The organism is Pseudoalteromonas gelatinilytica, assembly GCF_001641615.1.
GTDB classification, from domain to species: domain Bacteria; phylum Pseudomonadota; class Gammaproteobacteria; order Enterobacterales; family Alteromonadaceae; genus Pseudoalteromonas; species Pseudoalteromonas gelatinilytica.
Genome location: NZ_LRRU01000020.1, coordinates 259867 through 375209, shown reverse-complemented (window position 1 = coordinate 375209; position 115343 = coordinate 259867). Strand labels below are relative to the sequence as shown.

At 40.9% G+C, this 115343-nt stretch carries 104 protein-coding genes and 3 tRNA genes (2 of these 107 only partly in view); 44 read left to right on the top strand and 63 right to left on the bottom strand.

Annotated features, from left to right (window positions below; all coding sequences use genetic code 11):
* The 3 genes from NH153_RS14680 to NH153_RS14670 all read right to left on the bottom strand — a co-directional run.
* Positions 1–349, bottom strand: the 5' portion of a protein-coding gene (locus NH153_RS14680; RefSeq protein ID WP_063705121.1) for a GFA family protein. Its footprint begins 62 nt before the window's first position; only the first 349 of its 411 coding nucleotides appear in the window; it begins with the start codon at positions 347–349; the stop codon falls past the left edge of the window.
* Between the two features lie 21 nt (positions 350–370).
* Positions 371–802, bottom strand: coding sequence for a DUF3859 domain-containing protein (locus tag NH153_RS14675; protein WP_063705120.1), 432 nt, complete (start codon positions 800–802; stop codon positions 371–373).
* 82 nt (positions 803–884) lie between these two features.
* On the bottom strand, positions 885–1364 hold the full coding sequence (locus NH153_RS14670) for a GNAT family N-acetyltransferase (protein ID WP_063705118.1): 480 nt from the start codon (positions 1362–1364) through the stop codon (positions 885–887).
* A gap of 80 nt (positions 1365–1444) precedes the next feature.
* Between NH153_RS14670 and NH153_RS14665 the strand changes: the two genes are divergently transcribed.
* On the top strand, positions 1445–1648 hold the full coding sequence (locus tag NH153_RS14665) for a hypothetical protein (RefSeq protein ID WP_063705116.1): 204 nt from the start codon (positions 1445–1447) through the stop codon (positions 1646–1648).
* A gap of 38 nt (positions 1649–1686) precedes the next feature.
* On the opposite strand, the gene htpX is transcribed toward NH153_RS14665, so the two are convergent.
* The 5 genes from htpX to bioB all read right to left on the bottom strand — a co-directional run bounded on the left by htpX (position 1687) and on the right by bioB (position 6388).
* A complete protein-coding gene (htpX, locus tag NH153_RS14660; RefSeq protein ID WP_054561446.1) occupies positions 1687–2547 on the bottom strand; it encodes a protease HtpX in 861 nt (286 codons plus the stop codon).
* A gap of 174 nt (positions 2548–2721) precedes the next feature.
* Complete coding sequence (gene bioD, locus NH153_RS14655) at positions 2722–3405, bottom strand: dethiobiotin synthase (RefSeq protein ID WP_063705114.1); 684 nt, start codon at positions 3403–3405, stop codon at positions 2722–2724.
* 13 nt (positions 3406–3418) lie between these two features.
* On the bottom strand, positions 3419–4210 hold the full coding sequence (locus tag NH153_RS14650; protein ID WP_063705112.1) for a methyltransferase domain-containing protein: 792 nt from the start codon (positions 4208–4210) through the stop codon (positions 3419–3421).
* Positions 4207–5340, bottom strand: a complete 1134-nt coding sequence (locus NH153_RS14645; protein ID WP_063705110.1) for an aminotransferase class I/II-fold pyridoxal phosphate-dependent enzyme — start codon at positions 5338–5340, stop codon at positions 4207–4209. The genes NH153_RS14650 and NH153_RS14645 overlap by 4 nt, the downstream gene beginning before the upstream one ends.
* Before the next feature lie 7 nt (positions 5341–5347).
* Positions 5348–6388 (bottom strand): biotin synthase BioB, encoded by a 1041-nt coding sequence (gene bioB, locus NH153_RS14640; protein WP_063705108.1) that lies wholly within the window; start codon positions 6386–6388, stop codon positions 5348–5350.
* Positions 6389–6486: 98 nt separating this feature from the next.
* Here bioB and bioA point away from each other — a divergent pair, with 98 nt between their 5' ends.
* Positions 6487–7782 carry an adenosylmethionine--8-amino-7-oxononanoate transaminase gene (bioA, locus tag NH153_RS14635; protein ID WP_063705106.1) on the top strand — a complete coding sequence of 432 codons (1296 nt, stop codon included), beginning with the start codon at positions 6487–6489 and terminating at the stop codon, positions 7780–7782.
* Positions 7783–7815: 33 nt separating this feature from the next.
* Here the strand turns inward: bioA and NH153_RS14630 are convergent, their stop codons facing one another.
* Complete coding sequence (locus NH153_RS14630) at positions 7816–8250, bottom strand: ATP-binding protein (RefSeq protein WP_054553905.1); 435 nt, start codon at positions 8248–8250, stop codon at positions 7816–7818.
* A 271-nt stretch (positions 8251–8521) separates the two neighbouring features.
* Between NH153_RS14630 and asnS the strand changes: the two genes are divergently transcribed.
* Entirely contained in the window at positions 8522–9919 is a 1398-nt protein-coding gene (asnS, locus tag NH153_RS14625; protein ID WP_063705104.1) for an asparagine--tRNA ligase, read from the top strand.
* Positions 9920–10064: 145 nt separating this feature from the next.
* On the top strand, positions 10065–10997 hold the full coding sequence (locus NH153_RS14620) for a substrate-binding domain-containing protein (protein ID WP_082874076.1): 933 nt from the start codon (positions 10065–10067) through the stop codon (positions 10995–10997).
* A 63-nt stretch (positions 10998–11060) separates the two neighbouring features.
* Here the strand turns inward: NH153_RS14620 and NH153_RS14615 are convergent, their stop codons facing one another.
* On the bottom strand, positions 11061–11987 hold the full coding sequence (locus NH153_RS14615; protein ID WP_063705100.1) for an FAD-binding protein: 927 nt from the start codon (positions 11985–11987) through the stop codon (positions 11061–11063).
* Positions 11988–12737 (bottom strand): electron transfer flavoprotein subunit beta/FixA family protein, encoded by a 750-nt coding sequence (locus NH153_RS14610; RefSeq protein WP_063705098.1) that lies wholly within the window; start codon positions 12735–12737, stop codon positions 11988–11990. It lies immediately after the preceding gene.
* A gap of 193 nt (positions 12738–12930) precedes the next feature.
* Here NH153_RS14610 and NH153_RS14605 point away from each other — a divergent pair, with 193 nt between their 5' ends.
* The 6 genes from NH153_RS14605 to NH153_RS14580 all read left to right on the top strand — a co-directional run bounded on the left by NH153_RS14605 (position 12931) and on the right by NH153_RS14580 (position 19584).
* Complete coding sequence (locus tag NH153_RS14605) at positions 12931–14577, top strand: electron transfer flavoprotein-ubiquinone oxidoreductase (protein WP_063705096.1); 1647 nt, start codon at positions 12931–12933, stop codon at positions 14575–14577.
* A 102-nt stretch (positions 14578–14679) separates the two neighbouring features.
* On the top strand, positions 14680–15144 hold the full coding sequence (locus NH153_RS14600; protein ID WP_054561436.1) for an acyl-CoA thioesterase: 465 nt from the start codon (positions 14680–14682) through the stop codon (positions 15142–15144).
* 237 nt (positions 15145–15381) lie between these two features.
* Positions 15382–15954, top strand: coding sequence for an outer membrane beta-barrel protein (locus NH153_RS14595; protein ID WP_063705094.1), 573 nt, complete (start codon positions 15382–15384; stop codon positions 15952–15954).
* A 99-nt stretch (positions 15955–16053) separates the two neighbouring features.
* Complete coding sequence (tsaA, locus tag NH153_RS14590; protein ID WP_063705091.1) at positions 16054–16758, top strand: tRNA (N6-threonylcarbamoyladenosine(37)-N6)-methyltransferase TrmO; 705 nt, start codon at positions 16054–16056, stop codon at positions 16756–16758.
* A 126-nt stretch (positions 16759–16884) separates the two neighbouring features.
* Positions 16885–18609, top strand: coding sequence for a proline--tRNA ligase (locus tag NH153_RS14585; RefSeq protein ID WP_063705089.1), 1725 nt, complete (start codon positions 16885–16887; stop codon positions 18607–18609).
* A gap of 141 nt (positions 18610–18750) precedes the next feature.
* Positions 18751–19584, top strand: a complete 834-nt coding sequence (locus NH153_RS14580; protein ID WP_063705087.1) for a UDP-2,3-diacylglucosamine diphosphatase — start codon at positions 18751–18753, stop codon at positions 19582–19584.
* On the opposite strand, the gene NH153_RS14575 is transcribed toward NH153_RS14580, so the two are convergent.
* The 4 genes from NH153_RS14575 to NH153_RS14560 all read right to left on the bottom strand — a co-directional run bounded on the left by NH153_RS14575 (position 19581) and on the right by NH153_RS14560 (position 25592).
* On the bottom strand, positions 19581–22619 hold the full coding sequence (locus tag NH153_RS14575; RefSeq protein ID WP_082874075.1) for an ATP-binding protein: 3039 nt from the start codon (positions 22617–22619) through the stop codon (positions 19581–19583). The genes NH153_RS14580 and NH153_RS14575 overlap by 4 nt on opposite strands.
* Positions 22620–22793: 174 nt before the next feature.
* Entirely contained in the window at positions 22794–24002 is a 1209-nt protein-coding gene (locus NH153_RS14570; RefSeq protein WP_063705085.1) for an ABC transporter permease, read from the bottom strand.
* On the bottom strand, positions 23995–24783 hold the full coding sequence (locus tag NH153_RS14565) for an ABC transporter ATP-binding protein (RefSeq protein ID WP_063705083.1): 789 nt from the start codon (positions 24781–24783) through the stop codon (positions 23995–23997). Before NH153_RS14565 ends, NH153_RS14570 begins: the two co-directional genes overlap by 8 nt.
* A complete protein-coding gene (locus NH153_RS14560; protein WP_063705081.1) occupies positions 24780–25592 on the bottom strand; it encodes a DUF3025 domain-containing protein in 813 nt (270 codons plus the stop codon). The genes NH153_RS14565 and NH153_RS14560 overlap by 4 nt, the downstream gene beginning before the upstream one ends.
* 110 nt (positions 25593–25702) lie before the next feature.
* Here NH153_RS14560 and NH153_RS14555 point away from each other — a divergent pair, with 110 nt between their 5' ends.
* Both NH153_RS14555 and NH153_RS14550 read left to right on the top strand, forming a co-directional pair.
* On the top strand, positions 25703–27328 hold the full coding sequence (locus NH153_RS14555) for a M28 family metallopeptidase (protein WP_063705078.1): 1626 nt from the start codon (positions 25703–25705) through the stop codon (positions 27326–27328).
* 71 nt (positions 27329–27399) lie between these two features.
* Positions 27400–28572, top strand: a complete 1173-nt coding sequence (locus NH153_RS14550) for a putative manganese transporter (RefSeq protein ID WP_063705075.1) — start codon at positions 27400–27402, stop codon at positions 28570–28572.
* Positions 28573–28623: 51 nt separating this feature from the next.
* Here NH153_RS14550 and NH153_RS14545 read toward each other — a convergent pair whose 3' ends face one another.
* The 6 genes from NH153_RS14545 to seqA all read right to left on the bottom strand — a co-directional run bounded on the left by NH153_RS14545 (position 28624) and on the right by seqA (position 36045).
* Positions 28624–30183, bottom strand: coding sequence for a dihydrolipoyllysine-residue acetyltransferase (locus tag NH153_RS14545; protein ID WP_063705074.1), 1560 nt, complete (start codon positions 30181–30183; stop codon positions 28624–28626).
* A gap of 8 nt (positions 30184–30191) precedes the next feature.
* Positions 30192–31169: an alpha-ketoacid dehydrogenase subunit beta gene (locus NH153_RS14540; protein ID WP_063705073.1), complete on the bottom strand. Its 978-nt coding sequence runs from the start codon at positions 31167–31169 to the stop codon at positions 30192–30194.
* Positions 31169–32383 carry a thiamine pyrophosphate-dependent dehydrogenase E1 component subunit alpha gene (locus NH153_RS14535; RefSeq protein WP_063705072.1) on the bottom strand — a complete coding sequence of 405 codons (1215 nt, stop codon included), beginning with the start codon at positions 32381–32383 and terminating at the stop codon, positions 31169–31171. The genes NH153_RS14540 and NH153_RS14535 overlap by 1 nt, the downstream gene beginning before the upstream one ends.
* 269 nt (positions 32384–32652) lie before the next feature.
* Positions 32653–33708 (bottom strand): succinylglutamate desuccinylase, encoded by a 1056-nt coding sequence (gene astE / locus NH153_RS14530; RefSeq protein ID WP_063705071.1) that lies wholly within the window; start codon positions 33706–33708, stop codon positions 32653–32655.
* Positions 33709–33785: 77 nt separating this feature from the next.
* On the bottom strand, positions 33786–35423 hold the full coding sequence (pgm, locus tag NH153_RS14525; RefSeq protein WP_063705070.1) for a phosphoglucomutase (alpha-D-glucose-1,6-bisphosphate-dependent): 1638 nt from the start codon (positions 35421–35423) through the stop codon (positions 33786–33788).
* Between the two features lie 16 nt (positions 35424–35439).
* Complete coding sequence (seqA, locus tag NH153_RS14520; RefSeq protein WP_063705069.1) at positions 35440–36045, bottom strand: replication initiation negative regulator SeqA; 606 nt, start codon at positions 36043–36045, stop codon at positions 35440–35442.
* 131 nt (positions 36046–36176) lie between these two features.
* Between seqA and NH153_RS14515 the strand changes: the two genes are divergently transcribed.
* The 5 genes from NH153_RS14515 to fur all read left to right on the top strand — a co-directional run bounded on the left by NH153_RS14515 (position 36177) and on the right by fur (position 38719).
* Positions 36177–36941, top strand: coding sequence for an alpha/beta fold hydrolase (locus NH153_RS14515; protein ID WP_063705066.1), 765 nt, complete (start codon positions 36177–36179; stop codon positions 36939–36941).
* Positions 36942–37040: 99 nt separating this feature from the next.
* Positions 37041–37262, top strand: a complete 222-nt coding sequence (locus NH153_RS14510; RefSeq protein WP_036968243.1) for a DUF2788 domain-containing protein — start codon at positions 37041–37043, stop codon at positions 37260–37262.
* Positions 37263–37264: 2 nt separating this feature from the next.
* Entirely contained in the window at positions 37265–37543 is a 279-nt protein-coding gene (gene ybfE / locus NH153_RS14505) for a LexA regulated protein (RefSeq protein ID WP_004586673.1), read from the top strand.
* Between the two features lie 14 nt (positions 37544–37557).
* Complete coding sequence (gene fldA, locus NH153_RS14500; protein WP_063705064.1) at positions 37558–38085, top strand: flavodoxin FldA; 528 nt, start codon at positions 37558–37560, stop codon at positions 38083–38085.
* A gap of 190 nt (positions 38086–38275) precedes the next feature.
* Entirely contained in the window at positions 38276–38719 is a 444-nt protein-coding gene (gene fur / locus NH153_RS14495) for a ferric iron uptake transcriptional regulator (RefSeq protein WP_063705061.1), read from the top strand.
* Between the two features lie 67 nt (positions 38720–38786).
* On the opposite strand, the gene NH153_RS14490 is transcribed toward fur, so the two are convergent.
* From NH153_RS14490 to NH153_RS14460, 7 genes are all read right to left on the bottom strand, one after another.
* Positions 38787–39404, bottom strand: a complete 618-nt coding sequence (locus NH153_RS14490; protein ID WP_063705059.1) for an FKBP-type peptidyl-prolyl cis-trans isomerase — start codon at positions 39402–39404, stop codon at positions 38787–38789.
* A 74-nt stretch (positions 39405–39478) separates the two neighbouring features.
* Positions 39479–39880: a hypothetical protein gene (locus NH153_RS14485; protein WP_082874074.1), complete on the bottom strand. Its 402-nt coding sequence runs from the start codon at positions 39878–39880 to the stop codon at positions 39479–39481.
* 51 nt (positions 39881–39931) lie between these two features.
* Positions 39932–40022, bottom strand: a tRNA-Ser gene (locus NH153_RS14480).
* A 74-nt stretch (positions 40023–40096) separates the two neighbouring features.
* Complete coding sequence (locus tag NH153_RS14475) at positions 40097–40474, bottom strand: hypothetical protein (RefSeq protein WP_063705056.1); 378 nt, start codon at positions 40472–40474, stop codon at positions 40097–40099.
* Between the two features lie 199 nt (positions 40475–40673).
* Positions 40674–41222, bottom strand: a complete 549-nt coding sequence (locus tag NH153_RS14470; RefSeq protein ID WP_063705054.1) for an NAD(P)H nitroreductase — start codon at positions 41220–41222, stop codon at positions 40674–40676.
* Positions 41223–41285: 63 nt separating this feature from the next.
* A complete protein-coding gene (locus NH153_RS14465) occupies positions 41286–41996 on the bottom strand; it encodes an HvfX family Cu-binding RiPP maturation protein (RefSeq protein WP_063705052.1) in 711 nt (236 codons plus the stop codon).
* Between the two features lie 61 nt (positions 41997–42057).
* Complete coding sequence (locus tag NH153_RS14460) at positions 42058–44019, bottom strand: oxidoreductase (RefSeq protein ID WP_063705050.1); 1962 nt, start codon at positions 44017–44019, stop codon at positions 42058–42060.
* Positions 44020–44218: 199 nt separating this feature from the next.
* Here NH153_RS14460 and sppA point away from each other — a divergent pair, with 199 nt between their 5' ends.
* Both sppA and ansA read left to right on the top strand, forming a co-directional pair.
* Positions 44219–46084: a signal peptide peptidase SppA gene (gene sppA / locus NH153_RS14455; protein ID WP_063705047.1), complete on the top strand. Its 1866-nt coding sequence runs from the start codon at positions 44219–44221 to the stop codon at positions 46082–46084.
* A 59-nt stretch (positions 46085–46143) separates the two neighbouring features.
* Positions 46144–47154: an asparaginase gene (gene ansA, locus NH153_RS14450; protein WP_063705045.1), complete on the top strand. Its 1011-nt coding sequence runs from the start codon at positions 46144–46146 to the stop codon at positions 47152–47154.
* A 54-nt stretch (positions 47155–47208) separates the two neighbouring features.
* Here the strand turns inward: ansA and gndA are convergent, their stop codons facing one another.
* A complete protein-coding gene (gene gndA / locus NH153_RS14445) occupies positions 47209–48582 on the bottom strand; it encodes an NADP-dependent phosphogluconate dehydrogenase (protein ID WP_054553937.1) in 1374 nt (457 codons plus the stop codon).
* A gap of 422 nt (positions 48583–49004) precedes the next feature.
* On the opposite strand from gndA, the gene pyk reads away from it, so the two are divergent.
* Entirely contained in the window at positions 49005–50438 is a 1434-nt protein-coding gene (gene pyk / locus NH153_RS14440; RefSeq protein WP_063705043.1) for a pyruvate kinase, read from the top strand.
* Between the two features lie 79 nt (positions 50439–50517).
* On the opposite strand, the gene NH153_RS14435 is transcribed toward pyk, so the two are convergent.
* The 10 genes from NH153_RS14435 to thrS all read right to left on the bottom strand — a co-directional run bounded on the left by NH153_RS14435 (position 50518) and on the right by thrS (position 60823).
* A complete protein-coding gene (locus NH153_RS14435; RefSeq protein WP_063705040.1) occupies positions 50518–51342 on the bottom strand; it encodes a LytR/AlgR family response regulator transcription factor in 825 nt (274 codons plus the stop codon).
* On the bottom strand, positions 51339–52412 hold the full coding sequence (locus tag NH153_RS14430) for a sensor histidine kinase (protein WP_063705038.1): 1074 nt from the start codon (positions 52410–52412) through the stop codon (positions 51339–51341). The genes NH153_RS14435 and NH153_RS14430 overlap by 4 nt, the downstream gene beginning before the upstream one ends.
* A 154-nt stretch (positions 52413–52566) precedes the next feature.
* Positions 52567–54123 carry a SulP family inorganic anion transporter gene (locus tag NH153_RS14425; protein ID WP_063705036.1) on the bottom strand — a complete coding sequence of 519 codons (1557 nt, stop codon included), beginning with the start codon at positions 54121–54123 and terminating at the stop codon, positions 52567–52569.
* 144 nt (positions 54124–54267) lie between these two features.
* Positions 54268–54726 carry an Lrp/AsnC family transcriptional regulator gene (locus NH153_RS14420; RefSeq protein ID WP_036968198.1) on the bottom strand — a complete coding sequence of 153 codons (459 nt, stop codon included), beginning with the start codon at positions 54724–54726 and terminating at the stop codon, positions 54268–54270.
* A 146-nt stretch (positions 54727–54872) separates the two neighbouring features.
* On the bottom strand, positions 54873–55514 hold the full coding sequence (locus NH153_RS14415) for an MBL fold metallo-hydrolase (RefSeq protein ID WP_063705035.1): 642 nt from the start codon (positions 55512–55514) through the stop codon (positions 54873–54875).
* Position 55515: 1 nt separating this feature from the next.
* Positions 55516–57312, bottom strand: coding sequence for a M14 family metallopeptidase (locus tag NH153_RS14410; RefSeq protein WP_063705033.1), 1797 nt, complete (start codon positions 57310–57312; stop codon positions 55516–55518).
* Positions 57313–57509: 197 nt separating this feature from the next.
* On the bottom strand, positions 57510–57869 hold the full coding sequence (gene rplT / locus NH153_RS14405; RefSeq protein WP_036968189.1) for a 50S ribosomal protein L20: 360 nt from the start codon (positions 57867–57869) through the stop codon (positions 57510–57512).
* 15 nt (positions 57870–57884) lie between these two features.
* The gene (gene rpmI / locus NH153_RS14400) at positions 57885–58085 is read right to left on the bottom strand and encodes a 50S ribosomal protein L35 (RefSeq protein ID WP_054554888.1); all 201 of its coding nucleotides are present in this window, start codon (positions 58083–58085) and stop codon (positions 57885–57887) included.
* A 207-nt stretch (positions 58086–58292) separates the two neighbouring features.
* Complete coding sequence (gene infC / locus NH153_RS14395) at positions 58293–58856, bottom strand: translation initiation factor IF-3 (protein ID WP_082874073.1); 564 nt, start codon at positions 58854–58856, stop codon at positions 58293–58295.
* A 56-nt stretch (positions 58857–58912) separates the two neighbouring features.
* Entirely contained in the window at positions 58913–60823 is a 1911-nt protein-coding gene (thrS, locus tag NH153_RS14390) for a threonine--tRNA ligase (RefSeq protein WP_063705031.1), read from the bottom strand.
* A gap of 248 nt (positions 60824–61071) precedes the next feature.
* On the opposite strand from thrS, the gene NH153_RS14385 reads away from it, so the two are divergent.
* The 4 genes from NH153_RS14385 to NH153_RS14370 all read left to right on the top strand — a co-directional run bounded on the left by NH153_RS14385 (position 61072) and on the right by NH153_RS14370 (position 65715).
* Positions 61072–62085: an endonuclease/exonuclease/phosphatase family protein gene (locus tag NH153_RS14385; RefSeq protein ID WP_063705029.1), complete on the top strand. Its 1014-nt coding sequence runs from the start codon at positions 61072–61074 to the stop codon at positions 62083–62085.
* A 64-nt stretch (positions 62086–62149) separates the two neighbouring features.
* Complete coding sequence (locus NH153_RS14380; RefSeq protein ID WP_054554891.1) at positions 62150–62602, top strand: DUF3010 family protein; 453 nt, start codon at positions 62150–62152, stop codon at positions 62600–62602.
* Positions 62603–62838: 236 nt separating this feature from the next.
* Positions 62839–64554: an AMP-binding protein gene (locus NH153_RS14375; RefSeq protein ID WP_063705027.1), complete on the top strand. Its 1716-nt coding sequence runs from the start codon at positions 62839–62841 to the stop codon at positions 64552–64554.
* A gap of 186 nt (positions 64555–64740) precedes the next feature.
* Complete coding sequence (locus tag NH153_RS14370) at positions 64741–65715, top strand: transposase (protein ID WP_063705024.1); 975 nt, start codon at positions 64741–64743, stop codon at positions 65713–65715.
* Between the two features lie 241 nt (positions 65716–65956).
* Here NH153_RS14370 and gdhA read toward each other — a convergent pair whose 3' ends face one another.
* From gdhA to NH153_RS14355, 3 genes are all read right to left on the bottom strand, one after another.
* The gene (gdhA, locus tag NH153_RS14365; protein ID WP_063705022.1) at positions 65957–67309 is read right to left on the bottom strand and encodes an NADP-specific glutamate dehydrogenase; all 1353 of its coding nucleotides are present in this window, start codon (positions 67307–67309) and stop codon (positions 65957–65959) included.
* 82 nt (positions 67310–67391) lie between these two features.
* Complete coding sequence (locus NH153_RS14360) at positions 67392–67877, bottom strand: hypothetical protein (RefSeq protein WP_063705020.1); 486 nt, start codon at positions 67875–67877, stop codon at positions 67392–67394.
* A 2-nt stretch (positions 67878–67879) separates the two neighbouring features.
* Positions 67880–70069, bottom strand: a complete 2190-nt coding sequence (locus NH153_RS14355) for an LruC domain-containing protein (RefSeq protein WP_063705017.1) — start codon at positions 70067–70069, stop codon at positions 67880–67882.
* Positions 70070–70292: 223 nt separating this feature from the next.
* On the opposite strand from NH153_RS14355, the gene NH153_RS14350 reads away from it, so the two are divergent.
* Positions 70293–72449 carry an ATP-binding protein gene (locus NH153_RS14350; RefSeq protein ID WP_063705015.1) on the top strand — a complete coding sequence of 719 codons (2157 nt, stop codon included), beginning with the start codon at positions 70293–70295 and terminating at the stop codon, positions 72447–72449.
* Here NH153_RS14350 and NH153_RS14345 read toward each other — a convergent pair.
* The 3 genes from NH153_RS14345 to NH153_RS14335 form a co-directional block, all read right to left on the bottom strand.
* Entirely contained in the window at positions 72442–73839 is a 1398-nt protein-coding gene (locus tag NH153_RS14345; RefSeq protein WP_063705014.1) for a M28 family metallopeptidase, read from the bottom strand. The genes NH153_RS14350 and NH153_RS14345 overlap by 8 nt on opposite strands.
* A gap of 91 nt (positions 73840–73930) precedes the next feature.
* Positions 73931–75028, bottom strand: coding sequence for a hypothetical protein (locus tag NH153_RS14340; protein WP_063705012.1), 1098 nt, complete (start codon positions 75026–75028; stop codon positions 73931–73933).
* On the bottom strand, positions 75025–75864 hold the full coding sequence (locus NH153_RS14335) for a type 2 periplasmic-binding domain-containing protein (protein WP_063705009.1): 840 nt from the start codon (positions 75862–75864) through the stop codon (positions 75025–75027). The genes NH153_RS14340 and NH153_RS14335 overlap by 4 nt, the downstream gene beginning before the upstream one ends.
* Before the next feature lie 308 nt (positions 75865–76172).
* On the opposite strand from NH153_RS14335, the gene NH153_RS14330 reads away from it, so the two are divergent.
* Entirely contained in the window at positions 76173–78662 is a 2490-nt protein-coding gene (locus tag NH153_RS14330; protein WP_063705007.1) for a TonB-dependent receptor, read from the top strand.
* A 65-nt stretch (positions 78663–78727) separates the two neighbouring features.
* Positions 78728–79828: a tyrosine-protein phosphatase gene (locus NH153_RS14325; RefSeq protein ID WP_063705005.1), complete on the top strand. Its 1101-nt coding sequence runs from the start codon at positions 78728–78730 to the stop codon at positions 79826–79828.
* A 23-nt stretch (positions 79829–79851) separates the two neighbouring features.
* Here the strand turns inward: NH153_RS14325 and NH153_RS14320 are convergent, their stop codons facing one another.
* From NH153_RS14320 to NH153_RS14310, 3 genes are all read right to left on the bottom strand, one after another.
* On the bottom strand, positions 79852–80760 hold the full coding sequence (locus NH153_RS14320) for a sensor domain-containing diguanylate cyclase (RefSeq protein WP_063705003.1): 909 nt from the start codon (positions 80758–80760) through the stop codon (positions 79852–79854).
* Between the two features lie 61 nt (positions 80761–80821).
* Complete coding sequence (locus NH153_RS14315) at positions 80822–81217, bottom strand: VanZ family protein (RefSeq protein ID WP_063704997.1); 396 nt, start codon at positions 81215–81217, stop codon at positions 80822–80824.
* A 3-nt stretch (positions 81218–81220) separates the two neighbouring features.
* Complete coding sequence (locus NH153_RS14310; protein WP_240494376.1) at positions 81221–82054, bottom strand: alpha/beta hydrolase; 834 nt, start codon at positions 82052–82054, stop codon at positions 81221–81223.
* Positions 82055–82210: 156 nt separating this feature from the next.
* Between NH153_RS14310 and NH153_RS14305 the strand changes: the two genes are divergently transcribed.
* Complete coding sequence (locus NH153_RS14305; protein ID WP_063704992.1) at positions 82211–84058, top strand: ABC transporter ATP-binding protein; 1848 nt, start codon at positions 82211–82213, stop codon at positions 84056–84058.
* Positions 84059–84131: 73 nt separating this feature from the next.
* Here the strand turns inward: NH153_RS14305 and NH153_RS14300 are convergent, their stop codons facing one another.
* Entirely contained in the window at positions 84132–84548 is a 417-nt protein-coding gene (locus tag NH153_RS14300; protein ID WP_063704989.1) for an MAPEG family protein, read from the bottom strand.
* Between the two features lie 313 nt (positions 84549–84861).
* On the opposite strand from NH153_RS14300, the gene NH153_RS14295 reads away from it, so the two are divergent.
* Positions 84862–86061: an Nramp family divalent metal transporter gene (locus NH153_RS14295; RefSeq protein ID WP_063704987.1), complete on the top strand. Its 1200-nt coding sequence runs from the start codon at positions 84862–84864 to the stop codon at positions 86059–86061.
* Positions 86062–86128: 67 nt separating this feature from the next.
* Here the strand turns inward: NH153_RS14295 and NH153_RS14290 are convergent, their stop codons facing one another.
* The 3 genes from NH153_RS14290 to NH153_RS14280 form a co-directional block, all read right to left on the bottom strand.
* Positions 86129–87355 carry an amidohydrolase family protein gene (locus NH153_RS14290; RefSeq protein WP_063704985.1) on the bottom strand — a complete coding sequence of 409 codons (1227 nt, stop codon included), beginning with the start codon at positions 87353–87355 and terminating at the stop codon, positions 86129–86131.
* A gap of 11 nt (positions 87356–87366) precedes the next feature.
* Positions 87367–88749 carry an amidohydrolase gene (locus tag NH153_RS14285; protein WP_063704983.1) on the bottom strand — a complete coding sequence of 461 codons (1383 nt, stop codon included), beginning with the start codon at positions 88747–88749 and terminating at the stop codon, positions 87367–87369.
* A gap of 111 nt (positions 88750–88860) precedes the next feature.
* Entirely contained in the window at positions 88861–89646 is a 786-nt protein-coding gene (locus tag NH153_RS14280) for a hypothetical protein (RefSeq protein WP_063704981.1), read from the bottom strand.
* 358 nt (positions 89647–90004) lie between these two features.
* On the opposite strand from NH153_RS14280, the gene NH153_RS14275 reads away from it, so the two are divergent.
* A complete protein-coding gene (locus NH153_RS14275) occupies positions 90005–90367 on the top strand; it encodes a DUF3718 domain-containing protein (protein ID WP_063704979.1) in 363 nt (120 codons plus the stop codon).
* Positions 90368–90420: 53 nt separating this feature from the next.
* Here NH153_RS14275 and NH153_RS14270 read toward each other — a convergent pair whose 3' ends face one another.
* Positions 90421–91116: a hypothetical protein gene (locus tag NH153_RS14270; protein ID WP_063704977.1), complete on the bottom strand. Its 696-nt coding sequence runs from the start codon at positions 91114–91116 to the stop codon at positions 90421–90423.
* A 112-nt stretch (positions 91117–91228) separates the two neighbouring features.
* On the opposite strand from NH153_RS14270, the gene NH153_RS14265 reads away from it, so the two are divergent.
* Together NH153_RS14265 and NH153_RS14260 are read left to right on the top strand one after the other, a co-directional pair.
* Positions 91229–92089: a fructosamine kinase family protein gene (locus NH153_RS14265; RefSeq protein ID WP_063704974.1), complete on the top strand. Its 861-nt coding sequence runs from the start codon at positions 91229–91231 to the stop codon at positions 92087–92089.
* 228 nt (positions 92090–92317) lie between these two features.
* Positions 92318–92521: a CPXCG motif-containing cysteine-rich protein gene (locus NH153_RS14260; RefSeq protein WP_063704972.1), complete on the top strand. Its 204-nt coding sequence runs from the start codon at positions 92318–92320 to the stop codon at positions 92519–92521.
* Positions 92522–92561: 40 nt separating this feature from the next.
* Here NH153_RS14260 and NH153_RS14255 read toward each other — a convergent pair whose 3' ends face one another.
* Positions 92562–93188: a riboflavin synthase gene (locus NH153_RS14255; protein WP_063704969.1), complete on the bottom strand. Its 627-nt coding sequence runs from the start codon at positions 93186–93188 to the stop codon at positions 92562–92564.
* A 94-nt stretch (positions 93189–93282) separates the two neighbouring features.
* Between NH153_RS14255 and NH153_RS14250 the strand changes: the two genes are divergently transcribed.
* The 4 genes from NH153_RS14250 to NH153_RS14235 all read left to right on the top strand — a co-directional run bounded on the left by NH153_RS14250 (position 93283) and on the right by NH153_RS14235 (position 96101).
* Positions 93283–94641, top strand: coding sequence for an MATE family efflux transporter (locus NH153_RS14250; RefSeq protein ID WP_063704967.1), 1359 nt, complete (start codon positions 93283–93285; stop codon positions 94639–94641).
* On the top strand, positions 94616–95635 hold the full coding sequence (locus NH153_RS14245; RefSeq protein ID WP_063704965.1) for a DUF3080 family protein: 1020 nt from the start codon (positions 94616–94618) through the stop codon (positions 95633–95635). Before NH153_RS14250 ends, NH153_RS14245 begins: the two co-directional genes overlap by 26 nt.
* 114 nt (positions 95636–95749) lie before the next feature.
* Positions 95750–95826, top strand: a tRNA-Val gene (locus tag NH153_RS14240).
* A 198-nt stretch (positions 95827–96024) separates the two neighbouring features.
* Positions 96025–96101: transfer RNA gene (locus NH153_RS14235), tRNA-Val, on the top strand.
* Positions 96102–96751: 650 nt separating this feature from the next.
* On the opposite strand, the gene NH153_RS14230 is transcribed toward NH153_RS14235, so the two are convergent.
* Together NH153_RS14230 and fucP are read right to left on the bottom strand one after the other, a co-directional pair.
* Positions 96752–97096: an L-rhamnose mutarotase gene (locus tag NH153_RS14230; protein WP_063704963.1), complete on the bottom strand. Its 345-nt coding sequence runs from the start codon at positions 97094–97096 to the stop codon at positions 96752–96754.
* Positions 97097–97108: 12 nt separating this feature from the next.
* Positions 97109–98506 (bottom strand): L-fucose:H+ symporter permease, encoded by a 1398-nt coding sequence (gene fucP / locus NH153_RS14225; RefSeq protein ID WP_063704961.1) that lies wholly within the window; start codon positions 98504–98506, stop codon positions 97109–97111.
* Between the two features lie 297 nt (positions 98507–98803).
* On the opposite strand from fucP, the gene NH153_RS14220 reads away from it, so the two are divergent.
* Genes NH153_RS14220 through NH153_RS14190 form a run of 7 tightly spaced genes read left to right on the top strand, consistent with a single transcriptional unit; the run spans position 98804 to position 105056 of the window.
* Positions 98804–99103 carry a UxaA family hydrolase gene (locus tag NH153_RS14220; RefSeq protein ID WP_082874096.1) on the top strand — a complete coding sequence of 100 codons (300 nt, stop codon included), beginning with the start codon at positions 98804–98806 and terminating at the stop codon, positions 99101–99103.
* Position 99104: 1 nt separating this feature from the next.
* On the top strand, positions 99105–100289 hold the full coding sequence (locus NH153_RS14215) for a UxaA family hydrolase (protein ID WP_063704957.1): 1185 nt from the start codon (positions 99105–99107) through the stop codon (positions 100287–100289).
* 16 nt (positions 100290–100305) lie between these two features.
* The gene (locus tag NH153_RS14210; RefSeq protein ID WP_063704955.1) at positions 100306–101454 is read left to right on the top strand and encodes an alpha-hydroxy acid oxidase; all 1149 of its coding nucleotides are present in this window, start codon (positions 100306–100308) and stop codon (positions 101452–101454) included.
* A 24-nt stretch (positions 101455–101478) separates the two neighbouring features.
* Positions 101479–102525 carry an aldo/keto reductase gene (locus NH153_RS14205; protein ID WP_063704953.1) on the top strand — a complete coding sequence of 349 codons (1047 nt, stop codon included), beginning with the start codon at positions 101479–101481 and terminating at the stop codon, positions 102523–102525.
* Complete coding sequence (locus tag NH153_RS14200) at positions 102522–103382, top strand: amidohydrolase family protein (RefSeq protein ID WP_063704951.1); 861 nt, start codon at positions 102522–102524, stop codon at positions 103380–103382. The genes NH153_RS14205 and NH153_RS14200 overlap by 4 nt, the downstream gene beginning before the upstream one ends.
* A gap of 22 nt (positions 103383–103404) precedes the next feature.
* On the top strand, positions 103405–104181 hold the full coding sequence (locus NH153_RS14195) for an SDR family NAD(P)-dependent oxidoreductase (protein ID WP_063704949.1): 777 nt from the start codon (positions 103405–103407) through the stop codon (positions 104179–104181).
* A 20-nt stretch (positions 104182–104201) separates the two neighbouring features.
* Entirely contained in the window at positions 104202–105056 is an 855-nt protein-coding gene (locus tag NH153_RS14190; protein ID WP_063704947.1) for a fumarylacetoacetate hydrolase family protein, read from the top strand.
* A gap of 77 nt (positions 105057–105133) precedes the next feature.
* Here the strand turns inward: NH153_RS14190 and NH153_RS14185 are convergent, their stop codons facing one another.
* Together NH153_RS14185 and NH153_RS14180 are read right to left on the bottom strand one after the other, a co-directional pair.
* Positions 105134–105448, bottom strand: a complete 315-nt coding sequence (locus tag NH153_RS14185) for a DMT family transporter (RefSeq protein ID WP_062565271.1) — start codon at positions 105446–105448, stop codon at positions 105134–105136.
* A gap of 193 nt (positions 105449–105641) precedes the next feature.
* The gene (locus tag NH153_RS14180; protein ID WP_063704945.1) at positions 105642–107588 is read right to left on the bottom strand and encodes a glycoside hydrolase family 97 protein; all 1947 of its coding nucleotides are present in this window, start codon (positions 107586–107588) and stop codon (positions 105642–105644) included.
* A 194-nt stretch (positions 107589–107782) separates the two neighbouring features.
* Between NH153_RS14180 and NH153_RS14175 the strand changes: the two genes are divergently transcribed.
* The gene (locus tag NH153_RS14175; protein WP_082874072.1) at positions 107783–108691 is read left to right on the top strand and encodes a substrate-binding periplasmic protein; all 909 of its coding nucleotides are present in this window, start codon (positions 107783–107785) and stop codon (positions 108689–108691) included.
* A gap of 40 nt (positions 108692–108731) precedes the next feature.
* Here NH153_RS14175 and prpF read toward each other — a convergent pair whose 3' ends face one another.
* From prpF to NH153_RS14150, 5 genes are all read right to left on the bottom strand, one after another.
* Complete coding sequence (gene prpF / locus NH153_RS14170) at positions 108732–109901, bottom strand: 2-methylaconitate cis-trans isomerase PrpF (protein WP_063704942.1); 1170 nt, start codon at positions 109899–109901, stop codon at positions 108732–108734.
* Positions 109902–109904: 3 nt separating this feature from the next.
* Positions 109905–112496, bottom strand: a complete 2592-nt coding sequence (gene acnD / locus NH153_RS14165; protein ID WP_063704940.1) for a Fe/S-dependent 2-methylisocitrate dehydratase AcnD — start codon at positions 112494–112496, stop codon at positions 109905–109907.
* A 117-nt stretch (positions 112497–112613) separates the two neighbouring features.
* Positions 112614–113738 (bottom strand): bifunctional 2-methylcitrate synthase/citrate synthase, encoded by a 1125-nt coding sequence (gene prpC, locus NH153_RS14160; RefSeq protein WP_063704938.1) that lies wholly within the window; start codon positions 113736–113738, stop codon positions 112614–112616.
* 24 nt (positions 113739–113762) lie between these two features.
* Positions 113763–114638, bottom strand: coding sequence for a methylisocitrate lyase (prpB, locus tag NH153_RS14155; RefSeq protein ID WP_063704936.1), 876 nt, complete (start codon positions 114636–114638; stop codon positions 113763–113765).
* An 84-nt stretch (positions 114639–114722) separates the two neighbouring features.
* Positions 114723–115343 carry the 3' portion of a GntR family transcriptional regulator gene (locus NH153_RS14150; RefSeq protein WP_054554723.1) on the bottom strand. The gene runs 84 nt beyond the window's last position, so 621 of the gene's 705 nt are visible here — the last part of the coding sequence; its start codon lies beyond the right edge, outside the window; it ends in the stop codon at positions 114723–114725.

The following is a 115343-nucleotide window of genomic DNA, read 5'->3' as shown; positions in this document are numbered from 1 at the left end:
AATTTGCTTTAGAGCTTACAAAGTTATGACTTAGCGGACGCTCTTCTATATCGCTATCTAGTATACCTAAACGAATACGTAAGCGGCTTGGATCCTCTTTATTCTCACTATAAATAGGCGAGCCACAGTAGCTGCAAAAATAGCGAATTCTGCCGGGTTTAAATTCAAAGGCACTTAAATGCTGCTTGCCTTCTGAGAGATTAAAACCATCTCGTTGAATAAAGCCATTGGTTGCGTAGGCTGTGCCTGAGTTTTTACGACATAAAGAGCAATGGCAATGAATAATTGAGTCTATGCCACCAGCAACAGTTACTTTTACTTTGCCGCACAAACAACTTCCTTGATACATAGTCCCTCTCAAGTTTAAAGATTAATAACCGCGATGCTTCCAAAATTCAGTGGCAGAACCTTCGGCTTCCTTTAATAAGTTAAAGGATTTATCAGCAATTATATGGCCATTTAAATCAATAGTCATGCGCCAAATACCGACTTTATTATCAACAGGCGCCCATATCGTATCACCTAAATAAAACTGCCAATCGTTTGTTTTAACGTACTGTTCTCCCTCAAACGGTGGCATGATCTCGCCATCCTCATCGGGGATATCTGGGTGGTAAACGCAAAATTTAATTTTTTGTCCTTTGGCCTTTTTAATATTAACAATAAAGCCAAATTCAATATCTAACTGTGCAGGAACGTCTGTTGTAAATTCGGTGATTTGAGGCAGGTCTTTTTCTTTTGCATCCCAATGACTGTAAATACCGTAACTTTCAATACTGGTAATTGGTTTGGCCTTTGCCATAGTTGCTGGCGCTCCTTTGTGAAAATAAGGCGCTATTTTATAGTAGCAACTCTAGCAGAACAAGATTGTACTATTATAGTAATTAGCAAACGTACTTTACCCAGTGCGCGTCATGTTGTTGAAAGCCGCATTTAGTCAAAAGTTTAATACTGGCGCTGTTATTTGGGTTAATTAAGGCGACCACACTGTTTAGTGGTGTCGTTACAAAGGTCGTCAGATTTTCAAATAGCATATCTAATACCTTTTGCATTATTCCTTTGCCAAAGTATTGCGATGCCAATTCAAAGCCCAACATGCCCTGCCCGTCAATTATGTTAAATAAGCCCACGCTACCAATAACTTGCCCACTACTTCGTAAAACAATAACTAAACGAATGCCTTGTTGATTATAAAAACGTTCTATGTCGCCTTGAATAAAATCATACACGTCACCTTTCGTTATATCAGTGCCGTAATCATTAAACGATTGTACTTGCGGATCTTTTAAAATATCCCAAATTGCTTGGCAATCTTTATGACGAATGGGGCGTAAGTCAAAGGCTAAGTCATCGTGGCTAGACACGTTAATTTCTTCTTTTTGCTTTATGAGCAGGCATTATTGTCTTACTATAAACGCAATTTCAAGCAATTAGATTAAGTTCGATGAGTAAAGAATTTAAAGTAATTCAACCTACCACCACAGTGTACTGTAAAGAGCGCGGCGAAGGCTGGACCTTAACAGGGATCACCAGTATTGATGAACACACATCTGTGATGTTCGATGGTGTAAGGTATACCTTACCGGCCCGTGAAATTGTTGAGGTATTGTTGCCACAACAACTCGAGCGTGAGAAAAACCAACAATAAAAAAAGCCAGCATCAAGCTGGCTTTTTCGTGTTTTAAATTAACGTAATGCGTTAATACGCTCATCAAGTGGTGGGTGCGATGAGAATAACTCGGCAACACCTTTACCGCTTGCAATACCAAATGCCATCATTGAACCTTCTAGTTGTGATGGGTGGTTTTGTTTTAAACGCTCAAGGGCGCTACGCATTTTATCTGCACCTACTAGTTTAGCTGCACCGGCATCCGCAGAGAATTCGCGTTTACGGCTATAGTAAGCAACAATCACACTTGCTAGGACACCAAATAACATTTGGAAAATCATATCGAACAAGAAGTATGTCCAGCTACTACCGCCCTCCTCTTCATCACTATTAAGGAAGTTATCAACAATACCTGCCAATACTTTCGCCATAAAGATAACAAAGGTATTCACTACACCTTGGATAAGTGTCAGCGTTACCATGTCACCATTTGCAATGTGTGACACCTCATGAGCCAATACCGCCTCAGCTTGATCTTGATTCATGTTATGTAATAAACCTGTGCTCACAGCCACCAGCGAGTTGTTCTTACTTGGGCCGGTCGCAAATGCGTTCATTTCAGGGCTATCGTAAATAGCCACTTCTGGCATCGCGATACCTGCTTTTTTCGCTTGCGCTGCTACCGTCGAAACTAACCATTGTTCTGTTTCAGAACGAGGCTGTTCAATAACATGTGCACCGGTTGATTTTTTTGCCATCCATTTCGACATAAATAACGAAATAAACGAGCCACCAAAACCAAATACGGTCGAAATAACTAAAATGCCGCCTAAACTGCGATGGCTAATACCCAGTACGCTCATCACAATAGACAACACAATACCTAACACTAGCATTACCGCTAAGTTAGTCAGTAGAAACAAAAATACACGCTTCATAAAAACCTCAGAATAAACATACCAATTGTATTAACTAACGACATGGTTAAAAATCGTTAGTTAATAAAATTATCTGGGTGTTCTACCAACTCAGTTTAGGGCTTATGCAATTGGTTGCAAGAAACTAATTGCAACCAATTGTGACAGAGTATGTCAAAAGTAACAACTCAATTATTATGGGTTGATAGATAAAATTTCAAGTAAGGTTTTGTAAATTTTTAATTTTGGGGTGCCGTCTGTATACGGACTAATCGCCAAAAGCGGGAAAGGTAATGCAGATTTTAAGGTTTCTAAATTGGCGTCTTGTTCACGCATATTTGGGTCTACATGATTTGCAATCCAACCCACACAATTTACACCGAGCGCTTTAAAATGAGCTGCTGTCAGTAAAGCATGATTTAGGCATCCTAGTTTCATACCCACGACTAAAATCACATCAAGCTGCTGTGATTTAACCCAATCACTGAGCAAATCAGTTTCGTTGATAGGTAAACACCAACCGCCGGCACCTTCTGTAAGAATATAATCGGTATTGAGTGCTTTTACATTCGCATAAGCAGCATCGAGCTTGTCAAATGTCAGTCTGTCGCCTACTTGAGCAGCTGCAATATGCGGTGCAATGGGGGGCTCATAGGTAAAGGGGTTAACTATGTTATATTTAACCCCAATTGATGAGCTTTCCATTAAGGTTAATGCATCATCATTGACTAGCTGCCCAAATGCTTCTTCTGCACCTGCTGCAATAGGTTTAAACCCAACCGCACGCTGTTTATGTTGCGCTAGTAAGTTTAGTAATAAACTGGTGACATGGGTTTTTCCGGTATCGGTGTCTGTACCCGTAATAAAAAATTCTTTCATTTTTGAGTTAATTCTATTTTTCTAGTTCTAAAAGGACAACTTGATAGCTCACTCTAGCATGCCCATCAACCAGAGGGTATGCCTTACAAACACTATTAAGTGCCTGCCTTGTTAATAACCCATGGCGCTTTTGCTTAGTTTGCAATGAGGTAGCACCAATCGCTTTTATCGAACGCAGCGCATCTAAAGGAGAGTTATAGGAATCTATATAACATCTATCAGCTGCAAAATTGAGTTTAAACCCCGCCAATTTTGCATAATCAATAATGTGACTAGCACAATGAAACTGATTAATATGGTTTTGCTCATCTAAACAAGCAAAAGCCTGTTTGATCTCTTTGAGCGATCCATCTACCACGCAGCTTAAATAAACCTTGCCGCCTGCTTTTAGGGAGTAAAAAAGACTTTTAAGTAGCCCTTTTAAATCAGCAGACCATTGCATTGCAAAATTACTAAACACACAATCTAGCGAATTTTGCTGTAATGGTAGGTTGTCCATATCAGCACACACTTTTAAACAATGCGGGTTTTGCTCTGTGCTTAGCATGGAATGACTTAAATCCATTGCCAATACAGTATCAAAATGTGTTTTAAGTATTGCCGTGTTAACTAAAGGCCCAGCCCCTAGATCAAGGCAAGTACCCTGCTGATGTTTACTTGCCATCATTTTAAATAAGTGCGCAGCCGCTTGTTTTTGAACATTAGCATGGCTCGCGTAATTTGCAGCCGCTTTAGAGAACTTAGTTTGTGTTGTTAGCTTATTACTGTGTTGAAAACTTAAAGGCGCTTGCAGTTGGACACTCATAAACACTCCACTAGCGAATCAACCAGTTTTTTTATATCGTTAGCTTGATGCGCGCTACTTAGAGTTATCCTAAGTCGTGCCGTATTAAAAGGCACCGTGGGCGGTCTAATAGCAGTTAACCACACGCCTTTACCTTTAAGCTTATTAGCAACGGCAAGCGTGTGTTCTGCATCGCCCAATACCAAAGGCTGAATAGCCGTTGTTGATTCCATTAATGCTAAGTTATGCTCTTTGGCAAGCGCTCTAAAGTAGGCAATATTCTCTGAAAGCTGAGCGCGTCTCTTATCCGCCTTTAATAACCTTTCGAGTCGCTCTAGAGTACAACTTGCCATCAGTGGTGACATCGCCGTTGAATAAATGTATTCGCGATTAAACTGCAGCATGTAATCAATCATTTGTTTTGATGCAAGCAGGCAAGCACCACTACTAGCTAGTGCTTTGCCAAAGGTGATGATCAGTAAATCAGGCTTGATTGCCTCACAACTTCCTAAACCTTGCTCGCCCAATACGCCAAAGCCATGGGCATCGTCAATCATCAGCCACGCGTTGTATTGTTTAGCGAGTTTACAGAGTGCTTCAATGGGGGCTTGATCGCCATCCATCGAGAACACCCCTTCACTTACTACGAGCTTATGCTTGGCTTTTGACTTTTGTAACCGAGATTCTAAATGCTTAAGGTCGTTATGATTAAAGCGCACCATGGCAGCGGCAGAATGAAGTCCGCCATCAATTAAGCTGGCATGATTGAGCTTATCTTGAAATATTGCCGATGATTGCGCCACGGTTTTATCTTGAAACAATGCTTTTAATACGCTGCTATTAGCACTAAATCCGCTATTAAATAACATGGCGCTTTCATAGCCTAATAACTCGCATAAACGCTGCTCAAGCGTTTGCTGCGCTTGATTATAACCATTTACTAGCGCTGAACTGTGGCTACCTAGATGCTGCGCTTGTATTTCAATAAAATCATCCGCAAAGCCAAGGTAGTCATTACTGGCAAAATTTAAATACTGTTTGCCTGCAACCTGAATAAAGCGCCCGCTTGATTGCTCAACAAGTTGACGCTTTCTCAGTAATGCATCTGCTTGTCGCTCAACAAGATGCTCGGCAATAAAATCAAAAGCCATTTAATTGCTACGCTTCGTAAAATAATTCAGATGTTGCTTTATCGGCAACTTTTGATGAAAGTGATGCTTCTACTGCTTCATCTGAGTAATCTTCACGTGTTTCTGGGTTCATGCCTAATTTTTTAATTAACATCATATCTGCGTCTGCTTCAGGGTTTTCTGTAGTCAGTAGTTTATCACCGTAGAAAATTGAATTAGCACCAGCAAAGAAACACATAGATTGCATCTGTTCGTTCATCGCCGTACGACCCGCTGATAAACGAACATAGCTTTTCGGCATCATAATACGTGCAACTGCGATAGTACGAATAAACTCAAAATGATCTAAGTCTTCGACATCTTCAAGTGGCGTGCCTTTCACTTTAACCAACATATTAATTGGTACACTTTCTGGCTGTTGCGGTAAATTTGCTAATTGCATTAATAAACCAAAACGGTCAGCAGCTTGCTCGCCCATACCAACAATACCGCCAGAGCATACTTTCATGCCGGCATAGCGCACGTTATCAATGGTATTTAAACGGTCTTGGTAAGTACGTGTTGTAATGATCTGTTGGTAATACTCAGGTGATGTATCTAGGTTATGGTTGTAGTAGTCAAGACCCGCGTTTTTTAATGCATGAGCTTTGTCATTATCTAACATGCCAAGGGTCATACAGGTCTCAAGCCCAAGCTCTTTCACTTCTTTTACCATTTTTTCGATGTATGGCATGTCACGTTCTTTCGGATCAGACCACGCAGCGCCCATACAAAAACGAGTCGCGCCTTTTTCTTTGGCAACACGCGCTTGCTCGACCACTTTTTCTACTTCCATTAAGCGTTCACGCTCTAGATCAGTTTTATAATGACCAGATTGAGGGCAATATTTGCAATCTTCTGGGCAAGCACCGGTTTTAATCGATAACAAAGTAGAAATTTGTACTTCATTTGGGTTGAAGTTTTCACGATGCACACTGGCCGCTTTAAATAACAAATCATTGAACGGCATTTCGAATAATGCTTTTACTTCTTGGTGAGTCCAATCGTGACGGACAACTGCGTGCTCCATAATAGTCTCTTTTTTTAAATTATTGGGACGGTTAGATTGGCTTAGTCTACGACTTGACGTAACATTGTCAACGAATCGAAGCGATATAAAGTTTACATATGATTAATAAACAACCAATAGATTTAGATTTTGATCGTGAGCATATTTGGCACCCTTATACTTCTATGACTCAGCCCCTTCCCGTTTACCCAGTCAGTCATGCCAATGCAAATCGTATTTTCTTAGAAACAGGCGAAAGCCTAATAGATGGTATGGCCTCTTGGTGGAGTGCCATCCATGGTTACTGCCATCCTGTTTTAAATGAAGCGATCACCAAGCAAGTTAGTAAAATGAGCCATGTCATGTTTGGTGGCCTAACTCATGAGCCCGCTGTTGAGCTGTGTAAAAAGCTAGTCAGTATTACACCTAAGTCTCTCGATAAGGTGTTCTTAGCCGACAGTGGCTCTGTGAGTGTTGAAGTTGCCATTAAAATGGCCTTGCAGTACTGGTTAAGCCAAGGTTATACCGGCAAACAAAAACTAATGACACCGCTTAAGGGCTACCATGGCGATACATTTGCCGCCATGAGCGTTTGCGACCCAGTTAATTCAATGCACAGCATGTATTCAGGGTTTTTACCTGAACATGTTTTTGTGCCTGCGCCGAGTGCTAAATTTAATGGCGAGTTTAGCCCTGCTGAAGCTGATACACTTGAAAGCTACTTTGCCGCTCACCATCAAGATGTTGCGGCATTTATCATCGAACCCATTGTGCAAAATGCTGGGGGCATGAATTTTTACCATCCCGATTACTTGAAACACCTGCGCATTCTTTGTGATAAGTATGATGTTTTACTTATTTGTGATGAAATTGCCACAGGCTTTGGCCGCACTGGCACCTTGTTCGCTGTTGAGCACGCCTCCATAGCACCTGATATTTTATGTATTGGCAAAGCATTAACGGGTGGCATGATGACCCTATCAGCAACATTAACCACCAGCAAAGTCGCTGTTGGCATTAGTGAAGGTGAAGCCGGCGTATTAATGCATGGCCCAACTTTTATGGGTAACCCGCTTGCCTGTGCTACAGCCTGTGCAAGTATTGATTTACTGCTAGAGCAACCTTGGCAAGAGCAAATTGAACACATAAATGATGTACTGACAGCGCAGCTTGCTAAGTGTAAGCAGCTCGATGCGGTCGTTGATGTACGAACATTGGGGGCAATTGGTGTTGTAGAGCTTAATCAAGCTGTTGATGTAGCAAAAATTCAACGCTTTTTTATCGAGCAAGGTGTGTGGATCCGCCCGTTTGGTAAATTAATTTACTTAATGCCACCCTACATAAGTGATGAACAGAGCTTAACTAAGTTGTGCAATGCTATTTATGCAGCCATAGAACAGCAGGCGTATTGCTAAAAAGGAAGCGAATGCTTCCTTTTCCTTTAAACTTTACCATTCAAACATATAAGCCATTTTGCTTATCATGCGAAGTGGCACTTTATGTTCACAGCGCTTGGCATAAAGGTGCTGTAATGATTTATCTTTAATTTCACCTACGATCACTTCTTTTACTTGATAACCCAGTGCAGTAGCAGCTTGTGCATAGGCAATGAATTCCCATTTTTTGATATTGGTGTTATCGACAATCACTAACGGGATTTCTTCAGCTAGCGCATTAATAAAACGCGCCAAGTTTAAGTTGTGATATTCAGGCAGTTTGTACTTATCAAATTGATACTCACCTTCGCTATTGTAAAAATAATCATCTGTTGCGCACACTACATAATCACTTTCATTACCAGCCACCAGCTCATCAGCTAGGCTTTGCGCATAATATGATTTACCCGAGCCGGGTAAGCCGCGAAGAATAAAAACTTGTTTCATAGCACCTGATATACAAATTAATTAAAGATTAAAGGACCATTATCCTATTGAGAATTGTTAATAATGCCACAAAATAACCGATTAGCGCAGCGAGAATTTAAATAAACGCAAATTTTACGCAAAATATTGCTGCTATTTTACTCAATTGAAGAAAAACTACTAAAGAGTATGCCTGAATAGTTTTTTTATTTGATTTACGAGGGTAAGATAGTCGATTCAAGTGCAATGCACAGCATTATTATATTAGGCAACTTATATCATTGGAGTGAAGATGAGCCATTTAGCGATTTCAGAGCTATTAGAAGGCAAGGTTGCGGTAGACAGCCAAGTAACAGTAAAAGGCTGGATCCGTACACGCCGCGATTCAAAAGCAGGAATTTCATTTTTAGCCGTTCATGACGGTTCGTGTTTTGATCCTATTCAAGCGGTAGTACCTAATTCACTCAATAATTATGATGAAGTAACACGTTTAACAGCAGGTTGTTCTGTATCTGTAACGGGTGTTCTTGTGCCTTCTGCGGGTCAAGGTCAATCTTTCGAAATTCAAGCTAACTCTGTTGAAGTGTTAGGTTGGGTTGAGAATCCAGATACTTACCCTATGGCTGCGAAGCGTCACAGCATTGAATATTTACGCGAACACGCTCACCTTCGTCCTCGTACTAACATCATGGGCGCAGTAACACGTGTACGTAACTGTTTAGCACAAGCTATTCACCGTTTTTACCACGAGCAAGGTTTCTATTGGATCAGCACACCTATCATCACAGCAAGTGACTGTGAAGGCGCTGGTGAAATGTTCCGTGTATCTACATTAGATATGGAAAACTTACCACGCACAGATAAAGGCGACATCGATTACAGTGAAGATTTCTTCGGTAAAGAAGCATTCTTAACAGTATCTGGTCAGTTAAACGGTGAGACATACGCATCTGCAATGTCAAAAATCTACACCTTTGGCCCTACTTTCCGAGCTGAGAACTCAAATACATCTCGTCACTTAGCTGAGTTTTGGATGGTTGAACCTGAAGTTGCATTCGCAGATTTAGAAGACATTGCAAAACTTGCTGAAAACATGCTGAAATATGTTTTCAATGCAGTATTAACTGAGCGTCGCGATGATATGGAATTCTTTGCACAACGTGTTGAGAAAACAGCTATTTCTCGTTTAGAAGAGTTCGTAACTAAAGATTTCGCACAAGTTGATTACACTGATGCTATCGAAATCTTAAAAGCATGTGGCAAGAAGTTCGAATTCCCTGTTGAATGGGGTGTGGACTTACAATCTGAGCACGAACGTTACCTTGCTGAAGAACACTTTAACGCGCCAGTTGTTATCAAAAACTACCCGCGTGATATTAAAGCCTTCTACATGCGTCAAAACGAAGACGGCAAAACAGTGGCAGCGATGGACGTAGTTGCACCAGGTATTGGTGAAATCATCGGTGGCTCTCAACGTGAAGAACGTCTAGATGTATTAGATAAACGTCTAGAAGAAATGGGCTTAAACAAAGAAGATTACAGCTGGTACCGTGACCTACGTAAATACGGTACGGTTCCACATTCTGGTTTTGGTCTAGGTTTTGAGCGTTTAGTTGCTTATGTAACAGGTATGGGCAACGTACGTGACGTAATCGCCTTCCCACGTACAAAAGGCAGCGCGACGTACTAATAAGTAACGTCACATAATCTAAAAGCCGCTCACGAGCGGCTTTTTTGTGTCTAAATCATTCAATATTTTATAAATTTTCATTAGCAAAGCCAGACATATTGCCTATATTGATAGGTAGCTAACTATTAAGGAGTTTGTGTCTACTATGCTATTTCGCTCTATGAAAGCCCTTTTGCTATCTACAACCCTTATCTCTGCACATAGTGCGTATGCAATAGAAGAAAATATTAATTCGAAGCCAATATTTATTGCAGGCTCAACCACAGTGACAGAATTATTAGTCGATATAAAAGACGACTTAACCCAAGAGTTTGGCAATAGCATACAAATTAGACCAATGGGCAGTGACAAAGGGATTAAAGCCATTGCTGATAATGTAATTGATATTGGTACCAGCTCTCGTTACTTAACAAAAGAAGAGCAGCAACGTTGGCCCTTTTTACGGCAAATAATCATAGCCCAAGACGCAATTGCATTTTTTGTAAATAAAAACTTAAACATCACTGAGCTAACGACTAAAAAGCTAAGCGAGATTTACCAAGGTAAACTAAACAAATGGTCGGCGGTGTCGCCTTATACTCCCGAGCTTAGCGCAAAAAATGATGAGATCCTGCTATTTAGTAAAGGCACTAGTCATGGCAGTTTTGATGTGTTTTTGGAATATTTAAACTTAGATTATATTCAAGAACCAGGCAGTAATTACATACGTCTAAAGATGGCGGGTAATAGAGGTTTATTTTCAGAACAAAAAGTGGAGCTTTACGATCAGTTCAATCAAGCACTGGGTATAGTGCAGCGTATTCCAAATGCCATTGCCTACGATTCATATGGCGCTATTAGTAAATTAGAAAATGACAGACGTATTAATAAAGTGACATTACTTGAGATTGATGGTGTAAGCCCTTCAGTTGAATCAATTCAAAATGGTGACTATGCCTTTGTAAGGCCGCTGGTACTTATCGTAAATACTCAATCACCCCGCTCTAAAAAGATTGGCGACAGGCTAGCCGTGATCATCAAATCAACTAAATTACAACAGAAGATGCTTGAGTTTGGTTACCTTCCGGTAAAACAGTAGAAAACGAAAAAAAGCTGCGCACCTAGAAGGTGAACAGCTTTTAACAACCAGAATCGTTATGATTTACAGAGCGGTTTCTAGCTCTGGTAATACATCAAATAAATCAGCAACTAAACCATAGTCTGCGACTTGGAAAATTGGCGCATCAGGGTCTTTATTGATGGCAACAATCACTTTAGAGTCTTTCATACCCGCTAAATGTTGAATTGCACCACTGATACCTACAGCAATATATAAATCTGGCGCAACAATTTTACCGGTTTGACCCACTTGCATATCGTTTGGTACAAAGCCCGCATCTACAGCAGCACGTGAAGCACCAATTGCTGCGCCTAGTTTGTCGGCAATACCATTTAATAACGCAAAGTTTTCACCATTTTGCATACCACGACCCCCTGAAATAACCACAGGTGCGGCCGTTAGCTCTGGGCGTTCTGACTCAGTTTGTTCTTCTGATACAAACTCACTCAGACCAACAGAACCTTTACCCGTAACGCTTGTTACAGCTACTGGCGCTTGCTCTGGTGCAACATCAAAGCTACTTGCTCGAACAGTAATCACCTTTTTGCTATCTAGCGATTTTACTGTCGCAATCGCATTACCTGCATAAATAGGACGCTTGAAAGTATCTGCATCAATCACATCGATAATTTCAGAGATTTGCGCAACATCTAAAAGTGCTGCAACACGTGGCATAAAGTTTTTACCCGTTGTTGTAGCGCTCGCGACAATGTGTGAATAGTTATCTGCTAAAGATAAAACCAAATCCGCCAGGTTTTCAGCAAGTTGATGAGCATAAGCTGCATCATCGGCAATCAGTACATTGCTAACACCTGCAATTGACGCTGCTTGCTCGCTCATTGCAGCTAAGTTTTCGCCGGCAAGTAGTAAATCTACATCAAAGCCTAGTTTAACAGCAGCAGTAATCGTTTTATTGGTTTCAGGCTTTAAAACACCTTTATCGTGTTCGGCTATCACTAATGTTTTCATTTAGATCACCTTCGCTTCTGTTTTTAACTTTTCTACCAATGTTGCTACATCTTCTACAATGATGCCGCCACTGCGTTTTTCTGGCTCATTTACTTCTACCAGCTGCACGCGAGGCGCAAGGTCTACACCTAGGCTATCAGCAGCAATTACATCAAGTGGTTTACGTTTTGCCTTCATAATGTTTGGCAATGAAGCGTAGCGTGGCTCATTTAAACGTAAGTCTGTGGTTACAATAGCAGGTAGTTTAAGAGCAACTGTTTGTAAACCTCCGTCTACTTCACGCGTTACATTAACTGTTCCCGCTTGAACATCAACTTTAGATGCAAAAGTACCTTGGCCACGACCCGTTAAAGCAGCAAGCATTTGACCGGTTTGATTGTTGTCAGAGTCAATCGATTGCTTACCTAAAATAACCAGCTCAGGTGATTCTTGCTCTACAATTTTGCTCAGTAATTTTGCAACATGTAAAGACTCAAGCTTTTCTTCTGTTTCAATATGAATGGCTTTATCAGCACCGAGTGCTAAGGCTGTACGCAATTGCTCTTGAGATGATTTATTACCAATAGTCACAGCAACAACCTCAGTGGCCGTCCCTGCTTCTTTTAAACGAATAGCTTCTTCAATTGCAATTTCACAAAACGGGTTCATCGCCATTTTTACATTAGCTAGATCAACATCCGTTTTATCGGCTTTAACGCGTGCTTTGACGTTGTAGTCAATTACTCTTTTAATTGGAACGAGGACTTTCATCGTGACTCCATCAATTGTGTGTTCTCAAAGTTGACCTTCGCGTCAACTTATTTATTTTATGAATTCAGACTACTTCCTGTTGACGTAAACGTCAACCTAAAATAACCTTAAAGTATTCACAGCCTGTAACGTTTCATTTGCAAGTATGAAATAAGGTTCTTTACAGCAGGTCCGTCACCGAGAAGAGGTTTATATGGTCGAACGCGAAACCATGGAATTTGATGTAGTCATCGTAGGCGCAGGCCCAGCAGGTTTATCAACTGCGATTAGATTGGCTCAACAAGCACAAGAAAAACAACAAGAATTAATGATCTGTGTGGTAGAAAAAGGCTCTGAGGTGGGCGCACACATTTTATCGGGCGCAGTTTTTGAAACCAAAGCGCTGGATGAGTTATTACCCGATTGGCAATCATTAGGTGCTCCGGTTACTACTAAAGTAACGCAAGATGATATTTACTGGTTCAATAACAGTGAAAAAGCCACCAGCATCCCCCAATTTGCTAGCCCTAAAACATTCCATAACGAAGGCAATTACATTGTTTCTATGGGTAATGTGTGCCGCTTTTTAGCTGAGCAAGCGGAAAACTTAGGGGTTGAAATCTTCCCAGGCTTTACTGCGCATTCTTTAATTATTGAAGACGACACAGTGAAAGGCATTATCACTGGCGATATGGGTCTTGATAAAGACGGCAACGAAAAAGATGGTTATATGCCGGGGATGGAGCTTAGAGCTAAATACACAGTATTTGCCGAAGGTTGCCGCGGTCATTTAGGTAAAGAACTAATCAAACACTTTGCCCTTGATAAAGATGCGTCTCCACAGCATTACGGTTTAGGGTTCAAAGAAATTTGGCAAATCGACCCGAGTAAACACAAAGAAGGCACTGTAGTACATGGTACAGGCTGGCCGTTAACTGGTGATACCAGTGGTGGTGCATTTATGTATCACAGCGACAACAATCAGGTTGTGGTTGGCTTAATTGTCGATCTTAACTATTCAAACCCCCATTTAAGCCCGTTTGATGAATTCCAGCGCATGAAACATCACCCTGTTTTTAAAGATGTTTTAGAAGGCGGTGAACGCATAGCCTATGGAGCAAGAGCTATTGCCAAAGGTGGCCTGCGCTCTTTACCGAAAATGCACTTCCCGGGTGGTTTACTTGTAGGTTGTGATGCGGGCACATTGAACTTTGCCAAGATCAAAGGTAACCACACAGCCATGAAATCGGGCATGGTTGCCGCTGATGTAATCGTTGCAGCCCTTACCGACGGTAAAGAAAATGCCGATTTAGTAGAATATAAATCAGCCTTTGAACAAAGCTGGGCGTACAAAGAGCTCTATCAATCACGCAACTTTGGCCCTGTAATGCATAAACTTGGTAAGTTCTTAGGTGGTGCTTATAACACAATCGATCAAAACCTATTTGGTGGCAGCTTACCGTTTAACTTTGAAGATAACATGCCAGACCATGCCACTTTAGTTGCAGCTGATCAGGCCAAAAAAATCGATTACCCGAAAGCAGACGGCAAACTAAGCTTCGATAAACTTTCATCGGTGTTTTTATCTAATACCAATCATGAAGAATCGCAGCCATGTCATTTAAAGCTAAAAGATAACTCGATCCCTATTGCCGTAAATTTACCGCAATTCGATGAACCAGCACAACGCTACTGCCCTGCAGGTGTATACGAAGTACAAGATGTCGAAGGTCAGAAAGAATTTGTGATCAACTCACAGAACTGTGTGCACTGTAAAACCTGCGACATAAAAGACCCAAGTCAAAACATTACTTGGGTAACACCTGAAGGCGCTGGCGGGCCAAACTACCCTAATATGTAACGCACGTTACTCATTTAATTAAAATTTATCCTAAATTGCAGGGGCTTCGGCCCCTTTTTTAGGCTATGCTGAAACTGTCGTGAATTAATAAGTGAGTAAAGTATGCCGTCTTCAAGTGTAACCTTTCGTTTTTTAGCTGAGCCTACCGATGTCAATTTTGGCGGTAAGGTTCATGGTGGTGTAGTAATGAAATGGATTGACCAAGCTGGTTACGCCTGTGCTGCAGGTTGGAGCGGTCATTACTGCGTTACTGTGTCTGTTGCGGGTGTAAAGTTTCAGCGCCCTATTCTGGTTGGCCAAATAGTCGAAGTGAAAGCCAGTATCGCCCACACGGGTAAAACCAGCATGCAAATCTTTATTCAAGTACGCTGCGGAGACCCTAAAACACAAAATCTAGTTGAAACCAATCATTGTGTTATTAGTTTTATAGCGATGGATGAAGCAGGTTACCCCATCGAAGTACCTTCATATACTGCCGTGACAGACGAAGAAAAGAAAATTGAAAACTATGCGATAAAAATGAAAGAGATCGCGATAGAAACAGAAACTCTTTTACAAAAAGCCTAAAACTTAAAGCAACAAAAAATATAAACTGTACCTAGTAACTTCTACAGAGCACCCTGAAATTGTTACGACTGCCAAACTGAATGGCTGATTACAGTTTCAACAAACTGCGCAAAAACCCGCTGATTAAAGCCTAAAAACAATACTTTAGGCTTTAATTTTGTATTGGCATTGCCATTGCAATACTCCTTGTGAATGACGCGAAACATTCGTTTATTTATTTTATAAAGGAGCTATTAAATGATTAAAGCAATTTCACTTTCTGCACTTTCTTTAGCACTACTAGGTTTTAACAATGCTGCACATGCAGATATTACCGAAATGGATTCTCCGCGTATTTATACCGGTATCGGCTACGGCCAATATTCTTTCCAATTTGAAGACAGCGAAAATGACACTGACTTCGATGATGATTCGCAAATGCTTAAAGGCTATATCGGTACTCAGTTTAACAAGTACTTAAGCCTGGAACTTGCGTATCAAAATTTTGATGAAGTAAGTGATATCGATTCAAAGGCTGAAATTGACGGTGTTTCACTTGCAGCACGTTTGGCAGCACCAATTACAGATAGCTTTTCTGTATATGCCAAAGGTGGCTGGCTAGAATGGGATGCTGAAATCGAGCAAGATTTAGGTGAGCTTGGTAGCATTAGTGCCGATACAGATGGCGGCGACGTGTTTTATGGTGCAGGTATTGAATATGCTTTCACAACAAACATGCAAGTTCGTTTAGAGTATGAACGCTATGAATTAGAAGATGACATTGACCCAGATATGGATGTAGCGTCTGTATCATTCCAATACATGTTTTAATTTAGACTTAACAGTCTAATTGTTAAAAAGGCAGTCTCGACTGCCTTTTTTTACGTTTGCATGTAGAATGTCGGCAGATTTTCTTAACGACAATGCACAATGAGCGAATACCAATTAACTGCCGTCGGCCACATTCAATCTCCATACAAACAAAAGTTTGCCATACCACGCCAACCTCGTTTGGTTCCTGAAGCGAAAGCAAAGCTGGTATTTAGTAGCGATTTTAATCGTGAAGAGTTTGTACGCGGCCTCGATGAATTTAGCCATATTTGGCTACTATTCAGATTTCATGAAACCGCTGATAAGGGGTATTCAGCGATGGTGAGACCCCCTCGCCTAGGCGGTAATGAACGTAAAGGTGTATTTGCGACACGTGCAACCTTTCGCCCCAATGCAATTGGCATGAGTGCCGTAAAATTAGAGGGCATCGAATATAAAAATGGTCAGTTAAGCTTGTTGTTATCCGGTATCGATTTACTTGATGGCACACCAATCTTAGATATTAAGCCTTATTTACCCTATTCAGATGCCATGACGGATGCCAGTGCTGGTTTTGCCGATACCCGACCAGAAACCGATATGAGTGTCGAGTTTAGCGAAGAAGCCCTTGCGTTTATCGAAAAACAGACCGAACAACCTGAATTAAAAGCGTTTATCACCAATGTATTAAAGCAAGATCCTCGCCCAGCTTATAAAAAACAACGCGAGTCTGATCAAAGCTACGGCATGACCCTATATGATTTTAATATTAGGTGGCATGTTCAAGATAATCATAATACAGTGACCAGCATTGAAAAATGCTAGCTTTTTTGCACTTTTTTTAACACATAGCGCTTTAGTGTCAGTGCGTCCACTGGTAAACTTAGCGCCTTGTTACTACTCAAACGTCTTGAGTAAACGATAATAATTTTAACACTACTTGGAATAGAGATGCGTACCAGTCAATATATACTCGCAACACTTAAAGAAACTCCGTCTGATGCAGAAATTGTTTCTCATCAATTAATGCTACGAGCAGGCATGATCCGCCGCGTTGCGTCGGGTTTGTATACATGGTTGCCCTCTGGTTTACGCGTACTAAAAAAAGTAGAAAACATTGTACGTGAAGAGATGGATAAAGCAGGCGCTATCGAAATGTTAATGCCAATTATCCAACCAGCTGATCTGTGGGAAGAGTCTGGTCGTTGGGAGCAATTCGGTCCTGAATTACTGCGTATCAATGACCGTCACAACCGCCCATTTGCCCTTGGTCCAACTCACGAAGAAGTGATCACTGATTTTGTGCGTAAAGAAGTGAGCTCTTATAAGCAATTACCACTTACTTTATATCAAGTACAAACTAAAGTACGTGACGAAGTTCGCCCTCGCTTTGGTGTAATGCGTGCCCGTGAATTCACTATGAAAGACGCTTACTCTTTCCACTTAAGTGATGAGTGTTTAGAGAAAACTTACCAAGTAATGCACAAAGCTTACTGTAATATCTTCGAGCGTCTTGGTCTTGATTACCGCCCTGTTATCGCGGATACCGGCTCTATCGGTGGTAGCGTTTCACATGAGTTCCATGTACTTGCAGAGTCAGGTGAAGATGCAATCGCATTTAGTGATGCAAGTGATTACGCTGCCAACATCGAAAAAGCAGAAGCATTAGCACCGACTGAAGAACGCCCAGCAGCAAGCAAAGAGTTAAAAGCGTTCCCAACGCCTGATGCAAAAACCATCGCTGAGCTGAAAGAATATTATGGTGTTAAACCTCATCGCGGTGTTAAGACATTAATCGTGTATGGTGCGCCAGATGAAAACGAACAACGTGGTTTAGTTGCCCTTGTATTACGTGGCGACCATGAGTTAAACGAGCTAAAAGCTGAAAAACACCCACTAGTAGACTCACCGCTTGAAATGGCGAAAGAAGAAGATATCGTTGCTGCTATTGGTGCAAAACCAGGTTCATTAGGTCCAGTAGGCCTTACAATGCCAATCATTGTTGACCGCTCTGCTAATGTTTTAGCTGACTTTGTTGCGGGTGCAAACAAAGATGGCGAACACTTCAGTGGTATCAACTGGGATCGCGATGTAGAAAACTACCAAGTAGCCGATATTCGTAACATCGTTGAAGGCGACCCAAGCCCTTGTGGTCAAGGTACACTGCAAATCAAACGTGGTATTGAAGTGGGTCATATTTTCCAACTAGGGACTAAATACTCAGAAGCAATGAAAGCTGGCGTACTGAGTGAGTCTGGTAAAAACCAAATAATGACAATGGGTTGTTATGGTATTGGTGTTTCACGTATCGTCGCGGCGGCAATTGAGCAAAACAACGACCAATACGGTATTAAATGGCCACAACCAATCGCACCATTTGACTTAGCAATTGTACCAATGAACATGCATAAGTCTCATCGTATTCCTGATATCGCTGAAAACCTATACAAAGGCTTGAAAGAAGCCGGTTTAGACGTGTTGTTTGATGACCGTAAAGAGCGCCCTGGTGTAATGTTTAACGATATGGAACTGCTAGGTGTACCTTTCACACTCGTTATTGGTGAGCGTAACCTAGACGAAAACAAGGTTGAGCTTAAAAACCGTCGTACTGGTGAAAAGTTAATGCTTGATTTAGACACTGCAGTGGCAGAGATCGCAGCATTGACTAAAGGCTAATTTAGTCAGCTTTACAAAATATAAAAAACCGCTTCGGCGGTTTTTTTGTTTTATTAATTGTCATAGATGTTTCGTTAAAGCGTCTTTTAACTGTCATCGTTCCTACCTAGCATTTACTTTATTACACCATGAGTAAATGCCATGAATAACAGCACTTGCAGTAGTAAAACCCACTATCCTGCCGTTTGGATTTCCGACGTTCACTTAGGCTACAAAGACTGCCAAGCACAGTACTTACTAGACTTTTTAAATGCTATTGAATGCGATGTACTGTATTTGGTCGGTGATATTGTTGATTTATGGTCAATGAAACGGCAATTTTTCTGGCACCCAAGCCATTACGATGTGCTGGCGCTTATTCAACAAAAAGCGAAAGATGGCACGCGCGTCATTTATATACCGGGAAACCATGACGAAACCTTTCGCCATTATGCTAATGATTCATTATTCGGTATCGAAGTACATAAGCAATATATCCATACCACAAAAGCCAATAAACGGTTTTTACTTCTACATGGCGACGATTTTGACTCAGCAACGCGTTACAACAAATTAATCAGTATTGCAGGCGATGCAGGATACGACTTTTTACTATTTTTAAATCGCTGGACTAATCGCATTCGCCGTTTATTTGGTGGTAATTATTGGTCATTGGCCTCTTGGATCAAAGCGCGAGTGCATAAAGCGCGCGAAGCGATTGATGCATTTGAAAAAGCGGCCATTCACGAAGCAAAAAAACAAGCCGTCGATGGCATCATTTGTGGACATATTCATCACCCAACCGTTAAAGTGGTTGATGGCATTTTATATTGCAATGATGGTGATTGGATTGAAAACTGTACTGCGTTAGTTGAAAACAGTGCTGGCCGTATTGAGCTACTACATTGGAGTGAAACACAAAAAGTGATTCACTCTGCAGACATTAGTACACTGACACCTAAACCTGCATTAAATAAAAACCAAGATGCCGCTTAAGCTTTCAGCCACATTGAGAGCTTTTTGCGCAATGTGGCTTGTTTAATGGGCTTGGTAATATAGTCATTCATGCCAACACTTAAGCATTTTTCTCTATCGCCAGCCATGGCGCTTGCGGTCATCGCAATGATCACCACATCTTGATACCTTGGGCCTGTTTTACCTTGTCGGATTGCTTTAGTACAGTCATAACCGTTTAAGTTTGGCATTTGGCAATCCATTAAAATCAGATCAAACTGAGTATCACTGTTGTTTAATACCTCAAGTGCTTCTAGACCATCACCGGCAGACTCAATATGCACATGGCTATCTCTTAAAATCGCTTTGCTCACTTCAATATTGATCATGTTATCGTCGACAATAAGCACTGAACGAGCTGTTAAATCCAGCTCAATACGTTCCTTGTCATCAGGGGATTTACGCTCAATTACAGCGTCTTTATCATTGAACAACACAGCCAGTTTATAAGCCAATTCATCCGGGGTCACTGGTTTTGCTATAACCGTACAGTTACCTGGTAATGTTTGCTTTTGCTTAAGCGATGCCATTACACCTAAAATTAATACATGTTTATCTGGATAGTGTGATGCTAAACCTAAAACAGTATTAAAATCAGGGTGTTTGTGGTCGATAATCAGTAAGTCTAATTGTTTAAAGGCGTTTTCAGATACATCGGATAAACGTGTTATTGTAGGTCGTTGATGCTGGCATAGTGTTTCTAGTTGCAGCTCAACATTGCTAGCTAGTAAATCATAGTGAAGCGCACAGCCTACTTGTTTATCATTAAGTAGATTGATCTGATGTTGGCCTTTTGGCGATTCACTTATTGATACACAAATACTTGCCCAAAATCGGCTGCCCTGACCTTTTTCACTCTCTACGATAATATCGCCCCCCATTAACTGAGCGAGTTTTCGACTGATTGAAAGTCCTAAGCCACTACCGCCATAATGGCGCGTTGTACTTGAGTCTTCTTGTGTAAACACTTCGAACAATTTACTTTGGTTTTCTTTTGAAATACCAATACCTGTATCTTCAACAACAAAGCTTAGGCAAAGCGTATTGTCTGAATGCAGCTGCTCTTTTACCGTTAAGCTAACATGACCCTTGTGGGTAAATTTAAATGCATTACTCAATAAATTATTGAGAATTTGTTTTAAGCGGTGGCTATCACCCATCACGGTTCGCTGAGTGATAGCATGCGCATCAAACAGTATTTCAAGGCCTTTTTTCTGTCCTTGTACAGCCATCGACGTTATTAAATCACTGCACACTGAAACAACATCAAACGCGTGACTATCTAAATCAAGTTTACCAGCTTCTATTTTTGAAAAATCTAGAATGTCATTGATCAATGTCATCAATGAGTTTGCACTGGTATTCGCGTAGTGTAAGTATTGCATTTGCTGAGTAGATAATGGCTCTTCTTCAAGCATTTCCAGCATACCGAGAACACCGTTCATCGGAGTGCGGATTTCATGGGAGATATTAGCGACAAATTCACTTTTCGCTTTACTGGCCGCTAATGCTTCTTCGGTCGCCTTTTCAAGTTCTGCTGTGCGACTTTTTACTTTTTCTTCTAAAGTCACATTAAGCTTTTCAAGTTGATGTTGAGCACACTTTAGTGAATCGATATTGCGCAGTATGGCAGCTATTTGGTACTGCTGTTTTGCAGCATCAAAGACTGGTGCCATAGTGATAGAAAAGTAGTGTGTGTTTTGTTCGCTAATGTGGACCGCTTCAAACGAGCATCGCTGTCCCTCTTTTATGGCTTGTCCAATCCCTTGAAAATCTTCATCATTATAATTAAATAAAGTATCAAAATGGGTCGTTTGTTCTTTGATACCAAAAAATGTTTTTGCTGTTTCATTAGCATTACAAATAACGCCATTTGGCTGAACCATAATGATGGCATCTGTTGAGCTTTCAATTATTTTGCTGTTTTTTTCTTTTAAAAAACTGAGCTCAATTTTTCTGTTGATGTCACGTTGATAAACTATAAATAACATCATGACTGCAAAAATGATTAAGCATAATATGCCAATAAACCTTAATCGCTTTTGATGTATTTCATTGAGCAATGTATCTGTATTTATTGAAACAGCCAGTGTCAGTGGCTGCATTTGAACGCCATTGTTAAACTCAATAATTTTCTGAACATATAATTTTTCGGGCAAGTTAACTACATCAAAAAAATCAACGCCTGCCATTTGTTGTTCAGTGCTAAATTCTTCAGACCAGTAATGAGCATCATCCAGCTCAAAACTAAAACGGTATGATTCCTTTGGATGATAGATAAATTGTTGCTGCGCATTTAGTAAATACACTGACAGATTATCAGCGGTGTTACTGGTAAGCTTATTAAGCAAATCGGCTGCATAATAGTTGAGGATCAACACTGCAAACGGCTTACCTTCATTATCTTTTACTAATTTGGCTATCCGATATGTGCTGATATAAGGCTGTTGTAAACGGCCATTTTCACGATTGTAGTTAATGGGTGAAATGTAAATTTGGCCATTTTCAAGCTTTGCCGTAATTTGCATGTAATCACGTTGGCCTTTGTGTTGTAACTTGTCATCAGCCACTCTATAAGCCTGACCATTTAAACTATCAACCCGCACAACTTCTTTGCCATTATCAGCAATATAAATGTACCGAGCTTGTGCGAGGTCTTTATCTGTTGACATAAAACCAGTAAAGATTTTTGCTAGGCGGTCTTTCCATGCTGAGATAGGCGTGCCTAAAACGGGATCGATATTTTGATCATTTGTAGCACGCATGATTGCAAGCACTGGCGGCGTTGAATCTAAAAAGTTAAGTGCTGAAATATTCTCTCTTAAACTTGTTTTTAATACACTTTCTTTAGTGTCGAGCTCTCGCTGCATCTGTTCAAAGGTGCGAGTGAACACATCTTCTCGTAGATCATATTCATATTTTACAGTAACAAAAATGCCCAATACTAAAAGAATACATAATGCCAGTATTGGTAATTTATGACGTTGATAGAAATGCGCTGAATGTCCAGAATCCATTGAATCGAAAGCCTTCTTTTCTACTCTGCATTAGAGTATAGGAGAGATTGATAGCAAAGGAGGAGTATACAGAAAAAATATTAATTAATAAGAACTAGCAAGCACTTAGATAAGCTCATAAACAAATAAAGCACCAAAATGGTGCTTTATCATTAGGTAAAATCAATAAATCGCTTATCTAAACAAGACATCTTCTTTATTAAACCATTTAACACAAAATGCGAGTAATGCACCTGCGACAATCACTGTCGCTAGGAAAATTAAACCCACAAGTGTGTAATCGACGGTGCCTTTAATGATTTCTTTTATTGCCAACGCAACGTTTGTCACAGGAATAAAAGCGGTTTTGCTCGTCAGTTCAACATTCGGCATTAAAGCAACCATAATTGGAAAAATGACACCCATGCTTAGTGGTGCCATGTAGTTTTGTGCTTCTTTAAAGGTTCGCGCATATATAGAAATAGCCAGCGCTAATGATGAGAAGATTGCAGCTATAGGCAATAACAACACAAAAATCAGCCCTAAATCTAATACCGTTAAAGAGCTAAATGCGTTTTTAACAACTGCTAAATCTACAAATGCAATGGCCACTGATATCCACACCCCCATACTGAGTACGGTAATGGTGGTTGTTGCAATTGAAGAAGCAAGCAAGGTTACAAACTTACCTAACACCAGCTGTGTACGGGTGATTGGTGTAAGTAGAAGGGTTTCGAGTGTACCACGCTCTTTTTCACCAGCACCGAGATCAATCGCCGGATATGTTGCGCCCATTAATACAAGAGGAATGAGTAGGTAAGGAATAAACCCACCAATTTTCTCACCGAGATTTTCACGTTTATCAGCAGTGTCGACCTTCACCACTTTAATAGGCTCAATAATGGCGGCTTGCTGCTGCTCTGATACACCAAAACTTAACAGCTTTGTCGTGCGCAGTTTATCGCCATACTCTTTTGCAAGCTCTTTTACACGGTCAAACAAAAAGTTAATTGCCTTAGCGTCGTTATATACAACTTGCCATTCGCTTTGCTTGGCATCATCTAGTGTTTGCTTTGCGTCTGACGGTAAATAGATCCCCATGTCGATGGTGCCTGCTTTAACCGCTTTGGTGAGCTCTTCTACCGTATTAAAGGTTTCGTCGCCTTTATATAAAGCAAAGCTTTTATGGTAAAACACCTTATCTGTAAACTCTTGTGCATAGTTACCATTAATAATGGCGTAAGTGTGGACCTCTTGTTCTGCCTCTAACGCCGCTTGTGAACTGATAAAGGCCATAATTGCAAATAATAATGGGAAAACAGCAACTGGTAATGCGACCACGAAAATCAATGTTTTACGGTCACGTAACAGCTCTCTTAATTCCTTTTTAAATACTTCAAACATTACGACTCTCCGTCAAAATATTCATAAACGCTTGGTTTAGCTCTTCGCTTTGACCCGTTTGTTTAAACTCATCTAAAGTGCCATCAAAGCAACTGATACCTTGGTTTATCACCGCAACACGGTCACACAGTAAGGCAACTTCATCTAAATGGTGCGTTGAGAAAATAACCGGTGTGCCCTGCTCTTTAAGGCCGCGAATAAAGTTAATTACGGTTTGTGTAGTCATAATGTCTAAACCAGTCGTTGGCTCATCGAGTATAACCACGTCAGGGTGATGAACGACTGCACGAGCAATATTGGCTTTTTGCTTCATACCTGTTGAGAGGTTTTCGGCGCGTTTATCAATAAAATTGTGCATATCAAGCAAGGTGAATAACTCGTCACAACGTGCTGCGACTGCTTTTTTACTCATGCCATGTAAGCGGGCAAAATACTCGACGTTTTCTTTTACCGTTAAACGACCGTATAAGCCTGTACTACCAGATAGAAATCCAATTGATTTGCGGCCAACCAAAGGTTTTTTAACAATATCGTGACCAGAAATGGTAATGCTGCCTTCATCGGGTTTTAAGGCTGTTGAAATCATTCTAAGGGTGGTTGTTTTACCAGCACCATTTGGGCCAAGTAAACCGAGTACTTCACCTTTGTTACATTGAAAGCTGACGTCTCTTACAGAATGAAAAAACTCTTTATCTTCACGGGGGTCTATGTTGTCCGTTTTATTTTTTTTATGATCTTTTGTTAGCTTAAACTTCTTTTTAAGCCCTGCCACTTCAATCATGTGCGTTTCCTTCGTTTCGGTCTAAAGTAATCAGTGTTACTGTAAAATTCTGGATTTTCATTGTCAGTCCACCATCCTGGTACGCCTAACAAGGGTAAAGGTGATAAATTTTTATTATCACGTAAACAATCATCGACTTTTATCATCTCATAAAGCCGTTGATCTAGATACGCATATTGCTCGCTTAAATCTTTACAAAATATGTCATTAGGTACAATTACAAATAATGCTTTACCCGTTAAACCAATATACGGCTGAGTAAGCATTTCGTAATTAGCATGACCAAACATAAATGGCCTAATACTTTTACCCCATTGTTCTCGTTGTTCTACAAAGGCCTGCTGCCATTGATGGTCGCGTAATTGCTGCTGCCAGCTTTGCTCAGTAATCGCGAGAACCACGCCGCATTCATCAAATAAAGTAAGCGCATTGCGGTGTTTACTACGCTCTTTTAGACCATGCAGTTTAATTTCTTCAATATGCTGATGATTGATCAAGGCTTTGGTTTTTGGGAATAAACACCAAATAAAGCCACCAAAAAGATCATGCCAATTTTGTTGTCTTGTTGGTACTTGCCCTGTCTCAAATATGATTTGCTCATAATAACGGGTTTCATCTGCAAACTTTTCATCTTCAACAAAACTAATCGCAGTGCCTTGTGACGTTTCGGCATTGAGGTATTGACTAAACCATTGGCAAGATGGCCAATCTGACAGTTTATCGATCTTAAATAGTGTGGCTAGGTCACTAAAAGCACCCGTTGTAAGGTATTGCGTTGACCATTGCTCAGGAGCAGTAAATCGTTTCATTGCTTAATTTTTAACTTCTTGATGTATTGTGGGTAGTTTACCGTAAAAACTGGTTCTCATTAATAGAACCTCATATACTAATGCCACCATAAAACAAAAAAAGAGCTATTATGAAACGCTATTTTCCACTCACAGTACTTGCAAGTGCCATTCTTGCTGGCTGTGCTTCAACAAGTATCACATCAAGTGATGTCGAAAAAGCCTATCAAAGCATTAACGCAGAGCAACTTGCAGAGCACATTAAAGTGCTTGCATCTGACGAGTTCGGTGGTCGTGCACCATCATCTAAAGGTGAAGAGCTCACGCTTGCCTATTTAACAGAGCAATTTAAAGCGCTTGGTTTCGAACCGGGTAACGGTGATAGCTTTTTACAAGAAGTACCGCTTGTTTCACTTGAAGCAGACTCAAACATGGTTCTTAGCATTGGCGGTAAAGATTACCAATACAAAAAAGACATGGTAATGGGTAGCAGCCGTATTAGTGCAAAACAAAGTATTAAAGATTCTGAATTAGTATTCGTTGGCTACGGTGTTAATGCACCAGAGTACAACTGGAACGACTACGAAGGTTTAGACGTCAAAGGCAAAACTGTTGTGATGCTGGTAAACGATCCGGGTTTTGCAACTAAAAACCCTGATTTATTCACGGGCGATGCCATGACCTATTACGGTCGTTGGACGTACAAATATGAAGAAGCAAGCCGTCAAGGTGCAGCAGGTGCGATTATCATCCACGAAACAGCACCAGCTTCTTATCCATGGTCTGTAGTTGAAAACTCATGGAGCGGTGAGCAATTTGGTTTCCAAAAAGAAAATAACAACATGGATCGCGTTGCTGTTGAAGGCTGGGTAACAACTGATGTTGCTAAAGAGCTTTTCACAAAAGCAGGCTTAGATTTCGATACCATGAAAGCTAATGCGGCAAAAGGCGCTTACCATGTTGATATGGGCGACCTAACTGCGAGCGTTGAAGTAAACAACACAATCAAAAAATCAATTTCGTATAACTTTATCGCGACGTTACCGGGTAGCAAAAAGCCTAATGAGCACATCATTTACTCTGCTCACTGGGATCACCTTGGTACTGATAAAACCCGTAAAGGCGACCAAATCTATAATGGTGCCCACGATAATGCGACAGGCACAGCGGGTTTAATTGAAGTTGCAGAAGCATTTGCTACTTTACCTGAGCACCCTAGTCGCTCAATGACATTCTTAGCTGTTACTGCAGAAGAGCAAGGGCTACTTGGCTCAAAGTATTACGCTGCACACCCAGTGATCCCTGCGTCGCAAACGGTTGCCAACATCAACATGGATAGCTTAAACCTATTAGGTAAAGTAAAAGACATCAGTGTTGTTGGTATTGGTAAATCAGAAATGGATAGCCTGCTAGAAACAGCTGCAAAAGCACAAGGCCGTACAGTATCTGGCGACCCTAAACCGTCTTCAGGTGGTTACTACCGCTCTGATCACTTTGCATTTGCAAACATGGGTGTCCCTGCAATGTATGCCGGTGGTGGTAGTGAAGCTCTTGATGAAGAAACGGCAAATTACCGTAAGCGTATGAGCCTAGTGCTTCGGGGTTGTTACCATCAGCCATGTGACCGTTACCGCGATGAGTGGGATTTATCAGGTGCCGTTCAGGACCTTCAGCTATTCTATCAAGTAGGTTTTGATATCTCTGAACGTAAAGAATGGCCGACTTGGAATGCGACTTCAGAGTTCCAACGCAAATAAATACAAATGAGATTGATTTTCATTTAATTTGATACTACAGTGTAACCTGATTAATTGATAGGTTGCACTGTATGCTTTTATTGACACAAACGAGGTTTTTTCCACACAAAGCGAGGTGTTATATTACGGACAATAAACGCTTATTTTTACCTCTTCTATTGCTAATAGCCCTAGCATTACCTGCAAGCCGAGAGTTTACCCTACAAGCATTAAGTGATGCTTTTTTTCAAGTATCTGTGTTTGTTGCAGCCACCTTATTAATCTATTACTACCTTATTGATCGACTTCCTCAATTGCAGCTTAGCTATTTACGCGCTAAATCAGGCATTTTAGAGGTGGGCTTTGCGTCTATTTTAGGTGCTTTACCTGGCTGTGGGGGTGCGATAATCGTTGTAACCCAATTTACCAAAAAACAAGCTAGCTTTGGCTCTGTCGTTGCCGTATTAACAGCAACCATGGGCGATGCCGCATTTTTACTTTTGGCAACCCGCCCGCTTGATGGTTTATTAATGATGTTAATCGGTGTTGCTGTGGGTATTATTAGCGGTCAGATAGTTAATACCTTTCATAACCCCAATCAATTTCAACCTGATGAAGCTGGTGAATACCACGAGCAGCCACAATGCCAACCAAGCGCTTTGAAGTTTAGCCGACCTATTTGGAAATTTACCTTAATACCAAGCTTAATTATTGCTTCTGTCATAGCGACCAACTCTGACCTGAGCGCATTTAGTCATAGCGTTAACACTGGCATCACCCTGTTTGGCTCGATCATGGCGCTATTTACTGTGGTTGTATGGGCACTTTCATCAAAAGGCAGCAGCTATAAGCAAGTAACCAGTGAAGAAGCGCCTTGCACACCTCCCTCAAAGCTCACGAAAGTGTTAATGGACACGCACTTTGTCACAGCTTGGGTTGTTGCCAGTTTTATGCTGTTCGAAATTCTCGTTAATCTAGTTGGCGTTGATTTAACTGCTTGGTTTTCTGACTATGCCTATCTGGCACCGCTGGTGGCTGTGGCTATTGGCTTATTACCTGGCTGCGGGCCACAAATTGTTGTAATGACACTGTATATACAAGGTATTATTCCATTTAGTGCGATGGCAGCCAATGCGATATCAAATGATGGCGATGCCCTATTCCCGGCTATCGCCTTAGCACCAAAAGCTGCACTAATGGCGACAGTGTATTCAACAATACCTGCGCTGTTACTCGGTTATGGGCTGTATTTTTACGGCATATAAGCCGTAGAATTAAAAAAACCAGCCGAGGCTGGTTTTTTAATGCTTACTGATTTAGCTCATCGCCATCATCATTTTTGCAGGATCTTCTAAATAAGACTTCCACAAGTTGTTAAAGCGAGCAATTGTTCCACCATCAATCACACGGTGGTCGCCAGACCAGCTTACTTGCATGATTGCTGCTGAAATCACATTACCTTGCGCATCAAATCGAGGTAAATGTTGCAGTTTACCTAAAGCAACAATCGCTACTTCAGGTTTATTGATGATCGGGGTTGCAATTGTGCCACCAATCGCACCGATGTTAGAAATGCTAATAGTGCCGCCTTTCAAGTCATCTGGTGAAACACGACCATCACGTGCCGCTTCAGTTAAGCGGGTAACTTCGTTAGCAACATCGACAATGCTCTTAGATTGACATGATTTAATGTTTGGTACGAGTAAACCAATCTTAGAATCAACGGCCATACCGATGTTATGATCATCAAAGTAAGTCAGCTCGCTACAATCATCATTCACTTGCGAGTTAAGTACTGGGAATTGCTTAATCGCTAACGACATTGCTTTGATAAAGAACGGCATCATCGTGAGCTTAACGCCCTGTTGCTTGTACTGCTCTTTTAGCTCACTTCGCATTGCAATCAGTTTTGTTAGGTCAATTTCATCACAGAAAGTAAAGTGAGGAATTGTCGAAACTGAGGCAACCATTTGCTTCGCCATTGCCGCTTTAATGCCTTTAATTGGCTCAACACGACGACCACCAGCAGACGCTGTAGTTGATACAGGCTCTGCCGCTTTTGGCGCAGCTTGTTGTGATGCTGCTTGGCTTGGCGTTTCATTCAAGAAATCTTCGATATCTTGTTTGTAAATACGGCCATTTTTACCAGACCCTGGTACTTGCGTTAAATCAACATCAAGTTCGCGGGCTTTACGACGAACAGCCGGTGAAGCAACTGCTTTCTTATTAAGTTGTTTGCTAGAGTTTGTTGAAGCCGCAGGCTTCTGTGCAGGTTTAGTCGCTGCATTTGTTTGTGCTTTAACTACCGCTGAGCTTACATCTGGCTCTGCGCTTTGGCCGGCAATGCTCATTTGGAATAATGGGCTGTGAACCGCTGCAATATCGCCTTTTTGATAATAAAGCTTTTCTACTTTACCTGTGTATTTAGCCGGAATTTGTACCAATGCTTTGTCTGTCATAACATCACACACAGCTTGGTCTTCAACGATTTCGTCGCCTTCACTGACTAACCACTCAACAATTTCACACTCGACAATACCTTCACCGATATCTGGTAAAATAAAGTCTTCTAAGTGTTCAGCCGACCCTGTTGTAACTGCCGGAGCTTTCGTTTCTTCACTTTGTGTTGGCGCTTCGCCATCAACATCCATAGCAAATAATGGCGCATGAACTTTTGCAATATCACCTTTTGCATAATAAAGCTTACTGATCACACCATCATGAACAGCAGGAATTTGCACAAGCGCCTTGTCGGTCATAACATCACAAATAGGCTGATCTTCTTTTACTGACTCGCCCTCTGCCACTAACCATTCAACAATTTCACACTCTACGATGCCTTCGCCGATATCTGGCAAGATAAAATCTTTAGACATACTGACTCCTAAAACTCTACTGATTGCTTAATCGCAGCAAGCACTTTAAGTGCATCCGGCACATATTCTTTTTCAAGTGCTAATGGGTATGGTGTATCCAAACCACACACGCGAGCAATTGGCGATTCAAGGTGTAAGAAACACTCTTGTTGAATTGTTGCAACGATTTCTGCACCAAAACCATTGGTAATAGGTGCCTCATGGCTAACCACTAAACGACCCGTTTTGGTCACTGATTTAGCAATAGTCTCAACATCCCACGGTAAAATGGTACGTAAGTCGATTACTTCACAGCTAATACCTTGCTCTGCTGCTTTTTTAGCGGCATCTTCGATGATTTCCATCTGCGCACCCCAAGCAAGTAAAGTAACATCAGTGCCTTCTTGCACGATTTCAGCTTTACCAAGTTCGATGCTGTAATCTTCTTCTGGTACTTCGCCAGTTGATGCACGGTATAAACGTTTCGGCTCAAAGAAAATAACAGGGTTATTGTCTTTGATTGAAGCACGAAGTAAGCCTTTTGCTTGATACGGGTTACGCGGTACAACCAACTTCAAACCTGGTGTATGAGCAAAATAAGCTTCTGGTGATTGAGAGTGATATAAACCACCCGCAATACCACCGCCGTAAGGGGTGCGAATTGTTAGGTTGCCAACATTAAATTCATTACCACTACGGTAACGGAATTTAGCTGATTCATTCACGATTTGGTCAAATGCAGGAAAAATATAATCTGCAAATTGAATTTCGGCTAATGCCGGCGCACCAAATGCCGCTAAGCCATTGGCAAAACCTAAAATACCTTGTTCTGTTAATGGTGTATTGAACACACGGTGCTTACCATATTTTTCTTGTAAGCCGGATGTAGCACGGAATACACCACCAAAATAACCAACATCTTCACCAAAAATACAGGCATTTGGATGCTCTGCCATGGTGATATCAAGGGCAGAGTTAATTGCATGAAGCATGTTCATTTTAGCCATTACTTTAATCTCCCTGCAGTTGTTGGATAAGCATCAGGATGCTGCAAAATATGCTCTTTTAATTGTTCGTATTGTTTTTGCAGTGATGGAATTGGCGTATCGTATACGTCAGAAATAAGCTCTTCTAAAGCAGGTTTTGCAACCTTCTCTGCACGCTTAAGAGCCGCTAAGATCTCTTCACGAATAGCTTCTTTATCTTTAGCGTCTTGCGCCTCGTCTAACCAACCTTGCTTTAATAACCATTTGCGGAAACGCTCGATTGGGCAGCCTTTATGTTTCGCTTCTTCATCTTTACTACGGTAACCGCTTGGATCGTCACTTGTAGAGTGAGCACCTAAACGATAAGCAATTGATTCAATTAAAACAGGTTCACCTTGAGTGGTAACAATCTCACGGGCTTTTTTGGTTGCAGCATACACAGCAAGAGCATCAGCACCATCAACACGGATTGTTTTAATGCCATAACCGACACCACGTGATGCAATACCATCGCCTTTAAACTGCTCTTCTGCAGGTGTTGAAATCGCATAGCCGTTATTACGTGCAAAGAAGATCACCGGTGCTTCGTGAACTGCGGCCATATTTAAACCAGCATGGAAATCACCCTCAGAGGCAGCACCTTCACCGAAATAACAAATAGTGATGTTATCAATTGTGCTATTTAACTCGCCAGTTTGGGCATCGATATGACGTACTTTTTGACCGTACGCATAGCCTGTTGCTTGTGGAATTTGTGTACCAAGCGGTGATGAAATGGTCATGTAGTTAAGTTCGCGAGAGCCATAGTGAATTGGCATTTGGCGGCCTTTACCTAAATCTTTTTCATTTGAGAACATTTGGTTCATGAATTGGTCAAGACTAAAACCACGATAACGTAGAGCAGCTTGCTCACGGTATTGGGCCATGATCATGTCGTTTTGATCAAGGGCTGCTGCTGATGCAGTTACAGCCGCTTCTTCACCTAAACATTGCATGTAAAAGCTTACGCGACCTTGACGCTGTGCAGCCTGCATACGCTCATCCAGCGCACGAATAAAACGCATTGTCTCGTATAAACGGATTGCTGTTGCTTTGTCGATATCAGGTGCGGTTGCACCTTCGTAGATGTCGCCTTCCTCATTAAGAATGCTTAATGTAGGGATCGTTAATGCGTGACCATCAATAAATGACAGTTCATGATTAATGTTTAGCGATACGTTATTTGGATTACTCATAACCTACCTTCTTTCGTTGTCAGAAACCTACGCCACTGCCCTTATTTGTATTTTTATCAGCATAAGCTGTAAGGATAAAGTTTGCGCAATATTCAATCTAATTAAATTAAACTGCCGTCACTTTACGTTAACGTAAGTTGTTATTCAACTAATCATAGACGAATAGGCGCTAAATGGCTAAAAACGCATGGAAAGTTAACTATACAACAAAATAAAACCTTAAAAGTCATACAGTTAACTTAATTTAGATGGGTGTTAATGCAGAGATTTTAAATAAAGTTGCTATCAACTTGCATTGGGATAACGGTAAGCAAAGCGCGCTGACCCAAGGCCACATCTGCGTTTGGGAAGATAATTGCTTCACCGTCTACATCCGCTTCATATCTGGTCTGACCATCTACAGCTAATAATTCCCCCTTCGCAAACCCGGTGAAATTTTCGACATCATCAGCAAATGGAAAGCTAAAATCTTCTGAAGTACGGTTTATTGTTCTATAAACTGAAAACAACTCAAAGTCTTCTGCATTGAATTCTTTGTATTGAATCGATTCTTGGCTAATTAATGCAATTAAGGTTTGTTTGGTTTTCTCAAATCGTGACATGTCGTTTTCACCAAATGGCTTTACTTGGCCTAGTTCAACTGTAAACGAATCAGCGCCATGTACAAACGATGAGTAGTAACTAAAGGTAGTAGCTGCAGATTTCATCATTAATACTGTATTTACGCCACAGCTAAGTAGAAATTGCAGTTGTGATTTTTTCCATGGTTTACCATGTAAGAAAGGATACACTGCGAACTTTTCATTTTTAGAGCCACGAATTGCCGTATGTAGATCATAATGAAAACGCTCACTCCCCTCGCTGCCTCTAGCAAAGAAATCAGCAACCACATCTTCAAGTAGCTTCGCACGCACTCGCTCAGGGTTTGAGGCAATACCTTCTACAGTATGATGACCATTAAACAAGCGGTTTAAGTTTTCATCGACAAAACGTTTACCGATATTAATTGATTTAGGATTACCATAAATAAACAAAACACGCTGCTTTAGTTCAAGTTCGTTTGTAATGATTGACTTGATTAATTGATCGCAGATCTCAATTGGCGCAGTTTCGTTACCATGGATAGCACTTGAAAGCACAATATCTTTGTTTGTTTGCTGTGTTGGTTGAAACTCAATGATACCCGTATCGTGAATTGTGACCTCTGTGCCATTTTTAAGGGTGAATGACGTTGGCTCAAGTGAAAATTCATTGCTGCGAGTGAGTGTTAAGAAGTCGCCGGTAGATTTTAATTCGTCAAGATATGACGGGGTTGAATAGCTCATTGTTCTATCCTAAAAATGCGTGAGAGTAGAATACAAAAACGGCTGATAATATCAGCCGTTTTGATAGATGAAAAAAATTAGCTAATTACTGAATCAACCAGTTTCTTTGCTTCTTTTTCTAATAATGCTAGATGTTCTTCACCTTTGAATGATTCAAGGTAAATTTTATAGATGTCTTCGGTACCTGATGGACGTGCTGCAAACCAACCATTTTCAGTCACAACCTTTAAACCACCAATAGCAGCATTGTTACCCGGAGCATGAGTCAGCTTTTGTGTAATAGCGTCTCCTGCTAACGTGCTAGCAGTCACATCATCTGCTGATAACGCTTTTAAACGTGATTTCTGCTCAGCATTCGCTGGTGCATCAATACGTTTATAAATAGGTGCACCGAACTCTTGTTCAAGCTCTTTGTAAAGCTGCGACGGTGTTTTACCCGTTACTGCTAAAATCTCAGCAGCAAGTAGACCTAAAATAAAGCCATCTTTATCTGTGTTCCAAACTGTACCATCGAAGCGTAAGAATGACGCCCCTGCACTTTCTTCACCACCGAAAGCAAGCGTACCTTTGCTTAAGCCTTCAACAAACCACTTAAAGCCTACTGGGACTTCTTTTACTTCGCGGTTATTACGTGCAACGACTTTATCAATCATACCGCTAGATACGAGCGTTTTACCAATTGCAACATCGTTTGACCATTCACGGTTATTTAGTAAGTAATCAATAGCGACCGCTAAAAAGTGATTTGGGTTCATTAAACCGTCAGGCGTAACAATACCGTGACGGTCATAATCAGGGTCGTTGCCAATGCCAATATCGTAGTCATCTTTTAATGCAATAAGGTTTGTCATTGCATAAGGAGATGAACAATCCATACGGATTTTGCCATCTTTATCTAAAGGCATGAACGAGAATGTTGGATCAACAGACTTATTTACGACCGTTAAGTCTAAATTATATTTTTCTGCAATAACTGGCCAGAAATTGATACCTGAACCACCAAGTGGATCCACACCAATTTTGATTTTTGCATCGCTAATCGCTTTTAAATTAACGATATTAACTAAATCATCAACATAAGGTGTAATCAAATCTTGATACTTAATAAAGCCAGAGCGTGATGCTTTTGCATAAGGGAATAACTCCACTTCTACCAAATCTTCTAACAATAATTGGTTTGCTCTGTCTTCAATCCACTTTGTTACATCAGTATCAGCTGGACCACCATTTGGCGGATTATATTTAAAGCCGCCATCTTCTGGTGGATTATGTGAAGGTGTTACCACAATACCATCAGCAAGTTCATTTGGGTTTGCTTTGTTATGGCAAACAACAGCATGGCTGATCACGGGTGTTGGTGTGTAGTCATCATTTTCTTGTGCTATGACTTGTACTTCGTTCGCTACAAGTACTTCAATTGCAGAATTAAAAGCTGCTTCACTTAACGCGTGAGTATCTTTACCTAAGAAAAGTGGGCCAAAAATATTGTTTTCTTTACGGTAATCACAAATTGCTTGCGTGATCGCTAAAATATGCGATTCATTAAATTTTACATCGAACGAACAACCACGATGGCCAGACGTACCAAATGCAACGCAATGTTCTGGATTTTGTTCTAGGTCTGGTTCATTTAAGTAATAAGCTGAGATCAGTTTTGGTACATTCACTAAGCTTTCTTGCGGTGCAGGCTTGCCTGCATCTGGATGAATCGCCATATTATTTCCTTATGGATTATAAGTAATCACGTATTTTTTCTGCTTCATCTGCGCTGTAACCTAAGCACAGTGCTACTTCGTGAAGCATCATTTTCTTTCTGGTTGTGTTTGAATTTGTCATCACCCAATACTCTGTATCAGTGATATTTTTTGGATTCATGCTGCTACCGCTTTCAAGTAATGCTTCTTTACTTGTTGCAAAATACACACGGTCACGGCCTTTAATCTCAAGCACATTTGCAAAATCAGTTTTATGCGTTCTATAAAGAGCCGCAAGAATAAATAAGAAACGACCAACAACACCTTTTTGCATTGCGAGCTCTTCTTTATTAAGAACATTAAACACATTACCTTTAACTTGTGTCGGTGCTGTGACAGTCTCAACTGCATGTTCTGTATCTTCAGTGCTCGATTGCGGGCTTAATTCTTGTTTTATTTCTTCTTGTACTTCAACAACTGGGGTTTCTTGTTCAGTTTTGGTAGTCGTTGTTTCAACTGGGGCATTAGTGCCATCAGAGAGGTTTAATAAACGACGTAAAATGGTTGATGCACTTTCACCAATACTTTGCGTGTTACTTGCGATGTATTGATATAACTCGTCGTCTATGTCGATTTTTTTCATGTTATTCCTGTCTTTACGGGTCACATTTTAAAAGTTCTCAATGATTATACCTAAGCTCGCAGCAATTCTCTATGTTTTGCAATTTGTAATTTCACTAGGCAAAATACTGCCATTAAAATTAGGAGTTGAAAATGCTATTAAACTACCAACAAATGGGTCAAGGTTCAGACGTTGTATTGATCCACGGTTTGTTTGGCTCGCTTGAAAACCTCAATGTTATTGCTAAAGCTTTATCTGAAAATTACCGCGTAACAAATATCGATTTACGCAATCATGGTAAGTCATTCCACAGCGATACGATGAATTATCACACTATGGCGAAAGATGTCAGTGAGTTACTTGAACATCTAAATATTAGTAAAGCGCACATCATAGGTCACTCAATGGGTGGCAAAGTAGCCATGCAATTAGCTCTTAATCACCCACAGCTTATTGATAAACTTGTTGTGTTAGACATCTCTCCTGTTGCGAATAACCCAAGGCACAGTGCTATTTTTGCAGGCCTTAACGAAGTTGCACAATCGAATGTCACAGATAGAAAAGCAGCTGATGAAATTCTTGCCAAACATATTGATGAAATGGGTGTCCGTCAGTTTTTATTAAAAAGCTTTGCCAAGAATGAGCAAGGTCACTATCAATGGCGCTTTAATTTAGCGGTTTTATACCAGCAATATGAAAATATTTTAGCGCAAGTTGATGAAAATGATTCTTGTTTATGTGATACTTTATTCGTTAAAGGTAATGATTCAGACTATATTTTAGCAGAGCACCGCCCTGCTATTATGGCGTTATTTCCTAATGCGAAAGCAAAAATTATTCATGGTGCAGGTCACTGGCTTCATGCGCAAAAACCACTTGCTGTAAATAAAGCAATCAGTGATTTTTTAGCGCAATAATAGGCCTGATAAAATTCGCTGTTTTTGATCGTGCGCACTAAATTATTACAAATTTGTGTGCTATAGTACGCGCCGTTTAATTTAAAGGTTTATACGTTGATGGTCAGTCAGTTAATTAACGAATTTGATACCTTAGGGTTGTATTTTGGCTTAGCCGGTATTTTCTTTTTTATTGGAATGGCAATTCAAGACGTCCTTAAAAAAGGTGATGTACCACGATTTGGCCGATACATCGTTTGGTTAGTGCTATTTTTAGGCTGTTCTGGGTTTATAGCGAAAGGACTTATTCAAGTCTTCTGGCAAGGCGCAGGTGTGGGCTAGACATGGCAAAGTCAGAAACAGATAGAACAACACCCGATTTATTTGAATACGAAAAGCGTCCAGGTAGGCCGAAAACAAATCCCCTACCTCGCGATATGCAATTAAAAGTAAACAAACGTAATCAAATAAAGCGAGATAAAGCACGTGGTTTAAAGCGTGTAGAATTTAAGGTTTCATCACAGTTATATCAAGCGTTAAGCGATATGGCAGATGCGCAGAATATTAGCCGTAGCGCGTTGATTGAAACAATTTTACAAGAAAGATTGGCTATTGATAGATAGAAGGTTTTAAATCCATGTCAAGCGTAGGTATTTTTTTCGGAAGCGACACAGGCAATACTGAACACGTAGCTAAAATGATTCAAAAAGAATTAGGTAAAAAGCTTGTAGCGGTTCATGACATTGCAAAGAGTTCTAAAGAAGAGATTGCTGAATTCGATTTATTGTTATTCGGTATTCCAACTTGGTACTACGGTGAAGCACAATGTGACTGGGATGATTTCTTCCCTGAATTAGAAGAAGTTGACTTCGAAGGTAAACTAGTTGCTATTTTCGGCTGTGGTGACCAAGAAGACTATGCAGAATACTTCTTAGATGCAATGGGCATGATCAACGATATCGTTACTGAGCGTGGCGCAATTGTAGTGGGTCATTGGTCAACTGAAGGCTACGATTTTGAAGCGTCAAAAGCACTAGTAGATGACGGCCATTTTGTTGGTTTAGGTATTGATGAGGACCGTCAACCAGAATTGACTGAAAAGCGTGTTAAAGACTGGTGTGCTCAGGTTTATGATGAAATGTGTTTAGCGGAACTTGCTGATTAATAACAAGTACTACTCGCATTTACTAGCTGATGTAAAGATGCACAACCAGTTCATATTTGTCTGAAAAATCGGCAATTAAACGAATTGTTCTTTGCACTTAATAACTAGGCACGTTATTCTAATAGTTGCTAATGTGTCGTGTGCATCTTTATGATGCCTAGTATAACTAAATAAAATTGAGACAGATTGAATGACTGATCACAACTTGGAATTAAAAAAAGCAGGGTTAAAAGTAACCTTGCCACGTATTAAAATTTTAGAGATTCTACAATCTCCGGACAACCAACACATCAGCGCTGAAGATGTCTATAAAATTCTTTTAGACAAAGGCGAAGAGATTGGTCTTGCAACTGTCTACCGTGTTCTTAACCAATTTGATGATGCAGGTATTGTTTCTCGTCACCATTTCGAAGGTGGCAAGTCAGTATTTGAATTATCTGGTAGCACTCACCATGACCACTTAGTGTGCCTAAAATGTGGTAAAGTTGTTGAGTTCGAAGACGATACAATTGAACGTCGTCAAGAAGAAATCGCAAAAGAGAATGGCATCAAGCTTACTAACCACTCTCTTTACCTTTATGGTGAATGCGAAGACACCGCTGCGTGTAAAGAATACGCTGAAGCAAATAGCTAATTCGCTATTCCTTCAGACATAAAAAAACCTGCATTAAGCAGGTTTTTTTATGTCTATTAGAAATCGATTAGATAATTTCTAATAACTCAACGTCAAAGATTAGCGTTGAGAACGGAGCGATTGCTGCACCTGCACCGCGCTCACCGTAAGCAAGCTCATGAGGTACGTATAAACGCCATTTTGAACCAGTGCCCATCATTTGAAGTGCTTCAGTCCAACCTTTGATAACGCCACCTACTGGGAACTCAGCTGGTTGACCACGCTCATAAGAGCTATCAAATACAGTGCCGTTGATTAATGTGCCGTGGTAGTGCGTACGAACAGTTGAATCAGCAGTTGGTTTTTCACCTTCACCTGCAGTTAATACTTCAAATTGAAGACCTGATTCAGTAACTGTGATCTCTGGACGCTTCGCGTTTTCTTCTAAGAATGCGATACCTTCAGCTGCAAGAACTTTAGCTTCTTCTTCACGACGAGCTTGGATCTCAGCATTGATTTTCTCGAAAGCTGCTTGAATTGCTGGGATTTCAACTTGGAAATCGTTACCAGTGTATGCGTCTTTCATACCTTCAAATACAGAATTTAAGTTTAAACCTTCGAATGGATTTGCTTTTAATTGCTCACCCATTTGTAAACCAATACCGTAACTTGCTTTTTCAGCGTCTGTTGTAAAATTATCTGACATGTTTTTAATTCACGTTTATTTAGTTAAAAGACGTGCCCATACTAACATAAAAAAACGACGAATATCGCTTAGTTTTACTGCGTTTGCTCAGTGTTTGCACTAATTCGCTGCTTTATTTTAGCAATCACAAATGTAGAAACAGGTAGTGTGGCAATCATTGAGGCAATAAAAATCCCATTCATTAACCCCTCTTTACCGAACATAACTAAAGGCACAGCAATAAGACCCACAGTTGCAATAACAGCAGCAGCAATTAATGGCCAATGTTTATCATACTTACTGATCAAATGACCGACTAATACATTAAAGCCGATACCATAAGCAATCGAAGACAATAAACCGTAGTCGGGCTGCGCATCATGGGCCATAGCGACAAGCACATTAATGCCGCTGTGATAAAAATAAGAAAAGATACACCAAAGCAAAACATGTTTAATTATGCGCATTTGTGTAGAAGAAGACTCGCTTGTAGACATTACTTATCTCCAGATAGCAAAAAACCGCCAATTAGGCGGTTTTTTAAATAATGGTGGAGAGATAGGGATTTGAACCCTAGAGGGGCTACAAACCCCTGCCGGTTTTCAAGACCGGTGCATTCGACCACTCTGCCATCTCTCCGTACGGCGCGCATAATAGTGTTTACCGCGTTCGTTGTAAAGTCTTAATTGTAAAAAACTTTAAAAAAGTAATTTTCAGTAATACTGTTTAGGCCGTTTTGCAATTAATGAACAAATTAAGCAAACAATTAAACTAACTAAAGCAAATCCAGAGCCCTGCACTATCACATCAATTTTATTAAGATTGTAACTTGGTATGATGACTAACGCGAAAGCGGGTAAACAGGTGATCGTTAAAACGTAGCAACAAATTTTAAAAGCGCGGCCAAAATCGAATCGTTTAGTACTTTGCATCCACCATGTAAGTAGAAATAATACTACTACAGCAGATAAGCCAAGGTAATGAGGTTGCTTCGTAGACATAGCAACTAAGAAGGTTACTACAGCGCCTATTACGCCCCAAACTGACCAAGCGAACCAATTTTCTTTTTCACGTAAAAATAAGTTTCCCATTGTTCTCGTCTTCTTTATCGTTATTTTTTTAAGACCATCCATACGTTAACAAAAAATAACCGATTAAAAAACACACTGAAGAAGAATTATTTCGTTTTTTGCATCCGTGCGCTTCTTACAGCTAAGCTAAATCTGAAAAAACTAACATAAGTAAGCTTAATAGTGTCTGACTGCTTAACTGTATAAAAGTTCCTACTATTTATAAATTCTCAAAAAACGACTCAGGTTTGTGCCTAATAGGTTTTTTAATGTCAATTTCTGGCGTACCTAAATAGAGGTAACCTACAATTTCATCGTCTTCTTTACAGCCAAGTGCCGCTTTAACAGCAGGGCTTTGTGCAAAATAACCTGTGCGCCAAATTCCCCCTAAACCTTGAGCAAATGCGGCTTGTTGCATAGCGAGTACTGCACAGCCCGCACTTTGAACCTGTTCGATACGTGGCACTTTTGGATTTTCTTTCACATCCGCAATGGCAATGATCATCATAGGTGAACGCAGCGGTAGCTCTTTAGCACGCTCAATGGTTCTATCATCTTGGTTTTCAGCAACAGCGGCTTGATGGTAAATTTCACCCAATTTATTACGTGCGTCGCCTTCAACCACAATAAAACGCCAAGGCGCAATACAACCATGATCGGGTACTTTAATGGCTGCACGCTTAATTATGTCAAGTTGTTCAGCTGTAGGCCCTGGTGCGATAAGGCGAGGATCTGATTGTCGAGTTTGTAATAGCGTTAAAGCGTCCATGAATATTCCGTAAATGCTTAAGTACGACGCCCCTTATTAATAGGGGCGGAAAGCCCAAGCTTATCATTGATCTTTATGAGCAATAAAGCTATTCGATACTTTTCTAGTTAACCAATAATCAATACTGACGAAACGACCACCGCCTGTAAAAAATAAACTTAATAACATCACAAAATAGATAGCCGAAAACTCAATACCATTATTTAATATCACTGGTTTCCCTTTTGCATAGAGGTACTCTGTATAACCATGTGTTTCTAGCAACTCACGCATTTTCGTTAATCGCTCACTGGCTTCATTTGAATTAACTAAACTAGCTTCACTTCCTGGTATTGCAAGCCAATTCAGCACTCTTGCAGGGCTCGTGCTGGCATCTGTGGGTGTTACAGCAAACCAGCCATTACTAGCATGCACGGTCGTCGCAGCAACCAACATAGTGATCATCAACGGAATTGCGGTTAAACGAGTAAATAAACCCAATAATATAAAGATCCCTCCTAAAAACTCAGTCCATGCAGCTAAAAAAGCTAATACAGAGGGCATGGGTAGGCTTAAACCCCATTCACTATTGCCGAACCAAGCAACAATATCTTCTGACGCTAAAAAGTATTGATAGATGTGAGTTACATCACCGCTCAAAGCTAGTTTATTAAAGCCGGCAATGATCATCACTGGGGCTAAGATCAAGCGAATTAACAGGCTGGGAAGCCCATCTAGAAACTGCAGTTTATTTAAGATGCGTTGGTAAAGGGGTATTAGGTGTGTGTTCAACATAGCGGTCTCGTGACTAAATAGATTAATCACACAGACCGCACGTTTTCTAGTTTACTTTCAATTAAATTTTACGCGCAACTTGTAGCGCTTCAAAGATCGCACGTTTAGCATCGATAGCAGCAGCTAGTTTTGCGCCACCAATCACGTGAACTTTAGCGTTTTCGGTTTGATTGTCGAACGTTTCAGTATTAGACACCTGACCAATACAGGCAATCACAGTATCAACATCGAGGATTTGCTCTTCACCCTTTACAGTAATCTTCAAACCTTGCTTATCAAAGCTTAGATACTGACACTCAGCGATTTGTTTAACACCGTGCTGTTTGGCAACTTGACGATGGATCCACCCCGTTGTTTTACCCAGTTCACTACCAAACCGCCCTGCACTTCGCTTAAGCATGTAAATTTGGCGATTGTCTTTTTCGGGCGCGGCTTCGCATTCAATACCCCATTGAGTTTTGAACTGCTCAATTGTTTGTCCTTTGTGTTCACTTAAAAAGGCAACCATATCAAAACCGATACCACCGGCACCTAAAATCGCAATTTTCTCACCGAGTTCTACTTCACCACGAATGACTTCATCGTAAGCGAATACTCGTTTGCCATCACTGCATTCGATTTTCGCTTCGCGCGGACGCACACCTGTTGCAAACACCACATCATCGTATTGATTAAGCATATTGTCGGTAAATTCAGTGCCTAGCTGTAAATCGACATTTAAACGCTTTAATTCATTAGTAAAGTAGTTAAGGGTATGGTTAAAGTCTTCTTTACCCGGTACTTGCATGGCTAAATTAAATTGGCCACCCATTTGTTCTTTACGTTCAATTAAAGTCACTTTGTGACCTTTCGCTGCTAAGTAACAACTTGCAGCAAGGCCTGCAGGGCCTGCACCTACAACCAGTACTAATCGAGAAGATGGTGCTTTTTCAAGGCTATAATCTAATTCAAACGCAGCTTGTGGGTTAACCAAACAGGTAGCACGTTTATTTTTAAATACATGGTCTAAGCAGCCCTGATTACAGCCAATACAAATATTAATTTGCTCAGCTTTATTATTCGCGTACTTATTAAAGAACTCAGGATCAGCCAATAAAGGACGTGCCATTGAGATTAAATCAGACTCGCCTGCTTCTAAAATTCCATTGGCAATTTCTGGAGTGTTAATACGGTTAACCGCGATAACTGGCACTGATACCGTATCTTTTAAGCGTTTTGATGCTTCTTTAAAGGCACCTGCTGGTACCATACTGGCAATGGTTGGGACACGAGCTTCGTGCCAACCGATACCAGTGTTAAAGATATCAACGCCAGCTTGTTCAAGTGCCAGGGCTTGTTGCTTTACTTCATCGGGTGTTGATCCATTAGGAATTAAATCCATCACAGACAAACGAAATACAATAATGAACTTTTGACTTACTTTAGCGCGTACAGCTTTAACAATATCTACCGCCAAGCGCATACGGTTTTCTAGACTACCACCATAGATGTCTGTTCTTTTATTGGTGTGGTTAGCCATGAATTCATTAATCAAATAGCCTTCAGAACCCATAATTTCAACACCGTCATAACCTGCTTTTTCAGCCAGTTTTGCTGAGTTTGCAAAGTCTTTGATGGTTTTTTTAATCGACCCTAACGACATTTCTTTAGGTTTATATGGATTAATAGGAGCCTGAATCGAGCTTGGTGCTTGATTGAATGGATGATACGCGTAGCGACCTGCATGCAATAATTGTAAGCAAATTTTTCCGCCATGTTGATGCACAGCATCAGTATATGCTTTGTGCTTGATCACATCATAGAAAGAATTAAATGTTGATGCGAACGGAGATAACTTGCCACGAATATTTGGGCTGTAGCCACCTGTAATAATCAAGCCCGTGCCACCTTTAGCACGTGCTTCGTAGAATGCACGTAAGCGTTTACGGTTATGCCAGCCTTCTTCTAAGCCGGTATGCATTGAGCCCATAACCAAACGATTACGAAGTTCGGTATGCGGTAATTGTAATTTTTGTTCTAACATTGTGTGCCCCGTTAACTGGTCGAACCTCTATTTGAAATAGATTCTGCGGCAATAACTTAGAATAATCAACTTTTCACTCGTAATTAATCTGTAGCAAATTGTCGTTTTAAACACTCTGTTACTATTTAACAGTTAATTTTAAAGTTATTCTAAGCTAAGATGAGTTCACTACTAAGCTGTACTGAATTAAGGATTTATTTTGCTAGCAAAGATATTTAAAGGCATTTGGACCGGGATTAATTTTTCCCGCCGTTTGGTCCTAAACATATTATTTCTATTACTAGTAATACTCTTCTTTGTCGCCATAACAGGTGAAGAAGATCAAGTAAAAGTAGCAGACGGAACCGTGCTACGCCTAAACTTAAATGGCCCTATTGTTGAAGAAAAAACCTATGTTGATCCTGTAGAAGCAGCCATCAACGATGCAACTATGGGCAAAGAAGCGCCATCAGAAATTCTTCTTGATGATGTCATTGAAGTGATCAACGAAGCAACTAAAGATGATCGCATCACTGTTATGCTTCTTGACCTACAAAAAATGCCAAGCGCGCACATTAATAAGCTAAAACAAATAACTAAAGCAATTGATGCGTTTAAAGATGCAGGCAAGCAAGTTATTGCGACGGGCTACTACTATACACAAGCACAATATTATATTGCTGCCCATGCCAATGAAGTGTCTATGCACCCATATGGTGGTGTGAGCATTGAAGGCTATGGTATGTTCCCACTGTACTTCAAAGACGCGCTTGAAAAGTTAAAAGTGACTCAACATATTTTCCGTGTGGGAACTTATAAATCAGCGGTTGAACCATTCATTCGTAATGATATGTCAGATGCGGCAAAAGAAGCGAACAGCGTTTGGTTGACTGCACTTTGGAACGAGTACAAAACTGACGTTGCAGCGAGCCGTCCATTCGATGAAAGCAATTTTGATGAAGATATGGATGTTTACCTTGCAAAAATGCAAGCAGTTGACGGTAACTCAGGTCAGTACGCGTTAAAAAATCAATGGGTTGATTCTTTAAAAACATCGCAACAAATTCGCCAGCAACTTATTGAATTAGTCGGTACTGAAGAAACAGGTAAAACATTTAAACAAGTAAGCTTCCGTGAGTATTTATCACTTGTAAAACCGCCTGTTGAGTTCGATAACCCAATTACTGAAAAAGTAGCTGTTGTTGTAGCTAAAGGCACCATTGTTGATGGCGAACGTAAAGCAGGTGAAATCGGTGGTGACTCTACAGCTGCCCTACTTCGTAAAGCACGTCTTGATGATAAAGTGAAAGCGGTTGTGCTTCGTATCGATTCAGGTGGTGGTAGTATGTTTGCCTCTGAAGTTATTCGTGCTGAAGTATTAGCACTTAAAGCAGCAGGTAAACCGGTTATCGCATCAATGAGCTCAGTAGCTGCGTCAGGTGGTTATTGGATTGCATCAGCTGCCAATGAAATTTGGGCAGCCCCTAGCACAATTACAGGTTCAATTGGTGTGTTCGGTACTTTCATGACGTTTGAAAACACCATGGCTGAGTTAGGTATTTACTCTGACGGTGTTGCAACAACTGACCTTGCTGGCTTCTCTATTGCACGTCCACTAGATGAGAAGATGTCAAACATCATTCAAATGAGCGTTGAAAATGCATATAAACGCTTTTTAAATGTCGTAGCTGAAGCACGTAACATGACCCCTGAGCAAGTGGATAAAATTGCCCAAGGCCGTGTATGGATTGCAACTCAAGCAAAAGAACTGGGTTTAGTTGATAAACTTGGCGATAAGCAAGATGCAATTAAGGCTGCTGCTGAGCTTGCTAAACTTAATCATTATGATGTTAAGACCATCAAACAGTCATTAACACCACAAGAGCAAATGCTGCAAGATATCTTTGGCACAGCGGCTGTTAAGAGTTTCTTTGCTAAGTCTGATTCATCACACTCAGTACTAGCAACACAAGCTAACTTACAAAGCCTTATTAATCAGTTAAGTAGTGAAATTGATAACCTAAAAGATTACAACGATCCACAAGGCGTTTACGCTCGTTGTTTAGTGTGTAATGTAATTCAATAAGTTACTTAGCTAAACGATTTTAGGTATACTAAGCCCAGTTATTTAACTGGGCTTTTTTTATGAAACGTAAACGTATATATATCGCCTATACGGGTGGTACCATCGGTATGAAAAAATCGAGCCGCGGCTATGTACCGGCAGAGGGTTTTTTAACCGAAACAGTGGTCAATAATGCAGAGTTTAATCGTGATGAAATGCCTTTGTTTGATATTCACGAATATTGCCCACTCATTGATTCTTCAGATATGTCCCCTGCCCACTGGCAATTAATTGCTGACGATATTAAGAGTAAATACCAAGACTATGATGGCTTTGTGGTTTTACATGGCACCGATACCATGGCCTACACGGCTTCTGCTTTGTCTTTCATGTTCGAAAACCTAACGAAACCTGTGATTGTGACAGGCTCGCAAATTCCCTTGTCGCAACTTCGTTCTGATGGCCAAGTCAACTTACTGAATGCAATGTATTTAGCCGCTAATTATCCAATTGCAGAAGTAAGCCTGTTTTTCAATAATCAATTATTCCGTGGTAACCGTGCGACAAAAGCCCATGCTGATGGCTTTGATGCGTTTGCATCACCAAACCTTGAACCATTAGCACTATCAGGAATTAATATTCAACTAATCAAAGGTCAACTTAGCCCTTACGTTGATAACGAACTACAGGTATCGAATATCACGCCACAGCCTATTGGTGTACTTTACCTATATCCGGGGATCAGTCCTGAGGTGGTGAAAAGCTTAGTTAATGACAATATCAAAGCACTTGTTTTACTGAGCTTTGGTGTGGGTAATGCCCCGCAAGATCCCGCATTTTTAGATATTCTTAATGACGCAAGCAAACGTGGCATGGTGATTGTTAACCTAACACAGTGTCTAAAAGGCCATGTTAATATGGGCGGTTATGCAACCGGTAATGCTTTATTAAACTGTGGCGTGATCAGTGGCTACGATATGACATTAGAAGCATGTTTGACCAAGTTACACTACCTATTTAGTCAAAAGCTTGAAGTAGAGACGATTCGTCACTTGATGCAAGACAACCTACGCGGTGAGTTAAGCCGTTAAATACAGTAGATACAAAAAAGGCACCTAAGGGTGCCTTTTTTTATACTTTGATAATTAACGAACTTTTTCGTCAATCTCAACTAAGTCAGTTAAATGGCAAATCTCACCACTGTGAGTTTTAATGCCATGCTCACCAAAGTAGTCACGTTGTGCTTGTACAAGATGACCATTACTCGGCGTTGTTAACGTTGCGATGTAAGTTTGTGTTGCTGTTAACACAGGGAAAGCTAAACCAGATGCAACGGCTGCACCCGTTACCTTACGTAATGCTGCTGATTCACGCTGCATAGAATCAATAAATTCTACACCTTCAGCGACATTGTCTAAGTAATCAGCACGGATGATACAACCTGCGCGCCAAGTTTGTAGCGTTTTAGAAAGATCAACTTTCCACTGATGCGCACGTGACGCACCTTTGATAAGTGCTAAACCTTGACGATAAGCAAGTAAACTTGCCAATGTGAATGCATCTTTTAACTCAGCTAAATCTAAATCAACGGTATCCGTTGCTTTAGCAGCGTAAGTCATTTCTTTTGCAGCATGCGTATCACAGGTATTTGTTAAGTGACGAGCTTGAACAGCTGCAACTAGTGATGGCACTGCAATACCAAGCTCTAGGGCATTTTGTGCAGTCCATAAACCCGTGCCTTTCGCGCCAACTTTATTGTCGATTAAATCAACGAGCGGCTCACCTTCTGTCGTTTCAAGGCTTAAGATATGGCTTGAAATTGACAGTAAGTAGCTATTTAAAGTGCCTTCTGACCATTCATTGAAGATGTCAGCCACTTCTTTTGGTGAACGATTAGTACCTAAACGCAGTAATTGATACATTTCAGCAATTAATTGCATTAACGCATATTCGATACCGTTATGAACCATTTTCACAAAGTGACCACTTGCAGATTGGCCTACACGCGCGAAACACGACTCACCTTTGTAGCTTGCCGCTACTTTTTCAAACCACGGCTCAACACGCTCCCAGCCGCCTTCTGAACCACTTGCCATCATTGCAGGGCCGTGACGTGCACCTTCTGCACCGCCAGAAATACCCATAGTGGCAAATTCAAATTTGTTTTGATATTTAAGTTTACGGCTAATGCCATCTTTGTAGTTACTGTTGCCGCAATCTACGATAATGTCATCACAGTCAACACCTGCTTCTGCAAGCTCTGTACATACTTTATCAACCAATTCACCAGCAGGAACTAAAAGTAGAATCGAACGAGGCGGCTCTAAGCGTCTAACCATATCATTTAAATCAGACACAATATGTAAACGGTCTGCCAAACCTAGTGCTTTCGCACAGCTTAGTAACTCGGCACCCGCATCTGGGTTTTTATCATAAGCTACTAATGTCAGCCCTTTTTCAATCAGGTTGAGGGCAAGATTTTTACCCATAACGCCTAACCCTACTAATGCAACTTGCATTTAGTGTCCTCCTCGGTAACAACTATTGGTTAGTTAATCAAAATAATTACGCGCGCATTATACCCAAGCAGCCCAAAAATGCGAGCTTGTAAGCCAACTTGAGATAAATCATCGAAATCATGAAGCGACGTTGCACTCAGTATATCAAAATTACTAAGGCATCGGACCAGATTTTTATAATACCCTTTAAAAAGGTATGTGTATTGACGCTACCTGACACCGGTGTCATAATAACGTCATTCACCCTTTGTATACTCTATAATTAATACAAAGAGCCAGATCCTCATAAGTAAAAACAATCATTTTTTACTTATGAGTTCTACTTCGTGCAGATGTATAAGCCAATGAAGAAGGTTTATAGCACGACATTTTAATAGATAACCATCAATTCGCTTAAAAATTTAAGCGCACAGGAGAATTTGATGCTAAGACGCACAAAAATTGTTGCGACCCTTGGACCGGCAACCGATCGCGATAACAACCTAGAAAAAATTATTCGTGCAGGTGCAAATGTGGTTCGTTTGAACTTCTCACATGGCGTAGCACAAGATCACAAAGACCGCGCAGATGCGGTACGTAGCATTGCTAAGCGTTTAGGCAAACACGTTGCTATCCTTGCAGACTTACAAGGTCCTAAAATTCGTGTATCAACGTTTAAAGACGGTAAAGTAAACCTTGAAGTAGGTGCAAAATTTACCCTTGATGCAAAAATGGAAAAAGGTCAAGGCGACGTTAATGCTGTTGGTATCGACTATAAAGAATTACCAAATGATGTTAAATCAGGTGACTTACTTCTTTTAAACGATGGCTTGATTCAATTAACAGTTGATAGCGTTGATGGTGCCCTAGTACACACAACAGTAACTGTTGGCGGTGTGCTTTCGAACAATAAAGGTATTAACCGTTTAGGTGGTGGTTTAACAGCCCCTGCTTTTACTGATAAAGATAAAGAAGACTTAATCACAGCGACTGAAATCGGTGTTGATTATATTGCTGTATCATTCCCACGTAGTGGCGATGATATGCGTTATGTTCGCTCTTTAGCAGAAGCTGCGGGCTCAAACGCACAACTTCTTGCAAAAATCGAACGTGCAGAAGCAGTTGAAACTGTTGAAGCAATTGACGATATCGTTCTAGCATCTGACGCAGTAATGGTTGCGCGTGGTGACTTAGGTGTTGAAATTGGTGATGCAGCACTTGTTGGTAAACAAAAGCTGATCATTAGCCGTGCTCGTTCACTTAACCGTACTGTTGTGACTGCAACACAAATGATGGAATCTATGATCGATAACCCAATGCCAACACGTGCTGAGGTTATGGACGTTGCAAACGCCGTATTAGATGGTACTGATGCCGTTATGCTATCAGCTGAAACAGCTGCTGGTGACTACCCTGAAGAAACTGTAGCGACTATGGCTCGCGTTTGTTTAGGTGCCGAATCACAAAAAGAAACACACGTTTCTAAACACCGTTTAGACAGCCGTTTTTCTTCAAATGCAGAATCAATTGCGTTATCGGCGATGTATGCAGCTAACCACCTTGATTCTGTAAAAGCGATTGTGACACTGACTGAATCAGGCAGCACAGCTAAATTAATGTCGCGCATTAGTTCTGGCTTACCAATTTATTCGTTATCACGCCATGCAAGCACACTTGGTCAAACGGCACTTTACCGTGGTGTTTACCCTGTATTCTTCGATTCAACGAAATGTGAAGATGACAGCATGGTACGTGACGCATTGAACACACTTGTTGAGCAAGGCTCGCTTGTTGCTGGTGATACTGTGATTTTAACTCACGGTGATGCGATGGAAACGATTGGTGCGACAAACACGATGAAAATTGTAACCGTTTAAACGGTTACAATTATTCATTAAAAAAGGCGCAATTTATTGCGCCTTTTTTGTTTTTAGCTGATTTAGTTTTAAACAGCTATTAGCTCGCCAGAGCTGCTTTCACTTTGTCGCGATAACTACGGCTTACTTTTAATTCTTGGCCGTTATCTAACACTAAAAGATACTCACCGCTCACTTGGGTAACAAGTTTGCTAATTTGTTTTGTATTCACAATTGCGCTGCGATGAACACGCACGAATAATTGTGGATCAAGCTCTTGTTCAAGCTCTTTCATTGTTTTACGAAGAATATGCGTTTGCCCGTCTTGGCAATGTAGACACATATAATCACCAGCCGCATCGACCCATTGAATTGTCACCACAGGGACACGAACAATCTCGCCCTGCTCTTTTACTGCTAACGATTCAGGATAACGACGATCAGCTAGGCTATCGCCCGTTGCTAACTTCTTTAAAATTTCTTCGCAATTATTACCGGTAATACCTGCAACAAAGCTCGCTAGTTTTTTCTTATGGGCGTTATCTTGTTGCGTTTTTAAATAGGTATGCACTTTTTCTACCGCCTGTTTTAGTCTGTTGTCATCGACTGGTTTAAGAATATAATCCAACGCATGAATCTCGAATGCTTTAACAGCAAACTGATCAAAAGCTGTAACAAATACAATTGCTGGTAATGGGTTAACACTTTCACTAAGTGCACGTGCCACCTCAAAACCGTTCATATTTGGCATTTGAATATCTAAGAAAACCAATTGAATATTGCCTGATACGCATTCATCAATTGCTTCTTGACCATTGCTACATAAACGAATGACTTCTATATCGTCAAACTCAGATAGTCGAACAGCTAAGCCTTTACGTGCTAACGGTTCATCGTCAACGATCAAAGTTCTAATTTTGCTCATTTCTTAACAGCCTTTTCAAACGGAACGCGCAGATTAACTTTTAATCCACTTGGCGTATTGTCAGAGAGAACGAATGAGTAGTTGTTCTCATAAAGTGTTTTTAAGCGGTCCTGTGTATTTGCTATGCCAACGCCTTGTGAATTAACCAGTTGGCCATTTTTTAGCTCAGTGCCAGGACCATTATCGCCTACTTCCAATAATAGTTCATTTGCAAAAACTTGTGCTTTAATATCAATCACACCGCCTTCATTTAATTGCGCTATCGCATATTTAATCGAGTTCTCGATAATAGGCTGGAGGATCAAACTTGGTACTAAGGCTTCTTTTGCCTGTTCGCTTACTTCGACGTTAACTTGTAAACGTTCATCAAAGCGTACTTTTTCAATCTCTAAGTACAACATCAAAGCGTGAATTTCTTGTTCTAACGGTACTTTCTTAATCGGATCGGTATTGAGTGTGTAACGTAAAAAGTCACTCAATTTAGATACCATTAAATTCGCATCTTTGTTCTCTTTTACCAAAATTAAGGTTGAGATGGCATTTAAAGTATTAAATAAAAAGTGTGGATTAAGTTGATAACGCAGCATTTTCAGCTGTGCTTCGTGCGCCATGGTGGTTGCTTTAAGGGCTTTTTGGCGCTCACTTTGCAACAACTGGTAGTACTTAATACCAAAATACAAGCCACTCCAACAAAGTATGATATAAACCGAATCTAAGCCTTGTTGAAAGTAATAAAACCATTCATTTGGTCGGTAACCGTGACGGTAGATTTCCCATAAATTGAATTTTTGAACAACAGCCCACAATGTACCGGTAACATAAGAGGCCCCAAATACAACAAGCATCAACACCCATGGCGAGGCATTCCAGACTTTACGATACATATAACGCAAAGGTACTGTCATTAAACAGCCTGCGTAAGCGTTTAATACAATAACAAATACGTAAATATCACGCATTTCAAAGACTTTAGAGCCGATATAATTAACTAACGCATACCCTATCCAGCCTGCAATTTGCAGCACCCAGAAAAAGCGTTGTCGATTATCAACTAATGATTGCCAATTCAAAATATCAGATTACCTTTCATAATTATTTTTATTATACCGATAGTCACGAGAACAAAGCACTGCCGCCTATCTTAATTTTTAATAGCCTTACCGCATTCTGCAGATATAAAAAAAGCGAAGACGATCCCGCCTTCGCTTTTCCTAAGCTTGATTTTTAAGCTAATTTATCTGATGCCACTTTATAATGTGGATCTTCAATGACATTTACTTCAACTAAATCACGTGCTTTATGCAATAACTGAATACAGTCTGGGCTTAAGTGACGCAAGTGTAATTGTTTGCCTGCTTTAGCATATTTATCAGCTAGGCTATCAATTGCTTCAATTGCGCTGTGATCAGCGACACGGCTGTGTTTAAATTCAATGATCACATCTTCTGGGTCATTTTTAACATCAAATAACTCAGCAAAATTCTTAACCGAGCCAAAGAATAATGGGCCATGAAGCTCATACACTTTAGAGCCCTGCTCATCAATGTAGTTACTCGTGTAAATGTGTTTAGCATGTTGCCAAGCAAAAACCAGTGCAGACACAATCACACCTACACATACCGCAATTGCAAGGTCTGTCGCTACTGTAACACCTGAAACAAGTACAATAACAAACGCGTCCGATTTTGGTACACGCTTCATCATCTTAAAGCTTGCCCATTCAAAGGTGCCCAATACAACCATGAACATAACACCCACTAGCGCTGCCAGTGGGATCATTTCAATGTACCCTGCTGCAAAAATAATGAACACAAGCAGCATTAGCGCAGCAGTGATACCCGATAAGCGTGAACGACCACCCGAGTTAATATTGATCATAGATTGACCAATCATCGCACAACCACCCATTGCCCCAAAGAAACCACAGGTAATGTTTGCAGCACCTTGACCAATACACTCTTTATTACTTTGACCGCGGGTTTCGGTAATTTCATCAATTAAGGTCAGCGTTAATAACGACTCAATTAAGCCAATCGCCGCTAAAATTAATGCATATGGAAAAATGATTTTAAACGTTTCTAAGTTAAACGGGACCATTGGAATATGGAATTCAGGTAAGCCACCGGCAATGGTTGCCTGCTCATTACCAGTCATACCTTTTAAGAAATCAAGTACAGTGCGCGCTTCTAAATCAAAGCCAATCACGATTGCAGTCACGGTAACAATCGCCACTAACGATGAAGGCACGGCTGTGGTTAACTTAGGTAAAAAATGAATAATGGCCATGGTTAAAGCCACTAAACCAAGCATGATGTAAAGAGCTTGTCCTTCCATCCACTGTTGACCACCCATGCCATCAGGCACTTTGAACTGACCGAGTTGCGCTAAGAAAATAACAATCGCAAGACCATTAACAAAACCCAGCATAACTGGGTGAGGTACCATTCGGATAAACTTACCCAGCTTAAAAATGCCAGCAAGTATTTGCAGTATCCCCATCAGCAAGACGGTTGCAAATAAATACTCTACGCCATGATCTAATACTAAACTTACCATCACAACGGCTAGTGCACCTGTAGCACCAGAAATCATACCTGGACGACCACCAAAAATAGCCGTGATTAAACCAACAATAAATGCGGCATATAAACCAACCAAAGGCTCAACATTAGCAACAAAAGCAAACGCGACTGCTTCTGGTACCAAGGCTAACGCAACGGTCAGGCCTGATAATATATCGTTTTTAGCAGAGCTTGGCGCTTTGCTGAGTAAGTTAAACATTAAAATCCTCTTTGTAATGAGTGCATTTCGGCAAGGCGCAGAATTCTAGCAAAATCCGCAAAAGTTAACAATTATTAACAACAAAACGGCTAGTACCGAAAAGCACTAACCGTTTTTGAAAAAATAAAACGTAGTAGAAAAAGATTAAAGAGGTAAAGACGTACTACGCTTAACGCAAGTCATTGTTACGTTCGAGTGAACCTCTTGAACAAATTCAAGGTTTAGTAGGTTATCACGGACAAATTGCTCGTAGCCCTCAATACCTTTAGAGATAATACGAAGCATAAAGTCCATCGTACCCGCCATGCTGTAACACTCAGTCACTTCATCATAGCTCATGATCAAACGCTCAAATTCAGCGAGGTTTGTTCTGCCGTGATTAGATAAGCGAACATGGGCATAAACCAACATATCAAAGCCAAGCTTTTTCTCATCAAGCAAAGCAACTTTACCTTTGATATAGCCATCTTGCTCAAGCTTAGCGATACGACGCCAACATGGAGATTGAGATAAACCAACTTTATCGGCAATTTCTGCCGTAGATAAGCTAGCATCCTGCTGTAATAATGCCAAAATTTGGCGATCTACTTGGTTCAGAGACATTTTATTTCTTTTTCTGTAAAAATACTGGTTAAATTATATAACTGATTTAAAAATCAGTCTGCCTATTTTCTACTATTTATGCAAAAAAATTGCAATTTTATACAGATCCACTTAATCAAATAACTAGCTGTTTGTGCGAGTTGGCATTAACCAAATCGACCACTAATAAATGGATTTGTTCTTCGCTCGTGCCCTACGGTGGTATTCGGACCGTGGCCTGGCAAAATAGCAACGTTATCTGAGAAAGATAAAATCTCAGACTTAATTGATTTGAGTAATTGCGCACTATCCCCTTTTGGAAAATCAGTACGACCAACAGAGCCTTGAAAAATCACATCTCCCACAATCAGCTGTTCTGAATCTTGATGATAAAAAACAACGTGACCAGGTGTATGCCCTGGGCAATGACGTACGACTAATACAAGTTCACCTACTGTGATAGTGTCGCCATGAGCTAACCATTTGGTTGGATAAAATGGCGCGATGGCTGCAAAACCAAACATTTGTGCTTGCATTGGCAAAGCGTCAAACCAAAATTTATCGTCTAGATGTGGGCCTATGATATCGACGCTGAAGTGATCTGCGAGTTGCTTTGCAGCACCCACATGGTCTAAGTGACCATGGGTCAAGTAAATTGCCTCTAACTCACAATTTAACGCAGCTAGTTCCGCTTGCAGCTTCTCTGCATCACCACCTGGGTCTACCAGTGCAGCTTTATTCGTTTGCTCACAAATGATAATGCGGCAATTTTGCGCAAAGCCAGTAACAGGAACAGCGACTACCTTCATGTTATTGTCCTTTTTGTAACTGCTCAAACGCCATTAAAATTGGGTATTTTAAATAGCCTTGATCATAAAACGGTGTACGCTCATAAAGCCAATGCAAACGTGCATCTGCATCTTTTGCAAAGTTTTTATCTTCACGAATTTTTTTATCGAATTCTAAAGCCAATGCTGGTTTTTCTTTAAGCATTTGGCGTGCGTACGGCATTAATGCGTAATTCTCAACGTATTCAGTGCGCTGAAAAATAGTATTAAACTCACCCCAAGCAAAGAATGAATCAGGCGCTTCTGGGTGTAATAAATGCGTAGCTAGTTCAGAGTATGGCTGATCGGTTGAAACCTTGTACCAACCCGTCATATCAACATTTTCAACAGTGTTGTATTCAAATGTTGCCTCTACACGAAAGCGCCCTTCAAAAGGAGCCTTTGCAAATGCATAATCCGCAACGCTTGCTTGGGTTAATGGCTCAGAAACAGTTTCATTGAGTGTCGTTACTTCTATGCCATGTAATTTAAGTTTACTAACCAATTGGCTGTACGCAGGCGGAATATAAAATGCGGTTGGCACATTTACGGTCTTTTTAACGTCTTTTTGCCAGTAAATAGGCAAGGCGCCATAGTTTTTAGCTTCACCTAAATATTTAACTTCAGGCTGCCCTGACAATGCGCTTTCAGTTCTTGAATAAGCGATACCTTTAAATTCGATGGTATCTGGTTCTTTTGCATAACCACGTTCAACGACTAACTGCGTTGGTTTGAAATCGAGCTCTTTTTTAACTGCATCATTCAGTGCTTTTTCGTTTACAGCTAAGGCGTCAATTGCGCCATCGATAAACACATACGTACCTAAAACACGCTGTTTATACGGTTTTAATGAATGGTTTTCAACCAAAATAGTTGGTAATGAACGTAAATCCCCCCAACCATTCGAGAAACGAGGTGTTGCAACCCAACCTGCTAAGCCTTTTTTAAACTCGCGCTTGTCCATTACAAACACCAGTGGACCTGGAATATGCCCAGCTTTTTCTAATTTTGCATCAATAACAGGTTTAAATAAGTTATCAAGCGCCTCTGAGACGCTCGGTGACTCACTAGAAAAAACAGGATTATAGCCGTAGGTCACGTCATACTGATAATCAGCGCCATCAGTTACATGGACATCCACGTATAAATCTGGCTTAAATTGATTAATCACTTGCATCACACCGCGTACTTCAGGTGTATCAAGCTTAGTGTAATCACGATTCAAATTTAAATTTAAACCATTCGTTCTAAAACCCATTTCTACTGGGCCACGCTGATTAATACGGTTATATTGGCTACTACGCTCGTGACCATCAACGTTTAGAATAGGAATAAACAGAATATTGACTTTACTCAGAATATCGCGGCGTTTACCTGTAGCAATATCGCGTAGCAGCATAAACATGGCATCTTTGCCATCTATTTCACCGCTGTGAATACCTGCTTGAATGAAGATAGTTGGTTTAGTATCTGCAACAAGTTGTTTTGCATCAAATAAACCTTGTTCATTCGCCACTAACATCTTAACCGCACGACCCGCACTGCTAGTTGCAATAGTCGTGACTTTGAATTGCGTTGGGTTTGCTGCAACAAGGCGGTCTACAAACGCCATTGTGTCTGTGTAGTTCGGCGATAATGTGCCATTGCTTAACTCAAAATCAGTGGTCAATGGTCCTTTTTCTTGCATTAAAGACACACTGTCGCCTTGCCATGGCAACAATGGGGGTAAGTGGCTGTCTAAAGTTACTGCAGCAGATAAAAACACTAAACTCGCAAACATATCACTCTCAAGTGCGGTACTTATTCTATTGGGGAAATTATAACAACTAATCTGAATGGATTGCGTAAACTGCGGTGATTCAACAAAAAAATGGAGCAAACGACATACGCTATGCAAAATCGTTGTTATTTATGAATTTTATTTAAGATCAAAAAAAGGAGCACTAGGCTCCTTTTTAAACTTTATGAAAAGCGAAATTAAGCCGCTAGGCCTTCTTTTGCTTTTGCAACAAGCGCTGCGAATGCAACTTGGTCGTAAACAGCGATATCTGCAAGGATCTTACGATCGATTTCTACAGAAGTCTTTTTAAGACCATTGATAAAACGGCTGTATGAAAGACCGTTTTGACGAGCTGCTGCATTGATACGTGCAATCCAAAGTTGACGGAAAGTACGTTTCTTAGCACGACGGTCACGGTAAGCGTATTGACCCGCTTTAGTAACTGCCTGGAAAGCTACGCGGTAAACACGTGAACGTGCTCCGTAGTAACCTTTAGCTTGTTTTAAAACTTTTTTGTGACGTGCACGTGCGATAACACCGCGTTTAACTCTTGCCATTTCTGAAGACTCCTATTAAGCGAATGGTAACATACGTGAAACTAGACCATGGTCATTCTTATGAACCATCATCTTAGGACGTAAGTGTAATTTACGCTTAGAAGTTTTCTTAGTCAGAATGTGACGAAGATGCGCTTGTTTACGCTTGAAACCGCCAGAAGCAGTTTTCTTGAAACGCTTAGCCGCGCCTCTGTGAGTTTTTAGCTTATAAGCCATTGCAATAACTCCAAATGTATTGCTTAAAAATTAGCAAGCAGGCGAGAGATATTAAAATAGCTCTACTTTTAAGGCCTAACTTACTGCCATAATCCGGTGAAGGCCCACTACAAAAGCAGTGCAACCTTACTTAAACCGGTTATTTCAGGTGAACAGTAAACTGTTACTTGCAGACCTGAAATAAAATCGGTGCGTAATATACCCTGTTTATTGCTTTTTAGCAATAGGTGCCATCATCATAACCATCTGGCGACCTTCAACACGATTTGGGAACGACTCAACTTGTGATACATCTTCCAAATCGGCTTTAACACGGTTTAATAATTCGATACCAATTTCTTGGTGAGCCATCTCACGACCACGGAAACGGATAGTAATTTTAGCTTTGTCACCCGCTTCTAAGAACTTGCGCAAGCTGCGAAGTTTAACTTGGTAGTCACCTTCGTCAGTACCAGGACGGAATTTGATTTCTTTAACCTGGATCTGCTTTTGCTTTTTCTTTTGTTCTTTTAGTTCTTTGCTTTTCTCAAAGATGAACTTACCGTAGTCCATAACCTTACAAACAGGTGGCTCAGCATTAGGACTGATTTCTACAAGATCTACACCCGCATCATCAGCGATAGCTTGCGCCTCTTTTAATGACACGATACCAGCTTGCTCGCCGTCGATGCCAATTAAACGAACTTCTTTAGCTGTAATATCTTCGTTGATACGATTTTTTTGAGCTGTTTGTTGCCCTTTCTTGCCGCCTCTAATGGTACGATCCTCCAAGAATATAAAATAAAAAGCGTGTAGTTGGCTGTTTGTTTGCCCTACACGCTCATGCTTTATTGTCGATTTTTAATTTCTTCGCTTAATTTTGCAATGAAATCATCAACACTAAATTTGCCTAGGTCTTCACCTGTGCGAGTGCGTACTGCCACTTCTTGTTGTTCAACTTCTTTATCGCCAACAACAAGTAAGTATGGAATACGTTTTAACGTATGTTCACGGATTTTAAAGCCAATCTTCTCATTTCTCAAGTCAGCAGCGGCTCTAATTCCAAGTTTATTTAATTTTTGTACAATTTCTTGCACATAATCTGCTTGTTTATCCGTGATGTTCATGATCACTACTTGCTTTGGAGCAAGCCATGTTGGGAACAAACCAGCATACTCTTCGGTTAAAATACCGATGAAACGCTCGATTGAACCTAAAATAGCACGGTGGATCATAACCGGTGTACGACGCTCGTTGTTTTCAGCAACATAAGTTGCACCTAAACGACCTGGTAATGCAAAGTCAAGCTGTACAGTACCACATTGCCATGCACGGTCTAAACAGTCATACAGTGTGAACTCAATCTTCGGACCGTAGAACGCACCTTCACCTGGTAGGTAATCAAACTCAATGTCGTTTGCTTTTAATGCTTCTGCAAGTGCAAGCTCAGCTTTATCCCACATTTCGTCTTCACCGATACGCTTTTCAGGACGAGTAGAAAGTTTTACAACGATTTTCTCAAAGCCAAACGTTTCGTATGTGTCGTAAACCATTTTGATACATGACGATACTTCATCCATGATTTGCTCTTCAGTACAGAAGATATGCGCATCATCTTGGGTAAAGCCACGAACACGCATTAGGCCGTGTAAGGCACCTGATGGTTCGTTACGGTGACAACAACCAAACTCAGCCATACGTAAAGGTAGATCACGGTATGATTTTAAACCTTGGTTAAAGATTTGTACGTGGCCTGGGCAGTTCATTGGTTTAATTGCGTACTCACGCTTTTCAGACTCAGTTGTGAACATCGCATCTGCGTATTTGTCCCAGTGACCTGATTTTTCCCACAACGCACGGTCCATCATTAATGGGCCTTTTACTTCTTCGTAATCATACTCGCGTAATTTTTCACGAACGAAGTCTTCTAGCTCACGGTAAATGCTCCAACCATCATTGTGCCAAAACACCATGCCTGGTGCTTCTTCTTGCCAATGCCATAAATCAAGCGCCTTACCAATACGACGGTGATCACGTTTCTCAGCTTCTTCTAAACGTTTTAAATACGCTTTAAGTTGCTTTTTATCTGCCCATGCTGTGCCGTAGATACGTTGCAGCATTTTGTTTTCTGAATCACCACGCCAATAAGCACCTGCCACTTTCATAATTTTAAAGTGTTGGCAGAATTTCATGTTTGGTACGTGTGGACCACGACACATGTCGATGTATTCTTCGTGGTGATATAAACCTGGACGATCATCTTTTGCGATGTTTTCGTCTAGAATTTCCATTTTATATGTTTCACCGCGTGCTTCAAAAGTATCACGCGCTTCTTGCCAGCTTACGGTCTTTTTAACAACGTCGTAGTTTGTTTTAGCAAGTTCAAGCATACGCTTTTCGATTGCATCTAAATCGTCTTGGCTTAAAGAGTGATCCATATCGATGTCGTAATAAAAACCGTTATCGATGGTCGGACCGATTGCCATTTTTGCTTCAGGGAAAAGTTGCTTAACCGCATGGCCGATAAGGTGCGCACAAGAGTGACGGATGATCTCTAAACCATCATCATCTTTTGCTGTGATAATTTCTAAACGCGCATCTTCGGTAATTAAGTCACATGCATCAACACGGGTGCCATTTACACGGCCTGCAATAGTTGCTTTGGCAAGACCTGGACCGATATCATTTGCTACATCATATGTGCTTACTGGGTTTTCAAAACTACGCTGACTGCCGTCAGGGAGGGTAATAACTGGCATTATAAATCCTTATACAGTGGTGATGCCTACAATGCACCACATGTAATATTTTTAAATTAATTTTAAGTAACTCTGCAACGCTTTTACGAATAAGCATTGCTAATTAAGCTTGTATTTACTGAGTCTTCGCAAATACAAGCAGCTATTGTCGCCGCTCACGTACTCAAATACAAGTAATAAGAAGACTAAATTGACAATTAGTTAACTCATTTCATACTTAATGAGTTAGTACTTTTAGGGTGATCAAAATGCCACACACGCGTACGTTTAAATTTGCGACGTTTAATTTATTAAATTATACCGCGCCCCCCTACTCCTTTTATCAGCTACATGAACGATACAACAATACACAATGGCTGCAAAAACAATTGTTTGTAGCTAATTTCTTAAATGAGGCAAACCCTGATGTGGTGGCGTTTCAAGAAGTGTTTAGTCAGCATGCTCTAGAAGTGCAATGCAAAGAAGCAGGCTACGATTATTTTAAAACCGTAGATAGCCCGTCCCATGATAGCCTTTATCCGCAAGTGTTATTCAATCCTGTGGTTGCCATTGCCAGTAAATACCCGTTTAAATCTGCCGATGCATTGACACCATGCCCTGAATTACTTGAGTATTTAAATAATCAGAATGAGTTCAAATTTAACCGCACGCCGATTAAATGCTTAATTGATTTACCTGATTTTGGTGAAGTATGCTTTTATGTGGTTCATTTTAAATCACAGCGCGTCCAGTCAATGGCGCATATACTTAATATCCATAACCTTGAAGATCCACTTTTGCAGTTGCTACATCAAACGGTGGGTACCATGCAGTCTCAAATCTCGCGCTCATTAGAAGCATCCATTGTTTATTATGATGCCCTTAAAACCCAACGCGAAAAGCAATGTGCAACACTTGTTATGGGGGATTTTAATGATGTACTCACCAGCCCAACTTTATCGTTTATGACTCAAGGGTTTCACCCAACTCGCTGCGAACCTTGCATAGAACATAACGAACCCGTTGTAGGTTTAACCGACAGCTATGAGTTTAGCCGCTCATTTTATGAGAATAAATCAAAGCCCTTTAGTCATTATTATCAATCAAAAGGGAATGTACTTGATTACATTCTCGCCTCTGCACATTTTAATCCTGACTGCCAAGTTTCGAAGGTTAAAGCGCTCGATTATGAAAGTTATGATAGGCATATATCACCAAGCATCCTTAGTGAAGATATTAGCGTAAGTGACCACAGTGCTATCGCTATTAAAATTCATTTTTAAAGCACCTGTTTTTCATAACGTTACTTGCTATAATTGCGCAAATTAAGTTATTTAGAGAAAGACCATGAGAACATGTGGTGTAGAAATTACAGGTAGCGACGTACTACTGTGCATTTTAACCAAAGACAATGACGTATTTGATATCCGTGATGTTAGACAAACACGTTTTACCTTAGGTAACGGTAATGACACAGAAGTAATGCGTAAATTCCAATTTGATTTCAAAAAGTTAATGGAAGATTATCAAATTGACTCTGTGGCAATCAAAGAGCGTCAAGCTAAAGGTAAATTCGCTGGTAGCGCAAAAGGTTTCAAAATGGAAACGGCTATTCAGTTAATTGAGCGCTTAGATGTACAAATTTTATCGGCAACTGAAATCAAAGAGCAGCTTAAACGCAACCCTGTGCCTATCGACTTTGAAGATACAGGCCTGAAAAAGTTCCAAGAAAACGCATTCATAAGTGCTTACGTGTACATCATGCGTAAAACTTATAAGCAAGATGAGCCAAAAGCTTAATTGCTAATTTAGTATCAAAAAGAACGTGCTACGGCACGTTTTTTTATATCCAAAACCCATTCTTTATTCTGCTTTGTTTAAATCACACTCTGTACATTAGTCTTATAAAGCTTTTCTTTGTCGACAATCTGTGTTTAGTTAATCAGGTACGCATGTTTTGAAATTATCTTAAATGATAGTTTCAATTCTTTTGCATCAAGTCCATGACAACACATTAACCGGACACGGAGAACATAATGCAGATAACGAACACACACAGTAATGCGCTTCCACTTTCTCAAAGCTATTATCAAGGCCGCACAGACATTCCTTTAATTAAAAAAACTATTGGCCAATACTTAGATGATATTGTCGACAATCACCCTAATCACCCCGCGATTGTTGTTCATCATCAACAGATCCGTTTAACTTATAAACAATATCAGCAACAGATTAATCAATTAGCAATGGGGTTATTATCGCTTGGCGTAAAACCTGGCGACCGGGTTGGTATTTGGTCTCCTAACAATATTGAATGGTGCTTAACCCAATTTGCTACAGCCAAGATTGGTGCAATTATGGTGTGCATCAACCCTGCATACCGACCAAGCGAATTAAAATACGCACTCAATAGTGTTGAGTGTTCAACACTTATCACAGCAAGTGAATTTAAAGCCAGTAATTATATAAGCATGCTCAATGAGCTTGCACCGGAACTTAAAGATTCACAAGCAGGTGAATTAAATTTAAACGCCCTGCCACATCTAAAAAATATAATTCGTATTGGTGATGAGCCTGCTACTGGCATGTTTAGCTTCAGCGATATCATGCAGCGCGCAACAGATGCCCATAAGCTAGAGCTTGATGCAATAGCTGCTACTTTAAGCTGTGACCAAGATATCAATATTCAATTTACTTCTGGTACTACGGGTAATCCAAAAGGAGCGACCTTATCGCATAAAAACATCCTCAATAACGGATTTTTGATGGCCCAAGCGATGAAGCTGACACATGAGGATAAACTCTGTATACCGGTACCGCTATATCACTGCTTTGGTATGGTGCTTGGCAATTTAGTATGTATAAGTAAAGGCGCCACCGCAGTTTTTCCGGGTGATTCATTCGACCCTAAAACAACCCTAGAAGTTGTTGAAAAGGAACGCTGTACAGGCCTGCATGGTGTTCCAACGATGTTTATCGCCGAGTTAGAGCTTAAAGATTTTGCAAACTATGACTTATCTAGCCTACGAACAGGCGTAATGGCCGGCTCAACCTGCCCTGAGCAAGTTATGCGTAAAGTTCACTCATTAATGCATATGAAAGAGGTTGTTATTGGTTATGGTCAAACTGAATGTAGCCCTATCAATAATGTAACCGAAACCGACTCACCACTCGAGAAACAAGTCACCACAGTGGGCCGTGCATTAGCTCATACTGAAGTTAAAATTATTGACGAGCTAGGTGATGTTCAAAAAGTTGGCTTACCCGGGGAAGTATGTAGCCGTGGCGCTGGAATTATGCGCTGCTATTGGAATGATGAAGAAAAAACGAAAGCAACAATAGATCAAGACGGTTGGTTACACTCAGGAGACTTAGGTGTGATGGACGAAGATGGCTTTGTTGCTATCGTAGGCCGAATAAAAGACATGATCATCCGCGGCGGTGAAAACATCTACCCTAGAGAAATAGAAGAAGTACTTTATACCTACCCCGGTATTCAAGATGCGGCCATTTTTGGTATAAGTGATGAAAAATACGGCGAAGAAGTATGTGCCTGGATCCAACCTAAAGATGATGCGGTACTTGATGAAAATGCCATTCGTGATTTCTTAAAAGATAAACTAGCCTACTTCAAAGTTCCAAAGCACATACGCTTTGTTGAAGAATACCCAATGACAGTAACAGGCAAACTTCAAAAATTTAAAATGCGCGAACAAATGCAAGAACTCCTAAGCGAAAAAGCCTTTTCGTAATCATTTGCTTGCAAAATATAACCTAATTTAAAAAGCTCAGCCCCGCCTGAGCTTTTTAATTTATTAAGAAATTTATTAAGACACCCACATTATGAATAGAAAATAATTTAGACACCCAATTTTAAATTTCTCACTTTTCAAAATTATGACTAAACTTATATTGTTCAACTCATGGAGGAGAAGAGCATGGCAACCCCACGTAGAAACTTAATTAGCGTTTCAAACACCCCCTACTATCACTGTATTTCACGCTGTGTTCGTCGCGCTTATTTGTGCGGACTAGATCCACTAACTGGACGTTCATATGAACACCGGCGCGATTGGGTTGAAAACAAACTTCTTCAACTTGGCAGGATATTTTGTATTGATATTTGCGCCTACGCCGTTATGAGTAACCACACGCATTTGGTCCTTCACATCGATATAGCAAAAGCAAAGCGTTTGAATAATAGAGCGATTCTGATTAGGTGGCATAAGGTATTTAAAAGTACATTCTTATGTCAACGATTCTTAAATGGCGAATTACTAACACAAGCCGAACTCGTTGCGGTTAATGCCAGAGTTAATTTATATCGAGAACGACTCAGCAGTATTAGTTGGTTTATGCGTGTGCTTAATGAGAGCATTGCACGAAAAGCGAATCTAGAAGATGGATGCAAAGGGCGGTTTTGGGAAGGTCGCTTTAAATCACAAGCTTTACTTGATGAAGCTGCACTTGCCGCTTGCCTTGCGTATGTTGACCTAAACCCTGTAAGAGCAAAAGTGGCTGATTTACCCGAAGATTCTGACTACACCAGTATTAAATCTAGAATTAATGCAGCACAAAATAATAAACAACCAAAATCACTAATGCGCTTCGCCGATAAACCACGCAAACACATGCCTAAGGGACTGCCATTTGAGCTTGAAACATACCTAAAACTTGTAGATTGTACTGGGCGCTCAATACGAGAAAATAAGCCAGGCAAAATTTCGGAAAATTCGTTACCAATACTTGAAAGATTAAACATCTGTACTGAAAACTGGCTCACACTCACCACTTCCTTTACCCGCTCGTTTAAAAATACAGCGGGTAAAGAGCAAGCTATAACTACTTATTCAAATCGCATGAAACGAAAGAGAAGAAGCTCAATAACTAATAGCCAAGCTTTATTTTGTTGAATTTAGAGCACTTGAACTACTTTTTACTCTATTTTTTATAAATAGAAAATGTCTATCTTCTGAAAATAACTTTATCTAAAACTAAATTACCAACTCTTAAATCTGGATAATGTAAAAGAACTAAACATCATTTAAATACAAAATTAGCTCAACCAAAAGCTGTGACTATTTACTTTTTACATATTAAAAGTGGGTGTCTTTTTTAAAAAATGGATGTCTATTTAACTTTAATTCCGAAAAGTTACACAACTCCTTGCTTTAACATTGCATCCGCAACTCGTTCGAAACCTGCTATATTCGCACCAAGCACCAAGCCATGTTCATTCGAGTACTTCTTAGCTGTCGTTGAAATAGTTTCAAAAATAGATTTCATAACTTGTTGAAGTTTTTCATCAACTTGTTCAGGGCGCCACTTTTGCATGCTTGAGTTTTGAGCCATTTCAAATTGGCTCGTTGCAACACCACCTGCATTTGCAGCCTTGCTTGGCCCTAAAAAGACATTGTGCTCTTTAAATACTTTTAGCGCATCAGCTGTGGTTGGCATATTTGCGCCTTCACATACAACAGAGCAGCCATTTTCAACCAATGATTCTGCATCTTTTTTAGTAATTTCATTTTGTGTCGCACAAGGAAGAGCAATATCTGCTTCATATCGCCATACTTGGTGTCCATCGCTAGGGTATTGGTTTACGGGTGTAAACTCGGCATTTTTATGCTCATTCAAATAATCCCTAAGCTCAGCGCCACGCTCATTTTTTAAGTGTTTAACAAGAGCTACATCAAGTCCGTCTTTACAATATAAGGTTCCTTTTGAATCACTACAGCTAAGAATAACAGCATCGTATTGGTCAAGCTTTTCCATCAAATACAATGCTACATTTCCAGCACCAGAAACTAAGCATCGCTTACCCCTCAATGAATCACTTTTAGCGTCTAACATAGCATTCAAAAAATACGCAACACCATAGCCAGTAGCTTCAGTTCTCAGTGAAGACCCTCCCATAATCTCAGGCTTACCAGTTAGTACCCCCTGAAATTGATTAGTAATCCGTTTGTATTGACCAAATAAATAACCAATTTCTCTCGCCCCAACGCCAATATCTCCTGCAGGTACATCTGTGTTAGCACCTATGTGACGATAAAGTTCAGTCATATATGACTGACAAAAACGCATAATTTCATTGTCGCTTTTTCCTTTGGGATTAAAGTCAGCACCGCCTTTAGCGCCTCCCAATGGCAAGCCGGTAAGTGCATTCTTTAAAATTTGCTCAAAGCCTAAAAACTTAACCACACTTTGATTGACACTCGGATGGAACCTCAAGCCCCCCTTATAAGGGCCTAATGTTGAGCTAAATTCAATTCTAAAACCACGGTTAACTTGCACTAAACCATTGTCATCAAGCCAGGGTACTCTAAAAATAATTTGTCTTTCAGGTTCTACTAATCGCTCAAGAATTGCTTGCTGTTGATAAACGCTATTACCTTCAACTAGCTGACTAATTGATGAAAGTACTTCTTCAACAGCTTGATAAAACTCAGGCTCATTTGAATTAGACTCTTTTACTGATTGCAGTATCTGTTGAACATATTGCATAACAAAATCCTCTTTCAAGCTGTTGAAAATATTAACTCTATTAAAATTAAACTGAATAAATCATAAAATCGATCACTCATGTTTAACGAATAGTGAACACTGCTGATTGCCCTTCTTCATGCTGCCAATGAAAACGAAGTGGCTCATTTTGAGAATCATAAAACCAAACTTCTGCCACCAGCTCTAATGCACTATTTGCAAGCATCACAGTCGAGGTTAACTTGCTTTGCTTTAAAGGTGCGCGCAATAAGCATTGGTTGTAATCTGCTTTATTATCATCATCTTTTAAGCAGATATTTAAGTAGGCTCTGCTATCACCCATATTCAAATCTACATCTACACTCAGCTCAATTTTGCTACTTAAATCAAATTCAGGAGCAATTGTTAAGTCGACCATTGTCACAGGATCTGTACTCGTCTCTGGAGGTGTTGTTTCTGGTGGCGGAGTACTTGTGGTGGGTGTCTGCGTAACCGTTGTACTTTCCGCCTTGGTTGAAGTACTACCTTCTCCACCGCCACCACACGCCGATAACATTAAGCTAATGATTACTAAAGTATAATGTTTCATGATTATTCTCCTCGTAAAATAACATTTGCAAGTTTTGCATTATTAAACCAAAGAGGCTTATCTCGTCCTGCTGATTCAGCAAATGCTCTAAAGTCACCATACGCATGTGTTATATCAACACTCTCTTTTGGGTGCGCCCATGCGCTACCAATCTCCATTGCCCAAGGTAGGCCTGTTTCTGTTTGGAAATAATAACTTTGAGCACTATTACTCGCATCATCAGAGCCATTGATTGAAAATAATTGTGCATTGAATTTTTCGGTTGGTTGTTGATTCTTAATATGAACTTCCCAACCGCGTGGGTTTTGTCCAACTAAAAACTCACCATGGTAGTGATCTTGAGCCGCAAAAATAAATGGATCTAAAGTATATTTAGGGGCTTCTATTGTTGTTACTCCACTTTGAAGTGAAACAGTTAAACTAAACGAAACTTTGCTGTTGGTATCACAGCCTGTTTCAGTTCTAAAGTAACTACAGCTTGATTGCTTATCTGTAAAATCCCATGTATCTGGCATGATAATAAAAATAGCATCCTCAACCCCTTGCTCTAAAATAGAATGTGATTGTGTTTCGCCATCTATAGTTAAATTAATTGAACTTGTATCAATCTGATTTCTTAATATTCGCTTATCAGCACCATCGGCTATCGTTTGGTACAAGCGTACTGCAAAGCCATTATGAAAATCAGCACCAATGCCAACTAATTCCCCTTCAATCTTGTAGCCCATGGCCTGGCCTTCTTTATCAATCAATGTAGTACGATAATTTACAACTAAATCGTTAAAGTCATAGTCACCAGCGAAAGGCCATTGATCTTCATAGGCAAGGGTTACCCAACCATTCTCACTTGGGTATACCAAACTGCCATAAGTGGTTACCGGATAGTCCTCCACTTCGCCGCCTGTTACCCCACCACTTGCGGTAATTGGGTTAGCTTCGCTGCCATCTGTGACACGAAAACGTGCCCATGTTGCTCCCATCACAGCATCACTCGGTACATCAACCAGCACACTGTTATCACCTTGATTTAAGCGATACTTGCTCACTGTGATTTCATCTGGATCAAACTGGAAATTTTGATCCCAATCGAACCAAGCATATAAATACCCATTATCATTAGGTGCGGTCACTATTACCTGGCTGGTAGAGCCTGCAACAAAATCAGTAACAAATCTCACACCATCATCTGAACTATCGACCGGTGAAGCCTGTAAATCAGCAGGTGTGTTAATATTTTCGCCATCAACAACGGCTCCTAAATAAACTAAATTTGATTGGTCTTCATTAGGGTCAAACAAATGGCGGGCACCACTATGAGCAAGTGCTGTTTTATATGGCATGGGTGCATCACCAAAGTCGATAGAATTATCAGTTACTTTTACTTCAGCAATAGCACAGCGTGCACCATCATTTTGATTCGATGTTGGCCCTAAGGTAAACACTGAAGCAGTAGGCGTATAACCCATTACAGGGCTGGTGCTCAAATCTACTTTATGGATTTTACCGCTGCGGTTATTACTAAAATAAAACTGGCCTTGTACATCAAAATAGCCTGCACCATTAGCACCGGTATCACCTGCTATGTCGAGGTTAGCGACAAAAGTGGGTGTCTGGTTATCTAAATTTATTTCATAGAGGTCGCCGTTTGACTCAACCGCATACAAAAGATTGCTGTGTGGATGAAAAGCAAAATCATAAATAGCTAAATTCCAGTTCGCTGAGCCTGCAACTAATTGTGCCTGATACTCGTCGGCCTCTTCAGTTAAATCAATGCCATATAAACCAAATTTAGGGTGGTATAAATAGTAAATCGCCTGATTAGTTTCACTATTTACATGAATATCACCAACATAAAAATTGGTATCTGGCAGGCCATTTACAGTCAAACGTTGTAAAACATAATCGTCACCAATACGCACAACACTTTTTGGTGCTTGTTTACTAAAGCCATACATATATTGGTCTTGATAATTAAAGCCAACCGCATTAACGCTGTCGTTATTCGTTTCTGTTGAAAAATCCATTGACGCTGCAAGCACGGTGGTTTTGGCTGATACCAGGTCAACGCCATACATTTGCGCAGGCGAACCTTGAATTAAAAATGCCTTACTTGGGCACTGTTCAAATGGTGCTGCACTTACGAAGCCAGTTGCAAGTGCGGTTATTAGGTAAGCGGGTATGTTACTTTTCATAATTACACTCTCCTGTGGATGTGTTATTACTCAAAGCAGTAACCATTCCAAAATACAACTCATTCTAAAACAAGACGTTATGAACAATTGGGCTGAGTATTTGCAAGATGCAAGAGGCATAGTTGCATAATGCAATTCTTTTTAGCTATAAAAGCAAATCATTCCCACTTAAAAGAATGACATGCTAGACTAGTTAGGAATAAAAATAATAATAAACCCCACTATGAAACTTAAAGCCTCTGTAATTCTGTACTTTGCCTTATCAATGAACAGTGCTTTTGCATCAACACTGCAACACAACATTGATGAAGCCAGAACAATCAGTGACTACCAAAAACGATATGACTATTTAAAAGCCATCGATAAAAAGCTTATTGAGTCCGCCAGCCTTGCAGAACAAGTCAGTTTTAACGTTAGATTAATTCACGTTCACATACACCTCGGCCAATTTCAACAAGCGCAAACTATCATTGATGAACTTGAAGCAAGCCCTAAATACAAAAGCGACGCCCCCATTTACAGCGAGTTATATCTTGCAAAAGCCCGCCTCGCCTACAGAGAAGGTGACTTAGTATCTGCAATCAATTTATCGCAACAAAATGTCGCCCTGTTTCAGCGTTTACAACTTATCGATTATGAAATTGATGCCGTGGCGAGCCTTGTCAGTGCTTATCATAATGCAGGCGAGTATCAAGCAGCCTTGAACTTGCTTGAGGTTTATATACACGACAAAAATCGTGAATTAACTTTAAAACAAAAAGAAATGCTCTACCATGGTTATTCGCGTAATCTTGAGCAGTTAGACCGGTTTACGCTTGCTCTAGAATATAAGCTAAAACGCCGTGAAGTTATTCAGCAGATGTCACCGTCCATCTCATTACAAGCAGGCATAAGTTATTCAATTGCCCAAAGTTATTTAGATTTAGAACAATACGAAAAAGCAAAGAGCGAATTTATTATAGCCCTTAGTTTTGATAGGCAAACGGGTTCACTTTCTGATATCGGACATAGTTTAGTTAAACTATCCCAATGCGAATATGGGCTAAAAAACTACAATGCAGCACTTGAATACGCACAAGAGGCTCAACAGGTGTTCGCAAGTTATAACAGCACACGAAATACTGCCTGGGCAAACCATAATATTGCGATAAATTTGCTCGAAGTCGATAAAGCAACTCAGGCATTAACCATTGAAAAACAAGTGATCACTGAACTCAAGCAAGACGATCACTTATATATTGATGTATTACTCACATTAGCAAAGCTATACATTGGCTCTACTGAGCACGAACAAGCTAAACATTTTGCTGAGCAAGCCTACAAGTTAAGCAACCAAAAAAATAAGCTGCAAAAGCAAATCACAGCCCTAGAACATTTGATCACTGTGGCAGTACAACAAGCTGATTACAAACAGGCATTTTCGTACCAACGGACTATTACAGAGCTTGAAAAAGGCTTTGCCCGCAACAACTACAATCAACGTTTAGCGGAGCTGCAAAACTCCATTGCGATGCGCGACCGCGATTTGGCCATTCAAGATTTAAAGCTCCAAGACAATGAAAAAAGCCAAGCAATTGCTTCACAGCGCCAAACTATCTTATACAGCATTTTATTATTTAGCCTTCTTTTAGCTGTAATGGGCATTGCTTTATTACGAGTAAGACAAAGAAAACAGCTTATTGAACAGCGCCGAAATTATCTAGATAAACAAATCAGTCAACGTAGTAAGTTATTATCACAAGTTGCTCACGAGTTAAGTGGTCCATTAACCGGGTTGCGCTTACACCTTGAAACGCTCCAAGCAGGCTTAACTCAATTTAATGAGCTTACATACGAAAAACTCAACCAAAAAATCACCGACATGGCAACTTTAGTAACTGATTTAAATAAAATTTCACTTTTAGAGCAAAGTAGCTTTCAGCTCAACGTAACAACAATTAATGCAGCTGAGTATTTCCAAAGCTTACACGCAGATATGCTGATCCAGCTTGATAAATTTGAAGTGAGATTCTCACAAAATGTTGCTGATGAATTAAACTTTGAGTGCGATGCAACACGGCTTTCACAGTTATTTGCAAACTTAATCAGTAATTCACTTAAGTACACAAATCACCCTGGTAAGATTAATTTGACGATTAGCCAAAACCAAACACAGCTTTTAATCTGCTATGAAGATTCAGCCCCTGGTGTCAGCGATGAAAGTTTAGCAAAGATTTTTGACCATCTTTATAGAGTGCCAGACTTAAAAACGGTTAAACAGTCAGGCTCAGGAATTGGGCTTGCGATAGTAAAACAAATTGTCGAAGCCCATAACTGGCATATTACAGCTGTTCATAGCGAACTGGGAGGTGTCCGCTATGACCTTACAATTCCTATTTAGTTGATTTGTCTGGCCATTCAAACGCGCCAACATCGCCAGGAAATACAACCGGTGATTCAATACCGTCTTTGTTTACAGCGGCAACACCAAAATAGTAGTTATCGATAACAACATTTTTAAGGGTTGCTTCGGTGACGTTGCCAACATCGCGGCTAAATTGCCATTGTGGCTCACTCGTGTAACGCCAATAGATTTTATAACTGACCACCGTTGGATCATCGCTTTTATGCCACGCTAATGTTGTACTTGGCTTTACTGCACCGGAAATACTAACGCCCGTTGGTGGCGCTGGAGCCCATGCCATTGAAGCCATTGTCACTGCATTAAGTGACGTTAATTTCGCCGCATAGGCAAAATCAACATGGTCAATGGTGTCACCGTAGGTAATACCATCTTCAGTACGCAAGTCTTGATGCTGTTGATTATAGTTTTCGTTGGTTTCCATTATACGCACAGCGGCAAAGCCAACATCGTTAAATGGACGGTGATGCCCTCCTCGACCAAAACGATCGAGTCGATATACCAACATGGTATCCAGATTTTCAATGTAGCGATCTGCGATTGTATCAATGTAACGTGCAAGGTTACGACTTGCAGAGTCAACTTCACCACCGGTAAAACGGCGTTTATGGGCTTGCTCTTTGGTTTCAATAACGCGAGTACCTTCAGAGAAGATACGTGCAGTTGTGTTATCTGTCACCCCATTAATGCCGGTTGAATTACCAATCATGTCGTTGTTTAAAACACCATGAACACGCCAATTATGCTCTTGTGCATATTTAGCTAAAATTTTACCGCCAAACAAGCCTTGCTCTTCACCAGATAAAGCTGCATAAACAATTGAGCCATTAAATTTATACTTTGATAAAACACGCGCCGATTCCAGCACGCCAGCCACACCAGATGCATTATCGTTAGCCCCTGGCGCATCTGAGGTATAGTCCATTACATCAGACACTCTCGAGTCAATATCACCCGACATCATAACCATTCGGTTCGCATCAACTTGACCGCGCTGAATAGCCACAATATTGACCACTTCAACCGGGTTTGGAATACGCTTTTCACCGGATATAGTGTCTTTTACTTCGATGATTTCTAGGCAGTTACCGCAGGCTTTAGAAATCGCCTCAAACTCAGACTTGATCCAACGTCTTGCAGCACCAATACCACGTTTATTTGATTTCGTCTCAGATAGAGTATGGCGAGTGCCAAAATCAACCAGCGTTTGAATATCTTGCTCTATACGTGCTTTAGAAACGGCATTTGCAATATCATGCAAAGCTTGTTGATCTTTATATTGAGGTGTTGTGGCATGAGCTGCCGAGATCAATAACAGCGATGAGCTAAACAAAGCACCCGTTGTTGTTATTTTTTTACGCTTAAACATAGTTTCACTCCTTCAATGAATCATTAAAGGCTAACTAATATTTCATTTCGCGCAATAGTTATGAGTTAGAAAACAAATTACTAGGTTAAAACTACGGGCCAAGCTTTAATTTAGACGCTGGTAACTTCAAGCTATAACGATAGCGAGCAGTTCGCTCGTCCCTTTCACTATCAAAAAGATAATCACATGCCAATCCTTCAAGCACGCGTTGCAGCTCAGTTTTAATTTTATTGCGGTTTTGATCTAAGGTTTTGCCTTTTAAGCCTTCATCAAGATCACGTATCGCTTTTTGGTGACCACCATACTGCTGCATTAATTTGGCTAGCTGCTGGCCATTTTTATGATCAGGTTTACCCTGTGGCGGATTTAAATAAGCAGGCTCGGCTTCAAACTTTCTTTTTGCATACCAAAAATAATAAAGTAAAGGTGTCTTTGAAAGCCGGATGGGCACACCATGAATAATTACTTGCTGATTTGCTAAGTCAAAGCATAACGCATCATCAGCCTCTGCTGCTTTTAATGCTTGTTCAATGTTTAAACCTTGCTTTAGGGCTATGCTAAACCAACATTGTTGCTGCTCTTTAATCGATGCCAATTGTAATTCTTGCTGTGCCGTTAAACCCTTTATTAAACCCTGTTGCTTTAAACCATCAAACCAGCGTAACTCTTCAATAGCTGTGCTTAACTTATCTTTCCCAGAGTTTACTGCATCAGGTATAGATACTTTTTGCCTGAAAGGTTGAAACTTAAAAATAAGCGTGAACAAATAATCAATAAGTAGACCTAGTGCAGTAAATGCACCTGCCCAAAATGCCACCAGCCAGTAGTTAAAGTTAACCGAGCTATCAATGCTTGCATAGAGAGTGTGATTACCAAATTGCCAGTTAAGTGTGTTACTTCCTGAAAGCTTTGTTTTACTTAGGTTTAACTCAGCTACAGTCAAAGAGGCCACTAAGTCAACCGGTAGCTTTGATACAAAAGTAATGTCATGTAAATCATCTACTAGTGAGTGGCTCATGCGCGAAAGTTCTTGGCTTTCATCTATGGCATTATTGAGTGAAGGGTTAACAACCTGAGGAAGCTGCTCTGCAAGTGTCATCATTAGTTGCTGCTTAGCATTTTGGCCAGATAAATAAATCAGCCCAACAAAAATAAGTAAAAATAATACAAGGGCTTTTAAGTAATTCATCTTAGCCCCTTATCGAGACTATAAGGATGCGTGGTATGAACCTTTAACAACCTTGACTGATATTGCTGTAAATAGGTTACAAGCGACGGCGCTAAATCAGCATATTGATCATTAAGGTACCAAGATAAGGTTGATGAAACATGCTGTAAAGGCTGTGTTTTTGAAGCTGGCCAACGCTTTAATTGCCCATGGTGACCGACACTCGGAATAATATCGAGTTTTTCTGCCAAGAAGTCATTAACCAAACTTTCTCTATTTGGGTAAAAAACCAATTGTGCATTATCAAGCCCTTGACCAAACTGTTTTAATTCACTCATAGGGGCTAAATAACCAGACTCACTGCGCTTGTCTTCGAGTAAACCTATTCGTTTATTCTTTAATGAATTTGCTGAAAGCTGCATATTGTCTTGATGTGAAAACCATGAAATCTGATAACTTGGCAAGCTTAATATTGCTGTATAAAAATCATCCCAATTTGGTAGTAGACCACTTAAGGCATAATCACGATTTAGAAAAAGCGCATAATTGTCACTGAGTAATTGTTCTGTACTTAGCATTTCTCTGGGTTGCCAATACACAGTGACAGTTTCAAAACTCTGCTTAGCGAGCAACGTATCGCATAAGGTCTGCGCAAACTCTTCAACCTGCCAATTAGTCGGCATATAAATATGAAAATGCTTTTTACCGCTCGTATTTTTTACTTTGCAGCTGTAACTGTATTGCTCTTTTAAAACCACAGGCTCAATTGTTTGCTGGCTTAAAAACACCATGGCAGGCAGTAAAACCAGTGTGGCAATAAGCAGTCTTAAAATAGTGAAAACAAAATTACGTGGCATTTTTTATTGTTAAAGGTGTCTTTTAAATGACTAATTTATAGCATTTGTATTACAAACTTATGAAAAACGATTGGGTTAGTTTATTTGTCATAAAAACATCAAATTTAACCTTTCATGTCCCCTTATTTGGTTAAGTAAATTAACTAAAAAGACATCTCTAAAATTTACCAACTCATTGTTTAATAAACACTAAAATTTAAAAGATATCCCTGTTTTTTATAACGATGCCAGTTTAACCAAACTGCAATATTTCTATTCCATTCTTTGCCCAACTTTTTAAAACATCCAAAATAACCCGGAGTATTCAAGTGACACCATTTGCTCGAAATCGATTAGCGGCTTGCGTAGTACTTGCCTGTTCATCGTCGTATAGCTATGCAGCACAGACAAACGACTATAACGAAATAGAAGAAGTCGTTGCTGTTGCATCCCCTATAAAAGACAGCCAAAAAGCAGCTATCATGGCAAAGCAATCTGCCTCTAACTTTGTTGATATTGTTGCTGCTGATACCATTGGCCGCTTTCCTGACCAAAACTTAGCAGATTCATTAGGTCGCGTTCCGGGCCTTGCTATCGAACGCGATCAAGGCCAAGCCCGCTATATAAACTTTCGCGGTGCACCATTTCGTTACACCACAATTGCCATAGATGGCATGACCATTCCTGGCGCTGAAAATGGCCGTATTCCGCGTTTTGACAGCTTCCCGTCTGTTATTACTAGTCGTTTATCTGCCAATAAAGCAATTATGCCTGATATGCCAGGCGAATCGATTGCTGGTTTTATTAATATCGAAACTTTTAACCCGTTTGATGTCGAGGGTTTCTCACTAGCCACTGATGTAGGTTTAGGTAATCAAGCATTAGGAGATGGTGATATTAGTAAGTTTTCAGTGCGAACGTCATGGTCAGGCGAAAATGTAGGTATTAGTTTATTCGCATCACAAAACAGCCGTGAACAAATCACGGATAACCGCGAATTCGACTTAGAACAAGTGGATTCTGAGCTAGTTGTTAACGAACTTGATATGCGTAGCTATAAAGTAAAACGCGAAGACGAAGCCTATGGTGGTCGATTTGAATATCGTCCGAGCGATTCAATGAACCGTTTTTTCTTTAGTACGCTGTACAGCAAATTCCAAGATCACGAAGAGCGTAACCAGTATGTGTTTGATTTTGCAGGCGGTGCAGAAGCTGCGGGCAGCAATCTAGCTGCCGGTGAAACAGGCACAGGTCTTGCCATGGTAAGCCGCTCTTTAGAGTATGGTTTATATGAAAACTCAACATGGACCAACACACTCGGCGCTGATCTCCAGTTAGGTGATTGGTTTTTAGAAGCGCGTACAAACTTCACAAAAACCGAAAACGATGTGTTTTTACCCCTGCCTTACAGTTTATATGGCGCTGCGGTCGCAAGCTATGATGTATCAGATATTAACGACCCTCTTGTCACACTTGCACCAGGCACTTCACTTAACGATATAGACTATGGCTACGAAATGCTGCTGGTTTACGGCAGTGCGTTATCGATTGATAGCCTGCAATTTAAGCTAGACGCAGAAACTGACTTTGCTTTCGCAGGGCTTAACAACACCTTTAAAATGGGGCTAGGCCATGACCAGCGTGAAGCACAGGGCTATGGCACAAATGGTGGCATGGGATCACTATATGGGATCAATCCAAGTGACTATGTAACTGATCAAGCGTGGCATACAGATTTCACAAACAGCATTAACGGCACTTACTTCGACAATAAACAGCTTAGAGCAGATTTAGAAAGCGCATCAGGTGGTCTTACGGTCACCCCAGATAACGCCAGCAAAATCAATATTGATGAAAACATCACTACAGCCTATGCCATGGTGACCAACCAATTCAAATGGGGTTCTTTAGTCAGTGGTGTACGTATCGAAAGTACTGACTACACCAGCAGTGGTCCAGAAGGAGAACATTCTGGTACCTTCACTGAAGTATTGCCGAGTGTGAATTTAAATATTGATTTATCTGATCAAGTTAAATTCAGAGCCGCACTTTCAACGGGTATGAGCCGCCCTACTTACAATGAATGGCGCGCATCAGCATCGATTGATACCACAGAGCAAACCATCTCAGGGGGTAATCCGTTCTTAGAGGCAGAGTCTTCATACGGCGCTGATATGTCATTAGAGTGGTATGCAGGCGATGCAAGCCTTGTTGCAGTAGGCGCTTTCTACCGGCACATTGATGATGTAATTTATGCGGATACGACCTATGTAGATGCAGGTAACTACATCAGTGAGTTTGCCGGTGAACAATGGAAGTACACAGGGTTTATCAATGGTGACGAAGGTCACTTCCAAGGTATCGAGCTTAACTTTATTGGCCAAGCCAGCGATTTTATCTCTGAAAGTTGGGATGGCTTTGGTTTCTCTGCCAACCTAACCCTCTTAGACAGTGAATTTACCACGCTTTCAGGTAGCAGCTTTAGTTTACCAGGCACATCAGACATGATTTTCAACAGCTCTGTTTACTATGAAAACGACCTATTCTCCGCGCGTTTAAATTATCAGTATCGTGATGATTGGTTATCAACCACAGAAAACGACAGCATGGGTGAATATTGGGCTGCACAGACCCGTTTAGACCTTTCACTGAGTTACACATTAGCAGAGCCTGTGTATGGTTCAGATGTGAGTTTTTACGCCAACATCAACAACCTTACCGATGAAATTGACGTGCGTTACATCGGCACAGAAGCCACCCCTAACCAAATTGAACGCTACGGCCGCCGTTATATGGCGGGTGTTCGCATCAACTTCTAACCTACTTTTTAATTTTCAGCTCAGAGTTTAATCGCTCTGAGCTGACTAATAGCCAAGGAATAACCATGAAAACAATATTTAAAAAAATTGCCATTGCTGCTTTAGTCTCATCAACACTTGCAGCTTGCACAGCAACTACGCCTAAAGTCGCTATTGAATCCGCACAAACTAATTTTAATAATGAAAACTACCAAATTAGCTGGCAGCAAGATGTCTCTGCAGCTGTTGATGTTCTGGTATCAACAACACCAGATTTAACGAATGCAACACTCATTGCTGATGATATTACTACCAATGTATTTAATTGGTCACCAAGTGATAAGCATCAGCGTTATTACTTTTTTGTAAAACCAGAAAATGGTGAAGTAACTATGACCACAACGCGACTAATTCCACTTGAAGGTGGCCGTAACTTCCGCGACTTAGGCGGCTACAAAACCCAAGATGGCCGCACTGTAAAATGGGGCAAAATTTACCGTTCTGGGGTTTTAGCGAATCTAACAAACGACGACTATGCGCTTATCAATAGCTTAAATATCGATACCCTTGTTGATTTTCGTGCTAATTCAGAGCGAGATTCAGAAGTCACAGTGTGGGCTGCTGATAAGGTTGAAATCATCGACCGTGACTACGAAATGGACTTTGATATGGGACAAATCGGCAAAGTGCTTCGTGACCCTAACCTAAGCCGTGAAAAGCTCGAAAATGTGATGGTACAAATGTACCCGCGAATTGTAGAAGACCAAAAGCAAAACTACACACAGATGTTCGACCGCTTAGTAAATAAAGATGGCGGTTTATTGTTCCATTGTACGGCAGGAAAAGACCGTACAGGTATCAGTGCTGCATTGATTTTAACTGTGCTAGGCGTTGATCAACAGACAATTATGAATGACTATCTTGCATCAAACGACTACCTCGATTTTGAAAATATGCTTGCTAAGGACACTGGCAAAATGGACCCAAAATATGCAGCTATGATGCAGTTTTTTGCCAGCCTACCAAAAGAAGTAGCGATGCCACTTAAAGGGGTTACTCAGCCTTTACTTGAATCTGCAATTGAGAGCATGGAGCAGCAACACGGAAGCGTACTTAATTACATTCAAGCCGAATTAGACGTAAGCGATGAAGACATTCAAATCCTGCGTGCTAAGTACTTATTGTAAATAACACTGCATTCACTCCAAAGTTACCCTGTGTTTTTAGCGCCGGGTAACTTTATTCCATCATTATAAAACACCATGCGATTACCCCCTTCATACTTTGCTTTGTACATGGCTTTATCAGCACACTGAATGAGATATTCTGCGTCACCATAATGCTCAGGGAATAGTACGGCACCGATACTTGGCGAGTAAATAAGCTCTGCATCGTTATAAATTAAGGGTTGGCAAATCTCGGTTATTAATTCATCAACCATTTCGATGACGTCTCTTTTATGTTTAATGCTATTGAGGATCACTACAAACTCATCGCCCCCTAAGCGCCCTACACTGTCTTCTTTTTTGAGAACATGACGAATACGCATGGCAATGGTTTTTAAGAGTTTGTCGCCTGCACCATGACCATGAATATCATTAACTTGCTTAAAGCCATCAATATCGATAAACAGTACTGCAATCACGGTTGAAATGGTGTTCGCAATTGACAATGATTCCTCGAGCTGGGTGGTTAAGAAACTGCGGTTGGGAAGATCGGTCAGAGGGTCATGCCCTGCCATATAAATCAGTTTTTGTTCGAGCTTTTTTTGCTCTGTAATGTCATAAGCAATAGCTACTCTCACTTGCTTTTCTTTTGACCAATAAACAGACCACAAAACATGCACTACTCTGCCATCTTTTCTAACCCAGCGGTTTTCAAATCGTGGATGCTGATCATTAACCACTATTTGATTAATGGCATTGATGGTTTTGGCTCTGTCTTCTGGATAAACAAAGTCCAACATGTTTCTATTGATGGCTTCTTCTGGCGCGTATCCGAAAATTGTTTCAAAGGCTGGATTAGTAAAAAGTAACGTGCCTTTGGCATCAACTACGCATACTGCATCGAGTAGAAGCTCAATAATGTCTGACAAGTAATCCGATGTATCTATGTTCATACGCAACTTTTAAGCTAGGTCTACACTGAGTATAGACGAAACCTAACAAGTCACTGAAAGTTTAGACCTTAATTGGATATAACTTTTTACAAAGCCAAGCTGAAAAAGCACTGAATACGGCAATACCCGCAAAATCAGCGATTAAATCAACAAAATCTAGCGTTCGAGATTCTACAAAATACTGGCTTAGCTCTTCTAAAATCACAAATGTACTTACAATCAGCACAGCTAAATAAATAGGCCGCCCAGCAACGTTCATTGTTTTAAACTTAAAGGCAAGGTTGATGAATAGCGTAAGTAGTCCAAATAAGCAAAAATGCCCCAACTTATCACCGTAAGGAATTGCCGCAACAAGTTCGAAAAACACCGACTTTTGCCCAGTATTGGCAAGATAGATAACCCAACCAATAAAACCAAAAAAGCCGATAGCAATTAACACAAGAATACGTTGAAACATCTTTTATGGCGCCATATGTGAGGTTAAAAATAAAAATTGAAAGGCAATCACTTTATTCCAATAGTGCCAGTCATGAATACCCGGACGCTCAACATAATCATGGCGGATGCGCATGTTTAACATCGCCTGGTGTAGCGCTCGGTTTTGCTCAATAAAAAAGTCATCAACGCCTATATCAAGCATAATCGGTAAGGTATCAGCGCCTTTTTTCCATGCCGTATTGCCAGCAGCAATTTTATGAAGGTTATTAATAATGGCAATGCTATCCCATTTTTCTTTGTTTTCAGCGTAACTGCCTAGTACTTTTGCAAGGTCAAACTCTGCACTAAAAGGCCTAACATCAACTCCAGCAGATATTCCTGAAACTGCTGCAAACAGGTTTGGGTGATTTATTGCAATGTGCAAAGCACCAAAGCCACCCATTGATAAGCCTGTGATTGCACGGCCACTTTTAGACCGATTGGTCGAATATTTGAAATCGATATAATTTAGTAAATCGTCTGCGATGTAGGTTTCGTATTGCGAGTTTTTGTCGATATCAGAATCGAGATACCACGAACCGAAGTTACCATCTGGGTTAACTATGATGACATCATATTGGTCTGCCAGTTTTTCAATGTTTGTCAGCTTAGTCCAATCGCTGTGATTACCACTGTAACCGTGTAATACATAGATAACATTGTACTTTTTTGAGTCTTGATAGCCATCCGGTAATGTCACCGTTACAGGTTTTTCGATGGCAGTTTTTTTACCCTTAAATATGTGGGTATCGGTTTGGTATGCACAAAGCGGTAAGCTGAAAATGAGGGACAGCGTACAAAGCAACTTTTTCATCATTAATTCCTTTTTCTTATTATATTTTCATTTCTCAGACTAGATGTAAATAACTGAATAGTTGATAGATTTTAATCTTAGTTTTTAAATTAAATGAACTGCTAAAAAACCACTCAAATGGTATAGTAAGGCCACTTTGATATTTAAAAAGCGTCGTGTATGTATCGTTTATTTGAGCGGATGACTAATCCGTTTCCTAAAGAGCAACCCTCTCAGCCACCTAATAGCTTATTTGCTTTTTGCCGTCATTATACCCGTGGCATGGAGCTTTCATTGCTGCTGATGTCGTTAAGTGCCGCAGCACTCGCTATTTTAGAAGTATCGCTATTTAGTTACATGGGGCAACTGGTCGATTGGCTTGGTCAATACACCCCGGATACCTTGTTTGTTGAACAGCAGGCTGAACTGACAAAAATGGCAATTATGTTGCTGGTGGTGTTACCTATTGTCGTGTTCTTTCACTCAGCGGTGTTACATCAAGCGCTGCTTGGCAACTATCCTATGTCTATCCGTTGGTTAGCCCACCGTTATTTGCTTCGTCAGAGTGTTAGTTTTTATCAAAACGAATTTGCTGGCCGTATTGCGACAAAAGTGATGCAAACCTCATTAGCTGTTCGAGAATCTGTGATGAAATTACTCGATGTACTTATGTATATCGTGGTCTACTTTGGTGCTATGGTGTTTTTGGTCGCAGAATCTGACTGGCGTTTAATGTTGCCATTATTGATTTGGCTGGTTTTATACGCCGCTATTCAAATGTATTTTGTTCCTAAGCTAAAAAAAGTAGCCAGCTCGCAAGCTGATGCACGCTCAGAAATGACCGGCCGTGTGGTGGATAGTTACACCAACATTTCGACTATCAAATTGTTCTCGTACACGCAGCGAGAAGAGCAATATGCAAAAGATAGCATGGATGTGTTTTTACAGCCGGTATACAAGCAGATGCGCTTAGTTACTAGCCTAAACTTCTCTATTAACACGCTAAATTATTTATTGGTATTCAGTATTGCAGCCCTCTCTTTGTATCTATGGTCAATTAGCGCCATCAGTGTTGGTGCAATCGCCATTGCGGTAAGTTTATCACTGAGATTAAACGGTATGGCACAGTGGATCATGTGGGAGATCAGTAGTCTATTTGAAAACATTGGTACTGTTGCTGATGGTATGAAAACGCTATCAACACCGATTGAAGTGGATGATAAAGAAAACGCGAGTACCCTTGAGGTTAATAAAGGGTCGATATGCTTTGATAATGTGCAATTTAACTATGGTAAAGCTGCCAACGAAACCCATCGCGGCCCTGTTATCAATGGTTTAAATCTAGATATCAAACCGGGTGAAAAAATAGGTTTAGTGGGTCGCTCTGGTGCGGGTAAATCTACCTTAGTGAATTTATTACTGCGTTTTTATGATGTTGATTCAGGCACAATTCGTATTGATGGTCAAAACATCGCTGAGGTAAGCCAAGAAAGCTTACGTAAGCACATTGCGATGGTGACGCAAGATACCTCACTGTTACACCGCTCAGTAAAAGATAACATTCTTTATGGTAGACCCGATGCAACTGAAGATGAAATGCTTGCGGCCGCAAAGCAAGCAGAAGCAATTGAGTTCATCGAAGACCTTGAAGACAGCAAAGGCAATAAAGGCTTTGCCGCACAAGTTGGTGAACGCGGTGTGAAGCTTTCTGGTGGTCAACGTCAACGTATTGCTATTGCACGAGTCCTTCTAAAAGATGCGCCAATTCTTATATTGGATGAAGCAACCAGTGCGCTTGATTCTGAAGTTGAAGCCGCGATTCAAACTAGCCTAGACGATTTAATGACTGGCAAAACTGTAATTGCCATTGCACACCGTTTATCAACTATTGCGCAAATGGATAGGCTCATTGTACTTGATGAAGGTGGCGTGGTTGAACAAGGCTCTCATGAGCAATTAATCGCACAAGGTGGCATCTATGCTGCCCTGTGGTCACATCAAACCGGTGGCTTTATCGGCGTTGAGTAGCTAGGTTTTCACTATTAAAAAAGGCATTGAATGAATTTTCGTTCAATGCCTTTTTTATTGTTAGCAATGCTGTTTAAATCAAACGTAAACCAATCATAACTAGCATCACACTATTTGCCAAAGCAGCGATTAAAAAGAAATAGCTGCGTGGGCTTGGGTTCTTCTCAGTAGCCACACCATAATACAGCAGCATATGAATGATTCTGGCTATCACATACATCCAAATACACAGTGCAAATGCACTACTGTTCAAGTTTAAAAAGAACCCAAGAAATACGGTACCTAAAAATAACGGGCTATTTTCTAATGTATTCATAAATGTGCGATGTGAACGAAAAACAAAGCTGTCATGGCTTAATGAGTTATCGAGTTTACCAGGCACTGCATTGGGTTGTTTGGCTTTAGTGACAGAAGCAATTATCCACTGAATAGTCAGCATAATTAGATAAACATACACAGCTGCGTATGCTGAAAAAGTAAGTTCAGGCATTTTCATTTCCTTTTGTATAACAACATGAATGCCTATCCCTTGCAAAAAACCAACCAAACCACAAATTAAAATAACTTACTGATTTTAAATGATTATCTATTTATTGAAAACTATGTATGCAGTGCCACTGCTACCCACTTTATATAAAATTTACAGAGTGGATTGGTATTAGTTAACACGCGAACTTTACGCGACTCACCTCTTTTACTTTACCCTTGCTTCGACTCTCTATAGTCTTAAGATCTGTTTTATATAACGATAGCTGTTTTATCTATCCGTTAATGTACTAAAAATAATAATAAAAGGTTTTATCATGCGTTTAGGACCCGGACTTCTTGTCACCGCTGCTTTTATCGGCCCAGGTACCATCACCACTGCCAGTGTTGCTGGTGCTAATTTTGGCTTTGCTCTTATTTGGACTTTATTGTTCTCTGTTGTAGCGACTATTTTGTTGCAATCCATGGCTGCTCGTCTTGGTGTGGCTACAGGACTTGATTTAGCGTCTGCACTTAGAACCACCATTCAAACACCAATTTTTAAAGCCCTGGCTGCTATATTAGTAATAAGTGCAATTGGTATTGGCAGTGCAGCCTATGAAGCAGGCAATCTGACTGGTGCCAGTTTAGGACTGCAAGAAATAATGCCGTCAATAAGCCCAATACTCTGGACTCCCCTTATTGCAATTTTAAGTGCAGTGCTTTTGTATACTGGCAAACATAAAGTCATTGAGGGGGCGTTAATTGTTTTAGTAGTGTTGATGAGCTTAGTGTTTATTTCAACGCTAGTGATGGCGGCTCCACCACTTGGGGAAGTACTAAAAGGCTTTATACCCAGCTTACCAGAGGATTCTCTCACTACCGTGCTTGCCTTAATTGGTACAACTATCGTGCCCTATAACCTATTTTTACATTCAGGCGTGCTTGCTGAAAAACACGATAGCTCAAAAAACATCGACAAAGTCATCAAAGAAACAAATCTTGATACCAGTATTTCGATTACTTTAGGCGGCATAATTACGTTAGCCATTTTATCGACAGCCTCAGTGGCATTTTATGGGACCGACGCTGGTAAAATATCAGCGGCAAATATGGCTGTGCAACTTGAACCTCTTTTAGGTGGTATGGCTCATTATTTCTTTGCTATCGGTTTATGTGCGGCCGGGCTTACTAGTGCAATAACGGCCCCTCTTGCGGGTGCTTACGCTGTTTGCGGGATGCTTGGCTGGTCAACGCAAATGAGTAATACACGCTTTAAACTCGTTGCTATTGTCATCCTTGTTTTCGGTGCGCTGGTCGCATCGCTTGGGCTTGATCCAGTTGCGGTTATTATCTTTGCGCAAGCTGCCAATGGTTTATTACTTCCAATTGTGACCTGTTATCTTGTTTGGTTAGTGAATCAAAAATCTGTGATGAAAGGCTACACTAATTCGCTGTTACTTAACCTTGTGATTGTGCCAGTAATACTGCTTATATTTGGCCTTAGCCTTTATAAACTAAGCAATCTAATTTTTTAGCTTTTAGTTTGAAAATATGTATTAAAAAAAGGCCGCAAATTTGCGGCCTTTTTCATATGCTGAACGCTTATTTAGTATAAGCGCGAGGCATCGTTGAGTCAGTTGTATAACGGTCGCGTAGTTTGTCTTGACGCGCTTCGGTAGAAACTTCTTCACCGTTGATCCACATTTTGCTCACGTGAGCTTTAAAATCAAACGGATCGTCAGACCACATTACAAGGTTTGCACGCTTACCTTTTGCAATCGTGCCCGAGTTTAAGCCAAAAACATCCGCAATATTACTGGTTACGGCACTTAGTGCACCTTGCTGGCTCATACCGTAAGACACAGCATTACCTGCATCAAAGCGTAATTGGTATACATTGTGGCTTGAATCACCCGCAACACCAATAATGACTTTAACACCGGCTTTTTCAAGCTTCCCTGCGTTAGCAAGGTTTGCATGAAGTGAGTCAAAGCTGCCTGGTAAGTTTGCCATTGAGCTGATGATCACAGGCACGTTAGCTTTAGCGAGTGTATCAGCAACCACAACGGCATCATCACCGCCATGAATTACTAAATTAAGGCCATAAGTTTCTTTCAACTTAACAAGCTCATAGATGTCTGATGCACGTTGAACACTCGCAATCAGAGGCATATCACCAGCCAGTACAGCTGCTAGCACTTTTTGCTCTGTCGATGGCTCTTTTTTGTCATCTTTTTTAGCTGACTTTTCGCCTTCAAGCTTGTCGATAAGTGTTTTCATCGACATAGCACGTGAGCCTTTGCTCTTTTCGCCTAGGTGAACAACAAGTGCAACTTGCTTTTTATTCACACTTTCAAAACTACCTGATAAGTCAACCACAGAGGCAAGACCCGCAAAGATACTGTCACCACCACTTGGTACAATTACATCCTGAGTAATGCCGCCTTTGCGAGCATAAGGAATTAAGCTACTGCGAGGATTAAATGCAAGGCTTGGATCAAAATCAATCCCCGCTTTGTCGTCACCACCATCACGTGAGCCATCAACTGCACCCACTTCGACTAAGCCTAACTGGTTCATTGTGCCAATAAAGCCAGCAGTTACGATTTGGCCTTTGGCGTCAATCGTTGTATCCACGTTGATAGAGGCAGGGTTAATAGCAACAATTTTGCCATCTTCAATAACAACGCTTGCGCCTTCAAGTACGCCTTGCTCTGTTGAAGTGTGTAGTGTCGCATTGACAATCGCGAGTGATGCAGCACTTGCTGTCGCAGAAAATAAGCCAGCAGCAACAAGTGACAGCTTTAATGATTTAGTTAATTTTGTCATCAATGTTACTCCTATTTTTGACCTAGCATGAAATCGCTTTGTGCTTGGTATTTATCATCGTTGCGATCATACACTTTGGCACCATCGATAAATACTTGTTCAGCTTTTGCATAAACACTGAATGGGTTTTGGTTCCAGATAACCACATCAGCTTGCTTACCAGCTTCAAGTGACCCTGTTTTATCATCAATACCCAGTGATTTAGCCGCGTTTGAAGTGATCCACTTAATTGCGTGTTGCTCAGAGATGTCGTAACCCACATCATTCGCGCGGTACATTACTTTACCGGCTTCTTGGTTTAGGCGTTGAATAGTTGTATCAGAATCTGAGTGAACAACAGCACATGAATTTTTAACTGCATCAACAATTGCTACGTTCTCTTGAACCATATCGTAGGCTTCCATTTTAAAGCCCCACCAATCTGGCCAAAGTGCCGCACAGTTACCGTTTTCAGCCAGTAAGTCAGCAATTTTGTATGCTTCAACACCGTGATGGAAAGTACCAGAGTGATAACCAAACTCTTTACCGAGATCGATCATCATGGCCATTTCTTCTGCTTTATAACAGTGGTTATGAATTAAAATGTCACCTTCTAACACACCCGCTAGCGTATCTAGCTTAATGTCACGATGAGGTGCTGCAGGGTTTTTACCAGCAGCATAGTCACTTTCGTATTTATCCCACTCGCGCTTGTACTCTGTTGCGTCAATCCACGCTGTGCGATAGCCCGCCATGTTACCCATACGCGTTGATGGTAAAACACCTTTACGACCATAAACACGTTTTGGGTTTTCACCACACGCCATTTTTAAACCATACGGTGCATCAGGGAATTTCATACCTTGCATCGTGTGCGATGGAATGTTTTTAAGCGTAACACCGCGGCCACCGATTAAGTTTGCTGAACCTGGTAGAATCTGTAACGACGTAATGCCGCCTTCACGAGCACGGTTAAAACCAGGGTCTTGTGGCCATACTGAATGCTCAACCCACACTTCTGCAGTCACTGGGCTAGTCATTTCGTTACCATCTTGGTGAGAGGCCACCGAAGGAGTTGGGTATGCACCTAAATGTGAGTGCACATCAATAATACCTGGTGTTACCCATTTACCTTGTGCATCAATAGTTTTGTCTGCTTGAACAGATAGGTCCTTACCTACTTGTTGTACTTTGCCATCAACAAAGAAAACATCTGCATCATCTAAGCGTTCACCTGTGCCTGTTAATACAGTAGCGTTGGTGATTAACGTACTTTGCGATGCAAGTGGCTTATAGGTGCTTGGGTATGGGTTTTTGTTAATTGAGACTTTTGGATCTTGTGGGCCATTGTCTTGGCAGCCCGCTAACGCGACACCAAGCGCCATAACCAACACGGATGGAGCAAATTTTTGCATTATGTTGTTTCTCCTTTTTATTATTCATTTACTTTAACTAAATGTTAATGTGAATGCGAACAAAAGAGGCCAGTCACCAATTTTCAAGATGAATAACCAGCCCGCAGCGTTCTATTTCTTTATGTAGTTGTTATATAGCTGCTCTAACGCACCTTCGGTAGTTAAACTCGGATCTTTGTTGATAAAATGTTTCACCGTGCGAGTTACAAAGTCTGAATTCTGTTTATGCTGCTTCGCAAAACTTTTAATCAGTGAATCAGCATCATTTGCTGCAGTTACTTTTTCGTGTCGATGGCGGTATTGACTTAAAGCACGGTTAAAATCACCGTTATAATCTTCTACCACCAGCTTATAGAATTCTGTTCTGTCTACGTTCAAATCCTTAATGCAGTAGTTAAGCGCGTCTTTAAAGTCATAAAAGACTTTGCCTTGCACATCAAATTCGGCACGCTTCTCACGAATAGTGACACTGGCATCTTCAGTTGCATAGCTATAACCTTGAAATGCTACTCGCTCTGCTGCCTCTGCACCTAACTTCATGCCTGCTTTAATACTGTGCACAAACTCATCACTCATATCGTGAAGTTCACTCTCATGCCACATGTGATAAATTCTCAGCGCTTTTGCATACTTTGTTGAAAGTTTCTTTTTAAGCTTTGTAACTCGCCCATCAATCGTCAGCACTCGCTCGTTATGCAGTAATGCAAAGCACTCATAACATGCTGGAATTGATATAAATTCAGCCTCTTCGCCTAAATCTATAATGCTTTGCAGCATATGCAGTGGCGGACAAAAATCTCGCTCAGTTGCTTCACAACCACAATAAAAACATTGATTAAAGTGTTTTGATTCAGATGCATAGGCTTGTTGATAATAGCCTGCTAATTTTGTGGTCACTCATGCTCCTTATACTCTGATTAGCCTTTTTAAGAAAAGCTAGAGTTAATACTTAAATGTAACAGCTACGTAAAAATTAAGCCTTTAATACGAGCCAAAACACGTTTTAAAAAAATAAATGAAAAAAAATTCAGCCTATTTGTGTCAAAATTCACACTTTAAAATAGCACTTATCAAGCGGTTAGTTTTACTTGTTCACATCTACATACTTACTTACATCTTGTCGATTTTCATTAACAGCAATTGTTCTTGTTTAGCGTAATACTTTAAATGTGCCCAGCAAACAGGAAGTGTGAAGTATCCATAAAAGCGAGGTCGCACATACTAAACGTAATACGGACAACAACTGGAGAGAAAGATGAATACGTTAACTACAGCACTAGGTACAGCATTAATTTTAGGTTCTTCATTAGCAGCAACTGATGCAAGTGCAGCACAATTTGTCGCAGCAGATAACTCGCCTGGCACGCAAGCTTGTATGGCCATTGCTTCTAACAAACCATTAAACGTATCAAGCACAATGCGCGATCTACGCTTAAGCAAACGAGTAATGACAGAAAAACTACTTTGCAATGATATGACGACTGATAAGTTTGCAAGCACTTATGGTTTTCATAACTCTGCGAAATACTTAAATTTTGAAACAGCAACTAAAACAAGTATTCAAGATATTGCTAAAGTATCTGATGACACGGTGATTGTTATTGCTGGTTCTAAATAATGATGAATTCACTGTAGCAGGTCTTTAAAGGCCTGCTACAAGTTTCTTCTTCGTTAAACGAGCGCAGCTATCAGGCCAAATAGGCCGCCAAATACCCCACCCCAAATCACTAACCAACCTAAATGTTCTTTGATCATGGTTTGAATAATATCTTTTACCATCGTTGGCGTAAGCTCATTCAAACGCTCATCAACTAAACGCTCAACTGTACCGTGTAATGAGCCACCAAGATGAGAGTTGGCAAATAGCTTTTCATCAAGAATGGTTTTAAATTCGTCGCTCTTCGAAATATCAATCACCGCCGCTTTCATTTTTTCAATAAAAGGCTCTCGCATTGGCTCGAGCGCATCACGGCCACCAAACATCGACAGCATGCCACCAAATTGAGAGTTTTCGATAACCTCAATTAAAGAGTCATAAGCCGGACTTAAATTAACTTCACTGATCACAGGCTCTAAATCAATATTTGGCTTAGCGAGCGCCATGACCTGATCTATTTTCTCTTCGGCGAAGAACTCGGTCATTATCAGGTTACGAATAGCCACTTTAAAAGAGGCAAACTTTAGAGTGATAACCCCAGAGCCGTATAAAAATGGTACTTTTTCGAATAGCATGTGAATAGCAAGCCAGTTAGTTACTGCGCCCGATAACGCAAATAAACCAACAGAAAGCACAATTGCTTGTTCAAATAAAAATCCGACTAATACTAAGGCAAGCGCCACTAAATTAGTAATGAGACTTTTATTCATCTGACCCCTCATAAATACTTCGATAAACTTTAACAATATTAACGCTATGGGTTTGTTAATTCATCGTCTTTTTGCCATAGTTTAATTATATGGTTAAAAGGTGAACAAAATTATGTGGAATTCGGTGAATGAACAGATTAGCCAAGCGATGCATTTTGATTTTAAGCATACCTTTAAGCGCCAATTACAATCACCCAATAACGATAAATACTTCCAAATTGGCGATGATTTACACCACTTCTTTGTGAAAGTCGCTCATTTAAGCGATCTGGAGCGCTTGGAGTGTGAAGCCTTTAATCTAGAGCTGTTAACACAAGAAAGCCTATTTATGATCCCTGATTGCATCACCACAGGTTGCAATATTGAGTTTTCATTTATCGTGCTTGAATGGTTAGAACTTGATAAACAGCCCCATACTAATTGGCATGAAATGGGGGAACACCTTGCCCATTTACACCAAAAGCATACCCAAGCCATGTTCGGCTTAGATAACGATAATTTTCTTGGCCCTACTCTACAACCAAATCGCTGGCACAAAAAATGGGATGTCTTTTTTGCTGAAGAACGCATTGGTTGGCAATTGCAGTTATTACAAGAAAAAGGCATTGAGCTTGTCAATCAAGACACCTTCATCACTTTTGTAAAAGACGCACTACATAGCCATGTTGTAGAGCCTTCGTTATTACACGGAGATTTTTGGCGCCGAAATATGGGCTTTTATAATAATGTGCCCAGTGTGTTTGACCCTGCTTGTTATTATGGTGATCGAGAATGCGATATAGCAATGAGTGAGCTTTATGCACCACTCCCCGATAGCTTTTATGATGCCTATAACGATATCTACCCATTGCAGGTAGGTTATGAGCAACGTAGAGCTATCTATCAACTATATCCTATGCTCAATAATGCCAACATATTTGCAGGACACTATCTTACTGAAGCAAAACAACAAATTGATCAGCTACTGAAATAAGCGCGAATTCACTGTAAAAGGAATGTCACAAACCCCTAAACACAGCTATATTTAGCTTATAAAGCGTATTAATAAAGATGCTAGCCGTTTGTTGTAGCGCTACGCTTATACCAATTCGGTTAGTGAGTTATATCAATCTTATTAAATCTAGATTCATTTTTAATGAGTTAGGTTTAATTTAGATTGCAATTTAACGAACTCAGGCATGCCTGATTAAGGTAAAAGCTGATGAAAGACCAATACACACAACGAATTTCATGCCCGCACTGTGGCCACCACATTCACGTAGCACTTGATGCAAGCGAAGGTGACCAAGATTACTATGAAGATTGCGCAGCATGCTGTAACCCTATCCATTTGAATATGCATATCGATTACGCAAACAACAAACTTGAATTACATGTCGATAGTGACGACGAGCAAATTTTTTAATTTGCTCGTTTGCTATATTTATTTAGCTCGTTTTATGTAATTATTTTGCTTGTTGAGAAAGATAATTTTCGACCGTGTTGATAATGGTATAAGTTTGCTGATCAACTTCGATATTTAACTTATCACCTTCGCGGTAGTTATCGAGATTGGTAATAGAGAGTGTTTCTGGGATCAGGTGTAGCCAAAAGCCCTGCTCATCAACTTCACCTACAGTGAGGCTTGCCCCGTTAACACTCACAAATCCTTTATACAGCACGTATTTTTGCCACTCTTTTGCTAATGCTAATTGCATTTTACAGTTGTCTTGATGGTGGTTAATTGAAAGTATTTCGGCCATACAATGAATGTGGCCCGATACGATATGCCCGCCCAACTCAGTCCCAAAAGTCACTGAACGTTCGAAATTCACCGTGTCATTGACAACAAGCATACCTAAGTTGGTTAACTTTAATGTTTCATCTATCACATCAAAATTTATAACACAGTCACCTTCAGTGGTAGATGCAAACTTCACCACCGTTAAACAACAACCATTAATGGCTATGCTCGCGCCGATATTCAAGTTTTCAGCATATTGCTGCTCTACTTTTAAAGCTAGCCTTAGTACACCGCCTTGGTTTGTCGCATCAACGACAACGGCTTGCGTTTGCACAATTCCAGTGAACATCGCTTTCTCTTTTCTTTATTAAATAGATAACTGCGATTTTTATTGATCTATGAATAGATTACAATGGCTGTCTGTTTATTTAGTCGTGTAATTTATGTCTTTTTGTAGTTGGGAAGCCAAAAGGTTAATTTCGTTAGCCATTCCTGTTTTTTTGGCACAGGTAACCCTTATTTTAATGACGGTTGTAGATACCGTGATGGCAGGCCAAGTAAGTGCAAAAGACTTGGCAGCACTTTCTATTGCAACGGGTATTTGGAATCCGTTAATGCTTGCATTGCAAGGCATATTATTGGCGTTGACGGGTATCATAGCGCAGTTTGCTGGTTCAAACGATAAACAAGGTATTAGCCACTACTTTCAACAAGGTCTGTATCTGGCGTTAGTACTTGCCATAATCGGTTTAGGGCTGGCAAGCCTTGCTGATACTGTGCTTAGTCAATTAGACACCTCACAGTCTATTACCCACTTAGCTGAGCAATACATTCATTTTGTTAAATGGGGTATTTTTGGTTTTTTACTTTTCAGTGTGTATCGCAATATCACTGAAGGAATGGGAATGACCAAACCTGCTTTTTACATTAGCTTAATTGGCTTAGCGGTCAATATTCCAGCCAACTACGTATTTATACATGGTAAATTAGGTTTTCAAGCCTACGGTGGCGCGGGCTGTGGTATTGCCACCGCACTTGTATTTACTGCAATGGCGTTAACTCAGGTTATTTATTGCCACTTTAATAAAAAGATTGATGCCAAAGCATTATTAGCAAATTTCGAAGCGCCAAAGCCCGCTACTTTATGGACTATCACCAAAGTGGGTATTCCAATTTCATTAGCTACCTTTTTTGAAGTCACGCTATTTGCTTGTATTCCTTTGTTTATAGCGCACTTAGGTGCAGTTGCCGTTGCGGGTCACCAAATTGCGGCCAGTGTAACGACACTATTGTTTATGATGCCGTTGAGCCTCTCAATTGCCATTAGCATTCGAATAGGCAACTTATTTGGCCAACAACATTATCTGCAGTTAAAAAATGCCGTTAAAACGAGTTATATTCTCGCGGCAATTATTGCTTTTCTGCTGGCAAGTGTGACCTTTTTTGCTCGAGATATAATAAGCCAATTGTATTCTGACAACCCTGAAGTATTGGCGCTAGCTTCTTCAATCATGGTACTGGCTTGTATCTACCAGTTACCAGATGCCCTGCAAGTTTCAGCCAATGGTATTTTACGGGGATTAAAATACACGGCACCGATTGGTTATATCACCTTTGTATCGTATTGGTTGATCGGCTTTGCGCTTGGCTTCGTACTTGCTCGTACAGATTTAATTGTTCCAGCAATGGGCCCTCATGGCTTTTGGATAGGCATTATTGTGGGGTTAAGTGCCGCAGCAATTATGTTGATGTTCACGGTTCATAGGCGATTTAAACATGCACCTTTTTTGCAAAACCAATAGCCTTTTAAACTCTATCATCGCAACAGCGTGCGTGGCACTTATTGCCTGCACGCCCTCTTCGGGTGATGTAAATCACACCTACGCGCAACGATTAGAAAACGTGCTTAAAACTGAAAGTTTTAAACTATCTAAACCCAGTACACTAGCTGTTAACCACTTCACTGAAAATACTGAAGATAAAGAAACCATTGGCATGATCGAGCTTGCCCAATTACGTCAATGTAAACTTGCAACCCTTATTGCTGAGCACAATAACCAACTTGGCAAAACAGCAACGCCTGCTAATGTTCTTAGTTATCAAATTAAGTTTATTCAAAGTGCAAATGAGTGCTTAGAAAGCTTTGAAGAACAAGATGATCTATTTGAAAAAATAAAACTCACCGCAGGACAAAAGCAAGCAAACCTTGCTAACTACTTTAAAGCTATGCTGCTCAACGAAACCGAGTTTAAGCAAAGCTGGCAGCTAAGCTCGACACACATTGATGAAAACACCGCAGGTTTTAGCGAAACCGTGAGTGCGATGGAGCAAATTGCTAAGTTAAACAATCAAATTAATACCGGCAAAATAAACGCTATAGAGCCTGAGCAAATCATCAGCCAACTCGAAGTATTAAATCGTTTTAAATACAACAAGCTACTTATTTCTGCGGCTCGTGTGCAAACACATTACAATCAACAATTAACAGCGCTGCTCATGCAGTATTCAAAAGATGATCTCTGCCCTGCCAACAAGAATAAACAAAAAGCGCAAACGCTTAGCAATGTGTTTAAAAAGTTTTATTTAGAGCAACTACAGCCTTATCAATCATTCTTAGTGGGTAGATTAGAAACCCTACAACCTCTTTACCAGCAAATATGGCATGACACCGAAATGGCCCAGTTTGTAGATAGCGACAGTAATGACGCAATTTTACAAAGTCTTAAGCACTCTGCGAAAAGCCATGTTGCTTGGTGGCAAGGTTTTTACAGAACGTGCGAAATTAGTCCGTTATGAATAAAAAACCAGCACTTAGCACAAAAATAGCTAAAGCTGCTTGATTCACACAACCAGTCGCTATATATTAGCCTCCGTTGTTTAGCCACGCTAACAACAGTTTTAAATCAAAATACAACCGTAGCTCAGTTGGTTAGAGCACTACCTTGACATGGTAGGGGTCGGTGGTTCGAATCCACTCGGTTGTACCATGATTTAGGTATAACCAAAGGAAAGAGCACTACCACTCTTAATGGCCCGGTCCAAAGGTCGGTGGTTCGAATCCACTCGGTTGTACCATGATTTAGGTATAACCAAAGGAAAGAGCACTACCACTCTTAACGGCCCGGTCCAAAGGTCGGTGGTTCGAATCCACTCGGTTGTACCACTCTTGATTTTAACATCTCAGTACGACCGTAGCTCAGTTGGTTAGAGCACTACCTTGACATGGTAGGGGTCGGTGGTTCGAATCCACTCGGTCGTACCAATTCTAATTTTCTTAGTTTTAATTATTCTATATCTCAGTTTTTTAGAGCACTACCATTCTTAATGGCCCGGTACAAAGGTCTGTGGTTCGAATCCACTCGGTCGTACCAATTCTAATATTCCTAATTTTAAATATTTTGTAGCTCAGTTGGTTAGAGCACTACCGCTCTCTATGACCCACGCCGAAATCGGTGGTTCGAATCCACTCGGTCGTACCAATTATTAATGTTCCAAATTTAAAATATCTGTAGCTCAATTGGTTAGAGCACTACCGCTCTTAATGGCCCGGTCCAAAGGTCGGTGGTTCGAATCCACTCGGTCGTACCAATTATTAATGTTCCAAATTTAAAATATCTGTAGCTCAATTGGTTAGAGCACTACCGCTCTTAATGGCCCGGTCCAAAGGTCGGTGGTTCGAATCCACTCGGTCGTACCAATTTATTCAAATTCCTCATAATTTTATTATCCTAAAATCAATATTATACAGCTGAAACTCAGTTGGTTAGAGCACTACCGCTCTCTATGACCCACGCCAAAAGTCGGTGGTTCGAATCCACTCGGTCTACCCTAGCGCCTAGCTCCTAGCTCCTAGCTCCTAGTACCCAGCCACTTGTAACTTGAAACTAGCCCCTCGAAACTTATATTCGGAAACTAACCCACCTGTTCCCCTAGCGAAAATATCCTCTCTACTAACTGCCACTTACTTTGTTGATTATTGCTTCCCACGTTCTGAAACTGCTCCATTAGGCGCTCCCATTGTTGCACCTTTGGGTTCATTACATCTTGTTTTGCTTTTTCTGTAAAGCTAAATGAATCATCGGTTTGCAGTATCATGATAAGGGTTGTGCCAACACGATGAATCGCCATGTCTGTAATTCCTGAATCGCGAATAGCACTTATGACTTCAGGCCAAACTTGCTTAGGGCTATGGTATTGCTCGTAGGTAGCTATAAGCTCTGGGTCGTTTTTTAGCTCTAATGTAAGGCAGTACTGCATCCGACTCTCCTTTTATTGTTTATGAATAAATACAACACGATACGCAAAAATCGTAATTGCAACAAAACACAGCATAGGTAATAAAAATGACGCTTGTTCAGCACTTAAAAAGGCAATGGGGTTCGCATCAATAATCATCCCTTGTAATGGTGGCATTAATGCCCCGCCAACGATTGCCATTACCAGCCCCGCAGAGGCAATACTGGCATCTGCTTTTAAGCCATTTAGCGCAATGCCATAAATAGTTGGAAACATTAAAGACATACAGGCAGAGGTGGCGACCAAAGAGTAGAGCCCTACTTCACCGCCGATAAAAACCACCAAACACATCAAGCTCGCACCGGCTATTGCAAACCACATTAATAACAACCCCGCTTTAAACCAATTAAGTAGGTAGGTGCATAAAAATCGGCTCGCAAGAAAAAAGCACATAGCAATAATATTAAAATGCTGCGCCTCGGCTGCACTTAGCCCTACTTCAGCCATGCCGTAGTGAATAATGAAGGTCCAACACATAATTTGAGCACCCACATAAAACACCTGTGCTACTACCCCTTCACGATAGGGTTTGTTGTTTATGAGCTTTATAAATAAAGGCTTTAATGCTTGATCGCGTTTATCTGATGCCATGAGCTGTGTATTCGGCAACCGATAAAACAAATAAACAAACAATAAACAGATCACAACCAATGCAATTGCCACATACGGAGTGCGAATAGTCACTAAATCAGCGCTTTGCATGAGTTGGTGTTGTACAGGATTGGTTACTGCAAACTGCTGTAGTGCATCGGTTAATTTACCATCGACAACCGAAGGTAGCATTTGCGCATACTCGGGATGTGCTGCTTTTTCTTCTGCGCGAAACTTTGCAACATGAAGATTATTTAAAATCAGGTTTGAGGCCACAAACATGCCAAGTAAAGAGCCTAATGGGTTAAATGCTTGCGCTAAATTAAGTCGTTTGGTTGCAGTTTGTGGGCTACCCATTGATAAAATATACGGGTTTGCCGTTGTCTCTAACAGCGCTAAACCACAGGTCAAGATACATAATGCCGCAAGAAAATAGTTAAACTCGCCATACATACTTGCTGGAATAAACAATAAAGCCCCAACAGCATAAAGACCAAGCCCTAAAACGATGCCGTATTTATAACTAAAGCGTCGAATAAACAACGCAGCAGGAATTGCCATCACTCCATAGCCTAAATAAAACGCAAATTGCACCAAGCTGCTTTGTGTGTTTGAGATCAAGAAAATATCTTTAAATGCTTTAACTAAAGGGTTGGTTATATCGTTTGCAAAACCCCAAAGCGGAAATAGTGCCGCAACCAAAATAAAAGGGATCAGCATGTCATTTGATACGACGCGGTCCTTGTTACGTTTCGTGTGTGTTCTTTTGTGTGTGTTCATAAACAAGCCTGTTGTTTTAATACAAGGCTCACTGATTACTCGCTATGCCATGTAAAATCGATTCAAACAATGTCAAACCAGTTTATATAGACACACATATTTCATGTAGAAAATCACCATCAGCCAGAGTGATTTTTGTACAAATGATTAAACATAAAACATCGCTACAGCCAAAATTTCATATACAAAAACCTGTTTAAAATACGCGCTAAACGCGTTGACTCACTTCATACCCAAACATATTTTACAAAGAAATTCATTTTTCAAATCGTTGCAGATTAACAACGTGAGATGGCTATGGCTGAGAATAAATTTGTACAGTTACACCCACACGATAATGTCATTGTTTGCTGCCAATCGGCGCAAAAAGGCGAACAAATTAACATTGCAAATCAGGTAATAACACTCGATTCAAGTGTCACCATCGGACACAAAATTGCCTGCCAAGATATTGCTGCTGGTGAGCAGATTTTAAAGTATGGGGCTTCAATTGGCTCTGCGACTGAAGCAATAAAAACGGGCCAACATGTTCATCTTCACAATATGAAAAGTGACTACATTGCCAGTCACACTCGCCATTCTGTAACGGGAGAATAATATGCGCGGCTATTTAAGAAACGATGGTTCAAAAGGCATTCGAAATAGCCTAGTTGTGGTTTATTTGGTTGAGTGCGCACACCATGTGGCACGCTCTATCGTCAATAAGATGGATCATCCAGATGTGCAACTAATCGGTTTTCCGGGCTGCTACCCAAATAACTATGCCCTGGCGATGATGAAAAACATTTGCACCCACCCTAATGTGGGCGGTGTTTTATTAGTATCACTAGGCTGTGAAGGTTTTAATCGTGAGTACTTGAGCGATGCGATTGCTGAGTCTGGTCGCCCAGTCAATACCCTAGTGATCCAACAAAATGGCGGCACCAAAAACACCATTGCCAAAGGCATTACCCAAAGCCAAATCATGCTTGAGCAACTTGCTCAATGCCCAATTGAGTACATGCATCTCGATGAGCTCGTCATTGGTACTATTTGCGGTGGCTCTGATGGTACCAGTGGCATAAGCGCAAACCCGGCAGTTGGTAAATGTTTTGACCGATTAATTAGCGCGGATGCAACCTGCATTTTTGAAGAAACCGGTGAACTTGTCGGTTGTGAGCAAATCATGGCTCATCGAGCCGAAAGTCCAGAACTCGCCAAGCAACTTATTAATTGTGTTGTCAAAGCAGAAAATTACTACGCCAAAATGGGCTATGGCAGTTTTGCCCCAGGCAATGCGGAAGGCGGCTTAACAACTCAAGAAGAAAAATCAATGGGCGCCTATGCCAAGTCTGGCGCATCGCAAATAAACGGCATTATCAAACCAGGAGAAAAGCCAAATAAAAAAGGCTTGTTCTTAATGGATGTGGTGCCCGATGGCGAACCTATGTTTGGTTTTCCGAATATTTCAGACAACCAAGAAATTGTCGAAATGATAGCCTCAGGAGCTCATATCACCTTATTTACCACAGGCCGCGGCTCTGTCGTTGGTTCTGCCATTTCACCGGTTATTAAAATCTGCGCCAACCCAGAAACCTATGCAAATCTCAGTGATGATATGGATATAAATGCCGGCGCTGTTATTGAAGGCAGTAAAACCGTTAAGCAAGTGGGTGATGAGATTTTTGAGTTGATTGTTCGAGTTGGCAATGGTGAACAAACCAAATCAGAGCAAATGGGACATCAAGAGTTTTTATTAACGTATAAAACCTTCGATAGCATTGGGCCTGCGTGCTTGAAATAAAGCTGAGGAATTCATCATGAGCAATTACTTTAACCACCTTTACCCAGACGTTGCCGACCTTAAGAAAAAAGCCAAGCAACGCATTCCTCGCTTTGCCTTCGATTACCTTGAAGGCGGTTGTATGCAAGAGCATGGTGTAAAACGAAATAGAGATGACATCAATAGTGTGCAATTACGCAGTGAGCTATTAAAGCCATTTACAGGTAGCAGCCAAACTGTCGAGTTATTTGGTCATACTTACGCGGCCCCATTTGGTATTGCGCCTGTTGGTTTACAAGGATTAATGTGGCCAAAAGCCCCTGAGATTCTTGCTAAAGCCGCCGCTGAAAAAAACATTCCTTATGTGTTAAGCACGGTTTCGTCATCTAGCCTTGAACGAATCGCAGAAGTATCACAAGGCCATGCGTGGTTTCAGCTTTATAACCCAACGGATGAAAAGATTAGGCTCGATTTACTCAGTCGCATCAAAGCAGCTCATTACCCTGTGCTAGTGGTCACCGTTGATGTGCCTACCTTTGGCTACAGACCACGTGATATTCGAAATGGTCTAGCCATGCCACCGAAGATGACGTTGTCTAATATTCTGCAGATGCTAGCAAGACCCCGCTGGCTTTATGAAACCGCCCTTGCTGGCAAGCCAGAAATGGAAACGCTCAAGCCGTATATGCCAAAAAATATGCCTACCGATGAGCTGGCAGCTTTTATGAATAAAACTGTCATGGGCCGCGTTGATCTGGAAGGTTTAAAACCGATTCGCGATTTATGGCAAGGGCCTTTGATCATTAAAGGGTTGATTAATGAGTCTGATGTACAAGCGGCCATTGCGCTCGGCGCAGATGGGGTTGTTATGTCAAATCATGGCGCGCGTCAGCTAGATGCCGGTGAATCTCCCGTCAAACCACTGCAAACAGTCGCTGCCAAGTATTCAAAAGACATCAAAATTTTTATGGATAGCGGGCTTCGTAGCGGAACAAACATTGTGAGTGCACTTGCAAGCGGTGCTGACTTTACATTCTTAGGCAGACCCTTTGTGTATGGCGTGGGTGCCCTTGGCGATAAAGGCGGCATTCACACCATCAATGCCTTGATGATGCAAATCACCCAGATCATGAACCAATTAGGTTGCGCCACTGTATCTGAACTGCCCGATTTTTTGGTGAAGTAACACAAACTGCTTAAGAGGTAGGTTATGAAAAACACACTTAAAACGCGTCCACTTGGAAAAACCGGCATTGAGGTTTCAACCCTCGGTTTTGGCGCGGCCTCTATGGGTAACCTATATCAAGCAGTGAGCGATGAAGAAGCTAAAAACACCTTAACTGCAGCAATTGATGTGGGCATTTCATTATTCGATACCGCCCCTCGCTATGGTGCTGGGTTAAGTGAACGTCGTGTTGGTGATGCCCTGCGCGGTCTTGGTAAAAAAGAGTATATTCTATCAACCAAGGTTGGCAGATTGATCAAACCTGATCCCCATGCTGATGTAACGCAGCTGCGTCATGGCTTTGCCACACCAATGCCTTTTGATGCCCAATATGACTACAGCTACGATGGCATTATGCGCTCTTTTGAAGATAGCCAACAACGTTTAGGTTTAGCTGAAATTGATATTTTACTCGTACATGATTTAGGCGTTGATACACACGCCGAGCGAGATGCCTTTTATTTTATGCAATTTGAGCAAGGCGGCTACCGAGCGTTAGAAGAGCTCAAAACAAGTGGGCAAATTAAGGCTGTCGGTTTAGGGGTTAACGAAGTTGAAATATGTCAACGTGCAATGGCAATTGGTCAGTTCGATTGCTTTTTATTAGCTGGTCGTTATTCGTTATTAGAACAACAACCTCTCGATGATTTTTTACCTGCATGTATAGAGCATGGTGCGTCTATTATCTTAGGTGGCCCCTATAACTCGGGAATATTAGCTACGGGCGTTCGTCATTTTCAAAACCCTTACTACAACTATCAACCAGCGTCACAAGAAATCATCGACAAAGTCGCCAAAATTGAAGCTGTTTGTGTTGATCATAATGTCACATTAGCAGCTGCAGCTTTACAGTTTCCACTCGCGCATCCTACTGTTGCCTCGGTTATACCTGGGCTTGGTAACGAAAAACGGGTGCACAAAACCGTCGAATTATTTAATCAGGTTATCCCGAACCAGTTTTGGCAAGATTTAAAAACAGCTGGTCTAATTGCACAGCATGCACCGACGCCAGAAAGCGGAGACGCATCATGAACACAATCAGCACACTCAACCCGATTAAGAAAATAGATAGCCATCAACATTTTTGGCAATTGAGCCGTGGCGACTATCGCTGGTTAAGTGAAGATTTAACTGTGCTGTATCAAGATTATTTACCAGAAAGGCTCACTACGACCCTTGCTATTAATGACATTGCTAACACTATTGTGGTGCAAGCGGCCGACTCACATGATGAAACGCGTTTTTTACTGAAACTTGCTAAGTCCCATAGCTTTATTGCAGGTGTTGTTGGTTGGGTCGACTTTACCGATACAAACGCTCTAAGACAGTTAAACTTATTTGCTTCAGATCCTTACTTCAAAGGTGTACGGCCGATGCTGCAAGACATTGAGCAAATTGATTGGATCTTAAACCCAGAATTTACGCCAATTTTCCAATTTTTAGCGGCGCATAAGCTCTGTTTTGATGCCCTAGTACATGAGTGTCATTTACCGTATATACTCACCATTGCTAAGCAGCATCCTCATTTAAACATTGTTATTAATCATCTTGCTAAACCTGATTTAACAAAGCCAAAGTCTGAACATTGGGAAGACATGCTCTATCAACTTGCATGCTTAAAAAATGTCTCGATTAAGTTTTCCGGGCTTATGTCACAAGCACAGGCTGATTGTGTCGATATCGATACATATCGCCCCTACTTCGAACTCATTTATCAGTTATTTGGTGCCAACCGAATTTTATGGGGCAGCGACTGGCCAGTGGTTAACATGAATGGCTGTTATACCGACTGGCATTACATCAGCGATGTGCTGATAAGTGTTCTACCAGTCTCTGAGCAGCGAAAGATTTGGTCCGATAATGCCAAAAGACTTTACCGATTATTTTAATTCCCCCAGTTAAGGATTTTTTATGACCCAGCAAAACACAAAAAAAATTGCCCTAGTAACCGGTGGTGGAAGCGGCATCGGGCGAAGTATCTGTTTACGCTTGGCAAAACGTGACATGCATATCATGGTGGTTGATTTAAACCTTGACGCTGCAAACTTAGTGAAAGATGAAATTCTTCGTGACAATGGCAGTGCCGATGCGTATGCCGTCGATGTTGCAAACCACCAACAAGTTCACGAGTTATTTAATACAATTACCAAGCACTACCCCATTGATATTTTGGTTAACAACGCCGGTATTGCCCATATCGGCAATATCGAAAACACCGCAGAAGCTGATTTAGACAGGCTCTATAACATTAATGTTAAAGGCGTTTATAACTGTATTCATGCAGCTATCGAGAGCATGAAATCTCGAAAAAGCGGCGTCATTATTAACCTTGCTTCGGTTGCATCATCAGTCGGTATTGCTCACAGGTTTGCTTACTCAATGACTAAAGGCGCGGTTTTGACCATGACCTATTCCGTTGCAAAAGACTATATAAATGATGGCATCCGCTGTAACTGCATTGCGCCTGGTCGAGTGCACACCCCATTTGTTGATAATTTTTTAGCCCAAAGTTACCCAGATAATCAAGCTGAAATGTTTGAAAAGCTCTCCAAAAGTCAACCTATAGGTCGTATGGGCAAACCAGAAGAAATTGCCGGACTGGTCGATTACCTCTGCTCCGATGATGCAGCCTTTATTACCGGCAGTAATTTTCCCATTGATGGCGGTTTCGTCACCTTGAATAACTAATAGAAGTAAAGAGAATCATCATGAAACTACTAAGATACGGCCCTTTTGGCCAAGAGAAACCCGGCATCATTGATAGCGATGGTAAGCTACGTTGTTTAAGTAACGTGCTCAAAGACATCAATGGCCAAGCTTTATCACCAGTAACACTCAATTTTATTAGTCAAATCGACTTAAACACCTTGCCGCTTATTGAAGAGCCGGTGCGTATCGGTTCATGTATTGCTGATGTAGGTAAGTTTATTTGTATTGGCTTAAACTATGCTGATCACGCTGCAGAATCTGGCATGGCTATTCCCAATGAGCCTGAAGTATTTAGCAAAGCCACCAGCGCGATTAGCGGCCCTAACGACAATATAATCAAGCCTAAAAATAGCAAAAAGCTAGACTGGGAAGTTGAACTTGCCATTGTAATTGGTAAACACGCCTCGTATGTCGATGTAGAAAACGCTTATGATTACATTGCTGGTTATTGTGTGTGTAACGATGTGTCTGAACGAAACTTCCAGCTAGAACGCGGTTCACAGTGGGATAAAGGGAAAGGCTGTGACACATTTGGCCCACTTGGCCCATGGTTAGTCACCAAAGATGAAATTCCGGATCCACTTAATTTAGATATGTGGTTAAAGGTGAACGATACCCAATACCAAAACGGCAACACAAAAACCATGGTGTTTGATCCAGCGTTTATAGTTAGTTATCTCAGCCAATTTATGAGTTTACAACCGGGTGATGTTATCTCTACCGGCACGCCACCAGGTGTGGGTTTAGGGCAAACTCCACCGGTTTACTTAAAAGACGGCGACACAGTTACCCTTGGCATTGAAGGCCTTGGCGTACAACAGCAAGTCGTCGTTGATTATAAAAAATTACACTAATTAATAAATCCCAAATTGCATTTGATCTAGACCCAAAATCCGATAGAGCAACAGCCTATCGGATTTTTATTCAAACACTAATTGGCGAGTTTCAAACCAATAATTCCAAGGGCAATCAGCAGTAAGCTGGCAATTTTTAATAGGCTTACGCCTTCTGATAATAGCGTCATGCCAATAATTGCAGAGCCAATTACGCCGATACCTACCCAAACTGCATAAGCCAAACTGAGTGGTAATGATTTAAGCGCCACGCTTAAGCAATAGAAGCTCGCAGCCATGGTTAAAATTGTAAAGAATGAAATGAGTGGTTTAGTAAAACCGTTTGATTGTTTTAGGCCATAAGCCCAAGCGACTTCAAGTAAGCCAGCAGCAATAAGTAGGATCCAATTCATGGTCGACCTCTTTATGGGGTCGTCCCCGAATTTAAATATCAACTTTAAGGTCGTCCTCAAAGCGTTGTAGTACATCACCACACCCAACGAAATCTAGCACGCCCAAATTAGTAAGGCAACTATAGTCAAAAAAAAGCGAGCAACCTGCTCGCTTTTCTCTACTTGGTTTTGTTTATCGCCTATTAACTCACAGTTAGCGACCAATAATCAGTGCGCCACCTTGAGCTAATAAGTTTAAGGTTAACTTGCCACTGTTACTTACTGTGACTTGCTTAGTACCAGCACTGCCATCTTTTTTGTCAAACAACAGGGTGACTTTTTTGCCCGCTAACATAGGTAAATCGATATCGAATGTTTTGGCTTTATTTTCACCATTCACGGCAGCTACCCACCATGTTTGCTGATGACGCCTTGCGATCGTTACATCTTGACCCGGCTGACCTGCAATATAACGTGTTTCATCCCATACCGTTGGCATCGCCTTTAAAGTATCAATAACAAATTGAGGTTGCTCTACAAGGTTATTTGGCGTCAGGCCAAAATGTTGTACTGGTGATTGATAAAGCACACCTGTTGCCAGTTCAAATGCATCTGTGGTTTTACGAATAGTGCCGACGGTTTGATCTTGAGATAAGCGTTTGTTTAAAAACACTGGGGCAAAATCCATAGCGCCAATAGCATTACGAGTGAACGGTAAAATAGTCGCGTTATAGGCATGTAAATCTAACGAATTTTGATGAAAAACAAGGTTCTCCGATGCTAGAACCGCTTCAGATGTGACGAAGTTAGGATACATTCTTTCCCAGCCACGCGGGATAGTGCTGCCATGAAAGGTGATCACTAAACCATACTGATTTGCATCAGTGAGAATATCTTCGTAGAGTTTAATGGTCTCTTGTTTGTCACCACCAAAAAAATCTACTTTAAGCCCTTTAACACCAATGCTTTGCAACCACGCCATTTCATTTCGACGTGCAGGTGCACTGTTCATTCTATTTTGTGGGGTTTGAGGTGCGTCATTCCACCAGCCATTTGAGTTGTACCACAAAATAACATCAACGCCCTTACCATTAGCGTACTTAACCAATTCAGCCATTCTCTCGCGGCCAATGTTTTTATCCCACCAATTGTCGATTAATACATATTCAAAATTTAATGATGAAGCTAAATCGATAAATTTGATTTGATCATCGTAGTTGATACTTGGGTCTTGCCAAACAATCCAGCTCCATGTTGAACGACCCATTTTATAATCTTGGCTTGCTTGATAAAGGGGTTTAACTAAATCAAACGCCACGGTTGATTCAACGATTGGTTTTAAACTCGTTCCCAACGTAATAGTACGCCAAGGTGTGGTTGCTGGCATCGCCATAGCGGCATAAGTCGCACCTATGCCATTGTTTTCGCCAGCCTGAGGAAATGAAATCCGATAAATACCGTCTTTTGTGCCTTCACTTAATTTTGAGCCAACATAATGGCTATCAACCCCGGTTTCAGAAATTAATAACCAGCCTTTATCGCTATTTTTAAATAATGCAGGAAAGGTATAGCCCACCCCGTTCGCTGACGGTGTACCAAGGGCTTCGTTAAAGGTGTAAGGCTCTTCGTAACTTGGTTTTGTTTGCATCCAGCCCGTTTCAGGTAAGGCTTGTGGGCTTATAAATGTGGTTGCAGAATCTGGTAAATTAAAAGCGCTATATTCAGCTAATACCTTGATACGGGTATCTGTTTCAGTCCCTGAGATTTGATAGCGAAACGCAACATCGCTATCAGACACATTAAACTCGACGCCAAGCATTCTGCCGTCTTGGTTTTCAAATTGCGCTTTGAGTGAATTTGCCGTGTAGTTTACGTCACTAACCTTCGCATTATGCAGCTTATAGCTTTCATTGACTGAAGCGGTTGTATGGCTTTTATATTTTAGGCTTTGTGAAAAATCACCCAGGTTGGTTTTTAAACCAAGCTGTGATTGCTGCAAAAACACTTGCTTGCCATAATTTACGCTATAAACAAGTTGGTTTTGTTGTTTTTCGAGTTTTACAGTTATTTGTCCATCTGGGCTTGTCACGCTAAGCGGTAAATGTGCGTGAGCAAGCATAGAGCTTGTAAGCAGTGATATGTAGATACTTGGTTTTATCATTGTTGTTATCCTTAATCTGCAAATGCAATAAGTGATATCATAATACAATTAAAGCATTTTTGTCACCCAACTCCTATCGAGTTAGAAGTGATCGAAAAACGCATCAAGCCCGTTAGATATTGTTACAGTTCCAAGGTTGTATATTTACGACAAAAGGCTAAGCTTTAGATAAATAACAAAAACTTAGAAAATTTATGAAACTACTGACAGTGCTTTTTTTATTCGTCTCATATCAAGCTCTTGCGGGTCTTACGCCTGTTAGCTTTGAAAAAAATGGCGAAATCATCACTGAAGAAGCGGTGCGTTTCAACGGCGGATATGGTTATAACTTAGATGCCAACCATGTTTTAAAGCTCGTCACCTTAGATTGGCCTCCTTACATAGACGAAAACTTATGCAACAAAGGCTGGCTTTACCAATTTGCTGTAAGCTCCTTACTTGAAAAAGGCTATGGCGTGCAAATTAGCTTTTATCCGTGGGCACGCGCCGTAAGAGAAGCTGAATTAGGTCGCGCTGATATTCTCTTCCCTGAGTACTTTATTGAAGATGATGTTATCTCAGATAATTTCCTCGATAAAACTCGCAACGATTTACTCGCTTTGAGTCATGCTATTCCGGGTGGGGATTTATCATTCGTGGCGTTAAAAGGAAATCAAATTCCATTCAATGGGGATTTAAAATCCGTTAAAAATTTACCAATTGGTGTAGTACGTTCGTATAAAAACACTAAAGAGCTCGATGCCATGATTGATAATAAAGAAATCGATACAATCGTCGCTAATAATGAGTACCAACTAATTCACCTGTTACTTAGTAACCGAGTAAGCCTGATTGTGGCAGATCTTGAGGTGTTAAAAGCCAGTGTTTATAAATCTGAATTATCAATTAGCGGCAAACGACAAATTTTAGAATCACTGGTCGCGCTAGAGCCTAAACTTGAATACAAACCGCTTTATTTTTCTGTCAGTAAATCAACGCCGCAGTGGCAAAAAGTTTTACAAGATTTAAATGATGAAATAGAACTCATGCAACAAAGCGGCAAGTTTAACGAGTTCATCGAAGGAATGAAACAACAGTGCTACGGATTAGAAAAAGCGGCGTAACCGCCGCTTTATTTTGATAATATCAGTACGCGATTGAGTACTACTCAGGCACTCTAACCCAGCCTTCCATCAATACACGCGCACTTCGGCTCATACTTGCTTTAGTGACTTGCCAATTACCATCAACAAGTTTTGCAGCAGCGCCCACTTTTAAAGTGCCAGAAGGATGACCAAAGTTTACCTCTTGTCGCTCACCACCGCCTGCAGCAAGGTTTACCAAGGTACCAGGAATAGCGGCGGCAGTACCTATTGCAACCGCAGCGGTGCCCATCATGGCATGGTGCAATTTACCCATCGACATAGCACGTACCACTAAATCAATATCTGTATCACTGACAACTTTACCACTTGATGCATGGTAAGTCTTTGCTGGTGCAACCCAAGCTACTTTTGGCGTATGTTGACGTGCTTTTGCTTCATCAATATGAGAAATTAGCCCCATTTTCAACGCCCCGTAGGCACGAATCGTTTCTAATTTTTCAAGTGCAGATGCATCACCGTTAATGGCTTCTTGTAGCTCTGTGCCATCGTAGCCAACTTCACTGGCGTTAATGAAAACTGTCGGAATACCCGCATTGATCATCGTTGCAGACAACATACCAATACCTGGCACTTCTAGCTCATCAACTAAGTTACCTGTTGGAAATAAGGCCCCTTCGCCATCTGCAGGGTCCATAAATTCAAGTTTCACTTCAGCGGCTGGAAAGGTCACGCCATCAAGCTCAAAATCACCGGTTTCTTGCACTTCGCCGTTAGTAATTGGCACATGTACTATAATGGTTTTACTTATGTTTACTTGCCAAACTTTAACTTCGACAACGCCGTTGTCTGGAATTTTGCTGGCATCAACAAGGCCGTTCGACACAGCAAAGGCCCCGACTGCTGAAGTTAAATTGCCACAGTTACCACTCCAATCAACAAACGCTTTATCGATAGCCACTTGACCAAACAAATAATCAACATCGTGATCAGCTTTCGCGCTTTTCGATAAAATCACCGTCTTACTGGTGCTCGAGGTTGCACCGCCCATACCATCAGTTTGTTTTTGGTAAGGATCGGGGCTGCCAATCACACGTAATAACAGGCTATCGCGCGCCTCACCTGCCACTTGGGCAGGCTCAGGTAAATCAGTTAAGTTAAAGAACACCCCTTTACTGGTGCCGCCACGCATATAGGTCGCTGGCACCTTAATTTGTGGTTTAAATGCCATTGCTTAGTGCTCCTCAGATTCTAAGAAATCTTGCGCGAAACGTTGCAGCACACCACCCGCTGAATAAATTGACACTTCTTCAGCTGTATCTAAACGACACGTCATTGGTACTTCAACAGTTTCACCATTGGCACGGGTAATAACTAATGTCAGTGTCGCGCCTGGTGTTGGCTCACCTTTCACACTAAAGGTCTCACTGCCATCAATACCTAATGTAGTTCGCGTGGTGCCTGCTTTAAACTCAAGCGGTAATACGCCCATACCAATTAGGTTAGTGCGGTGAATACGCTCAAAGCCCTCGGCTGCAATCACTTCAACACCAGCAAGGCGTACACCCTTAGCTGCCCAGTCACGTGATGAGCCTTGGCCATAATCGGCACCAGCCACAATAATAAGCGGTTGTTTGCGCTCCATGTAGGTTTCGATAGCTTCCCACATACGCGTCACTTTGCCTTCTGGTTCAATGCGAGCATATGAACCTTGCTTCACTTCACCATTTTCTTTAACCATTTCATTCAGTAACTTAGGGTTAGCGAATGTTGCACGCTGTGCTGTTAAATGGTCGCCTCGGTGAGTAGCATACGAGTTAAAATCTTCTTCCGGCAGACCCATTTTAGCGAGGTACTCACCAGCTGCACTTGACGCTAAAATCGCATTCGAAGGTGATAAGTGGTCAGTAGTGATGTTGTCACCCAATACGGCTAGTGCTCGCATTCCGCTTAATGTACGCTCACCTGCTAATGCGCCTTCCCAATAAGGAGGACGACGAATATAGGTACTTTGTGGACGCCATTGGTAAAGTGGATCGTTGTCTTCACCGTAATCTACACTTAAATCAAACATTGGCTCGTAAACCTTTTTAAATTGTTCAGGTTTAACACTTTGTTTGATCACTGCATCAATTTCTTCATCTGTTGGCCATAAATCCATAAGGCGAATTTCGTTGCCTTGTTGATCATGCCCTAATACATCTTTTTCGATATCAAAACGAATAGTACCAGCGATGGCATAAGCAACTACCAGTGGCGGTGAAGCTAAGAATGCTTGTTTTGCATAAGGATGAATACGACCATCGAAGTTACGGTTACCCGAAAGTACAGCGGTTGCGTATAGGTCGCGGTCAATCACTTCTTGCTGAATTTTAGGATCAAGCGCACCACTCATGCCGTTACAAGTTGTACACGCAAAGGCAACGATACCAAAGCCAAGTTGTTCAAGTTCAGGTAATAAATTTGCTTCTTCTAAGTAAGACTTAACCGCTTTAGAACCCGGTGCCAGTGATGTTTTAACCCATGGCTTACGAGTTAACCCTTTAGCGTTAGCATTACGCGCAAGTAAACCTGCGGCAATAACATTGCGTGGATTACTAGTATTCGTACAACTTGTGATTGCAGCAATGATACAGGCACCATCTGGCATTAAGCCTTCTTCATTCTCAACGACGCCAGTGATACCTGCTTTATCAAGTTCGCTTGTTGCAACACGGCGATGTGGATTTGAAGGGCCCGCAATATTGCGACCAACTGACGATAGATCAAAGGTTAACACACGCTCATACTCAGCCGTTTTAAGACTGTCACTCCAAAGGCCAGTCTCTTTAGCGTAAGTTTCGACGAGTTGAACTTGCTCTTCTTCACGGCCAGTTAAACGTAGGTAATCAAGTGTGTTGTCATCGATGTAGAACATCGCAGCTGTTGCGCCAAACTCTGGCGTCATATTAGAGATAGTTGCTCTATCGCCTAAGGTAAGTGCATCGGCACCTTCACCATAAAATTCAAGGTAGGTCGACACAACTCTTTCATTACGTAAAAATTCGGTGATCGCTAGTACGATATCGGTTGCAGTAATACCCGGTTGTGGCTTGCCTTTGAGCTCGACACCCACAATATCTGGTAAACGCATGTAAGATGCACGGCCAAGCATCACACTTTCAGCTTCAAGACCACCTACACCGACTGCAATAACACCTAGCGCATCGACCATAGGTGTGTGGCTATCTGTACCAACTAATGTATCTGGGAATGCCACGCCATCACGTTTTTGGATCACAGGTGACATTTTCTCTAAATTGATTTGATGCATAATGCCGTTACCCGGCGGGATCACATCAATATTTTTAAATGCTGTTTTCGTCCAATTAATAAAGTGGAATCGGTCATCGTTACGACGGTCTTCAATAGCACGGTTTTTTTCAAATGCGTCAGGTTCAAAACCTGCGTGTTCAACCGCTAATGAATGGTCAACAATTAATTGTGTTGGTACCACAGGGTTCACTTTTGCAGGATCGCCGCCTTTTGCAGCAATAGCATCACGTAGGCCTGCTAAATCAACTAACGCTGTTTGACCTAAGATGTCGTGACACACAACGCGCGCAGGAAACCATGGAAAATCTAAATCACGCTTGCGGTCAATCAATTGCGACAGCGCATCATTTAGCATTTCAGGGTCACAGCGACGAACTAAGTTTTCGGCAAGTACTCGCGATGTGTAAGGAAGTGTGGCATAGCTGCCTGGTTTAATTGCATCAACAGCAGCGCGCGTATCAAAGTAATCGACGCCGGTGCCTGCTAATGGTTTTCTAAAGTTTGTATTCATGATGATTCTACTTGTACTTGGTGACGGTGAACAAAGGTGGGCTGATTGTTTTTGTATTTATTTCGCCCCTTCATAAAGGGGCAGCTAAGCTACCCCTATCACTGATTTAATTAACGATTAACGCTCAGAAATTGGCGTATAGCTACGCGCTTCTGGACCCGTATAATCTGCACTTGGGCGAATAATACGGTTATTAGCACGTTGCTCTTTCACGTGTGCTGTCCAACCTGTTACACGGCTCATCACGAAAATTGGCGTGAATAACTTAGTTGGAATACCCATGAAGTGATACGCAGATGCATGGAAGAAATCAGCATTACAGAATAATTTCTTTTCACGCCACATAACTTCTTCACAGCGAACAGACACTGGATAAAGCACATCATCACCCACTTCTGCTGCCAGTTTTTCTGACCACTTTTTGATGATCACGTTACGTGGATCTGATTCACGGTAAATGGCATGACCAAAGCCCATGATCTTGTCTTTACGTTCAAGCATGCCCATCAGCGCATCTTCAGCTTGGTCTGCACTTGTGAAGCCTTCAATCATATCCATAGCCGCTTCGTTCGCACCACCATGTAATGGACCACGTAAACTACCAATCGCCCCCGTTACACAAGAGTGAATATCAGACAATGTTGATGCACACACACGTGCAGTGAATGTTGATGCATTAAACTCATGCTCTGCATAAAGAATTAAAGACACATTCATTACTTGCTCAAACAGTGCTGATGGTGCTTCGTCATGTAATAAACGTAAGAAGTGTGCACCTACCGAATCATCATCAGTTTCAGTATCGATGCGAACGCCGTCATGGCTAAAGCGATACCAGTAACAAATAATACTTGGGAATACAGCAACCATGCGGTCAATCGCATCATTCGCTTCTGAGAAGTCTTGCTCCATTTCTAGGTTACCTAGCATAGAACAACCCGTACGCATTACATCCATTGGATGCGCGTCTTTAGGAATATTTTCAAGCACTGTTTTAAGTGCATCTGGTAAACCACGTAGTGATTTTAGCTTTGCTTTATATTCAGTCAGCTCAGACTCTGTTGGTAATTCACCGCGCGACAGTAAAAAAGACACTTCTTCAAACTGTGCTTTATCTGCTAATTCACTAATATCATAACCACAATAAGTTAAACCTGAACCTGATTTACCTACTGTACACAGTGCTGTTTCACCTGCTACTTGACCACGTAAACCTGCGCCGCCTAATGCTTTATCTACCATGAGTGTTCTCCTTATATGTTGTCGTTATGATTTTTTAGCTGAGAAAAGGTTATCGAGTGTGTTTTCATATGAGTGATAATCTAAAAACTCATATAATTCCGCACGGGTTTGCATATTGTCTAATTGGCTTTGCTGCGAGCCTTCGCTAAGAATAGACGAATACACATTAAGTGCTGCTTTGTTCATCGCTCTAAATGCACTGAGTGGGTAAAGTACAATTTCAACACCTACTTCGCTTAATTGCTCAGTTGTATAAAGCGGTGTTTGGCCAAATTCGGTGATGTTCGCAAGAATCGGCACATTTAACGCTTTAGCAAACGCTTGGTAATCTGCTAGATCATGTACCGCTTCTGCAAAGATAGCGTCTGCGCCAGCTTCAACACACGCTGCTGCGCGGTCAATAGCTGCATTTAAGCCTTCTTTTTGGAATGCATCAGTACGCGCCATAATGTAAAAATCACTGTCTGTTTTGGCATCAACCGCTGCTTTAATACGGTCAACCATTTCATCTTTAGACACGATTTCTTTATTCGGACGGTGACCACAACGTTTTTGTGCTACTTGGTCTTCAATATGGAAGCCCGCAGCACCTGCTTTAGTCATTTCTTTAACCGTACGAGCAATATTAAATGCACCGCCCCACCCTGTGTCAGCATCAACAAGAAGCGGTAAGTCGGTAGCGCTGGTGATTCGACGAATATCTTCAAGTACGTTATCTAGGCTAGTCATACCTAAATCTGGCATGCCGTATGATGCGTTAGCAACACCCGCACCTGAGAGGTAAAGTGCTTGGTGACCGGTTTTCTCTGCCATCATTGCGCAGTACGCATTGACGGTGCCAACCACTTGTAATGGCTTGTTGTTGGCGATTGCCTGTTTGAACTTTAATCCTGCTGACATTGGATAACTCCTATCTTTGAACGGTTTCAGCTCTTTGGCTGACTCTATTTTTTAAATCTAAATTGTGACTGTTTAACTACGGCGCTACTGATTTTTTGCTGCGAGTAAGTCAAACTTCGTCTGAATATTTGCCTGAGACGCACTAATATGGCGCTTCATAAGCATTTCGGCTAATTCACCGTCATGGTTTTCAATGGCATTAATAATAGCTAAGTGTTCATCAAACGCTTTTGATACACGCGGCCCAACCATGCCCATTTGTACACGGTACATACGAATTAACTGGTACAACTCATTACATAAAAGGTGAATTAAGTGTGCGTTTTTCGACCCTTTAATAATGCGATAATGAAAATCAAGGTCGCCCGCTTCTTGGTAGTATGATTCACCTTCTTTTACACGCTGTGTTTGTAAGTGCTGGTTCAATAACTGCTTTAAACCCTGCACTTCTTCAGGTTCCATGTTGTCGGCAGCTAACCGACAAGCCAGCCCTTCTAGGGCACTACGAACCTGATAGACTTCGATTAAACGCTCGGCGGTTAGCGCAACAACACGACAACCGACATTCGCTTTACGCTCGACCAAATAACAGCTCTCTAAACGATTTAGCGCCTCACGCAAGGTGGCACGGCTTACACCATAGCGTTTAGCAAGTTCTGGCTCAGAAATTTTGCTGCCCTGCTCAATGGTGCCTTGTACAATTTC

What these genes read in the sequence shown, in the direction of transcription:
- NH153_RS14195 (WP_063704949.1), top strand. Translation starts at nt 103,405, where the DNA reads ATGACCCAGCAAAACACAAAAAAAATTGCCCTAGTAACCGGTGGTGGA.
- NH153_RS14270 (WP_063704977.1), bottom strand. Translation starts at nt 91,116, where the DNA reads ATGAATAAAAGTCTCATTACTAATTTAGTGGCGCTTGCCTTAGTATTA.
- NH153_RS14510 (WP_036968243.1), top strand. Translation starts at nt 37,041, where the DNA reads ATGGTCAGTCAGTTAATTAACGAATTTGATACCTTAGGGTTGTATTTT.
- NH153_RS14310 (WP_240494376.1), bottom strand. Translation starts at nt 82,054, where the DNA reads ATGATGAAAAAGTTGCTTTGTACGCTGTCCCTCATTTTCAGCTTACCG.
- NH153_RS14175 (WP_082874072.1), top strand. Translation starts at nt 107,783, where the DNA reads ATGAAACTACTGACAGTGCTTTTTTTATTCGTCTCATATCAAGCTCTT.
- ansA (WP_063705045.1), top strand. Translation starts at nt 46,144, where the DNA reads ATGAAACGTAAACGTATATATATCGCCTATACGGGTGGTACCATCGGT.
- astE (WP_063705071.1), bottom strand. Translation starts at nt 33,708, where the DNA reads ATGAGCTATTCAACCCCGTCATATCTTGACGAATTAAAATCTACCGGC.
- NH153_RS14200 (WP_063704951.1), top strand. Translation starts at nt 102,522, where the DNA reads ATGAACACAATCAGCACACTCAACCCGATTAAGAAAATAGATAGCCAT.
- NH153_RS14585 (WP_063705089.1), top strand. Translation starts at nt 16,885, where the DNA reads ATGCGTACCAGTCAATATATACTCGCAACACTTAAAGAAACTCCGTCT.
- NH153_RS14265 (WP_063704974.1), top strand. Translation starts at nt 91,229, where the DNA reads ATGTGGAATTCGGTGAATGAACAGATTAGCCAAGCGATGCATTTTGAT.
- NH153_RS14320 (WP_063705003.1), bottom strand. Translation starts at nt 80,760, where the DNA reads ATGAACATAGATACATCGGATTACTTGTCAGACATTATTGAGCTTCTA.
- prpC (WP_063704938.1), bottom strand. Translation starts at nt 113,738, where the DNA reads ATGGTAGATAAAGCATTAGGCGGCGCAGGTTTACGTGGTCAAGTAGCA.
- NH153_RS14340 (WP_063705012.1), bottom strand. Translation starts at nt 75,028, where the DNA reads ATGAATTACTTAAAAGCCCTTGTATTATTTTTACTTATTTTTGTTGGG.
- NH153_RS14515 (WP_063705066.1), top strand. Translation starts at nt 36,177, where the DNA reads ATGCTATTAAACTACCAACAAATGGGTCAAGGTTCAGACGTTGTATTG.
- NH153_RS14615 (WP_063705100.1), bottom strand. Translation starts at nt 11,987, where the DNA reads ATGAAAACATTAGTGATAGCCGAACACGATAAAGGTGTTTTAAAGCCT.
- NH153_RS14300 (WP_063704989.1), bottom strand. Translation starts at nt 84,548, where the DNA reads ATGCCTGAACTTACTTTTTCAGCATACGCAGCTGTGTATGTTTATCTA.
- NH153_RS14230 (WP_063704963.1), bottom strand. Translation starts at nt 97,096, where the DNA reads ATGCAGTACTGCCTTACATTAGAGCTAAAAAACGACCCAGAGCTTATA.
- NH153_RS14315 (WP_063704997.1), bottom strand. Translation starts at nt 81,217, where the DNA reads ATGTTTCAACGTATTCTTGTGTTAATTGCTATCGGCTTTTTTGGTTTT.
- NH153_RS14560 (WP_063705081.1), bottom strand. Translation starts at nt 25,592, where the DNA reads ATGAAACGATTTACTGCTCCTGAGCAATGGTCAACGCAATACCTTACA.
- bioD (WP_063705114.1), bottom strand. Translation starts at nt 3,405, where the DNA reads ATGAAAGAATTTTTTATTACGGGTACAGACACCGATACCGGAAAAACC.
- ybfE (WP_004586673.1), top strand. Translation starts at nt 37,265, where the DNA reads ATGGCAAAGTCAGAAACAGATAGAACAACACCCGATTTATTTGAATAC.
- NH153_RS14595 (WP_063705094.1), top strand. Translation starts at nt 15,382, where the DNA reads ATGATTAAAGCAATTTCACTTTCTGCACTTTCTTTAGCACTACTAGGT.
- NH153_RS14190 (WP_063704947.1), top strand. Translation starts at nt 104,202, where the DNA reads ATGAAACTACTAAGATACGGCCCTTTTGGCCAAGAGAAACCCGGCATC.
- seqA (WP_063705069.1), bottom strand. Translation starts at nt 36,045, where the DNA reads ATGAAAAAAATCGACATAGACGACGAGTTATATCAATACATCGCAAGT.
- NH153_RS14345 (WP_063705014.1), bottom strand. Translation starts at nt 73,839, where the DNA reads ATGTTTAAGCGTAAAAAAATAACAACAACGGGTGCTTTGTTTAGCTCA.
- NH153_RS14380 (WP_054554891.1), top strand. Translation starts at nt 62,150, where the DNA reads ATGAGAACATGTGGTGTAGAAATTACAGGTAGCGACGTACTACTGTGC.
- NH153_RS14540 (WP_063705073.1), bottom strand. Translation starts at nt 31,169, where the DNA reads ATGGCTAAAATGAACATGCTTCATGCAATTAACTCTGCCCTTGATATC.
- NH153_RS14245 (WP_063704965.1), top strand. Translation starts at nt 94,616, where the DNA reads ATGCACCTTTTTTGCAAAACCAATAGCCTTTTAAACTCTATCATCGCA.
- NH153_RS14420 (WP_036968198.1), bottom strand. Translation starts at nt 54,726, where the DNA reads ATGTCTCTGAACCAAGTAGATCGCCAAATTTTGGCATTATTACAGCAG.
- NH153_RS14260 (WP_063704972.1), top strand. Translation starts at nt 92,318, where the DNA reads ATGAAAGACCAATACACACAACGAATTTCATGCCCGCACTGTGGCCAC.
- NH153_RS14475 (WP_063705056.1), bottom strand. Translation starts at nt 40,474, where the DNA reads ATGGGAAACTTATTTTTACGTGAAAAAGAAAATTGGTTCGCTTGGTCA.
- NH153_RS14550 (WP_063705075.1), top strand. Translation starts at nt 27,400, where the DNA reads ATGCTTTTATTGACACAAACGAGGTTTTTTCCACACAAAGCGAGGTGT.
- acnD (WP_063704940.1), bottom strand. Translation starts at nt 112,496, where the DNA reads ATGAATACAAACTTTAGAAAACCATTAGCAGGCACCGGCGTCGATTAC.
- NH153_RS14285 (WP_063704983.1), bottom strand. Translation starts at nt 88,749, where the DNA reads ATGCAAAAATTTGCTCCATCCGTGTTGGTTATGGCGCTTGGTGTCGCG.
- thrS (WP_063705031.1), bottom strand. Translation starts at nt 60,823, where the DNA reads ATGCCAGTTATTACCCTCCCTGACGGCAGTCAGCGTAGTTTTGAAAAC.
- NH153_RS14465 (WP_063705052.1), bottom strand. Translation starts at nt 41,996, where the DNA reads ATGTTGAACACACACCTAATACCCCTTTACCAACGCATCTTAAATAAA.
- fur (WP_063705061.1), top strand. Translation starts at nt 38,276, where the DNA reads ATGACTGATCACAACTTGGAATTAAAAAAAGCAGGGTTAAAAGTAACC.
- tsaA (WP_063705091.1), top strand. Translation starts at nt 16,054, where the DNA reads ATGAGCGAATACCAATTAACTGCCGTCGGCCACATTCAATCTCCATAC.
- NH153_RS14675 (WP_063705120.1), bottom strand. Translation starts at nt 802, where the DNA reads ATGGCAAAGGCCAAACCAATTACCAGTATTGAAAGTTACGGTATTTAC.
- NH153_RS14545 (WP_063705074.1), bottom strand. Translation starts at nt 30,183, where the DNA reads ATGTCTAAAGATTTTATCTTGCCAGATATCGGCGAAGGCATCGTAGAG.
- NH153_RS14275 (WP_063704979.1), top strand. Translation starts at nt 90,005, where the DNA reads ATGAATACGTTAACTACAGCACTAGGTACAGCATTAATTTTAGGTTCT.
- bioB (WP_063705108.1), bottom strand. Translation starts at nt 6,388, where the DNA reads ATGGAGCACGCAGTTGTCCGTCACGATTGGACTCACCAAGAAGTAAAA.
- NH153_RS14205 (WP_063704953.1), top strand. Translation starts at nt 101,479, where the DNA reads ATGAAAAACACACTTAAAACGCGTCCACTTGGAAAAACCGGCATTGAG.
- NH153_RS14605 (WP_063705096.1), top strand. Translation starts at nt 12,931, where the DNA reads ATGGTCGAACGCGAAACCATGGAATTTGATGTAGTCATCGTAGGCGCA.
- bioA (WP_063705106.1), top strand. Translation starts at nt 6,487, where the DNA reads ATGATTAATAAACAACCAATAGATTTAGATTTTGATCGTGAGCATATT.
- NH153_RS14470 (WP_063705054.1), bottom strand. Translation starts at nt 41,222, where the DNA reads ATGGACGCTTTAACGCTATTACAAACTCGACAATCAGATCCTCGCCTT.
- NH153_RS14485 (WP_082874074.1), bottom strand. Translation starts at nt 39,880, where the DNA reads ATGTCTACAAGCGAGTCTTCTTCTACACAAATGCGCATAATTAAACAT.
- NH153_RS14290 (WP_063704985.1), bottom strand. Translation starts at nt 87,355, where the DNA reads ATGACAAAATTAACTAAATCATTAAAGCTGTCACTTGTTGCTGCTGGC.
- NH153_RS14600 (WP_054561436.1), top strand. Translation starts at nt 14,680, where the DNA reads ATGCCGTCTTCAAGTGTAACCTTTCGTTTTTTAGCTGAGCCTACCGAT.
- NH153_RS14490 (WP_063705059.1), bottom strand. Translation starts at nt 39,404, where the DNA reads ATGTCAGATAATTTTACAACAGACGCTGAAAAAGCAAGTTACGGTATT.
- NH153_RS14210 (WP_063704955.1), top strand. Translation starts at nt 100,306, where the DNA reads ATGAGCAATTACTTTAACCACCTTTACCCAGACGTTGCCGACCTTAAG.
- NH153_RS14295 (WP_063704987.1), top strand. Translation starts at nt 84,862, where the DNA reads ATGCGTTTAGGACCCGGACTTCTTGTCACCGCTGCTTTTATCGGCCCA.
- NH153_RS14630 (WP_054553905.1), bottom strand. Translation starts at nt 8,250, where the DNA reads ATGAAACAAGTTTTTATTCTTCGCGGCTTACCCGGCTCGGGTAAATCA.
- NH153_RS14425 (WP_063705036.1), bottom strand. Translation starts at nt 54,123, where the DNA reads ATGTTTAACTTACTCAGCAAAGCGCCAAGCTCTGCTAAAAACGATATA.
- NH153_RS14255 (WP_063704969.1), bottom strand. Translation starts at nt 93,188, where the DNA reads ATGTTCACTGGAATTGTGCAAACGCAAGCCGTTGTCGTTGATGCGACA.
- rpmI (WP_054554888.1), bottom strand. Translation starts at nt 58,085, where the DNA reads ATGGCTTATAAGCTAAAAACTCACAGAGGCGCGGCTAAGCGTTTCAAG.
- NH153_RS14435 (WP_063705040.1), bottom strand. Translation starts at nt 51,342, where the DNA reads ATGAGCAAAATTAGAACTTTGATCGTTGACGATGAACCGTTAGCACGT.
- NH153_RS14410 (WP_063705033.1), bottom strand. Translation starts at nt 57,312, where the DNA reads ATGTTTGCGAGTTTAGTGTTTTTATCTGCTGCAGTAACTTTAGACAGC.
- NH153_RS14305 (WP_063704992.1), top strand. Translation starts at nt 82,211, where the DNA reads ATGTATCGTTTATTTGAGCGGATGACTAATCCGTTTCCTAAAGAGCAA.
- prpB (WP_063704936.1), bottom strand. Translation starts at nt 114,638, where the DNA reads ATGTCAGCAGGATTAAAGTTCAAACAGGCAATCGCCAACAACAAGCCA.
- NH153_RS14355 (WP_063705017.1), bottom strand. Translation starts at nt 70,069, where the DNA reads ATGAAAAGTAACATACCCGCTTACCTAATAACCGCACTTGCAACTGGC.
- NH153_RS14460 (WP_063705050.1), bottom strand. Translation starts at nt 44,019, where the DNA reads ATGTTAGAACAAAAATTACAATTACCGCATACCGAACTTCGTAATCGT.
- NH153_RS14220 (WP_082874096.1), top strand. Translation starts at nt 98,804, where the DNA reads ATGGCTGAGAATAAATTTGTACAGTTACACCCACACGATAATGTCATT.
- NH153_RS14185 (WP_062565271.1), bottom strand. Translation starts at nt 105,448, where the DNA reads ATGAATTGGATCCTACTTATTGCTGCTGGCTTACTTGAAGTCGCTTGG.
- htpX (WP_054561446.1), bottom strand. Translation starts at nt 2,547, where the DNA reads ATGAAGCGTGTATTTTTGTTTCTACTGACTAACTTAGCGGTAATGCTA.
- pyk (WP_063705043.1), top strand. Translation starts at nt 49,005, where the DNA reads ATGCTAAGACGCACAAAAATTGTTGCGACCCTTGGACCGGCAACCGAT.
- NH153_RS14620 (WP_082874076.1), top strand. Translation starts at nt 10,065, where the DNA reads ATGCTATTTCGCTCTATGAAAGCCCTTTTGCTATCTACAACCCTTATC.
- NH153_RS14215 (WP_063704957.1), top strand. Translation starts at nt 99,105, where the DNA reads ATGCGCGGCTATTTAAGAAACGATGGTTCAAAAGGCATTCGAAATAGC.
- NH153_RS14180 (WP_063704945.1), bottom strand. Translation starts at nt 107,588, where the DNA reads ATGATAAAACCAAGTATCTACATATCACTGCTTACAAGCTCTATGCTT.
- NH153_RS14385 (WP_063705029.1), top strand. Translation starts at nt 61,072, where the DNA reads ATGCCACACACGCGTACGTTTAAATTTGCGACGTTTAATTTATTAAAT.
- NH153_RS14375 (WP_063705027.1), top strand. Translation starts at nt 62,839, where the DNA reads ATGCAGATAACGAACACACACAGTAATGCGCTTCCACTTTCTCAAAGC.
- NH153_RS14645 (WP_063705110.1), bottom strand. Translation starts at nt 5,340, where the DNA reads ATGGCTTTTGATTTTATTGCCGAGCATCTTGTTGAGCGACAAGCAGAT.
- NH153_RS14360 (WP_063705020.1), bottom strand. Translation starts at nt 67,877, where the DNA reads ATGAAACATTATACTTTAGTAATCATTAGCTTAATGTTATCGGCGTGT.
- NH153_RS14415 (WP_063705035.1), bottom strand. Translation starts at nt 55,514, where the DNA reads ATGAAGGTAGTCGCTGTTCCTGTTACTGGCTTTGCGCAAAATTGCCGC.
- NH153_RS14575 (WP_082874075.1), bottom strand. Translation starts at nt 22,619, where the DNA reads ATGGATTCTGGACATTCAGCGCATTTCTATCAACGTCATAAATTACCA.
- pgm (WP_063705070.1), bottom strand. Translation starts at nt 35,423, where the DNA reads ATGGCGATTCATCCAGATGCAGGCAAGCCTGCACCGCAAGAAAGCTTA.
- gndA (WP_054553937.1), bottom strand. Translation starts at nt 48,582, where the DNA reads ATGCAAGTTGCATTAGTAGGGTTAGGCGTTATGGGTAAAAATCTTGCC.
- NH153_RS14555 (WP_063705078.1), top strand. Translation starts at nt 25,703, where the DNA reads ATGAAACGCTATTTTCCACTCACAGTACTTGCAAGTGCCATTCTTGCT.
- asnS (WP_063705104.1), top strand. Translation starts at nt 8,522, where the DNA reads ATGAGCCATTTAGCGATTTCAGAGCTATTAGAAGGCAAGGTTGCGGTA.
- gdhA (WP_063705022.1), bottom strand. Translation starts at nt 67,309, where the DNA reads ATGCAATATGTTCAACAGATACTGCAATCAGTAAAAGAGTCTAATTCA.
- NH153_RS14250 (WP_063704967.1), top strand. Translation starts at nt 93,283, where the DNA reads ATGTCTTTTTGTAGTTGGGAAGCCAAAAGGTTAATTTCGTTAGCCATT.
- NH153_RS14370 (WP_063705024.1), top strand. Translation starts at nt 64,741, where the DNA reads ATGGCAACCCCACGTAGAAACTTAATTAGCGTTTCAAACACCCCCTAC.
- NH153_RS14565 (WP_063705083.1), bottom strand. Translation starts at nt 24,783, where the DNA reads ATGATTGAAGTGGCAGGGCTTAAAAAGAAGTTTAAGCTAACAAAAGAT.
- NH153_RS14650 (WP_063705112.1), bottom strand. Translation starts at nt 4,210, where the DNA reads ATGAGTGTCCAACTGCAAGCGCCTTTAAGTTTTCAACACAGTAATAAG.
- NH153_RS14665 (WP_063705116.1), top strand. Translation starts at nt 1,445, where the DNA reads ATGAGTAAAGAATTTAAAGTAATTCAACCTACCACCACAGTGTACTGT.
- fucP (WP_063704961.1), bottom strand. Translation starts at nt 98,506, where the DNA reads ATGAACACACACAAAAGAACACACACGAAACGTAACAAGGACCGCGTC.
- NH153_RS14535 (WP_063705072.1), bottom strand. Translation starts at nt 32,383, where the DNA reads ATGAGTAATCCAAATAACGTATCGCTAAACATTAATCATGAACTGTCA.
- rplT (WP_036968189.1), bottom strand. Translation starts at nt 57,869, where the DNA reads ATGGCAAGAGTTAAACGCGGTGTTATCGCACGTGCACGTCACAAAAAA.
- fldA (WP_063705064.1), top strand. Translation starts at nt 37,558, where the DNA reads ATGTCAAGCGTAGGTATTTTTTTCGGAAGCGACACAGGCAATACTGAA.
- prpF (WP_063704942.1), bottom strand. Translation starts at nt 109,901, where the DNA reads ATGGCATTTAAACCACAAATTAAGGTGCCAGCGACCTATATGCGTGGC.
- NH153_RS14580 (WP_063705087.1), top strand. Translation starts at nt 18,751, where the DNA reads ATGAATAACAGCACTTGCAGTAGTAAAACCCACTATCCTGCCGTTTGG.
- NH153_RS14570 (WP_063705085.1), bottom strand. Translation starts at nt 24,002, where the DNA reads ATGTTTGAAGTATTTAAAAAGGAATTAAGAGAGCTGTTACGTGACCGT.
- NH153_RS14610 (WP_063705098.1), bottom strand. Translation starts at nt 12,737, where the DNA reads ATGAAAGTCCTCGTTCCAATTAAAAGAGTAATTGACTACAACGTCAAA.
- NH153_RS14325 (WP_063705005.1), top strand. Translation starts at nt 78,728, where the DNA reads ATGAAAACAATATTTAAAAAAATTGCCATTGCTGCTTTAGTCTCATCA.
- NH153_RS14335 (WP_063705009.1), bottom strand. Translation starts at nt 75,864, where the DNA reads ATGCCACGTAATTTTGTTTTCACTATTTTAAGACTGCTTATTGCCACA.
- NH153_RS14350 (WP_063705015.1), top strand. Translation starts at nt 70,293, where the DNA reads ATGAAACTTAAAGCCTCTGTAATTCTGTACTTTGCCTTATCAATGAAC.